The 115,343-nt window shown below is 33.7% G+C and carries 107 protein-coding genes, 1 other RNA gene and 1 pseudogene (2 of these 109 cut by a window edge); 46 read left to right on the top strand and 63 right to left on the bottom strand.

Going from position 1 to position 115,343, the window contains the following annotated elements:
* From ICJ83_RS00790 to rsfS, 4 genes are all read right to left on the bottom strand, one after another.
* Positions 1–359 carry the start of a phosphatidate cytidylyltransferase gene (locus ICJ83_RS00790; protein ID WP_188228466.1) on the bottom strand. It extends 463 nt beyond the left edge of the window, so the window shows 359 of its 822 coding nt (coding positions 1–359); it begins with the start codon at positions 357–359; its stop codon lies beyond the left edge, outside the window.
* Between the two features lies 1 nt (position 360).
* A complete protein-coding gene (locus ICJ83_RS00785; protein ID WP_188228465.1) occupies positions 361–969 on the bottom strand; it encodes an LUD domain-containing protein in 609 nt (202 codons plus the stop codon).
* 117 nt (positions 970–1,086) lie between these two features.
* Positions 1,087–3,027, bottom strand: a complete 1,941-nt coding sequence (gene ftsH, locus ICJ83_RS00780) for an ATP-dependent zinc metalloprotease FtsH (RefSeq protein ID WP_188228464.1) — start codon at positions 3,025–3,027, stop codon at positions 1,087–1,089.
* 7 nt (positions 3,028–3,034) lie between these two features.
* Complete coding sequence (rsfS, locus tag ICJ83_RS00775; RefSeq protein ID WP_188228463.1) at positions 3,035–3,406, bottom strand: ribosome silencing factor; 372 nt, start codon at positions 3,404–3,406, stop codon at positions 3,035–3,037.
* Between the two features lie 94 nt (positions 3,407–3,500).
* Here rsfS and ICJ83_RS00770 point away from each other — a divergent pair, with 94 nt between their 5' ends.
* Positions 3,501–4,232 carry a biotin--[acetyl-CoA-carboxylase] ligase gene (locus tag ICJ83_RS00770; protein WP_188228462.1) on the top strand — a complete coding sequence of 244 codons (732 nt, stop codon included), beginning with the start codon at positions 3,501–3,503 and terminating at the stop codon, positions 4,230–4,232.
* On the opposite strand, the gene ICJ83_RS00765 is transcribed toward ICJ83_RS00770, so the two are convergent.
* Positions 4,229–4,624: an SRPBCC domain-containing protein gene (locus ICJ83_RS00765; RefSeq protein ID WP_188228461.1), complete on the bottom strand. Its 396-nt coding sequence runs from the start codon at positions 4,622–4,624 to the stop codon at positions 4,229–4,231. The genes ICJ83_RS00770 and ICJ83_RS00765 overlap by 4 nt on opposite strands.
* A gap of 27 nt (positions 4,625–4,651) precedes the next feature.
* Positions 4,652–5,296: an orotate phosphoribosyltransferase gene (pyrE, locus tag ICJ83_RS00760; protein ID WP_188228460.1), complete on the bottom strand. Its 645-nt coding sequence runs from the start codon at positions 5,294–5,296 to the stop codon at positions 4,652–4,654.
* Between the two features lie 134 nt (positions 5,297–5,430).
* Here pyrE and ICJ83_RS00755 point away from each other — a divergent pair, with 134 nt between their 5' ends.
* The 3 genes from ICJ83_RS00755 to ICJ83_RS00745 all read left to right on the top strand — a co-directional run bounded on the left by ICJ83_RS00755 (position 5,431) and on the right by ICJ83_RS00745 (position 8,268).
* Positions 5,431–6,015: an NUDIX hydrolase gene (locus ICJ83_RS00755; RefSeq protein ID WP_188229261.1), complete on the top strand. Its 585-nt coding sequence runs from the start codon at positions 5,431–5,433 to the stop codon at positions 6,013–6,015.
* 119 nt (positions 6,016–6,134) lie between these two features.
* Positions 6,135–6,518: a hypothetical protein gene (locus ICJ83_RS00750; RefSeq protein WP_188228459.1), complete on the top strand. Its 384-nt coding sequence runs from the start codon at positions 6,135–6,137 to the stop codon at positions 6,516–6,518.
* A gap of 82 nt (positions 6,519–6,600) precedes the next feature.
* Positions 6,601–8,268, top strand: a complete 1,668-nt coding sequence (locus ICJ83_RS00745; protein WP_188228458.1) for a SulP family inorganic anion transporter — start codon at positions 6,601–6,603, stop codon at positions 8,266–8,268.
* Positions 8,269–8,337: 69 nt separating this feature from the next.
* On the opposite strand, the gene coaD is transcribed toward ICJ83_RS00745, so the two are convergent.
* Both coaD and ICJ83_RS00735 read right to left on the bottom strand, forming a co-directional pair.
* Positions 8,338–8,793, bottom strand: a complete 456-nt coding sequence (gene coaD, locus ICJ83_RS00740; RefSeq protein WP_188228457.1) for a pantetheine-phosphate adenylyltransferase — start codon at positions 8,791–8,793, stop codon at positions 8,338–8,340.
* 33 nt (positions 8,794–8,826) lie between these two features.
* Positions 8,827–9,801, bottom strand: coding sequence for a D-alanine--D-alanine ligase (locus ICJ83_RS00735; protein ID WP_188228456.1), 975 nt, complete (start codon positions 9,799–9,801; stop codon positions 8,827–8,829).
* A 139-nt stretch (positions 9,802–9,940) separates the two neighbouring features.
* On the opposite strand from ICJ83_RS00735, the gene ICJ83_RS00730 reads away from it, so the two are divergent.
* The 6 genes from ICJ83_RS00730 to ICJ83_RS00705 all read left to right on the top strand — a co-directional run bounded on the left by ICJ83_RS00730 (position 9,941) and on the right by ICJ83_RS00705 (position 17,124).
* A complete protein-coding gene (locus ICJ83_RS00730) occupies positions 9,941–10,495 on the top strand; it encodes a PASTA domain-containing protein (RefSeq protein ID WP_188228455.1) in 555 nt (184 codons plus the stop codon).
* A 4-nt stretch (positions 10,496–10,499) separates the two neighbouring features.
* The gene (locus ICJ83_RS00725; protein ID WP_188228454.1) at positions 10,500–11,546 is read left to right on the top strand and encodes an RluA family pseudouridine synthase; all 1,047 of its coding nucleotides are present in this window, start codon (positions 10,500–10,502) and stop codon (positions 11,544–11,546) included.
* Between the two features lie 165 nt (positions 11,547–11,711).
* On the top strand, positions 11,712–14,135 hold the full coding sequence (locus ICJ83_RS00720) for a TonB-dependent receptor (RefSeq protein ID WP_188228453.1): 2,424 nt from the start codon (positions 11,712–11,714) through the stop codon (positions 14,133–14,135).
* Between the two features lie 58 nt (positions 14,136–14,193).
* Positions 14,194–15,309, top strand: a complete 1,116-nt coding sequence (locus tag ICJ83_RS00715) for a PepSY-associated TM helix domain-containing protein (protein ID WP_188228452.1) — start codon at positions 14,194–14,196, stop codon at positions 15,307–15,309.
* Between the two features lie 218 nt (positions 15,310–15,527).
* Positions 15,528–16,286: a peroxide stress protein YaaA gene (yaaA, locus tag ICJ83_RS00710; protein WP_188228451.1), complete on the top strand. Its 759-nt coding sequence runs from the start codon at positions 15,528–15,530 to the stop codon at positions 16,284–16,286.
* A gap of 109 nt (positions 16,287–16,395) precedes the next feature.
* A complete protein-coding gene (locus ICJ83_RS00705; RefSeq protein ID WP_188228450.1) occupies positions 16,396–17,124 on the top strand; it encodes a tetratricopeptide repeat protein in 729 nt (242 codons plus the stop codon).
* Between the two features lie 4 nt (positions 17,125–17,128).
* On the opposite strand, the gene ICJ83_RS00700 is transcribed toward ICJ83_RS00705, so the two are convergent.
* On the bottom strand, positions 17,129–17,263 hold the full coding sequence (locus ICJ83_RS00700; RefSeq protein WP_188228449.1) for a 30S ribosomal protein THX: 135 nt from the start codon (positions 17,261–17,263) through the stop codon (positions 17,129–17,131).
* Positions 17,264–17,448: 185 nt separating this feature from the next.
* Here ICJ83_RS00700 and ICJ83_RS00695 point away from each other — a divergent pair, with 185 nt between their 5' ends.
* Both ICJ83_RS00695 and ICJ83_RS00690 read left to right on the top strand, forming a co-directional pair.
* Positions 17,449–18,045: a DUF502 domain-containing protein gene (locus tag ICJ83_RS00695; protein ID WP_188228448.1), complete on the top strand. Its 597-nt coding sequence runs from the start codon at positions 17,449–17,451 to the stop codon at positions 18,043–18,045.
* Positions 18,046–18,158: 113 nt separating this feature from the next.
* The gene (locus ICJ83_RS00690) at positions 18,159–18,722 is read left to right on the top strand and encodes a hypothetical protein (RefSeq protein ID WP_188228447.1); all 564 of its coding nucleotides are present in this window, start codon (positions 18,159–18,161) and stop codon (positions 18,720–18,722) included.
* A gap of 69 nt (positions 18,723–18,791) precedes the next feature.
* Here the strand turns inward: ICJ83_RS00690 and ICJ83_RS00685 are convergent, their stop codons facing one another.
* Positions 18,792–19,598, bottom strand: coding sequence for a transporter (locus ICJ83_RS00685; RefSeq protein ID WP_188228446.1), 807 nt, complete (start codon positions 19,596–19,598; stop codon positions 18,792–18,794).
* Between the two features lie 146 nt (positions 19,599–19,744).
* Entirely contained in the window at positions 19,745–20,098 is a 354-nt protein-coding gene (locus ICJ83_RS00680; RefSeq protein WP_188228445.1) for a potassium channel family protein, read from the bottom strand.
* A gap of 379 nt (positions 20,099–20,477) precedes the next feature.
* On the opposite strand from ICJ83_RS00680, the gene ICJ83_RS00675 reads away from it, so the two are divergent.
* From ICJ83_RS00675 to ICJ83_RS00620, 12 genes are all read left to right on the top strand, one after another.
* Positions 20,478–21,035 carry an RNA polymerase sigma factor gene (locus ICJ83_RS00675; protein WP_188228444.1) on the top strand — a complete coding sequence of 186 codons (558 nt, stop codon included), beginning with the start codon at positions 20,478–20,480 and terminating at the stop codon, positions 21,033–21,035.
* An 88-nt stretch (positions 21,036–21,123) separates the two neighbouring features.
* On the top strand, positions 21,124–22,320 hold the full coding sequence (locus ICJ83_RS00670; protein WP_188228443.1) for a FecR family protein: 1,197 nt from the start codon (positions 21,124–21,126) through the stop codon (positions 22,318–22,320).
* Positions 22,321–22,479: 159 nt separating this feature from the next.
* Positions 22,480–26,109 carry a SusC/RagA family TonB-linked outer membrane protein gene (locus ICJ83_RS00665; RefSeq protein WP_188228442.1) on the top strand — a complete coding sequence of 1,210 codons (3,630 nt, stop codon included), beginning with the start codon at positions 22,480–22,482 and terminating at the stop codon, positions 26,107–26,109.
* 10 nt (positions 26,110–26,119) lie between these two features.
* Positions 26,120–27,571 carry a RagB/SusD family nutrient uptake outer membrane protein gene (locus ICJ83_RS00660; protein ID WP_188228441.1) on the top strand — a complete coding sequence of 484 codons (1,452 nt, stop codon included), beginning with the start codon at positions 26,120–26,122 and terminating at the stop codon, positions 27,569–27,571.
* A gap of 34 nt (positions 27,572–27,605) precedes the next feature.
* A complete protein-coding gene (locus tag ICJ83_RS00655) occupies positions 27,606–28,721 on the top strand; it encodes a hypothetical protein (protein WP_188228440.1) in 1,116 nt (371 codons plus the stop codon).
* Between the two features lie 24 nt (positions 28,722–28,745).
* The gene (locus ICJ83_RS00650) at positions 28,746–30,218 is read left to right on the top strand and encodes a hypothetical protein (RefSeq protein ID WP_188228439.1); all 1,473 of its coding nucleotides are present in this window, start codon (positions 28,746–28,748) and stop codon (positions 30,216–30,218) included.
* 323 nt (positions 30,219–30,541) lie between these two features.
* The gene (locus ICJ83_RS00645; RefSeq protein ID WP_188228438.1) at positions 30,542–31,891 is read left to right on the top strand and encodes a thioredoxin family protein; all 1,350 of its coding nucleotides are present in this window, start codon (positions 30,542–30,544) and stop codon (positions 31,889–31,891) included.
* Between the two features lie 12 nt (positions 31,892–31,903).
* Entirely contained in the window at positions 31,904–33,241 is a 1,338-nt protein-coding gene (locus ICJ83_RS00640; protein WP_188228437.1) for a thioredoxin family protein, read from the top strand.
* Between the two features lie 9 nt (positions 33,242–33,250).
* Complete coding sequence (locus ICJ83_RS00635; protein WP_188228436.1) at positions 33,251–35,929, top strand: M16 family metallopeptidase; 2,679 nt, start codon at positions 33,251–33,253, stop codon at positions 35,927–35,929.
* A gap of 180 nt (positions 35,930–36,109) precedes the next feature.
* The gene (locus tag ICJ83_RS00630) at positions 36,110–37,453 is read left to right on the top strand and encodes a thioredoxin family protein (protein WP_188228435.1); all 1,344 of its coding nucleotides are present in this window, start codon (positions 36,110–36,112) and stop codon (positions 37,451–37,453) included.
* Positions 37,454–37,507: 54 nt separating this feature from the next.
* On the top strand, positions 37,508–38,803 hold the full coding sequence (locus ICJ83_RS00625; protein WP_188228434.1) for a thioredoxin family protein: 1,296 nt from the start codon (positions 37,508–37,510) through the stop codon (positions 38,801–38,803).
* A gap of 107 nt (positions 38,804–38,910) precedes the next feature.
* Positions 38,911–41,715, top strand: coding sequence for a M16 family metallopeptidase (locus ICJ83_RS00620; RefSeq protein WP_188228433.1), 2,805 nt, complete (start codon positions 38,911–38,913; stop codon positions 41,713–41,715).
* A gap of 69 nt (positions 41,716–41,784) precedes the next feature.
* Here ICJ83_RS00620 and ICJ83_RS00615 read toward each other — a convergent pair whose 3' ends face one another.
* From ICJ83_RS00615 to ICJ83_RS00440, 36 genes are all read right to left on the bottom strand, one after another.
* Positions 41,785–42,399 (bottom strand): alpha-ketoglutarate-dependent dioxygenase AlkB family protein, encoded by a 615-nt coding sequence (locus ICJ83_RS00615; RefSeq protein ID WP_188229260.1) that lies wholly within the window; start codon positions 42,397–42,399, stop codon positions 41,785–41,787.
* Between the two features lie 110 nt (positions 42,400–42,509).
* Positions 42,510–43,013, bottom strand: coding sequence for a GNAT family N-acetyltransferase (locus tag ICJ83_RS00610; RefSeq protein ID WP_188228432.1), 504 nt, complete (start codon positions 43,011–43,013; stop codon positions 42,510–42,512).
* A 5-nt stretch (positions 43,014–43,018) separates the two neighbouring features.
* Positions 43,019–43,420 carry a hypothetical protein gene (locus ICJ83_RS00605; RefSeq protein ID WP_188228431.1) on the bottom strand — a complete coding sequence of 134 codons (402 nt, stop codon included), beginning with the start codon at positions 43,418–43,420 and terminating at the stop codon, positions 43,019–43,021.
* Between the two features lie 150 nt (positions 43,421–43,570).
* Positions 43,571–44,110 (bottom strand): dihydrofolate reductase family protein, encoded by a 540-nt coding sequence (locus ICJ83_RS00600; RefSeq protein WP_188228430.1) that lies wholly within the window; start codon positions 44,108–44,110, stop codon positions 43,571–43,573.
* A 22-nt stretch (positions 44,111–44,132) separates the two neighbouring features.
* Positions 44,133–45,416, bottom strand: a complete 1,284-nt coding sequence (locus ICJ83_RS00595) for an APC family permease (protein ID WP_188228429.1) — start codon at positions 45,414–45,416, stop codon at positions 44,133–44,135.
* A gap of 5 nt (positions 45,417–45,421) precedes the next feature.
* Positions 45,422–46,450: an HAD family hydrolase gene (locus tag ICJ83_RS00590; protein WP_188228428.1), complete on the bottom strand. Its 1,029-nt coding sequence runs from the start codon at positions 46,448–46,450 to the stop codon at positions 45,422–45,424.
* A gap of 123 nt (positions 46,451–46,573) precedes the next feature.
* Positions 46,574–46,924 carry a DUF2200 domain-containing protein gene (locus ICJ83_RS00585; protein ID WP_188228427.1) on the bottom strand — a complete coding sequence of 117 codons (351 nt, stop codon included), beginning with the start codon at positions 46,922–46,924 and terminating at the stop codon, positions 46,574–46,576.
* Between the two features lies 1 nt (position 46,925).
* Positions 46,926–47,393, bottom strand: a complete 468-nt coding sequence (locus ICJ83_RS00580; RefSeq protein WP_188228426.1) for a hypothetical protein — start codon at positions 47,391–47,393, stop codon at positions 46,926–46,928.
* Positions 47,394–47,413: 20 nt separating this feature from the next.
* Positions 47,414–49,318, bottom strand: coding sequence for a DUF4139 domain-containing protein (locus tag ICJ83_RS00575; RefSeq protein ID WP_188228425.1), 1,905 nt, complete (start codon positions 49,316–49,318; stop codon positions 47,414–47,416).
* A gap of 72 nt (positions 49,319–49,390) precedes the next feature.
* Positions 49,391–50,029: a YdeI/OmpD-associated family protein gene (locus tag ICJ83_RS00570; RefSeq protein ID WP_188228424.1), complete on the bottom strand. Its 639-nt coding sequence runs from the start codon at positions 50,027–50,029 to the stop codon at positions 49,391–49,393.
* 31 nt (positions 50,030–50,060) lie between these two features.
* A complete protein-coding gene (locus ICJ83_RS00565) occupies positions 50,061–50,744 on the bottom strand; it encodes a DUF4919 domain-containing protein (protein WP_188228423.1) in 684 nt (227 codons plus the stop codon).
* 19 nt (positions 50,745–50,763) lie between these two features.
* The gene (locus ICJ83_RS00560) at positions 50,764–52,845 is read right to left on the bottom strand and encodes a M48 family metalloprotease (RefSeq protein WP_188228422.1); all 2,082 of its coding nucleotides are present in this window, start codon (positions 52,843–52,845) and stop codon (positions 50,764–50,766) included.
* Between the two features lie 349 nt (positions 52,846–53,194).
* Positions 53,195–55,558, bottom strand: a complete 2,364-nt coding sequence (locus ICJ83_RS00555) for a PDZ domain-containing protein (protein ID WP_188228421.1) — start codon at positions 55,556–55,558, stop codon at positions 53,195–53,197.
* 141 nt (positions 55,559–55,699) lie between these two features.
* Positions 55,700–56,320, bottom strand: coding sequence for a hypothetical protein (locus ICJ83_RS00550; RefSeq protein ID WP_188228420.1), 621 nt, complete (start codon positions 56,318–56,320; stop codon positions 55,700–55,702).
* Between the two features lie 80 nt (positions 56,321–56,400).
* On the bottom strand, positions 56,401–56,904 hold the full coding sequence (locus ICJ83_RS00545) for a peptidase associated/transthyretin-like domain-containing protein (protein ID WP_188228419.1): 504 nt from the start codon (positions 56,902–56,904) through the stop codon (positions 56,401–56,403).
* A 124-nt stretch (positions 56,905–57,028) separates the two neighbouring features.
* Positions 57,029–57,241 carry a hypothetical protein gene (locus ICJ83_RS00540; protein ID WP_188228418.1) on the bottom strand — a complete coding sequence of 71 codons (213 nt, stop codon included), beginning with the start codon at positions 57,239–57,241 and terminating at the stop codon, positions 57,029–57,031.
* A gap of 222 nt (positions 57,242–57,463) precedes the next feature.
* Positions 57,464–58,120: a hypothetical protein gene (locus tag ICJ83_RS00535; RefSeq protein ID WP_188228417.1), complete on the bottom strand. Its 657-nt coding sequence runs from the start codon at positions 58,118–58,120 to the stop codon at positions 57,464–57,466.
* Between the two features lie 150 nt (positions 58,121–58,270).
* Positions 58,271–58,786, bottom strand: a complete 516-nt coding sequence (locus ICJ83_RS00530) for a hypothetical protein (RefSeq protein WP_188228416.1) — start codon at positions 58,784–58,786, stop codon at positions 58,271–58,273.
* A 68-nt stretch (positions 58,787–58,854) separates the two neighbouring features.
* Positions 58,855–59,688, bottom strand: a complete 834-nt coding sequence (locus ICJ83_RS00525) for an endonuclease/exonuclease/phosphatase family protein (protein ID WP_223154554.1) — start codon at positions 59,686–59,688, stop codon at positions 58,855–58,857.
* A gap of 112 nt (positions 59,689–59,800) precedes the next feature.
* Entirely contained in the window at positions 59,801–60,745 is a 945-nt protein-coding gene (locus ICJ83_RS00520) for an SGNH/GDSL hydrolase family protein (RefSeq protein WP_223154553.1), read from the bottom strand.
* Positions 60,746–60,837: 92 nt separating this feature from the next.
* Complete coding sequence (locus tag ICJ83_RS00515; RefSeq protein WP_188228415.1) at positions 60,838–62,067, bottom strand: outer membrane beta-barrel protein; 1,230 nt, start codon at positions 62,065–62,067, stop codon at positions 60,838–60,840.
* A 180-nt stretch (positions 62,068–62,247) separates the two neighbouring features.
* Positions 62,248–63,156 (bottom strand): alkaline phosphatase family protein, encoded by a 909-nt coding sequence (locus tag ICJ83_RS00510; protein ID WP_188228414.1) that lies wholly within the window; start codon positions 63,154–63,156, stop codon positions 62,248–62,250.
* Between the two features lie 26 nt (positions 63,157–63,182).
* Complete coding sequence (locus tag ICJ83_RS00505) at positions 63,183–64,232, bottom strand: alpha-L-fucosidase (RefSeq protein WP_188228413.1); 1,050 nt, start codon at positions 64,230–64,232, stop codon at positions 63,183–63,185.
* 26 nt (positions 64,233–64,258) lie between these two features.
* Positions 64,259–65,059: an endonuclease/exonuclease/phosphatase family protein gene (locus ICJ83_RS00500; RefSeq protein WP_188228412.1), complete on the bottom strand. Its 801-nt coding sequence runs from the start codon at positions 65,057–65,059 to the stop codon at positions 64,259–64,261.
* A gap of 168 nt (positions 65,060–65,227) precedes the next feature.
* Positions 65,228–66,799, bottom strand: a complete 1,572-nt coding sequence (locus tag ICJ83_RS00495; RefSeq protein WP_188228411.1) for an arylsulfatase — start codon at positions 66,797–66,799, stop codon at positions 65,228–65,230.
* 219 nt (positions 66,800–67,018) lie between these two features.
* Positions 67,019–68,560 carry an arylsulfatase gene (locus ICJ83_RS00490; protein WP_188228410.1) on the bottom strand — a complete coding sequence of 514 codons (1,542 nt, stop codon included), beginning with the start codon at positions 68,558–68,560 and terminating at the stop codon, positions 67,019–67,021.
* Between the two features lie 347 nt (positions 68,561–68,907).
* Positions 68,908–69,297: a DUF805 domain-containing protein gene (locus tag ICJ83_RS00485; RefSeq protein ID WP_188228409.1), complete on the bottom strand. Its 390-nt coding sequence runs from the start codon at positions 69,295–69,297 to the stop codon at positions 68,908–68,910.
* A 102-nt stretch (positions 69,298–69,399) separates the two neighbouring features.
* Positions 69,400–69,807 (bottom strand): DUF805 domain-containing protein, encoded by a 408-nt coding sequence (locus ICJ83_RS00480; RefSeq protein WP_188228408.1) that lies wholly within the window; start codon positions 69,805–69,807, stop codon positions 69,400–69,402.
* Between the two features lie 104 nt (positions 69,808–69,911).
* Complete coding sequence (locus ICJ83_RS00475) at positions 69,912–71,432, bottom strand: bifunctional GNAT family N-acetyltransferase/carbon-nitrogen hydrolase family protein (RefSeq protein WP_188228407.1); 1,521 nt, start codon at positions 71,430–71,432, stop codon at positions 69,912–69,914.
* A 153-nt stretch (positions 71,433–71,585) separates the two neighbouring features.
* Positions 71,586–72,347, bottom strand: a complete 762-nt coding sequence (gene trpA, locus ICJ83_RS00470; protein WP_188228406.1) for a tryptophan synthase subunit alpha — start codon at positions 72,345–72,347, stop codon at positions 71,586–71,588.
* Between the two features lie 8 nt (positions 72,348–72,355).
* Positions 72,356–73,537 (bottom strand): tryptophan synthase subunit beta, encoded by a 1,182-nt coding sequence (gene trpB, locus ICJ83_RS00465; RefSeq protein ID WP_188228405.1) that lies wholly within the window; start codon positions 73,535–73,537, stop codon positions 72,356–72,358.
* Positions 73,538–73,570: 33 nt separating this feature from the next.
* Positions 73,571–74,221 carry a phosphoribosylanthranilate isomerase gene (locus tag ICJ83_RS00460; RefSeq protein WP_188228404.1) on the bottom strand — a complete coding sequence of 217 codons (651 nt, stop codon included), beginning with the start codon at positions 74,219–74,221 and terminating at the stop codon, positions 73,571–73,573.
* The gene (gene trpC, locus ICJ83_RS00455; RefSeq protein ID WP_188228403.1) at positions 74,218–75,003 is read right to left on the bottom strand and encodes an indole-3-glycerol phosphate synthase TrpC; all 786 of its coding nucleotides are present in this window, start codon (positions 75,001–75,003) and stop codon (positions 74,218–74,220) included. Before trpC ends, ICJ83_RS00460 begins: the two co-directional genes overlap by 4 nt.
* A 69-nt stretch (positions 75,004–75,072) precedes the next feature.
* A complete protein-coding gene (trpD, locus tag ICJ83_RS00450) occupies positions 75,073–76,065 on the bottom strand; it encodes an anthranilate phosphoribosyltransferase (protein ID WP_188228402.1) in 993 nt (330 codons plus the stop codon).
* Positions 76,066–76,100: 35 nt separating this feature from the next.
* Positions 76,101–76,667, bottom strand: a complete 567-nt coding sequence (locus tag ICJ83_RS00445) for an anthranilate synthase component II (RefSeq protein ID WP_188228401.1) — start codon at positions 76,665–76,667, stop codon at positions 76,101–76,103.
* Between the two features lie 155 nt (positions 76,668–76,822).
* The gene (locus ICJ83_RS00440) at positions 76,823–78,226 is read right to left on the bottom strand and encodes an anthranilate synthase component I family protein (protein WP_188228400.1); all 1,404 of its coding nucleotides are present in this window, start codon (positions 78,224–78,226) and stop codon (positions 76,823–76,825) included.
* Positions 78,227–78,606: 380 nt separating this feature from the next.
* On the opposite strand from ICJ83_RS00440, the gene ICJ83_RS00435 reads away from it, so the two are divergent.
* From ICJ83_RS00435 to ICJ83_RS00415, 5 genes are all read left to right on the top strand, one after another.
* Positions 78,607–79,152 (top strand): TlpA disulfide reductase family protein, encoded by a 546-nt coding sequence (locus tag ICJ83_RS00435; protein ID WP_188228399.1) that lies wholly within the window; start codon positions 78,607–78,609, stop codon positions 79,150–79,152.
* A gap of 6 nt (positions 79,153–79,158) precedes the next feature.
* A complete protein-coding gene (locus ICJ83_RS00430; RefSeq protein WP_188228398.1) occupies positions 79,159–79,779 on the top strand; it encodes a thioredoxin family protein in 621 nt (206 codons plus the stop codon).
* A 114-nt stretch (positions 79,780–79,893) separates the two neighbouring features.
* Complete coding sequence (locus tag ICJ83_RS00425) at positions 79,894–80,211, top strand: rhodanese-like domain-containing protein (protein ID WP_188228397.1); 318 nt, start codon at positions 79,894–79,896, stop codon at positions 80,209–80,211.
* Between the two features lie 16 nt (positions 80,212–80,227).
* Positions 80,228–80,623, top strand: a complete 396-nt coding sequence (locus ICJ83_RS00420; protein WP_188228396.1) for a rhodanese-like domain-containing protein — start codon at positions 80,228–80,230, stop codon at positions 80,621–80,623.
* A 171-nt stretch (positions 80,624–80,794) separates the two neighbouring features.
* Positions 80,795–81,061: a hypothetical protein gene (locus ICJ83_RS00415; protein WP_188228395.1), complete on the top strand. Its 267-nt coding sequence runs from the start codon at positions 80,795–80,797 to the stop codon at positions 81,059–81,061.
* A gap of 15 nt (positions 81,062–81,076) precedes the next feature.
* On the opposite strand, the gene ICJ83_RS00410 is transcribed toward ICJ83_RS00415, so the two are convergent.
* Positions 81,077–81,961 (bottom strand): carbohydrate kinase family protein, encoded by an 885-nt coding sequence (locus tag ICJ83_RS00410; RefSeq protein ID WP_188228394.1) that lies wholly within the window; start codon positions 81,959–81,961, stop codon positions 81,077–81,079.
* 252 nt (positions 81,962–82,213) lie between these two features.
* Between ICJ83_RS00410 and ICJ83_RS00405 the strand changes: the two genes are divergently transcribed.
* Positions 82,214–83,602 carry a sulfatase-like hydrolase/transferase gene (locus ICJ83_RS00405; RefSeq protein WP_223154552.1) on the top strand — a complete coding sequence of 463 codons (1,389 nt, stop codon included), beginning with the start codon at positions 82,214–82,216 and terminating at the stop codon, positions 83,600–83,602.
* A 14-nt stretch (positions 83,603–83,616) separates the two neighbouring features.
* Here ICJ83_RS00405 and ICJ83_RS00400 read toward each other — a convergent pair whose 3' ends face one another.
* Positions 83,617–83,976, bottom strand: a complete 360-nt coding sequence (locus ICJ83_RS00400) for a hypothetical protein (RefSeq protein WP_188228393.1) — start codon at positions 83,974–83,976, stop codon at positions 83,617–83,619.
* A 26-nt stretch (positions 83,977–84,002) separates the two neighbouring features.
* Complete coding sequence (locus tag ICJ83_RS00395) at positions 84,003–85,046, bottom strand: LacI family DNA-binding transcriptional regulator (RefSeq protein WP_188228392.1); 1,044 nt, start codon at positions 85,044–85,046, stop codon at positions 84,003–84,005.
* A gap of 242 nt (positions 85,047–85,288) precedes the next feature.
* Here ICJ83_RS00395 and ICJ83_RS00390 point away from each other — a divergent pair, with 242 nt between their 5' ends.
* From ICJ83_RS00390 to glmM, 5 genes are all read left to right on the top strand, one after another.
* A complete protein-coding gene (locus ICJ83_RS00390; protein WP_188228391.1) occupies positions 85,289–86,191 on the top strand; it encodes a nucleotidyltransferase family protein in 903 nt (300 codons plus the stop codon).
* A gap of 1 nt (position 86,192) precedes the next feature.
* Positions 86,193–87,281, top strand: coding sequence for a phosphotransferase enzyme family protein (locus ICJ83_RS00385; RefSeq protein WP_188228390.1), 1,089 nt, complete (start codon positions 86,193–86,195; stop codon positions 87,279–87,281).
* Between the two features lie 46 nt (positions 87,282–87,327).
* Positions 87,328–89,142, top strand: coding sequence for a sodium:solute symporter family protein (locus ICJ83_RS00380; RefSeq protein WP_188228389.1), 1,815 nt, complete (start codon positions 87,328–87,330; stop codon positions 89,140–89,142).
* Positions 89,143–89,172: 30 nt separating this feature from the next.
* A complete protein-coding gene (nagB, locus tag ICJ83_RS00375) occupies positions 89,173–91,101 on the top strand; it encodes a glucosamine-6-phosphate deaminase (protein ID WP_188228388.1) in 1,929 nt (642 codons plus the stop codon).
* Between the two features lie 314 nt (positions 91,102–91,415).
* A complete protein-coding gene (gene glmM / locus ICJ83_RS00370) occupies positions 91,416–92,801 on the top strand; it encodes a phosphoglucosamine mutase (RefSeq protein WP_188228387.1) in 1,386 nt (461 codons plus the stop codon).
* A 120-nt stretch (positions 92,802–92,921) separates the two neighbouring features.
* Here the strand turns inward: glmM and ICJ83_RS00365 are convergent, their stop codons facing one another.
* Both ICJ83_RS00365 and ssrA read right to left on the bottom strand, forming a co-directional pair.
* Positions 92,922–93,332 (bottom strand): hypothetical protein, encoded by a 411-nt coding sequence (locus ICJ83_RS00365; RefSeq protein ID WP_188228386.1) that lies wholly within the window; start codon positions 93,330–93,332, stop codon positions 92,922–92,924.
* A 223-nt stretch (positions 93,333–93,555) separates the two neighbouring features.
* Positions 93,556–93,950: a transfer-messenger RNA gene (gene ssrA, locus ICJ83_RS00360) on the bottom strand.
* Between the two features lie 213 nt (positions 93,951–94,163).
* On the opposite strand from ssrA, the gene ICJ83_RS00355 reads away from it, so the two are divergent.
* Positions 94,164–95,375, top strand: coding sequence for an NAD(P)-dependent oxidoreductase (locus tag ICJ83_RS00355; protein WP_188228385.1), 1,212 nt, complete (start codon positions 94,164–94,166; stop codon positions 95,373–95,375).
* A 39-nt stretch (positions 95,376–95,414) separates the two neighbouring features.
* Positions 95,415–96,200 carry an SDR family NAD(P)-dependent oxidoreductase gene (locus tag ICJ83_RS00350; RefSeq protein ID WP_188228384.1) on the top strand — a complete coding sequence of 262 codons (786 nt, stop codon included), beginning with the start codon at positions 95,415–95,417 and terminating at the stop codon, positions 96,198–96,200.
* Positions 96,201–96,204: 4 nt separating this feature from the next.
* Here the strand turns inward: ICJ83_RS00350 and ICJ83_RS00345 are convergent, their stop codons facing one another.
* The 6 genes and pseudogenes from ICJ83_RS00345 to ICJ83_RS00320 all read right to left on the bottom strand — a co-directional run bounded on the left by ICJ83_RS00345 (position 96,205) and on the right by ICJ83_RS00320 (position 100,080).
* The gene (locus ICJ83_RS00345) at positions 96,205–96,768 is read right to left on the bottom strand and encodes a DUF1361 domain-containing protein (protein ID WP_188228383.1); all 564 of its coding nucleotides are present in this window, start codon (positions 96,766–96,768) and stop codon (positions 96,205–96,207) included.
* A 101-nt stretch (positions 96,769–96,869) separates the two neighbouring features.
* The gene (locus ICJ83_RS00340) at positions 96,870–97,235 is read right to left on the bottom strand and encodes a ribosomal maturation YjgA family protein (protein ID WP_188228382.1); all 366 of its coding nucleotides are present in this window, start codon (positions 97,233–97,235) and stop codon (positions 96,870–96,872) included.
* Between the two features lie 3 nt (positions 97,236–97,238).
* Positions 97,239–97,544, bottom strand: a complete 306-nt coding sequence (locus ICJ83_RS00335; RefSeq protein ID WP_188228381.1) for a hypothetical protein — start codon at positions 97,542–97,544, stop codon at positions 97,239–97,241.
* A 165-nt stretch (positions 97,545–97,709) separates the two neighbouring features.
* Positions 97,710–99,072: pseudogene (gene creD, locus ICJ83_RS00330) on the bottom strand (cell envelope integrity protein CreD).
* Between the two features lie 55 nt (positions 99,073–99,127).
* Positions 99,128–99,421 carry a winged helix-turn-helix domain-containing protein gene (locus ICJ83_RS00325; RefSeq protein WP_188228380.1) on the bottom strand — a complete coding sequence of 98 codons (294 nt, stop codon included), beginning with the start codon at positions 99,419–99,421 and terminating at the stop codon, positions 99,128–99,130.
* Positions 99,422–99,465: 44 nt separating this feature from the next.
* Entirely contained in the window at positions 99,466–100,080 is a 615-nt protein-coding gene (locus tag ICJ83_RS00320; RefSeq protein WP_188228379.1) for a hypothetical protein, read from the bottom strand.
* Between the two features lie 95 nt (positions 100,081–100,175).
* Between ICJ83_RS00320 and ICJ83_RS00315 the strand changes: the two genes are divergently transcribed.
* Entirely contained in the window at positions 100,176–100,553 is a 378-nt protein-coding gene (locus tag ICJ83_RS00315) for a DUF1801 domain-containing protein (protein ID WP_188228378.1), read from the top strand.
* Positions 100,554–100,712: 159 nt separating this feature from the next.
* Here ICJ83_RS00315 and ICJ83_RS00310 read toward each other — a convergent pair whose 3' ends face one another.
* Genes ICJ83_RS00310 through ICJ83_RS00300 form a run of 3 tightly spaced genes read right to left on the bottom strand, consistent with a single transcriptional unit; the run spans position 100,713 to position 102,801 of the window.
* Complete coding sequence (locus ICJ83_RS00310) at positions 100,713–101,570, bottom strand: hypothetical protein (protein ID WP_188228377.1); 858 nt, start codon at positions 101,568–101,570, stop codon at positions 100,713–100,715.
* Between the two features lie 13 nt (positions 101,571–101,583).
* Positions 101,584–102,402 (bottom strand): 3-deoxy-8-phosphooctulonate synthase, encoded by an 819-nt coding sequence (gene kdsA / locus ICJ83_RS00305; protein ID WP_188228376.1) that lies wholly within the window; start codon positions 102,400–102,402, stop codon positions 101,584–101,586.
* A 39-nt stretch (positions 102,403–102,441) separates the two neighbouring features.
* Positions 102,442–102,801, bottom strand: coding sequence for a hypothetical protein (locus ICJ83_RS00300; protein ID WP_188228375.1), 360 nt, complete (start codon positions 102,799–102,801; stop codon positions 102,442–102,444).
* A gap of 175 nt (positions 102,802–102,976) precedes the next feature.
* Between ICJ83_RS00300 and typA the strand changes: the two genes are divergently transcribed.
* The 6 genes from typA to ICJ83_RS00270 all read left to right on the top strand — a co-directional run bounded on the left by typA (position 102,977) and on the right by ICJ83_RS00270 (position 110,337).
* The gene (gene typA / locus ICJ83_RS00295) at positions 102,977–104,776 is read left to right on the top strand and encodes a translational GTPase TypA (protein ID WP_188228374.1); all 1,800 of its coding nucleotides are present in this window, start codon (positions 102,977–102,979) and stop codon (positions 104,774–104,776) included.
* Positions 104,777–104,778: 2 nt separating this feature from the next.
* Positions 104,779–105,006: a uroporphyrinogen decarboxylase gene (locus tag ICJ83_RS00290; protein WP_188228373.1), complete on the top strand. Its 228-nt coding sequence runs from the start codon at positions 104,779–104,781 to the stop codon at positions 105,004–105,006.
* Between the two features lie 88 nt (positions 105,007–105,094).
* Positions 105,095–106,408 (top strand): O-antigen translocase, encoded by a 1,314-nt coding sequence (locus tag ICJ83_RS00285; RefSeq protein WP_188228372.1) that lies wholly within the window; start codon positions 105,095–105,097, stop codon positions 106,406–106,408.
* Entirely contained in the window at positions 106,409–107,701 is a 1,293-nt protein-coding gene (locus ICJ83_RS00280; protein WP_188228371.1) for an O-antigen translocase, read from the top strand.
* A gap of 195 nt (positions 107,702–107,896) precedes the next feature.
* On the top strand, positions 107,897–109,243 hold the full coding sequence (locus tag ICJ83_RS00275) for a phosphoethanolamine transferase (RefSeq protein ID WP_188228370.1): 1,347 nt from the start codon (positions 107,897–107,899) through the stop codon (positions 109,241–109,243).
* A gap of 2 nt (positions 109,244–109,245) precedes the next feature.
* Entirely contained in the window at positions 109,246–110,337 is a 1,092-nt protein-coding gene (locus tag ICJ83_RS00270; protein WP_188228369.1) for a glycosyltransferase, read from the top strand.
* Positions 110,338–110,394: 57 nt separating this feature from the next.
* On the opposite strand, the gene ICJ83_RS00265 is transcribed toward ICJ83_RS00270, so the two are convergent.
* Positions 110,395–111,333, bottom strand: a complete 939-nt coding sequence (locus ICJ83_RS00265; RefSeq protein ID WP_188228368.1) for a glycosyltransferase family 2 protein — start codon at positions 111,331–111,333, stop codon at positions 110,395–110,397.
* Between the two features lie 64 nt (positions 111,334–111,397).
* Here ICJ83_RS00265 and ICJ83_RS00260 point away from each other — a divergent pair, with 64 nt between their 5' ends.
* Positions 111,398–112,153: a glycosyltransferase gene (locus ICJ83_RS00260; protein ID WP_188228367.1), complete on the top strand. Its 756-nt coding sequence runs from the start codon at positions 111,398–111,400 to the stop codon at positions 112,151–112,153.
* Here ICJ83_RS00260 and ICJ83_RS00255 read toward each other — a convergent pair.
* On the bottom strand, positions 112,126–112,809 hold the full coding sequence (locus ICJ83_RS00255; RefSeq protein ID WP_188228366.1) for a cell division ATP-binding protein FtsE: 684 nt from the start codon (positions 112,807–112,809) through the stop codon (positions 112,126–112,128). The two genes, ICJ83_RS00260 and ICJ83_RS00255, sit on opposite strands and share 28 nt — an antisense overlap.
* A gap of 221 nt (positions 112,810–113,030) precedes the next feature.
* Here ICJ83_RS00255 and ICJ83_RS00250 point away from each other — a divergent pair, with 221 nt between their 5' ends.
* A protein-coding gene (locus ICJ83_RS00250; RefSeq protein WP_188228365.1) for a tetratricopeptide repeat protein crosses the window boundary here: on the top strand, positions 113,031–115,343 show its 5' portion. 714 nt of this gene lie beyond the right edge of the window; 2,313 of the gene's 3,027 nt are visible here — the first part of the coding sequence; its start codon is at positions 113,031–113,033; its stop codon lies off the right edge, out of view.

The raw sequence follows: 115,343 nt of genomic DNA, 5'->3' as shown, positions 1-115,343 counted from the left end.
TAAAATGTTGTTAATAAAAAGCGTTTCGAACTAAAAAGAGGAATGGTTTTTTCTGAAAATAAGTCCTTTATTAAAAACAGGTTTACAAAAATACTAAGCACCATGAGAATTTGTATGGCTTCATCATTTCCCGTTTCCGATTTAATAAGCAGTTTCCAATATACAAATACTCCATATAGAATAACGAAAATAACATAAGGTATAGGGCTTTTTAATTGTATAAGTTTATTGAATTCTCCCAGGCAAATCATGCCAAAAACAAAAAATAAACCTATTAATAAATGTTCGTAATGAATACAAACAAGAAGGAGCGAGACATATAGTATGCCTGATAAGGATCGAATAAGAATTTCTTTCATTCTATAAATCTTCTAAAAGGAGCAGGTATAAGTTTTTCGCACTACTTCCGTAGCTAAGGAAATCTTTTTCTTGACTCGATTTAAAGTGTTTTATGGTTGTAATATTGGTTGGAATTTTTTGCTTGTTTTTAGCTTTTATACCTCTTAGACCTTCGCCTATATTTTCTACTATTTGGCTTGTGGTGGCAAAGACAACAAAATTTTCAGGCAAATCTGGTAATTTTTTTTCGAAAATTTGTTTTGAAGAAATTAATAATGAACCATCGTTAGCAATTAAATTTTCGCATGTGGTTAAAAAAAACGAAACGTCACTTAATTTTTGAGATTTTATTAGTTTGAAAGTTTTAAATTTATGGATTAATTGTTCGTCGACCACAAAAGCCGACTCGCTTTCCCAGCCATTTTCTTCCAGAATATTATGATAATTTTCAAAAATCTCATCAAGGTTTTCGCAATACAAAAATTTACCTCCATTGGCTTTAAAATTAATGGTAAACCTCTCGTCTATAGGTAGTTTAATTTCAGGCATATATTTGCCACGTTCTTCCGACTTTAAATCGTCGTCAGATTGACCAGATTTTGAACCAAAAATTTTTCTAAAAAGACTCATTAGTAAGTTCTGCTATTAATACATTTTGTGTTGAGACAACCAAATATAAAAAATCTTAAATTAACCGTGCGGTTAATTTAAGATTTTTGCAAATGGTTTATAAAATAAGGTTAATCCCTATTCTGGTTTACTTTCAACTTCTTCTTTTACAAATTGGCGTTCTCCAAATATTTTCTCAAGATTATCCTTAAAAATAACCTCTTTTTCTAAAAGAACTTCGGCTAATTCTGTAAGCTTGTCTTTGTTCTCTTCAAGAAGTTTTACAGCACGTTTATACTGTGTTTCAATAATGTCTGAAATTTCCTTGTCAATAAGCTCGGCAGTTTGTTCGCTGTAAGGTTTTGAAAAACCATACTCACTTTGACCCGAAGAATCGTAGTAAGTTAAGTTTCCTATTTTATCACTCAATCCGTAAATGGTAACCATAGCTCTTGCTTGCTTGGTTACTTTTTCTAAGTCACTAAGTGCTCCAGTTGATATTTTATTGAAAATTACTTTTTCAGCGGCGCGTCCACCAAGTGCAGCACACATTTCATCTAACATTTGTTCCGGACGAACAATTAAACGTTCTTCAGGTAAATACCAAGCGGCACCTAACGAACGACCTCGTGGCACAATAGTAACTTTTACCAAAGGAGCAGCATGTTCTAGCATCCAACTTACGGTAGCATGACCAGCTTCGTGGAAGGCGACAGCGCGTTTTTCACTTGGTGTGATGATTTTATTTTTCTTTTCTAATCCACCTATAATTCTATCAACAGCATCAAGAAAATCTTGCTTATCTACCGATTTTTTGCCGTTTCTTGCGGCAATTAAAGCAGCTTCGTTACACACGTTGGCAATATCGGCTCCAGAGAATCCTGGTGTTTGTTTCGAGAGGAAATCTAAATCTAAATCCTGCGCTTTTTTTAACGGACGTAAATGTACTTCGAAAATTTCTTTGCGCTCGCGAATATCAGGTAGGTCAACATAAATTTGTCGGTCAAAGCGACCAGCACGCATTAAGGCTTTATCAAGAATATCGGCACGGTTGGTTGCAGCTAATACAATAACATTTGTATTGGTGCCAAATCCGTCCATTTCTGTTAATAACTGGTTTAATGTGTTTTCTCGCTCGTCATTACTGCCTGACATAGCATTTTTACCTCTGGCACGTCCAATGGCATCAATTTCATCTATAAAAATAATAGATGGCGATTTTTCTTTAGCTTGCTTGAATAAATCTCTAACACGAGAAGCACCAACCCCAACAAACATTTCGACGAAATCTGATCCAGATAATGAGAAGAATGGTACTTTTGCTTCACCAGCAACAGCTTTAGCTAACAAGGTTTTACCTGTTCCCGGAGGGCCTACTAATAAGGCGCCTTTAGGGATTTTACCTCCAAGCGTCGTGTACTTTTCTGGGAATTTTAAGAAGTCTACAATCTCTTGTACTTCTTCTTTTGCGCCTTCTAAACCAGCAACATCTTTAAAAGTTGTTTTTACTTCGGTATTTTGGTCGAATAATTTAGCTTTAGATTTTCCAATGTTAAAAATTTGTCCACCTGCACCACCACCTGCACCTCCAGACATACGGCGCATTATAAAAACCCAAACAGCAATAAGTAAAATAAACGGCAGGATACCCATTAAAAGGTTTGTCCAGTCGTTTGTTTCGGTTTCAAATTTCACCTTTGGTTCAACATCTAAACCTTCGATTACTTCATCCAGTTTGTTTTGAAAAATTTCAAGCGAACCAAATTCGAATTTATAATTAGGAAGTTTGGTTGCCGAAGGTATGAAACTAGTTGTTTTAGCGTTTTTATGAATATCTTTGTTTAAAGCTGCATCGGTAAGGTAAACTTTAGCAACACGTTTGTTTATAACATCTACGCGAGCTACGTCTCCAGCTTCTAAATATTTTAAGAAATCTGCTTCGGTTATAATGTTTCCTTCTTCATAACCACTATTTCCAAATAATTGAAACCCTAAAAATAGAGCTATAAGTATACCGTAAATCCAGTATGGACTGAATTTTGGTTTGTTTTCTTTTGTGTTTTTTTTATTGTTTGCCATTCGTTTTTTAGTAACTCGTTTCTATAACTGTTGTTTTTGCATCTCCCCAAAGACTTTCAATGTCGTAATATTGTCTTGTTTGCTTTTGGAATACATGCACCACAACGTTAACGTAATCAATTAATACCCATTCGGCATTGTCGACACCTTCAACATGCCAAGGATTATCCTTAAGTTCTTTGCTTACTTTTTTCTGAACAGAATTAACTATAGCGTTTACTTGCGTATTTGAAGTACCTTCGCAAATTATAAAGTAATCACAAACCGTATTCTCAATTTCTCTTAAATCTAGGATACTAATACCTTGTCCTTTTACGTCTTCAATACCACTAATTATTACCGATATCAACTGGTCTGCGCTTATGTTTTTTTTCGCCATTAAATTATTTTGAGTTTATGCAAAGTTATTATTTTTTTATTTCTTTATGCCTTAAAAAAGTATTAAGATTTTATCTACTAATAATAACCTTTATATGCGTATAATCAAACTTAATGCCATCGATTCCACGAATACGTATTTAAAACAGCTTTGTTCACAAATGCCGGTGGAAGATTATACTGCAGTCATGACCAAACACCAAACAATGGGACGTGGGCAAATGGGAAGTGTCTGGACTACCGAATCGGCCAAAAACCTTACGTTTAGTGTGTATAAGGATATTTCAGGATGGGATTTAAAGTATCCGTTTTATATGAGTATGGCAACCGCACTGGCTTTAGTTAAAACTTTAGAGTCGTTATCTATTCCAAAAATTAAGGTGAAATGGCCAAACGACATTTTGTCAGAAAACAAAAAAGTGTGTGGCGTTTTAATCGAAAATGTTATTAAAAGCGGACAGTACTCTAGCTCGGTTATTGGAATTGGTTTAAATGTGAATCAAACCCAGTTTGAGGACTTACCCAAGGCTTCGTCCTTACGTATTATATCGGGAAGGAATTTCGATTTAGATGAAATTGCTCAACGTATCATAGATCAATTAAAAACGTTTTTCAAAATGATAGGAAACGGAGAGTTAGAACATTTGAAATATCTATACGAATCGTATTTGTTTAGAAAAGATAAACCCTCAACATTCAAAAACGCTGAGGGTGTTGTATTTTCTGGAATTATAAAACACGTTTCCAATACCGGAACACTTGAAGTGTTGTTGGAAGATGATAATATAAAGTCCTTCGATTTAAAAACTATTACCTTACTTTATTAAATAGCTTTAGGAATACTTGTAGCAAGCGTATCTATAAACTTTTTTATTGGGCCTTTAATCATCATAGCCATCATTGGGTTGAAATCCCCACTGAATTCCAGTTGAACTTCACTAGAGCTATCATCAATCTTATTGATATTGCCAACAAGAGAAAAATCTATTTTGCCACCTGCTGCACCAAGAACGATTTTGTTTGGAGGTGTTACTTCTTTCTTTTTTAAGACAATTTCTGGCATGCCGCTTAAAGCAAAAAGAAAGGTGTCGTCGTTTATAACTTCAAATTTACTAATGTTTTCAGGCATTAATGATTCGAAGTTTTTTATGTTTTCTAAAAAATTAAAGATATCCTCAGGTGATTTTTCAACTTTAACTTTAGGAGATTCTAAATTCATATTTGATTTTTGAAATTACAAAATGGTTTATTTGTTGCCCCATTCGCTAGGATTGGAATTCCATTCAGAAAGCGTAGCCAAATCTTTTTCAGAGATGTAATTCGTTTCTAAGGCCTGTTCTAACAGAACGTTATAACTGCTTAGGGTTTGAAGAAAAACATCAGCATTTTTGAAGTTTTCTGTCGCAACATCAAATCCGTAGGTAAAAATAGCAATCATTCCTTTTACGTTAATACCTGAATCTTTTAAGGCTTTAACAGCGTTTAAACTGCTTTTTCCTGTACTGATTAAATCTTCAACCACAACAACATTTTGACCACTCTCAATAAATCCTTCAATTTGGTTTTTGCGACCATGACCTTTAGCATCTGGTCTTACATAGATGAAAGGGAGTCCGAGATACTCGGCAACTAGCATGCCTATACCAATAGCTCCTGTGGCAACACCAGCAATAGCGTCGGGTTTACCATATTGCTTTTCAATTTGCTTAGCCATGGTTTCGCGAATGTAATTGCGAATTGGAGGAAAAGATAAAATGATTCGATTATCGCAATAAATTGGCGATTTCCAACCTGAAGCCCAGGTGAAAGGGTCTTTTGGGCTTAGTTTTATAGCATTTACCTGCAATAAAACTTCAGCTGTTTTTTTGGCGGTATGTTTATTAAATATCATAGCTGCAAAAATAAAGATAAATTTAATTTTTTTACATGATAATAAGTATATCAACAAAAAATATTTTCTACTTCATAAAGGTTCTAAATAAAAAAAGATATTTTTACCACACAGTAACTTATATGAATAGCGACATGTATAAAGTTTTTGTAGGAGACAAACCGATCATTTTAACAACTAAAATTGAGGAGGAAACGAACTTTAAAAATTATTTACTCGATACCGTAAATATTAGAAAGGTAATTAGAGAGCTTAATACCACAGATTTGCAGGAAGTAAGGTTAATTCATAAAAATGAAGATAAGCTCTTAAAAAAGTTCTTAAAAAAACTGCCAAACGTAGTTGCTGGTGGGGGTAAAGTTTTTAACGACGAAAATCAGGTGTTATTTATATATAGAAATGACAAATGGGATTTACCTAAAGGAAAAGTTGAAGGTGCCGAAACTATCGAGAGAACTGCTATACGCGAAGTATCTGAGGAAACAGGTGTTGCTGGCCTTAAAATTGTAAAGCCCCTTGAAACTACCTATCATATTTTTAAACGTAACGGTCGGTATAAAATTAAAATCACCTATTGGTTTGAAATGCAAACCAGTTTTAAAGGGAATTTATATGCACAAGAAGAGGAGGGAATAACCGAAGTAGCTTGGCTTAATACTCAAGAAATTGAGGAGGCGTTACAAAATTCTTATGCCAATATTCAATCTTTAGTTATGTAAAAAAATCTATGTTTTCTACTTAAAACTAATTATATTTGTTCGAGGTTTAAACTCTTAAACACATTTCCTTAATTTCAGTAATAAAAATAATAAGCACTCTCCTGTTTAAATTTTTATGTATGAAAAATTATACCTTATCTTTTGGAGAAATTACTATTCTTGAATCAAATTTGGCTGAAGTTGTGGTGAATGAAGGCGTAGTTATGAACGAACAAAAAGTTGAAGAGTATCATAGTTTTCTTTTAAACCATCTGGAAGCGCCCTTTAAATTGTTGGTGAATACTAAAAACTCCTATAGCTACTCATTTAACGCTCAAAAAACTATTGGGAATTTAAAGGAAATTCAAGCCATTGCCGTTGTTGTATATTCTATTAGAAGCTTAATGTCTATTCAAACATTAATGGATATTGGTATAAGAAATACTAAAACGATTAATGTATTTCAAGACCGAGATGAAGCCATAAATTGGCTCTATTCGTTAAATGGTTCTCAAACGTTGTAGTAAATTACGATGTCATTTATAAGGTTTTAGATTGTTAATCTGTATTTAAGCCGTATTTTTGTCCCTTTAAAAATGAAGGACAATGACTGATTTTATACGCAAAATAACGCCAAATTCAAAAGATGATGTTTTAGCTGGAATAACTGTGTCTTTAGCTATGATACCAGAAGTGGTTGCCTTTGCTTTCGTGGCACAAATAGATCCTTTAGTGGCATTATCTGGAGCTTTTATAATCGGTTTAATTACTGCTGTTTTTGGCGGGCGACCAGGTTTAATTTCCGGTGCGGCTGGTGCGGTTGCAGTTATTTTTGTTCATTTAATATCTGAAGGTCATACAAAAGGTATGCTGTTTGAACAGCCCATTGAGAATATGGGATATTTTTATCTTCTTGCTGCCGTCATTCTCATGGGAATTATACAAATTTTTGCAGGTGTTTTTAAGTTAGGACGATTTGTTCGGCTAATTCCGCATCCGGTAATGCTTGGGTTTGTTAATGGTTTGGCCATTGTTATTTTTATGGCTCAGGTAAGAATGTTTTCTCATAAAAAATTACAAATCACAGCCGAAGGTGTTAAAGAGTATATTAACATTCCAATGGCGGGAACCGAATTATACACCATGATAGGTCTTGTATTACTTACTATGGGAATTATTTGGTTATTGCCAAAAATTACAACCAAATTACCCGCAGCTCTAACGGCTATCTTAGTCACTACCGGAATTGTTGTTTTGGGCGGATTGGATGTAAGCACCGTGGGCTCATACATTGTCGAAGGTGGTGGTAATGGTTTAAAAGGAGAATTTCCAACACCTAATTTGGAGCTTTGGCAAAATTTACCATTTAATCTGGATACCTTAAAATTTATATTACCCTATGCGTTTTTAGCAGCATCAGTTGGGTTAATAGAATCTTTAATGACAATGAATTTAGTTGATGAATTAACCGAAACACGAGGAAACGGAAATCGTGAATGTATTGCTCAAGGTGCTGGAAATATGTTCAGTGGATTGTTTGGTGGTACAGGAGGTTGTGGCATGATTGGGCAAACGGTTATTAATATTAATGCAGGAGGACGCGGCAGATTGTCAGGTATAATGATGGCAGTTACGCTTTTAACGTTCATATTATTTACCGATAAATACATTGAGCAAGTACCAATTGCAGCCTTGGTTGGTGTTATGTTTATGATGGTTATTGAAACCTTTGCTTGGTCTAGTTTTAGAATAATAAGAAAAATACCTGTAGCCGACGCTGTGGTATTGGTAATTGTATCTGCAGTGACTGTAATTTACGATTTAGCCATTGCAGTTTTTGTTGGTGTTATTATTTCGGCATTGGTTTTTGCATGGGAAAATGCGAAACGAATTCGTGCCAGAAAGCGGTATTCCGAAGATGGTAAAACTAAAACCTATGAGATATGGGGGCCTTTATTTTTCGGATCTATTCAGGCATTTAACGAAAAATTTGATGTAAAAAATGACCCCGATCACGTAGAAATTGATTTTGTGGAGTCTCGCGTAAGTGACCATTCTGCGCTGGAAGCCATATTTAATTTAGTTAATAAATACGAAGCAGAGGGTAAAACTATTAAGTTGAAACACCTTAGCGAAGATTGTAAAGTATTATTGTATAAGGCAAGTCCGAAACTTCGAGAGGTTATTGTTGAAGCTGTTGATGACCCGCGATATCATCTCGCTGAAAATCCCGAAAATTTCCCAAAACCACTGTCAGAATATAAGTTCTTTTAGAAATCAATATAAAACCAAAAAGCACATCCAAATCAGATGTGCTTTTTGGTTTTATGGCTTCTAAGTAATTTAATTTATTCTGACACTTTCAGGTACAAATTTGGTGTAATCGCCATTATTTTTTATAACATCACGAACAATAGATGATGATATAAAGGATGTTTTGGCTGAGGTTAGTAAAAATACGGTTTCAATGGTAGCCATGCGTCTGTTGGCATGTGCAATCGCTTTTTCGAATTCGAAATCAGCGGGGTTTCGTAATCCTCTAAGAATAAATTCAGCACCGATTTCATTGCAGAAATCAACAGTTAATCCGGTGTAGGTTACGACTTTTACTTTAGGCTCATCGGCAAAAGCTTGTTCAATAAACGCTTTGCGTTCTTCTAAAGAGAACATGTATTTTTTTTCAGAATTTACTCCTATAGCTATCACGACTTCATCAAACAGTGTAACCCCTCTTTTAATAATATCGAAGTGTCCTAGAGTGATTGGGTCGAAAGAACCAGGAAATAATGCGCGTCTCATGTTTTGTTACTTTAATATAAAGATAGTTATAAATTATTTTAAAGCGTCTTCAATGGCATTTTCGAACAATTCACTCAAGCTGATACCAGCAGCTTTCGCTTGCTGAGGTAAAATGCTTTCACGTGTTAAACCGGGTATGGTGTTCATTTCCAAGAAGTGTGGTTCATTATCTTTAAAAATAAATTCACTGCGACTAAAGCCTTTCATTTTTAATATCTCATAAATCTTTTTAGCTTCGGCGGTTACTTTCATCTCCTGTTCTGGTGTCAATCTTGCTGGTGTTATTTCCTGCGATTTACCTAAATATTTGGCTTCGTAGTCGAAAAAGTCGTTTTCACTAACAATTTCTGTTATGGGCAACACTTTTGTTTCACCATTAAAAGAAATAACCCCTACCGATACTTCAGTGCCATCTAAAAACGACTCTATTATTATTTCGTCATCTTCTTTAAATGCAGTTTCAATGGCAGATTGTAAACCTTCCTGATTATAAACTTTAGTAACTCCAAAACTACTTCCTGCTTTATTAGCTTTAACAAAGCATGGTAGTCCTACCTTATCAACTATAGCTTTTTCATTAATAGTATCACCTAAATTTAAATAAAACGAAGTGGCAGTTTTAATTCCGTAAGGCTTTAAAACACTCAGGCAATCACGTTTATTAAAGGTTAAACTAGCTTGATACATGCCACAACTGGTATGTGGGATATTTAATAGTTTAAAATACCCTTGCATAAAACCATCTTCACCTGGTGAACCATGAATGGCATTAAAAACGCAATCGAAAGTAATTTTAGCACCTTCTACGGTTACAGAGAAGTCATTTTTGTTAACGGGAAATTCAGCACCATGATCATCAACATAAAACCATTTGTCTTTAAAAATGTGTATTCGGTAAGCATTATATTTTTCAGGACTTAAAGTATCGTAAACGACATTTCCACTTTTTAATGAGATTTTATATTCGCTTGAATAACCTCCCATAATAATGGCAATATTCTTTTTCATTCAGGTATAAATAGTTAAGGTTTAAATCTAAAAACCTATAATAAAACGTAGTTAATATAAGTTAAGCTAAAATATCACTTAAATTGCAAAAGAAAAAACAGTTCGGTTTTATATATTTGCCTAATTGAAAAATTTACAGATGAGCCTCATTAAATTTCTAACAAGTAAAGTATTTTTTAAACAATTATTAATAGCTGTTGTTGCTGTTTTTGTGTTGTGTTTCATTATTTTAAGATGGTTAAATGTTACAACAAATCATGGTAAGTTTGAGACGGTGCCAGAATTAACAGGAAAGTCTATTAGTGTTGCCGAAATAGAGTTAAAAGATAATAATTTGGTTATGCAAATTCAGGATTCGGCGAACTATAATCCCGATTATCCTAAATTTGCGGTAATTGATCAGGAACCACCAGCAGGCAGTAAAGTAAAAGAAAATAGAAAAATATATATTACACTTAACCCTTCTGGATACAGAAAAATTGCGGTGCCTGAATTAAAAGAACGTACTTTCAGACAAGCAAAACCTACTTTAGAGGCATTAGGATTTAACGTTGGAAAATTAACTTATGTTGATAATATAGCAAAAGATGTTGTGCTTAAAATGGAGTTTAAAGGCGATGTATTAAATGCAGGAGATAAATTACCTAAAACTTCTACAATTGATTTGGTTTTAGGAAATGGTAACAGACCATAAACATATGGAGAATTATACACCAGATAATTTTGATGAAGAAAGCGAAATGTACGAACATTTTGCATTTACAGTTAAGGAGGGGCAAAAGCCACTACGTGTTGATAAATATTTAATGAACTTTATAGAAAATACAACTCGAAGTAAAATTCAGGAGGCGGCTAAGAATGCAGGTATTTATGTAAATAATGTTGTTGTAAAATCAAATTATAAAGTAAAGCCTGGTGATAGTATCCGGGTTATGTTTAGTCACCCGACTTATGAAAATTTGTTAGTAGGTGAAGACATCGAACTAGATGTTGTTTTTGAAGATAATGATGTATTAGTCGTCAATAAACCGGCTGGAATGGTTGTGCATCCTGGTCACGGCAATTACTCAGGGACACTAATAAATGCCTTAATTTATAGGTTTGATAATCTCCCCAATAATTCTAGTGATCGCCCTGGTTTGGTACATCGTATAGATAAAGATACCAGTGGACTTCTTGTTGTTGCAAAAACCGAACACGCAATGACACATTTATCGGCTCAGTTTGCCGAGAAAACTAGTGAGCGTGAATATGTTGCTATTGTTTGGGGGCATATGGAAGAGGATGAAGGAACAGTTGAAGGTAACATAGGACGTCATCCTAAAAACAGATTACAGAATACGGTGTTTTTAGATGAAGAAGCATTTAAAGGGAAGCCTGCTGTAACACATTACAAAGTTTTAGAACGCTTAGGGTATGTGACCGTTGTGTCCTGTAAATTAGAAACAGGACGTACACATCAAATTCGTGTTCATATGAAACATATTGGACATACGTTATTTAATGACGAGCGTTATGGAGGTGAAAAGATTTTAAAAGGAACCACCTTTACAAAATACAAACAGTTTGTTGAAAATTGTTTTAAAGTATTACCACGACAGGCACTTCACGCTAAAACATTAGGGTTCGAACATCCTAGAACGGGTGAATTTTTAAGGTTTGAAGCCCCCTTACCTCATGATATGGTAGATTGCATTGATAAATGGCGTGTATACGCTAAACATCAGTCCCTAGACTCTGAATAATTTCAAGATTTATCCTCTAAAGCGAAATATTATTGCAATACGAAGCAGTAAATCAAGCACATAAAAATCATTATTTAGAATTATTATAAATAATTTGGCTAACTCATTTAGCTAACATATTTTTGCTTTAAATTTATTATTTAAATTAAGTCTAAATAAAAACAAATGAAATATCTACTATCAATTCTAACAGTTTTTCTCTTAACAAATTTTACTTTAGCGCAACAAGGAGCAGTAAGCGGAACGATTAAAGACAGTAATAATTCACCACTTTTGGGAGTGAATGTTTCCTTAAAAAATTCAGCGAAAGGCGCACAAACAGATATAAATGGAAATTTTAAAATCTCTAATTTAGAAAAAGGTAATTACGCCCTAATAATTTCATCTTTAGGATATAAAACGAAAGAAGTATTATTCTCAATATCTACAAATGAACATATAAAATTAGAAAGGGTGACACTTTACGAAGGAAATGAAATTTTGAATGAAGTAATTTTAGAAGGTGAACGTCGCAATAAATTTTCAAGAAAGAAAACAGCTTATGTTTCTAAACTACCCCTAAAAGATATTGAAAATACCCAAGTTTATAGCACCATTTCTAATGAAATTTTAAAATCCCAAATAGTTACGAATTTCGACGAAGCACTAAAAAATGCTACAGGTATTGAACAGTTATGGGCGTCTACGGGTCGAGGAGGCGATGGTGCGGGTTATTATTCCTTACGAGGTTTTTCAGTGCAACCACAATTGGTAAATGGATTACCTGGACTTACCAACGGCACAATTAACCCAGCAAATATTGAACGTATTGAAGTACTAAAGGGGCCTTCTGCAACATTGTTTGGAAACGCCGTAAGTTCTTATGGAGGCTTAATAAATGTGGTTACAAAAAAACCTTATGTAGGAACGGGCGGTGCATTGTCTTTTGTGTCTGGATCCTACGGATTAAATCAAATCGTAGGAGATTTTAATTCTGCCTTAAGTAAAGAAGATAATTTATATTTTCGATTAAATACCGCATACACAACAGCGCAAAGTTTTCAGGATGCTGGCTTTAGAAAATCATTTTTCATTGCGCCATCACTATCCTACAAAGTCAATAATAAACTGTCCTTTTCTTTTTATAGCGAAGTTACACAAGCGGAGCAAACGAACCCTACATTTTTATTTTTGAACAGAAGTGCGCCAACCGTGGCCTCTAATCTTGATGAGCTTGGATATAATCATAAATTATCATTTACCAGCAACGATTTAACCCTAAAGAATCCGACTCAAAATTATAGAGTTGAAATGGATTATAAATTGTCCGACACTTGGAAATCTCAAACCTTATTGTCTAAAAGTTCAACCTCCACAAATGGATATTATTCGTATTTATTTGATTACGGCATTTTGGAGGGTAATACCTATTCTCGATTTATTAATAAACAGAATGCTAATACTCAAACGACAGACATTCAACAAAATTTTATAGGTGATTTTAAGGTAGCTTCCATTCGAAACAGAATGGTTATAGGCATCGATTACTTTAACGAAACCCAAACAAATAATAGTACCGGATATGCATTTTATGGGAATGTTACCCCAAATGGAGGTTCTAACGGCGATAATCCTTTTACCGCAGAAGTAGAAGACGATGTTTTTCCACTTTCTACTTCCGGTGTTGATGCGGCATTAGCTTCATTAGGTGTTAGCAATTTAAAATCGAAGTATCACATTTACAGTATTTATGCCTCCGATGTTATAAATTTTACAGAACGTTTTTCTGCTATGTTTGGTTTAAGATTAGATCATTTCGATAATAAAGGAGCCTTAGCGAACCTTGAAGACGACTATAACCAAACCACATTATCTCCAAAATTTGGTTTATTATTTCAGCCTTTAAAAGATAAACTTTCCTTGTTCGGAAATTACCAAAACGGATTTACAAATGTAGCACCTCAATTGGTCGGAAACCCTGATGAAGGTCCACAAAGCTTGAAAACTTTCACCCCTGAACAAGCAAACCAAATAGAATTTGGTATTAAAACAAATCTTTTCAACAACCGATTAAATTCAACAATAAGTTATTATCATATAAACGTAAAAGACCGCGTAATAACCGATCCTTCATCGCCTTTCAACAAAATTCAAGGAGGCGAAGTGGTGAGTAAAGGTTTTGAAATAGAAATAAATGCTAACCCAATTAACGGATTAAACATTAGAGCAGGCTATAGTTATAATGACAGTGAAACGACAAAGTCGGATAATGCACAAATTTTAAACAAAAGACCTCTCGAGGCCGGACCGGAAACCCTTTACAATTTTTGGGCGAACTACGAATTTCAATATGGCATTTTAGATGGTTTTGGAGCTGGTTTTGGTTTTAATGGAGCAAGCGAACGTTTTGCAATCAACTACGAATCTACAGGCGAATTTGTTTTGCCAAGTTATACGATTGTTAATGCATCGGTATTTTATCAGGCCAAAAAATACAAGGTGGGTCTTAAATTAAATAATGCTTTGAATAAACTGTATTACAAAGGATGGTCTACAATAAATCCGCAGCAGCCAAGAGCGTTGTTAGCAAACGTTACATATCAATTTTAAAAGGTTTAATAAAACAGGGCAAATAATTTAAACATTTGCTCTGTTTAAACTGTATAGCATGAACTTTAAAAAAATCATATTTCAGTTACATAAAATACTTGGCTTAACGTCGGCGGTGGTTGTTTTTATTGTTTCTATTACTGGTTGCTGCTGGGCTTTTAGAGACGAAATTGAAAGTTTGTATGACGATTATAAGAAAGTAGCACCCCAAAATAAGCCTATTCTAAAGCCAACGAAAGTAAAGGAATTGGCTAAGGAAGTTTTTCCTAATAACACGATTCACGGAGCACTATTTAAAAAGAATGACGATGCCATTGAAGTGATTTTTTACGATGCAGAACCTGAGTTTTATCAGAGCGTATTTTTAAACCCATATTCTGGAAAAGTGGTTCAAGTAGATGATCATTTGCGAGGATTTTTTTCTTTTATTCTTAAAGGTCATACACGACTTTGGTTGCCTAAAGCTATTGGAGAACAAGTGGTGGGTATTTCGATATTAGTTTTCATTTTAATTATTATCTCTGGTTTTATTTTGTGGTGGCCTAAAAAGCGTAAAAACCTCAAACAACGTCTTATTTTCGAGTGGAAAAAGACCACGCGCTGGAAACGAAAAAATTTTGATTTGCATACTGTTATCGGTTTTTACATTTGCTCGCTCGCGTTAGTTTTAGCTTTTACAGGTGCAATGATGTCTTATAACTGGTTGAAATATGTGGTGTATAAATCAACTGGGGGCGATAAAGAAGCCCGATTTGTTATACCTGAAAATGTAAATGAGATAATTCCAAATGATGGTCGGGTGCCTATGGATGATCTGATTGTGAAATTAATGAAGGAAAATCCCGAAGTAGAAAGTTTTGAATTGCATTACCCGAAATCAAATAGAGAAAGTATTTACGTAGAAGTTTCAAATAGTAAAGGACTCTATTATGATTCTGATTTTAGATTTTTTGACCAGAATACCTTGGAAGAAATTGAAACAACTAGTGTATACGGGAAATATCAAAATGTAAAACTAGCAGACAAAATTCAGCGCATGAATTACGACATACATATTGGTGCTATTGGAGGAATTGCAGGGAAAATAATAGCATTTATAGTTAGTTTATTAACCGCAAGTTTACCAGTTACGGGAATATTGCTTTGGTACGGAAGGCATTACAAAAAGAAATAAAAAAATTTGGCATTCTTAATTTGTTAAACACATAATCTAAACTACTTTGAGTTCATTTTTAAGGAAGTGTTGTAAAAGTGAGTGTTTATGTGTTGCAGAATTTTTTCTATAATATATTTCTATGATACTATTAAAAATAAGAGTAATTTATAGTTTATAATTCTAAGTGGTAGTTGTAAATTTGAAATTAATTAAGAAAGACATAAATACTTTTATAAATGAAATTAGTTATATCTCCAGCGAAATCCCTTGATTTTGAAAGTGAGTTACCAACGTCAAAATATTCTGAAGCGCAGTTTTTAAAACAATCTGAGCGCATTAATAATCTGTTAAAGAAGAAATCTGCTAAAAGCTTATCAAAGCTTATGAGCATATCTGATGCCTTAGGACACCTAAATTACGAGCGTAATCAAGCTTGGGAATTACCCTTTAATGCAGATAATGCCAGACCAGCGGTATTTGCCTTTAACGGCGATGTATATAAAGGTTTGGATGCATACAATATTCCAGAAAATAAGTTAGATGATTTACAAAACACTGTGCGTATTCTGTCGGGTTTATATGGCTTGTTAAAACCGTTAGATTTAATTCAGCCATATCGTTTAGAAATGGGCACTAAATTCCCGGTAGGCACTAAAAATAATCTTTATGAATTCTGGAAAAAAGATATTACCAAAGCCTTAAATGACGAATTGGAAGACGGTGAATTATTTTTAAATCTAGCCAGTAACGAATATTTTAAGGCTATCGATAAGAAAGCTTTAAAAGTACCGGTGATTACTGCTAATTTCAAAGATTTTAAAAATGGTGAATACAAAGTTATTTCCTTTTTTGCCAAAGAAGCACGTGGTTTAATGGCGCGTTATGTAGTTGAAACAAATGCGCAAACTACCGAAGATTTAAAAGGGTTTAACTATCAGGGGTATGGGTTTAGTGAATCGATGTCTACAGAAACCGAATTGGTTTTTATTAGGTAAAGTAAATTCATACAACAAGACATTGTTTTTGTTAAAATAATCGTTAATTTTAGAGAAGAAATTAAGTCGTCATTTTTGGGACTAAATTTCTTCTTTTTAATTTGTACCCATGCTATACTATTTAACTTTTGCACTTCAAGCCTACTGTATTTATCATATGTACAAAAACGGAAATCCATATTACTGGGTGTTTGTAATATTGTTTTTGCCTTTAGTAGGGTCAATAATATATTTAATTACGCAGGTTTATAATAAACGCGATGCAGAAAAAATACAAGATGGTATCGTTGCTATAATTAACCCAACAAAAAAAATAAAAGATTTAGAAAAAAGGTTACGGTTTTCAGAAACTTATCAAAATAGGGTGAATCTTGCCGATGCCTATATGGAAAATAAAGACTATGCAAACGCCATTTTTCATTATCTGGAAGCTGTTAAGGATAAATCGCAGAATCATTTTTATATTATTAAAAAGCTGATAGAAGCCTATTATACGATAGAAGATTATGATAATGTATTGGTTTATGCAAAAATGATAAAAGATAACCCCGAATTTGAAAAATCTAAAGCACAGTTTTTGTACGGTTTGGCACAGGACAAGTTGGGCGATTTTGAAGCTGCCGAAACTAATTTAAAGCAAATAAATATTCGGTATTCGTTTTATGAAGAACGACTGCAATTAGCTAAAATTTTATTGGAGCGGCAAAAGACAAATGAAGCAAAAGAAATTCTTGATGATGTCGTTAATGAATACGAAAACATGACAAAGCCAAACAAAAAATTATACCGTAATTCTATGCAGGAAGCACATCGAATATTGTCAGATATGAAAGACTAAAAGCTTATTTGGGAATCGCTTTTTTGTTGATGTCAATTTTAGTTTCTACCGAAGGTTTCTTTTTAATTCTTGGACGTCTTACCCCAAAAGTCCCTCGATTAATTTTTCCGCGTTTCGTTTTTTTATCGCCTTTGCCCATAGTTTGTTTTTTTAATTAATCTAGATTCAGAGTACTAAAAAAATATGAGAAAAGCAAGTGATTCTTGCATTTAAATGAGTATTAAAAGTTTTGTTTAGCAATTGTTAGGTGTAATATAATGCGTATATTTATTACAGTTAATTCCTTGGTATTTAATTTTCTAAAGGAATCTATATATACGGTTTATGGCTAAGTTTAAAACACCTTCACGTTCCCTAATTATAGGAGGATTATTTTTTTTAACCCCGGTATTGTTCATCATTTTATTGTTAACTAAGGCGATTGCATTATTAACGCCGTTAGCAATAAAAATAACTAAGGCTTTTGGTTTACACTCAGTCTTTGGAGGGACAGCAGTATTAATTGTTTGCTTTTTACTTATTATAGCAATATGTGTGGCGAGTGGCTATTTTATTCAAAAAGGGGTTTTTAAAAAGTGGAGTACCAGTATTGAGGAGAAGCTATTTGTGCATTTTCCTTCGATTCAAATATTAAAATATCGCATGATTGGCGATCAAGAATTAGTGATAAATGAATTCTGGGATGCTATTATTTTAGAAGAAGAGAAAGACCGGTATAACATAGCCTTTATAACACATACATCAGAAAAGTTTATAACGCTCTTTATTCCTGATGCGCCCAGACTCGATGCCGGAGAAGTGCGGTACGTACCGAAAGAATCTGTAAAATATTACCCCATAACTATGAAGCAAGCAATGTCCGGGTTGTATTGTTTTGGAAAGGGCATTGATATTGCTGAGGTAATAAACAAAGCATCATAATTTAAGTTTAATACCATGTTTGCATTTGAAGATATGAACATATTTTTAGAGACTTATTAGGACTCTAAAACATTAAAAGGAAGTATAAATTAATTTCGTAAAATAAGTGACAGATGAAACGATTATTACTGTATTTAGGTGTTATTTTATGTGCTGTAATGAACCTTGAAGCTCAGGAGGAAGTATCCTTTGGTGAAGAATCTACAGAGGAGGAATCTAAACATCAAATAGGTTTTTTGTTGGGTCATGCACACATTCCGAGTTTGTATGCCGATGGCAAAAAAGAATGGAAAGCACTACCTTCATTCACCTTGTATTATAATTATTGGTTAAATGAAACGTGGGCAGTGGGTTTGCACACAGATATGATTATTGAAAGTTATGAGGTTGAAAAAAATTTAGCTTCAAAATCAGAAGAAGATTTGATTTTAGAACGAGAACGTCCTTTAGCACCAGCACTTATGGCAGTTTATATGCCAGGGGAACATTTTAATTACTCTTTTGGTTTTGGTGGTGAATTTGCAAAAGGTGAAGATTTATTTTTGTTCAGAGCCGAAATTGCATATGCCATTGAAATGCCTAAATCATGGGAGTTTGAGGTTGCATTAGGAACCGATGTAAGATGGGACGCCTATAATACCATTAATATGGCTATAGGGATATCTAAAAGGTTATAGTAAATATAATTAGAAGAAAAAAAACGCTTTGGTATACAAAGCGTTTTTTTGTTTATGTCTTTTCGTTAATTATGATTTTGTAGGGAAGAGTAATGTGAGTCCGGCGCGAATACCCCATTCGGCGTTATTACCGTTGCCATAGTGTATTCTTGGTCCAGCAAAAACCTGAGCCATTTGAGAACCAAATGAAACCACTTTAGAGGCTACTATATGAAAGGTGCCCGACGTAGCGTCGTAATCCCAATTTTGGGTTAATTCGGTATTAAAGGCTAACGCATAACCGCCAGAAAAGTTTTTCGCTATAAAAGGTTGAAAAAATGTAGCGTTAACATCGGCACGGGTATCAGCTCCTGCTACCGACCAAATATGGTTCACTAAACAGCCTACAGTTAAAGATTTAATTTGTTTAAGTGCCACTGCGGTTGGTCCTAGTCCAAATTTTTCAGTACCTAAAATATCCTTAGTTGCAGTAGGGACCAATAATACAGGGCCAACACCCCAAATTATGCCACCTTTTGTAGGTGCTTTTGGAGAAAAGAATCCGCTTATTACTGCATCGCCCAACCCACTGTCTTTGCCGCTATTACCTCTAACGTCGCATTGTTTAATAATAGGCACTATGGCTCGACCTATAAGATTCCAGTTTTCGCTTATACTAATAGGGATTACAGGCTGTACATTGGTGAGGAATTGGGTGCCTTCTTCGGAACCTATATTCATATCATAATTTGCTTGTATAGGTACGCTTATAAGGCTGGCTACCGGGTTTTGAAGCTGTTTCGCCAAAGCATCGGCGCCATCACCATCTTGGGCAAGTACTTGATTGAAACAATTAAAAATAAAAATCAAAGCAAGTATACGGCAACATTTTTTCATAATATTTTGGTATTAAATGTGGTTAAAGTGCATTCACTAAGGTAAGAAAAATGACTTAATGTTTTTTTATTGTTTGCTATTAAAGTGTTAATAATCCGAATTGAGATGAATACTTATGTAAAACTCTGCTTATTCTTATAAATATATTAATCCGATTTTTTATTCAGGGGTTTCTTTATTCTGTTGTAAAATAAAATGGTTACAATTTTTGCGGTAAACGCTACAAAAGTTCCAATGGCCAAAAACGTATATACCATGGTGAAGATTTTTCCCAAATTAGTAGTGGGAACCAAATCGCCGTAGCCTACAGTTGCCATGGTCATTACCGAGAAATAAATCGCATCTAGTGGCGACCATTGTTCAATTTGAATATAAAATAAGGACGAACCTGTTAACAGCAGTAAAATAAAAACTAAGAGAAATCGGAACTCACTATCGTGTTTTATGCCTCGATAAAAAATTCTGCCAAGCCTTAAAATATTAATAAAAAAAGCAATCATAATTTAAAAGTTGAAAGGATGTGTACAACTCGTGTATATATTCTATGGTTTAACAAATTAATTAACCTAAAAATAACAATTATTTATCAGTTATAGAGTTCGAAAATGAGTTTTCAATTATCTCATAAAATAGCTTTTAACAAGACATTGGGAGATGTTAAATTGGCTTTATTGTTTATTTATAGGTAGTTATCATTTTTAATAGTATTACTTTTAAGATAAACTTCACAAATTGTCATAATATTCTACCTAACTTTGCAAAACTTACAATAAGTTTACACGGTAGTAAAACTTAATGAATATTAAGTATCAATTTGTTTTTGATAATTGCTAAGAAACAAATTTCTAAGACTTTGTAAATTGTTGGAATTAAATAATAATGAGGGTTTCAGGTAAAACGATTCAGTTTAATAGTAAAGAGTTCAATGAGATTTTTGAGCGACTTTTTCCATCAATGTGTATGTTGGCAGCTCGTATTTTGAAGAGTCAAGACAAAGGGAAAGATGTAGCTCAAGAAGCTTTTGTGAAACTCTGGCAAAAAGATAATGAAGAGTTCTCCAGTGAAAAAGCGTTGCAGGCTTATTTGTATGTTCTTGTTAAAAATGCATGCATAAGTCAGATTCGAAAAGAAAAAAATATTAAAAACACATCTATTGATGAAGGTCTTACCGTAGTTCAAAAGTCTTTTTTAAATGAAATTTTACGAGAAGAAACTTATAGTCTGTTGCATGAGGCTATTAAAGACTTGTCGCCGCAAGCAGAGCAAGTTGTTAAGCTAACATTAGACGGTTACCGCAATCAAGATATTGCCACGGAATTAGAAATCACTATAAATTCTGTTAAAACTGTAAAAAAAAGAGCGTATAGTAAATTACGACAAACACTTGGTATACAGTTTGTTATGATGTTTATTTCTGATTTTTATAAATATATTTAGTTTTTTTTTAACAAAACTGTCACTCCCTTTTAAAATAATTGCGTCATTATAATATACGACATTTCTGTTTGAGAGAAATATGAAGGATATGGACGAAATAAATAAACAATTTGAATACTCAGAGCTTTTAGCAGGAAAAGTATTAGATGCTCTAACGGATGAGCAGAAAAAACAATTGCTAGAGTGGGAGGAGGAAGTAGACGGTAATAGAGAGTTAGCTGAGAATATTCTTAATGCTTATTCTTATAACGAGTGGCAGGAAAAAATAAAAACAATTGACACGGTGGAGGCGTGGGCATCTTTTTTAGATCGCATGGATTCTTCAGCTAAGAAACCTGGAAAGGTTGTTAAATTAAATATGTTTAAATGGATGTCTGCGGCGGCGGCTGTTTTAGTGGTAGGGCTTGCATTATTTACTATATTTAATAAAACAGGTAATTTAAAGCCTATTGAAGAATCTAGTATTGCACCTGGCTCATCGCATGCCGAATTGGTGCTATCTAATGGCGAAGTTATTAATTTAGATGAAGTTGATAACCAAATACAAGAAGGTAAAGTAGAGGCTAAAAATACAAAAGGGATTTTACAATATAAAGATTCTGAAATGGTCGCTTCTCAAAATGAATCAGAGAGCGCCAAAGTAAATACGTTAAGAGTGCCACGCGGCGCCGAATATCAATTAGTACTTTCAGATGGCACAAAAGTTTGGTTGAATTCTGATACCGAGCTAACCTATACAGTACCTTTTATTGGTTCGGAACGACGTGTTGCTTTAAAAGGTGAAGCCTATTTTGATGTAACTCCAAATAAAGAACTTCCTTTTATTGTTACTTCGGGCACGCAAGAAGTTCAGGTTTTAGGAACCGAATTTAATGTGTCTGCTTACACCGAAGATAATCGCATAATCACCACCCTTGTAGAAGGAAAAGTAAAAGTAGAAGAGAAATATTCTCATGCTACTGAATTTTTATCACCAAACCAGCAAACTAACTTCGATATTAACTCTAAATCTATTAAGAAAAAAGACGTCGACGTTTATCCTTATGTTGCTTGGAAAGAAGGTCGTTTTGTATTTCATAATGTGACGCTTCAAGAGTTGTTTTCTAAAATTTCTAAATGGTATGATGTTGAATACCAGATAGAAGGAGAAAAACTGAAGTCGTTGAAATTTACAGGCGATTTACCAAGATATAATGATATGTCGGGTATTTTGAAGATTATAGAGGCTGAAATGTCTGTTAATATTCAAATAGGGCATAACAATAAAGTTTATGTTTCTGAATAAAATTACTTTATAGATAACTTTTGGGGAGAAAGCCGCGCAACTTTCTCGAACAATTTGCATCTTTTATAGAGTGATATTCAATCAATTAATGTTTATGAAAATGATGTTATTAACCTCTTTTCAGGTAACTGAAAAGACAAAAACAAACCAAACCTAAAAATGAGATTGACAATTATTTTAATCTTGAGTGCAGTACTCACGTTAAATGCCGCCAATGCTGCGCAATCTAAGCGTGTGAGTTTAAATTTAACAGGGGTGAGTTTTTCAACCTTGTTCGAAGAAATTAGAAAACAAACAAATCAGAGTTTTTTCTTTAACGAAGCTAAAATTGCCGAGTTAGATAAAATTTCTGTTAACAAAACAGATGTTCCTTTAACCGAACTTTTAAATGAAGTTTTAAGCGGAACAGGCTTATCTTTTAAATATGTAGATGGTGTGATTGTTATTGTTGATCAAGATCAGCAGCAGGAAACCATGACCATTAATGGTACTGTGGTAGATGCGGCATCAAGCCAGCCATTGCCAGGTGTTACGATTGTATTAAAAGGGAGTAAACTTGGAGCTGTAACAGATTTCAACGGGAAATTTGTTGTAAAACTTCCTAAAAAACCTTCAATATTAGTGTTTTCTTATGTTGGTTTTACTACTAAAGAAGTTGAAGTTAGCAAAACTTCAGAGGTGGTCGTGCAAATGGAAGAAGATGTTCAAGGTCTTGATGAAGTTGTGATTTACACAGGTTATCAGGAAATTGAAAAGAATAAATTAACAAGTGCCGTATCAGAGGTGAAAGGTGAAGAATTAGACATGATTGGTGAAATTTCTGTTGATAGAATGCTTGACGGTAAGGCACCAGGTTTAAATATTACAAACGTAAGTGCAACGCCTGGAGCAGCTACCAAAATACGTGTTCGTAGCGGTAGTACCTTTACTGGTAACCAAAGTCCGTTATGGGTTGTAGATGGTATTATTTACGAAGATCCCGTACCATTATCGGCAGAACAAATTAATAGTTTTGATAATGTTAATATTATTGGTAATGCCTTGTCTGGAATTAATCCAACTGATATTGCCAAAATCGATATTCTTAAAGATGCATCTGCGACAGCTATATATGGTACACGTGCAGCAAATGGTGTCATTGTAATTACGACAAAAAGAGGAACTAAAGGAAAGCCGGCTTTAAACTATAGTGGTGGTTTTAGTTTTGTACAAGCTCCAAGTTACAACGACTTCGATTTAATGAATTCGATGGAGCGTATCGATGTATCTAGAGAAATGTATGAAAGAAATCTTGGATACACTGGGTTTTACCAAAACGTAGACCGTTTAGGATACGAAGGGGCTCTACAAAACCTATGGGATGGAACTTATACTCAGGCAGAATTTGATGCTCAAGTAAAATATTTAGAGACGTTAAATACCAATTGGTTTGGGGAATTATTCCAAAACTCATATACACAAAGACATTCGGTAAGTGCCTCTGGGGGTAGTGATACATCACGTTATTACTTCTCGTTAGGTTATGACGATCAGCAAGGTACAGAAAAAAATGTGGGCCTTAACAGGATAACTGCACGTTCTAATATGGATCTTGATTTAAGAGATAATGTTACTATATCTTTAAAGTTTAGTGGTTCTGTTCAAAAGGGACAGTATAACCATCAATCAATAAACTATTTCAATCAAGCATATAATACGAGTCGTACGATTCCATTATATGATGAGAACGGCGATTATTTCTACACGAGCAGAGAAATTTATAGAAGTGGTGCTGGACAGTCTGTTTTTGGTGGATACAATATTTTTAATGAAGCTGATAATTCAGAGCGTAATGTAACAAATAAAGATTTGAATATTGCTGTAGCACTTAACTGGGATTTCTTAGAAAATTTTAGATTGCGTACTCAAGCGAGTTACAGAAGTACTACGAATATGGATGAGCAATGGATTACCGAAGACACTCACTATATAGCAAAACTTCGTACATACGAAGATTTTAATCAAATGGTTGAAAACCATTTTGATATAGCAGGATTAGTTCCTTTCGGAGGTATTTATAATGCGGGTATGGTAAGTCAAGATGCTTATACTTTAACCAACCAATTAAATTATAATGTCACCTTAGGAGGTCATCATACACTTAATTTTAACTTAGGTAATGAAGTGCGTTCGGCGCAATACTGGGGAGCCACAGGTTTTGCAGTACCAGGCTATAACCACTTTCAAGGGAGAGGATTTATAGCGCTGCCAAGACCTAGGCCAATTCCTGTGCCAGGATCAGGAACGTCTATAATTGATTTTGAAAATTATCCTTATGATGCAGCCTTTAACTGGTTAACACCTTTTGGAGGTCAGAATATTTACCCAAATATTACCGACAGATTAACAAATAGCTTTTCTGTGTTTGCAATTGCAAACTACGTATATAAAAACAAGTACGTGTTAAATTTTAACGCCAGAAGTGATGGATCTAACCGTTTCGGACAATATGAGCGTTATAAATTTAAACCAGCTTGGTCTACATCGGCACGTTGGAATATTCATGAAGAAAGTTTCATGAAAGATGTTATGGTTGTAGATGAATTAGCATTAAGAGCATCTTTTGGTGTGCGAGGTACTATGCCAAATGCAAGTCCATATATGATTATCTCAGGTTACGGAAATAATAATGTGTTATACTATCCTGAAAATACCGCAAACTTAAACTCCTTCCCGAATGCAAACTTAAGATGGGAAAAATCCCAAACGGCTAACTTTGGTGTAAATTATAGTCTTTTAGGAGGTAAAATAAGCGGGGCTTTAGATTATGCTTACTCTAAGAGTACAGACCTATTATTAACACGTCCAATCTCTAATGTAAATGGAACCGACACGCAGTTATATAACGCAGGAGGTAAAGATGTTAATAGTTTCGAGTTAAGTATTAGAACTAGAAATATTAATACGAAAAATTTCGGTTGGAATACGCGTTTAAATTTCTCTCATGATAGAGATCGGGTTACCAATGGATTTGAAGGAGAGAATAATTTAACTGTAGGCGATTATTTGAGCGGAAGTATCTACAGAGCAGGATTCCCAACATATGGATTCTTTTCTTACCAGTTTGATGGGTTGACAGAAGATGGTTTACCAACATTTAAGCACTTGGTAGAAGAGGAAATGACGGCAGGAGAGCAATTAGAAAAAATGTTAGTTTACGAAGGTTCTAGAATTCCTAAATTTTACGGAGGTTTTGGTACCGAATTCAGATTTGGAAATTTCAATTTATCGGCAAACTTTACGTATAAGTTAGCTTATAAAACAAGATTATTGCCTTTGTATGACGGAAATCAGAACTTACCGCTTCCTTATGAAAATATGAACAGTATTTTTGATAACCGATGGAGACAACCAGGTGATGAGTTAATTACCGATATTCCAGCAATCTCTAACCACAATCAAGCATTTACAGGAGCTTTTACAGCCGATGGATATTCTCAGGTTTATGTTACCAATATGGGTAAGGTTGTACCTGATGGACAAAATACCTGGTGGATGTACGATAGGAGTGATGCTCGTGTGGTCGATGCCAGCCATATTAGATTACAATCTTTAACTCTTGCCTATACTTTGCCAACAAAATTACTTGAAGGTTCAGGAATAAAAAGAGTAAGATTAAGTGCACAAGGAAGTAACCTAGGTTTCTATACTTTCGATAGCAGATTAAGTGGGCAAGACCCAGAGCAAGTTAGAAATGTAGGGATGCCAGTTCTACCAAATTATAGTTTTAGTTTAAACATGTCTTTCTAAAAAGTATAAGATGAAAAAGATATTATTTGTATTACCAGTTCTTTTAACATTTATAGGATGTAGCGATTTCCTAGATCAAGTAGATCAGGATAAGTTAATTCCTGAAAAACCAGAACATTATGCAGCAGTTATGTTGCAAGAATTTAGTTGGGAGTATGATATGTTTTTCGACATAGATCATATGACCGATAATGTTTCAGAAGACGAAAATGCCATTACGTCTACAAAGTTTGGCAAAAAATCTACTTACACTTGGCAGCGTGAAATCGAGTTTAATGAAGATGGAGGTAAAGTTGATAATAATTTAGCATGGCGCGGGATGTATGAAGATATTGCCATAATGAATTATACTATTGATCAAATAGATGATGCCATTGGTGATGAAGAGGAAATTTATTACACCAAAGGCGAAGCTTACTTTTTAAGAGCTTTATCGTATTTTAATTTACTGAATCTTTACGGCGTACCTTACAATGCAGAAACTGCAAATTCAGATTTAGGTGTTCCATTAAGAAGTAACTTAGAAGTAAATCAATTTTACAGCAGAAACACGGTAGCCGAAGGTTATAGTTTAATTGAAAACGATCTTATGCAGGCTATAGAACTATTTTCTATGAGTGGATTAACTAAAAGTTCTTGGCACCCAGATTTGGCAGCTAGCTACGTATTAATGTCTAGAGTAAAATTATTTCAGGAAAAATGGCAGGAAACCATAGATTATGCGACCAAAGCTACAGAACTAGGAAGTTTATCTAGGGTTACCATTGACGAGCCATTTGTTACGGCCGGGAATCAAGAAATTTTATATTCATATCATACTATAAGACCAACATGGCCGCTTATCGATTATGGAACAACTTTAGAATTTTCGGCATACCGAGCGAGTTCTGATTTAATGGATTTGTACGACGATAACGATTTACGTAAAGAAGCCTTTTTTATGGAATTGTTAGATGGTAATGGATCAAATTACTACAGAACTAAAAAATCTCAAATGGGATTATATACCGATCTTGGTTTTGCTAATATCAGAGTTGCAGAGGCTTATTTAAACCGAGCAGAGGCTTATGCACATTTAGAAGATGTTGGAAGTGTAGTGAGTGATATGGAAACCTTACTTAATAAGCGTTACTCTAATACCTCTACCATTGTTTATCCTACAACACCGGAGGAGGCTTTAACATTTGTGTTAAATGAGCGCAGAAAAGAATTATGTTTTGAAGATCACCACAGATGGTTTGATTTAAGACGTATGAAAAACAGACCAGAAATTAAACACATCTTTACGATTCGTGATGAGCAGGGTACTAAATTAAGTACGGAAACTTTTACCCTACTATCAGACGATTTAAATTATACATTGCCAATTCCTTTATATGAAAGACAAAGAAACCCTTTAATTAGGAATAACGAGCGATATGAGAAATTGCCTGAAACAGAAGATGAAATTATTGTTAACTAGACAAGTAACCATTGTCAATCTAAATATATTAATTATGAGACTACCAATTTATGTAATGCTTTTGTTAGGAGGACTTTCGGTTATTTCTTGTAGCAATAGCGAGGACGATCTAGAATGGACTCAAACCGAAGTCGATAGAGTATTAACGCAAATGGATGCCAATAATCCTACAGTGGTTAATATTTTAGAAACCTACAATACTGGTGTGTTGTATGAATACGATCGTATCATGGATTTCGCTTATATAGCTGGATCTAAAGTGGATGCCGAAACTTGGGATAAAGTTGAAATTCCTATGTTAAAGCAGAAATATTCAGATTCTTTAGGTAATGTACTTCCTTTAGAAGAAGAGGTTTACAAAGCCGAGGCAGGAAATGCAATAACATTTATCGATACCACACTTTTTAAGTATTTTAAACCTAATTCAATTGTTTCTGAGTTAATGCCTTATAAAGTGTTATTAAGTGATGAAGTTTACTTGCAATCTAGAATTTATGGCGAAATAGGACAGGTGCTTACAGAGTCAGAATCTAGAGTTAGATATTCAGCTGAATTCGGACAAATGGCAATTTATAACAAACACTCTATAGCGTTTGCTGTAAATCCCTCAGATTTAAATAGTGCTTCTGCAATTCAGATGCGCAAACGTGATAATTTTTACATTATGGTATCGCGAATAATGGATATGCACGGGCTATATGCGCAAATTCCAGCATCTTTCTCAGAAGGAAAAAGTGCATATTATAACAAAGAAATGGGTGTGGTTTACCGTGAAGAACTTGAAATTGCAGAAGAAAAACGTATTGATGTTATCGATAAAGACTGGTTCTTTGAGAAAGGATTCATCGATGCCACTTATTTCTATGCTTCATTTGGTTTAATAACATTTTACCAGTACTACGACGAGGATAATAACAGATTACCATCTAGAATTGTGCATCCTAAAGCATTACGTCCTACCTATGATTTTGTATCTAATAGGCGTGAAGATTTTAGAGCGTACCTAAACGAAATGATTCATAGAAATGCCAATCAATTACAGGCATTTCCAGATAATATTAAGGCTAACATTGTTATGCTTCGCGATTTATTAATGAGCTGGGGTGTTGATATTGTTGCAATGAATCCGGCTTTAGAAACACTGAATTAATTCATGAAAATTAAGATGAAAATTATGAAAAAAAATAGTTTACTATATTTATTATGCTGTGGTATCGTTGGTCTATTCCTTGTGATGTCTTGCGAGAACGACATTGTGTTTCCAGACCCAGGATTCGAGTTGTCAGATAAAAAAGTGTCAGTTAGACGTGATACCGCCGATGTTTACAACATTCAATTTAAAATGAATGTGCCAAACAAAGTATCTAAAATTGAAATTTTAGAAGCTAGGAATTACGATGTATTAGACGAAGTTACCGAGTATAATGGTAAAACGAATTTCAACTTTAATTACGGTGTAGATTTAACTCCTTTTGAAAAAGATACCACATTGGTATACATTATTAAGGTTACCGACCAGGACAAAAGAAGTTTTAATACGGGGATGAGAATTGATGTTAAAGCATTTTCTTTTCCAAGTATAGCTTTAGTAGGTGGTGAAAACATCGCTGTAGCTGCACCGGCATACTATTTAAAAGGAATCGTATCAACAGGATTGAACACCATTGAAAACATTAAATTAGTTTTTAATGGCGAACAACAATACGAGTTTAACGGAGACCCTAACAATCCTGTTACCGAAATGCCGTTAAAAGAACTTGTGTTTTTTGGAAACTTAGAACTTGGTCAGGTATATGATTTAGATATTATTATTTCTGATGATAAAGAGCAGGTGTCTACAACTACGGTTACTGTTCGTAAAACCGATTTTATTAAAAAGCCAAAACAAATTGTGTATAACCGATACGATGATGGACAACGTATTTATAATTTCACCTATAATGAGGATGGCAAAGTAAGTAAAATGGACTTTATTTTCCCAAATGGAAATAATCATTACCATGAGTATTCATATAACGATTTAGGAATGGTAGATACTATTCTTTACAGATCGGGCTATCCAGAGGGCACAATGACTAAAAGATATAAGTATTTCCATTATGCTCCAGGTACTAAACGAGTAGATTCTGTAACAGCAAAAACATTTGATTACGAGGCTGGTGACCTTACGGGAGAAACTGGTATTAATAAGGAAGTAAGTAATATTGTTTACGACGAAACAGGGAAACTACTTTCTTTTAGAACCTCAAGTAACGTTACAAACCTTAAATATTCGGATCCGTTTGGATTAGGTGAAAATGTGTTTAGTGAATACTGGCAAATGTCTTATTATGCAACAAACTCAAAAAGAAGACAGCACAGAACAGAATTTGATCCTGTATTGTCACCATTATACACCGAAAGTATTCCGCCATTTGCGTTTACTTCAGATCAGGCGTTACCAGTTATGACAGATTTGTTCTGGCCAAAGTATATACCGATAGAAACAATCCCAACCAGTACTACATGGAACGATGGAGATTTATTTTACCCTAGTTATTCATATGAAACCGATTTAGAGGGGAACATTACTAAAATGTATTTCGTTTATAATGGAGGAGAATGGTATGAAAAAGGTGAAGTTTCATCGTATACTTTCGTATACTAAAGATTAGAGTAAAACTAGGTTAAAAGCCATGGCTATTTTAAATAGTGCCATAAGGATATAAACCTAAATTTTTGAGTGTTTTAGTTTAAGGTATTGACAACATTAGTTGTCAATACCTTTTTTATATAGGTTAGGTAATTTAGTTTTGCATTTCGTATTTATTCTTACCGTGCTGTATTTAATTAAAATTTAAAAGTGCTGGTTATTTAATCAAATTTAATGGCGCGTGTCACTCCAATTGCCAAATATTGCGTCTTGCATTAAAAGGCATGATATACTTTTTATGTAGCCTTTTTAATACTAAACCATTTAATAAAACATTTATGAAAAAATTACTAGTTTCCGGGATATTGTTATTAATTCTTGGAATGTCTAACGGTTTTGCGCAAGGAATTAATTTTCAGCATATATCATTAGAAGAAGCTTTAGATAAAGCTGAAAAGGAAAATAAATTAGTTTTTATCGATTTTTATACCACGTGGTGTGCACCTTGTAAATCGTTGGCGAAATTTGTTTTTCCTCTTAAAGAAGTAGGCGATTTATACAATAAAGAGTTTATAAGCATAAAACTAGATGCGGAAAGAGAAGGGGCTCCTGCTGCAAGAAAATATAATGTAAGCAGCTACCCTACTTTATTATTTTTAAATTCAAAAGGAACAGCAGTTTATAAAGATACGGGGTCTTTACCTACCGATGCTTTTATTGAATTAGGGCGTAAAGCGGTTGCTTCAGTTAGTAGTGAATATAGTTTAGTAAAGCTTAAAGAAGAATATCCAAAACGTCAAAACGATGAGCATTTTTTAAAAATATATTTTAATAAAATGCGCGATTATGGTCAAAGTCCATCAGAAGGTATCGAGGCTTGGTTAAAAGTTCAAACAGAGATAGAAGAGGATGATGTTGATATGATGGAATTTTTATTGGAAAATAAAAATGATTTAGTAGCAGAAGGTAAAGCCGAAGAAATTATCAATGCAAATTTCGATGAGTATATGGATATTGCTACACGCTTTGAAGAACGACGTTTAGAAAGATTAAAACTTTCTTTGGTTAGTAAAACTTTAGAAAAAGCTAGACAAACGCGAGACCCTAGAATGATGCAAATCTTTCTAGAAAAATGGAAAGCACTTCCAGGTAATGATAAAAGAAAGTCAGATCTAATGGCTTTTGAAATGGAATATTTGAGAATGACTGGTGATAAGGGTGAATTTAGTGATTTAGCGCAACAATATATGGAAGACATTATTGCCAAAAATGCCCCTGAACAAGTTAAGGAAAATGACCATAAAAAGTATTTAGCATTTAAGAAAGACTTTGAAGCGAACCCGAGCAGAATGGGTAAGTTCAAATTAGGTAAATACGAAAAAGGAATCGATACTTATTATTTGCTAAAAGTAATAAATGTAAATGCTCGAACTTATATGAGATTTTTAGGTGAGACTAAAAAGAATTACAAAGTGGTTGAAGATTGGATCGATTACGGTTATGATTTGGTTTCAGAAAGTAATTATATGATGGATAATTTAAAATCAGACCTATTAAGTAAGATAGGGAAGGAAAAGCAGGCGCTTGAGTTAAAGCAGTTAGCATTCGATCATTGGCCTGAAACCGATAAATCGAGATCAGCTGTAAAACGACAATTAGATCAAATGAAAAAGAGCCTAAGCATTTAATTTATTCAAAGAATGAACAAGATGAAAAAACTAATTTATATTGTATTGGCAGTAGCCCTAATGCCATTATTAATAAATGCTCAGGGTATAACATTCGAAAAAGGTAGTTTTAATCAGGCTTTGGAAAAAGCTAAAAAAGAAAATAAACTATTGTTTGTTGATGGCTATGCTGTTTGGTGTGGACCATGCAAGAGAATGGAAAAAGAGGTGTTTACCGATGAAAGAATAGCTTCTCTTGTAAATGAAAATATGATTTCTTTTAAACTTGATGTTGAGCGTGGAGAAGGTCCAAAGCTTAAATCAAAATATAGAATCAACACACTGCCAGGATTCGTTTTTCTTAACGGTGAAGGAGAAGTAATTTATAGACTAACATCGTCTATGGAAGCTGATGAGTTTTTAGAAGAAGTTAAAAAAGCCTTAGAATTTAAAAATGATCCAAATAGCTTAGGACGCCTTGCTGAGTTGTACGAGACGAATAAAGATGATGAAACTTTTGTAAGGAGATATCTCGACAAATTAATCGCGACAAAATCGACAAATTATGTAGAGGTATTGGAACAGTATTTATCCATCCAAACGACAATGGAGGTTTCAAGCAAAGACATGGTTATGTTCTTAGCCGATCATATGGATCAGATAGTAGTTGGTGGTTTAGCCGATAATATTATTGATAATAATATTAAAACAACCGAGTGGAAAAAGTATGTACGTAAAGATATTCGTGAGAAATATTTAAGATTACCTAAGAACATTATCAAACAAACAACGGAATATGCAATTCGCACGAAAGATACAACCAAGTTGGAATTGGCTTTGTACGATGCAAAAAATTCAGGTTTAATCCGAGATTTAACTGAGCAAAGAGAAAGGCTTTATACTCACTATTTTTTACAAACCAGTCAAGGGGATCGTTATAAAGCTTTAGTATATGACGATATAGTTAATGTGATTAATTCGATAGATAAAGAAAATTTAAGAGATGGGTATTTGGAGCTTAAAGAAAGAAGAGAATCAGGCGATCTTATGGCTAAGAGTACCATTCATCATGCAACAAAATATAGTGGTCAAATACTTTCAATGGTAAAGCCGTATTCTAAATTTGCAGAAACACCAGAAGAACAGGCTGAAGTTTTAGAATGGGTTGAGGTTGCAAATTATATTAAACCAGACGATGCTTTTATTGTAAGTGACTATGCTGATATATTATATCGATTCGGACAAAAGGAAGAAGCTTTAAAAGTAAAGGAGAGAGCTGTTAAATTAGCAGAAAAAGAGGAATCTAAAAGAGCTGTAGGTATTAAAAAAGATTTTGAGCTTATGAAATCAAGATATGCTTCAGCCCTATAAATTTAAAATATGAAAGTTAGTGTAAAACACTTACTGTTTTCCCTAAGTATATTTCTAGTTTCTGCCCATTTTTTTGGGCAGAACTTGTTTATGCCCGAAGGTGTAACGTATAAAAAACTTGATAATGGGTTTTCATATTACTTGTTACCAGAAGATAGTGAGCGCGGTAAAATAACCGTAAACCTTATTTCTACTATTGGATCACTTGTTGAAACTCCCGAAGAACGTGGGGTAGCACATTTTATAGAACATATGGTTTTTAAGGGCAGTAAAAATTACCCAGGTAATGAAACCATGAAAACCCTCGATAAAATGGGGCTTCGAATAGGTCGAGATTATAATGCCAGTGTTAATAGTACCAAAACCGAATATCATATAAACCTTCCGGAAGGTAATTGGGACTATTTAAAACAAACCTTATTACTCATGAAAGATTGGGTAGGCGATTTAGAGATGGGTGAAGCATCGTTTAAAATTGAGCAAAAAGTAGTTATTGAAGAAATACGCAAGCGTCATTCGGCAATATCTCCTTATTTAAACGGAACTATATTAGAAGGACACGGCGGTTTAGGAACCGAACAACAAATAAACGGTATTACGGCCGAACGGGTAAAGGATTTTTATAAAAAATATTATACGCCAAACCAGTTTGCTCTTGTAATTCAAGGTAAAGTAAACGAGAAAAAAGTGACGCGATTTATCGAAAAACTGTTTTCTAAAATTCCTGAGGCCTTAAACAAAACACAACGAAATTACATCGATTTAACAAAAACGACGGTCGTTGATTCTAACTATGTTTCGGTAATTTCTCCAGAAATACCTTGGTTAGTTATGGCTTTTAAATTCCCTAGCTATGCTATAAATAGTAAAGCGGCTGTTAAAAACGATTTTGTTCAGTATTTGTTCTGTAAGATTTTAGAGAACCGTTTGGCTTCATATCCTAACACGATGTTAAGCGGTACCAAAGTGAATACATCCCAAATTTTACCAGGTACGACCATGTTTAATGTGAGGCTTAAAGGCAATAATTCGATAACTTATACCGAGATGCTTAATGGATTTTGCGAAGTGGTTGCCGAAGCTAAAGCAAATGGATTCAATCAAGAGGAAATTAATTTCTTTATCCAAGAATATATCAATAACATCACTGAAAAACAAAGTGATGGTTTTATGACCTTAGCTGAAGTCGAAAAACACTTTTTAAAAGGTGAAGTACCTTTAGAAAAAGAGCAGCAATTAGCTTTATTAAAGGCGATTCAGCAAAACTTAAAACCAGAAGCATTTAATGCATTACTAAATGCGTTTACCAATTATAGCAAAACCATTTTATTCGATAGCACTTTAAAGGCCTGGAATAAAGATTTCAGCGAAAGTTATATTTTAAATAAAATTGATAATATAGACAGCGAAGAATTTCAGCTTGAAACATTTAAATTTTCAGAACCAAACTCCACTTTTGTTAAAAGAAACAAAACTAATTTACCTGATATTAAACTAGAGGAGGTATCGCCAAAAGCTGTATTAAATAAAAAAGTTATTGGTGATAATTTGTATTCGCTTACTTTTAATAATGGCCTGACAGTATTAGTAAATAAAGACAAAGAGGCACGTTCGCAAATTCGTTTAGTATCAAAATTAGGGCTTAAATATTTACCTGAAAACGAAAGTGTAGTTTTTAAAGAAGCGGTGAATTTATTTAATAATCAATTTAATAATCTTTCCAGAGAGGATTCACCAGCATTGTTACGCCGTTATATGTTTACAGCAAAAAGTAAAATAAGTGAAAATTATTTCGAGTTTGAACTTCGAGGTAATAATACCCACTTAAACTATGAAAATTTACTTAAGGGGTTTCATTTAATTATCGCAAAGGAAAACACGCCAGACTCAGAAGATTTTTTACATAAATTAAAGGAAAATTTGTCATTAATAAACTTTAAAAATACGGATTTTAATAATGATTTAGTACAGCGTTTGTTTGGTTATAATCAAACATTTAAACGCAGTTTTAACAATGCTTATGTGTATGTAGGCGGTAATCTTCCTGAAAATATAGATGATTTAATTGCGACTTACATTGGTGGTATTTCGAAAGTTGAAGAACCTAATGGTCAGGGCGTTGTATTACAGGATTTCAACGATTTGGAACCGAAATATATTGAGGAGGCCAGAGGAAAAATCCAGAAACGCGCTTCATTTATATTTAAAAATAAATTGGAACGAAATTATACGCTTAAAGATCAATTAACAGCCGATGCCATTGCAGAATATGGTTATGCTCAAATTTTTGAAACTTTAAGAAAAAAACTCGGTTTAATTTATTCCTTAGGAGCCGATGCATACGGAAATAGAGAAAGTAAAACATCAACCGTTAGTTTGCGTTACATAGCCGATAATAATAATTTGGAGCGTTGTAAAGCCGTTATGATTAATGAAATTTTGAAACCTATGCGTTCAGGAATCATTTCAAAGGAAAATGTGGCTATAAGTAAAGCAAAGGTTAGTAGTAAAATGCAATTGTATTTTTACGACGAAAATGTGTTGAGTAATACCTATTTAAAGAATGCTTTGAAATATGGACGACTCTTAAAAATAGACGATCTTGAAAAGGAAATTAAAAACATCCAAGCAAAAGATATTCAACAATTAATGAAGCGTTTAATCCATTGGAGTGAAAATAATTTTTAATTACCATAGAGATAATTTTGCTATCAAAAGTGTAAAAACAAAAAATTGTAACTAATTATAAAAGCTGCTCCCATTACAGGGAGTAGCTTTTTTTTATTATTTGTCACTCTTTAGTCCAAAAAATGCGTCTTATTAATATACGCTTTGGTATATCCAAAGACCTAAACTTAATAAAACTATATGAACAAGAAAGCATTAACATTCCTATCATTTTTACTAATTACTGTTTTAAATGTATCGGCACAGGGTATAAATTTTCAACATATATCTTTTGAAGAGGCTCTAGAAAAAGCCAAAACCGAAAATAAATTAGTTTTTATAGATTTTTACACCTCGTGGTGTGCCCCTTGTAAATTAATGGCAAGAGATGTGTTTCCATTGCCCGAAGTAGGCGCCGTTTATAACAAACAATTTGTAAGTTTAAAGTTAGATGCCGAAAGAGAAGGCGCTAAAGTGGCGGCTAAATATAAAGTAACATCTTACCCTACATTTTTATATTTAAAAAGCGATGGAACAGTGGCCTTAAAAGACACGGGTAGAATGCCAACCCAAGATTTTATTAACAATGGAGATAAAGCTGTAGCATCGATAGATAGTGAATACAGTTTAGAAAATTTAAAGGCAACATTCCCTAACAAACAAAACGACGAACATTTTCTAAAAATGTACATAAAGAAAATGCAAGGATACGGTCAGGACATAACCGATGGTATTAACGCCTGGTTAAAAGTTCAAACAGAAATGGAAGAAGATAGCCAGGAGATGATGAACTATATCATGAAAAATACGCGGCTTTTTGTACTTGGCAGTGAGGGACATAGAATTTTAAACGAAAACTATAATGCTTTTGAAAAAATGGCGACAGGCCATAACTCAAAATTCTTACCTTTTTCTAATTCACAAATTTTAAAAAACACCAAGAAAGTAGCACTTAAAAAAGGTGATGTGGAACTTTTTGAAGCGTATTTAGAAGCTTACAAAAAACAATCAGGAAAATTTATTAAAGAAGATGAATTAGTTGAATCGCAATTGTCGTATTATGCCTTGACTAAAGATACCGAAAACTATAAGGCATTAACAGAAACTTATGTAGACGAAGTAATTAAAGAAAACCCGGTTTCTAAGGTTCATGCAGACGATTTAAAAACCTATACCATGTACAAAAAAGGGTACGACAAAGACCCTGTTCCTGCTAGAGAACGTATGCTTGCCTCAGCAAAAGATGGTATGAAGGCTAATAAAATCCTTAAAGAATTAACCAGTAAAGGGAAAGCATATTTACACCGTGTAAACACCAAAAAGGAATATAAAAAACTAGATTCATGGGTTAAATATGGTTATAAATTAAAACCAGAAAATTGTTATATGGACGACCTCATGGCTAAAATTTATACAAAAAAGGATAACCTAAAAAAGGCAGTTTTTTATAAAGAAAGAGCTATTAAAAACTGGCCAAAAGGCGATAAGAAATTCGTAAATAAAGAATACGAATTAGAAGAACTTAGAAAGAAGGCAATACTTTAAGTGTTAGGAAAACTGATGATAAATAAGAAAATAGTATTATTAATTCTTTCTCTTATGCCATTTTTAGGAATAGCACAGGGAATAAATTTCGAACATATAACATTAGATGAGGCATTAACTAAAGCTAAAGCCGAAAACAAATTAGTTTTTATCGATTTTTATACCGTTTGGTGTGGTCCTTGCAAAAAAATGGCTCGAGAAATATTTCCTCTATCAACAGTAGGGGAATTGTACAATAATAATTTTATCAACTTAAAGTTAGATGCCGAGAAAGAAGGTGAAGCTGTTGCTAAGCAATATAATGTAACAGGTTACCCAACCTTATTGTATTTAGATGCCGAAGGTAAAGTACTTCTTGAAGATACAGCCTTTAAGCATGAAGATACGTTTATTGAAATGGCAAATAGAGCTATTAACTCTCAAAATAGCAAATACAGTTTAGAAAACCTTAAAAATGAATTTCCCAGTAGGTTGAATGATGAACAGTTTCTTAAGATGTATATTAGGAAAATGGATGAATTCGGACAGGATATTTCAAAAGGAGTTGATGCTTGGTTAAAAGTACAAACAGAAATGAACGAGTCGAGCCCTGAGATGTTAAAATATTTGCTTAAAAATTCGAGAAATATTTTAATAGGAGGAAAAGGCGAACAGATTCTTGAAGAGAATTACGACACCTATATGAAACAAGCCTCTTCTTTTGAAGCTAGAATGTTACCAAGAATAAAGACTCAAATTCTTAATGGTACACTAGACACTGCTGTCCGCAATAAAGACGCTGAGCTAATGAAAGTTTATATTGAGGCCTATAAACAACAGCCTAAAAATCGTATTAAAAAGGATGATTTATTAGATGCAGAATTAATCTATTATGAAATGCTTGACGATGATACATCATATAAAACCATAACAGCCAATTATATTAATAACCTTATAGATCAGACTTCGATAGAAGAGATTAAAACCGCCGACGAGAAAAGTTATAGTATGTATAAAAAAGCATATGATAATGATCCTAAACTGGCTAGAGAGCGTATGCTAAATGCTTCAAAAGAAGGCTTGAAAGCTTCAAAACTTCTTAAAGAGTTGAATGAATTAAGTAAAGGGTATTTAGAAAAATCAACTTCTAAAAAAGAACTTAAAGCTATAGGAAAATGGATTAAGTTTGGTTACAAAGTTAAAGAAGATAACTGTTTTATGGACGATCTTCAAGCAGAGTTTTTTTTCAGAAAAGGAAAAACACAAAAAGCATTAGAGCTTAAGGAGCGAGCAATAAAAAACTGGCCAAAAACAGATAAGAAGTTCGTAAATAAAGAGTACGAATTACAACAACTTAAAAAAAGTATCTAATAGTTTTAGATTAAAAAACCGACCAAATTTTAATCCAATTTCACAATAAAATTAAGGCAGCAAAGAACTGTAAAAAGACTTGTTGCCTTGTTAATTAAAAAAAGAACATGAATAAGTATATACTAAGCGCCATTTGCTTTTTATTTTCTAATTTTCTGATAGCTCAGAATGGGACAGATTTAACTCAGCAAGTTCCTTTCTCAAAAGAATTTAGAATAGGGGTGTTGCCAAACGGATTAACTTATTATTTAAAGCATAATGAAATACCTAAAGGGAAAGCAAGTTTTTACCTCTACCAAAATGTGGGCGCCGTTTTAGAGTCTGATAAGCAAAACGGATTGGCGCATTTTTTAGAACATATGGCTTTTAATGGTTCAACACACTTTCCTGGTAATAGTATGATCGACTGGCTTGAAAAGAAAGGAGTTAAATTTGGAAAAGATATCAATGCTTACACCTCTACCAATAAAACGGTATATAATATTAGTCAGTTTCCTTTAACAAATAAAAAAGATATAGATTCATGTTTGTTAATTTTAAACGATTGGTGTAATGAATTGGCCTTAACGGATAATGAAATTGATTCCGAAAGAAAAGTTATTCAAGAAGAGTGGAGACAACGGTATAATGCAACCTACAGACTAAATCAACAGCTAAAGGGAGTAAAATATAATCATAGCATTTATTCAAAACGTGATGCTTTGGGTAGTATGGATGTAGTTAATAATTTTAAGTATAAAGAACTTAGGAATTTTTATCACGACTGGTACCGTACAGACCTACAAGCTATTGGAATTATTGGTGATTTTGATGTTGATGAGGTTGAGCGAAAGGTAAAAGATTTATTCGGAAAAATTCCTGCCATTAAAAAACCGAAAGAGCGTTTTTACATTACAATACCAGACAATGAAGAACCTCTATATAAAATAGCAACCGATAAGGAAGTTAAGGATGTTAACTTCACTTTAGAGATAAGACATTTTTATAAAAAGGATAATACTCAGGCTCAGCTGCGTGAAACTATAGTCGACGGTTTTTTAAATATATTATTAAACCAACGACTAAAAGAAAAGATAGTAAATAGTAAAGCAGCTTACAAATCTGCAAGAGCCTTATATACCGATTTTGAAAAAAATTATAAGGTATTCAATTTAAACTTTACTTCTAATGAAGCTCAAGTAAATAAAGCCTTAAAAGACTTTTACACCGAGCTACAACGTGTGGTGAAGTATGGATTTACTCAGAAGGAGATCAATGACGTTACATCGTTAATGCTTAAAAAGAATCAATCTAGAGCAAATGGGCCATTAAAAGTTAGTTCGGATGGTTATGGTAAAAATATCCGTGATGCTTATTTAGATGGTATCGCAATCCCAGATAATGATTTTAATTACAATTTTGTAAAAACCGTTATTCCAACAATTACTAAAGAGGAAGTGTCTCGGTTAGTAAAGAAATATTTAACGAAAAAAAATCGGGTTTATACAATTACGGCACCAAAAAAAGAGAATTTAAAAGTTCCTTCGTTAACGCAAATTCAAGATATAATGACTCAGGTAGAGGAGGCAAATTTAAAGCCATATGTCAATGAAAAACCAATTGGAGTATCGTTATTAGATTCCATGCCAGAAGGAGGGAAAGTTGTTAGCCAAAAATTATTAAAAGATTTTAAAGCGGTAGAATGGCAACTGTCCAATGGAGCCAAAGTGGTTTATAAAATCAGCAATTATAAAAAGAGTTTTATCGAATTAAATGCGGTTAGTCCTGGAGGAGCTTCATTATACGATATAAAAGATATTCCGTCGTTACAAGCGGTTAGTTTAGCAAGTAAATTTGGAATAGGTAATTTGGATCCAGTTACCTATAATAAAGTAATGAACGGTAATTCGGCTAAATCTACTATTAGTATTGAAAACTATTCCGAACGTATTCGAGCGAGTGCTGCGATAAAGGATATGGAAAGTATGTTTCAATTGGTTTATATGCGTTTCGAAAAACCAAGGTTCGACCAGGCAAAATTTAAGAGTATGATGGCTGGTAACTACAGCAGCTTAAAAAGTACAGTTCAGAATCCTAATAAACTTATAGGTGATACATATAAAACTTTAGCAGCCAATGGCGATCCAAGGTATTTTGAGTTCAATAAGGCTTATCTTGATCAAATTAATTTTAACAGAGCTAAAGAAATTTATGCAGAGCGATTTAATCATGCAGGCGACTTTACATTTTACCTGATCGGTAATGCTCCTGTTAAAACCGTAAAATCTATGGTAGAAAAATATATAGGAGCAATTTCAACGGGTAGAAAAAAGGAAAGTTGGAAACCTTTAGACGATTATTTCCCCAAGGGCTTTAATGAACACCGAATAGAAATACCAATGGAGGCGCCTAAAGCAACAGTAGTTATTAAAATGCAAAAGCCTGCCAAATATAATCGTAAAACTATTGTTTGTCACAAAATATTAGGCGAAATTTTGAATATTCAATTTATCAAAAATATTCGTGAAAAAGAAGGAGGCGTGTATACAATAGGTGTTAATTCTGGTGATAGTCGTATGCCAAAACCTTATTTAAATATGGATATTTCGTTTAATTGTGCACCCAACAATGCCGAGCATATAAATGATATAGTTCATAAGGAATTGGATGACGTCATCCAGAACGTAGAGCAATCCGACTTAGATAAGGTCGTATTAAATATGAAGAAAAACAGACCACTTATTAAACGCTCTAATCGGTACTGGATGCAAACTTTAGAAACCTACTATAATTACGGAGAAAATATGATGGCGCCTGAATATTTCGACGCTATTTTGAATGAGGTTACGCCAAAAGATATTCAAAATGCAGCCAAGTTATTTTTTGATAACCCCGATACTCTAAATATAATATTCGTGCCCGAATCAAAATAATATTTATTTGATAATCACTAAAGAGAGGGATATGTTTTAATGCATATTCCTCTTTTTTATTTTTAATGGCTATGTGTTTTCAATAATTGTTCTAAACGTGAGGTTTATTCTTGGTGAATGTATTTTTTTTGTAGGGGGTAACCGATGTAACCAATGGGTTTGTGTTTCGCCTTTCATGACTAAAAGGCTACCATGCTCTAAAAGTAAATGGATTTTTTCCTGAGTGTCTTTGTGTTTAAAAGCAAATTTACGTTCAGCTCCAAAACTTAAGGAGGCAATGGCTCCATTGGGCTTTAAATCTTTTTCACCATCGCTATGCCATGCCATGCCTTCGGTACCGTTGTGATATAAATTAAGAAGACAGGAGTTATAAGTTTCTCCCGTTTTTTGTTCTACTAAGTTCTTTAAGAATTTCAATTCCTTGGTCCAAATTAAGGCGTGTTTAGTAATGTTAGAATAGGTGTAGGAAAATGGCTTTTCACCATACCAGGCTACTTTACGTTTAGTGATTATACGTTTCCCAAAAATTATTGCTTCGTCGTTTTTCCATGCAATAGTTTCTAATAGTTGCTCGAGTATGATGTCCGAATCTGTATGACTTAAAATTTTACCGTAATAATTAACTGTACCATCTTTAGGTAAACAGTTTTTTGTGTGGTCGGATTCAAATTCGAAAAGTTTCATCATACTATAATAAAAGTAGCTTAATTACTCATAAAATACGTCGTGGTCTGGATGATTTTATTGACTTGTGCTTATGTTATTTAATTGCAGCATAATAATTAACTTTATTTTTATTCGATGTCTTTTTCGTAAAGGTTATAGGTAGATAATGGTAGTGTAACCACACCAACATGTTTAAACCCTAACTGTTCGTAGTATGTACAAAGTTTCGGGTTTTTTGCATCGGCATCTAATCTCAAGCAGTTAATGTTTTCTTGTTTTGCTCGACCTTCAATATGTTTTATAATGGTTTTACCTAATCCTGATCCATTAAATTCTGTTTTTACAACAAGCGAATGTACATACAAAGCTGGTTTTGTTTGTTCTCCCCAATAGAGCTTGTCATTATTTAAAATGCGCACCATGCCAATGGTTAAGGTTTCGGGGTTTTTTATAAAGAAGAATTCATTGTTTAAAATACCGTCTTGAACCCATTTTAATTTTTCTGCCGGTGGATTCTTCCAGTATTGCCAATGATTAATATTCATTTTAGCTATATGTTCGGCAGCTTCTTTAAATAAGTTCAAAACGGTATGTAATTCATCAATTGATATCTGATGAAATGTTAATGCCATAAGAATTATTTCTTTTTACCGTTACCAGTTTTATTCTTTTTGGATTTGCCTGGACTACCTAATTTTGGGCTTTTTCCTTTGTATTTTACTAAATGGTCTTTGTTGTATTTTTGAGGAGAATCAGAATTTAGGTCTAATTCTATTTTGGCAGCTCTTCCTAGATCAAAACTAGCATAAAGCGAAGGTAGTTTTGCACTTATACTCCAATTCCCTCCATTTAAGTAAATGTACGATCGTTTCTCTAAGTCGTAATAGAAATTATGATCTGGAAAATAAATGTGTCTCGTTTTTGCATTGTAACCATGTGCTGGTGCCCATTTAGGGGGCTGTGCATAGCTATCAAAAGAGAATGTAAGCGTAAACGCTAAAAAAAGAAGGATTGATAAGAGTCCGTGTTTTGTTTTCATGTTTTGTTAATTTTATGGGTTTAAGTGCTGTTCTTTTGTGGTTAAAACTATAAAGTTCAATTACCTAAACATCTAAATTTGGGGTATTAAATAAAGTAACTAAGATAGTGATTTATCAGAATTTTATTTGTTTTCAAATGCTACTCTGTTTTAAGAAATACGTATAAAATGGTTCTGAACGATGTTGTCGAGGTAAATTTTAGTACTAATACACTTAAAATATAAAGGTCTTGAGGTTTTTGCAAATAAAGGAATACCATCGCCTAAAATTATAGGAACGATTGAAATAATCATTTCGTCAATTAAATTTTCATTTAAAAAATTTTGAATCACATGACCGCCATCAATATATAAATTATAAAAACCTTGTTGATGAATATGTTTTAAAACATCTTTTAATAGACCTTTTACAAGAAATACTTTGTCTGTATATTTTTCGGGAACGCTATTAAGGGTATTACTTAAAACGAAAACAGGGCGAGAATAAGGCCATTCGATACCAAAACTTAACACTTTTTCAAAAGTATTTCGTCCCATAATTAATGCATCTATGTGCTTAATAAATTCCAAATACCCCATGTCAACTTGGTCGGGGTTAGGTATGGATTCAAGCCATTCGACACCCCCGTTTTTATTCGCTATAAATCCATCAAGACTTGTAGCAATAAACACCTTGTTTTGTGTTTTCATTTTATGGGTTAAAATTAAGAAGCTAAGTTTTAGTTTTTTTATAAAGATATTCTAAAATAAAGCAAAACGCAATAATACTTAGCGCAATTATAACTCCAATTAAATTAGAATTGTATTGTTGATGAATTAAAATAACCAAAGCTGCAATACATAGAATAAATCCTATAAGAGGAATGTATTTATTGCCGTTAATCGCTTTTGACAGTTTAAAACCAACATAATTTACAACTCCAAAAATTATTAGAAAACCGACACTGCCTGCGGTAGAAATACTTTCTAATTTTAAAACGTTCACTAAGCATAATGTAGCAATTGACGTAATTAATAAACCTATTGGTTGGTTCCAAAATTTAGCCAAAAAGTGATGAGGAAGTTCATCATCCTCGGCAATTTCGTAATTTACTTTACTACCACCATAAAGCGAGGCATTAATAGCCGAAAAAGTAGATATTAAAGCAGCCACAGTAATAATACTGAAGCCTATTTTGCCAAGCATGGGTTTTGCCGCTTCTGCCAGTGCATAATCTTGAGCGTGTGCTATTGCTTTAAACGGTAATGAACCCACAGTAACTATAGCTATAAGGATATATAAAAGGATTACAAATATTACTGAATAGTAATATGCTTTGGCAATATTTTTATGCGGGGCTACAATATCTGGAGCAGCGTTAGCGATAAGCTCGAAACCTTCGTAAGCTACAAAAATTACCATCCCTCCGGCGAATAATTTTATGGGTGTTTCCCAATGAGAAAAATTAAGTTGTTCTAGGTTTGGATTTCCAAATAGCCCGTAAATGCCAATACCAATAAAGCCCATTAAAATTATAAGTTTTATAATTACGGCATACGATTCAATTTTGCCAACAACCTTAATGCTGTAATAATTTATAGCTGTTGCCAGAATTATAATGGCACTCGCATAGATATGGAAATCAATGGTTTTATTTTGCGTTATGCCAGCGAGATTTGGCGCATACGATCCAAAAGCCGAAGCATATAGCGATAGCATAATAATATAACTAACCCATAATAAATTGTTTATGGCGCCACTAAAAACAGAGGTTCCGAATCCTTGATTTATAAATTTTACAGTGCCGCCACGGTCAGGATATGCTTTTGATAAATTAATGTAACTATAAGATGTGATTAGTGCTAAAATTCCAGCTAAAAGAAATGCCATCGGAGTTCCGCCTTTGGCTAGAGTAACGGCTAGTCCTAATACGGCAAAAATACCACCACCTACCATGCCGCCAATACCGATAGATATGGCCTCTTTTAAACCAATACTTTTATTTGGTTTTTTCATGTTATTTATTCGGAGTGCACTGTTTTCCAGTCGTTTTTCATGTCGATAATCGTCCAACCTTTTCGTAAAGCCACTTCCATGCCCTTGTTTAAGGTGCCCATGGCGGTATGTTCATCGTATAAAAACTCACGGTCGCCATCGGTGTGATTAACGTAAATTAAAAGATGAGGTAATGGGTTATTGGTGTCGCAATACTGCATCATCTCTAAATCCCCGTCCGAATTACCCGCAATTAAGATTGGTTTTTTACCAATGTATCTACTTATTGCAATCGCTTTACCTTCATGGTCATCATTAAATTCGAATTCTGAAGTTTGTGCTACTATTAAAGAATCACCTTTTGTAATTGCCTTTCTCTTAAATGTAGAACCAATAACATGTTCCTTAGGAATACCGTAAACATAGTTTGTCCACGCACGCATAAATTCTTGACTTCCTCCTGATACAATATAAATTTTAAATTCGTTTGCCCTTAAATAATCTAAAAGTTCTAGCATAGGCTTGTAAATTAGCTTTGTATAAGGCTTGTCCATTACTGGGTGCTTTGTCGAAGTTATCCAATTGTTTACAATGGTGTCAAAACTATCAACATCGTCTGTGGCTTGAGCAGTTCCTACTATATTTAATAAGTCTCCATGAGATAAGGTTTTTAAGGCTTCTGTGTCGTTTTCAATAACAGCTTTAAAAGGCATTTCATTTTTCCATTCTGGATGGTTTACTGCCAGTTGTTTTATTCTGTATAGATCAAAAAATATTTGTGATGGTAATGGTTGTTCTACCCAAAGTGTGCCATCGTTATCGAAACACGCAATACGATCGTCAGGTTTCACATAATCGCTGCTAGCGGTATCAGTGATAGTTTCAACAAATTGAATGATATTTTTTTTCGATGTACTTTCATTAAACGATGGTAGAACTTCGAGAACATTTTCAGTTGAAGTGGAAACATCTTTTTCTTGTTTGCAAGACCATTGGAACAAAGCGAAAACGGTAACTATTACCGTTAAAAATACACTTTTTAAAACTGTTTTCATAGATAAGGTTTTGATTATGAAATTTATAGATGCTTTATAAATATAAGGAAAAACCGAATGAACTTATATAATCGAGCATGTCAAAGTTTATCGTGAAATCAAATACCTTTTCGGTGTATACTATTACGATCTTAAAATTTTCTCCATGGGTTTTCCTTTTGCCAGTTCATCTATAAGTTTATCCAGATATCTTATTTTTTGCATTAATGGATCTTCGATGTCTTCATCGCGATGTCCACAAATAACACCTGTGATTTTTGAAACATTGGGGTTTAATTGAGGGGCGTTTTTAAAGAAGGTTTCAAAATTGGTTTTTTCTGTTAATACAATATCTAACTGTTCTTTATTATATCCCGTTAGCCAAAAAATAACATGATCAACTTCAGATTTTGTACGACCTTTTCGCTCCGCTTTTTTAACGTAATGCGGATAAACAGAAGCAAAGGGCATAGTGAATATTTTGTGTTGGTTCATGTTATACAATAGATTTCCAGCGGCTCTCAATTTTTCTTAATCGGATTAAAAAAGGAATTAAAAAAGCAATCTCTGCTCTGATATTGAGGTTAAAACCTTCTTGAAAAAATGGTATAATAACCATACCTACGGTACATAAAATAATACCTAAAATAGCATCCATTTTGCCAAGCATTACAGCATTATCCTTTTCAAACCATAGGGAGTAGCCCACAAAAGCTTTGTATAGTGCCAAGCTTACAATAAGTAAACCAAGTGCAGAAATAGGTTGGTAGGTTTCAAAACCATAAAATGATAATTCGGCGGAGCCACCAAAAATGCCAATGCATAAACATATTAAAGTAAAAACACCAAAAATCATAAAAAACCAACTGAAGAATTTAATCCACCAAGGTAGTAGGTTGCGACGTTTTTTAGTTAAGGTTTCAAATTCTTCAAATTGGCTTTCCATTGTGGTTTGTTCTTCCATAAGTCTTTTTTTGATTCTATTTATTCGATAATTAAGTTTTGATTCTTCGGAAATTTAACACTGTAATATAGATTCAATACTTTATTCTCATTTGGAGACACTTCTAACTCCCATTTAACTTCGCCATTTTCTGGGGTTAATTTCCCTTTTGATATTTCTAAAATATCAACTTTAATATCTTCCTGTATCGATACCGGAACCTGATCTAGAACAATCATATTAATGGTTTTCGATTTGTTATTTTTTACTGAAATTTTCCATGCTCGCGATTGTTCCTTTTTCCCTCCGATAAACTTTTTCGATGTATAATCGGTAACCTTTTCTCTGTTAATGCTTATATTTTTGTCTCTGCCAAGAGATACTTGCAATGTGTCGCTTGCGTATCTGGTATCGAGTATGGTTTTGCCAATAAAAGTATTTTCAAAAAAGATATTGGCTTCACCTTCAAGTAAATTGTATTGCTCCCAGTTATTAATACTGGCCACCAAATAAGCTTCTTTTTCAATTTTAGGAATGGCATAATATTGATAATTCGCTGGTAGCTCATAATTAACCATGTCTACGGCATAATTTTTATTGTCAGAGTTGATCGTGTATGGAATTTCAACTTCAAAATCAACGGTGGTTTGGTTTTCAACCTGTTGAAGCGGTATTGTTTTTTTTACCGTGTTTAAATTTGATCCAGTTATTTTTTCGGCTCGAATACTCCCTACGGCAGCAGCTCTATTTTCTTTCCCATATCCAACGACAACCACTTCATCTAATTGAGATTGGTCTTCGGTTAGTTTTACATTTACAGTCGAATTAAAAACGGGTAAGGTTTTTGTTTGAAAACCGATATAAGAAAACTGTAGTCGACTTGAATTGTTAGGTATTGCCAGTGAGTAAAAACCATCGAAATTGGTTACGGTACCAATTGTTGTTCCTTCAATATTTACATTAACTCCAGGAAGAGGCGTGTTATTCAGGTCGGTTACCCTTCCTGAAACTTCATTAATTTGTGTTTTGTATCTCGGCGGCGCTGAGTGGTAATCGAGGAAATAAGTTTTTAATTGAGGGGCTGTGCCAGAAAGGTTTGGGTTGGCCGATGAAAATTTCAATTTTACATTTTTCCAATCGACTTTGGTATCTTGTTTTACATTTGCTTTATATACCATTTGAACAGGCTCAGATATGTTTTTTGCTCTTATATCGTAACTAGGATACCACCCGGCATTATTAACAACATAATTTAATGCAATATTAGATTTTTGATAGGTGTTTGCTTTAATTTTTATAACGACTTCACCATTAGCAAAATCTTTTTTGCTAGTTATGCTGTTTAACTGGTCGCTCACATCATTAGCTTCTTTTAGCAGCTTTTTTAATGTTTTTTGTCTTTCTATTTCTTCTAACCTTAAACTGGTTAATTTACTACTGTAAAAATCGGAGGTTGTTTTTAAATCGGTTACCGTAAGGGTTTCATTTTTACCACCAATTTGTCGGTTTTCTGTTAAAAATTTAATGTCTTCAGAGATAATTTCTAAATGTGTGTTTTCAATTTTAATTTTGTCTTGTAATTCTTCTGCACGCGTTTCCAGTGCAATAACTTCATCCGACTTTTTTAATTCATCAATATAATTTTGTTGGTGATTTACTCCTAATACAGTAACGTTCCCAGTAGCTTTAACCTGAACACTTTTGCCCTTAATAAACGGGGAGAGGTTTGTGAATTTAATGTTAGTAATACCAGGTTTTAAATCAACCGATTTTTCTCGAGTAATCTGTGCACCTTCGATAAAAACAGTTACAGCACTTACTTCCGATTTAAGAGATATTTCTTGTAATTCTTGAGCGAAATTATAATTCCATGCGATTAGAAAGCATAACAGAATAAAGTGTTTTAATACAAATTGAAATTGTAATATATTGAATTTTATGTTCATAGCTGTTGTAATGGTTAGTTTTAAATATAGTAAACTTTTCTTATTCGAAGGGCTCTTGTTGGCTTTAATACATTATCTTTTTTTAGCTTTATAATTGTCATGCAATCCAATGCCGTGTAGGATGTTCTGGGTACATTTTTCAATACGAGAAACTCTTGTTTTAGATTGTTTAGGCGCTGAAAAGTAAAGTATATATCCACGCTGTCTTCCGGGTGTTAAAGCTTCAAAAGCTGATTTAAGTAGTGGGTCAGTTTCAAATATTTCAAGAAGTTCTCCAGGAAGTGGTTCTGGTTGAGTTTTAAAAGAAACTTTAAGGCCTTGTTTTTCGATTTCTATCGCTTCATATATATAGCTTTTAATACTTTGTTTTAGTTGTTTTACTTGATCTATTTTTGTGAACTTTAGTAAACGAGCTGCTTGCGAGTTAGCACCTGGAGCTACTAACAAGTCGCGGTCATTGCTGAGTAATGCTCCTTTAAAAAAGCTAATACAACAAAAATTTTTGTAAGCACTAAGCATAATTACATTATTATTGTTATATGTGTAACATGGCACACCCCATTTACAAGTTTCTGTTAGACCGCATTCTAAAATAATATGGCGTAACGCTTGTAGTATTTCAATCCAGTTATGCACTTTACAGCCATGTGTGCCTCCAAGGGAACATCTATTACAACCTTCATTAAAATAGGTTTCAACATTTGAAGTCATTTAAAAAAATATTTTCTTAATGCTAAATTATTTAATTTTTAAATAAACTATTTAGGGAGTTTAAGCAGGGACTAACATCAAAGTATAAGCCTTCAAGTTCTTCAGTTGGGTTTTTAATAGTTAAAAAATCGTAATGTTCAATTAAACTTTGCTGGCCTCCAAATTGGTACCCTAAGTAATTGAGCAAAATGTATTCATGTGACGTATAAATAACATAAAAAGCATCTTGCTTTGAGTGCCCATTACCTGAGCTTAGAAGCGCATCGAAAATAATTTTGGCCTGTGTTATTTTTTTATTGAAATTTTCCTGATCCCCCAATTTATCAAAGGCATAAAGTTGCGCATTTAAGGTTTGTAAACTAAACGGTTTTTCTTTTAATATAGAATCGCTCACCCGAATGATTTCCTGTAATACGAAAGGATTATGACTCTCGTTTTTAAAATGCACGTTTAAACTATCTTCATAATCGGAAATAGCATAAGCAGAATAGGTGTCCTGAAATGTATAACCATAGTACAAATGTCTTTTTTCGTTTAGGTTTAGGGTAGAGTCCGAATTCTTATATTTTTGCATTAAGATGTCGTAAAACAAATTAGATTTTTCATTCGCAATATTTCGTTTAATTTGCTTATAGTTTGGTTTTTCAAATGTCATATCTTGTGCCTGTAATAAAAAGACAACGGAACAAAGTAATAAGGAAAAGACTATTTTCATGTATTGTAAGATTTGAGAATTAGTTATTACTTACCGACTTTTGTGCCGTAGGAAGGAGTTCTATTTGGTATTGAAGAAGTTCCTTCTTTAAAAGAAATTGTTCTCTCGATAACAGGTAAATAAAATTATTCATGGCTATGTAGAGCATCTGGAGATTTTTGTCGAAATAGTTTTCATTACCAAAATAAATCCATTGTTTAGATAAGTATGCCTCGAAATTATCTGTCATCTCTTTGGTCATTTCAGATATTAATTTGGGGTCTTTTAAAATGGCTTTTATTTGATCCTTTAGTTTAATTTCTAAGGCTTGTATATTAATAAAATTAGCTCGTATTTTATCAACGGGTGTTACCTGACTAACAAATTGTAACGCATTATTCAGGTTATTGTAAATTTCATATTTTGTCTCTAAACCTTCATTAAATTTAAAGAAATTGAGATATAATGTTTTTAATGTCGATGTTTGGCTTAAAGGGGATTCTAATCCAAGGAAGTACTTGAAAATATTAAGGTCATTTTCTTTAATTTCAGTATTTGTAGTTTCTAATTCAGAACTTAATTTATTAATTAACGTTTTGGCATGTTTTCTTGAATATTTAATGCCATCATAATCAAAAGTTTTTAGGTTAATCGACTTATCTGCAATTTGGTTTAAAATATCAATATCGTTTTGTAAAGCAATACTTGTATAAATTAAGTCAAGTTTTTCTTCAGAAAAAAGATACTCACGATGTTCTGTTTTAAGATGCTCAGAAGGGTCAGGAAGTTCAAATTGTACTGGAATTTTATTGTCGTAATAGCCATTATAATACTTCGGAAATGTATTGTTATAAAATTCTTGGGTGAAATTATCTTTAAATGTTTCAAAAGAAGAAACCGTAGGCTCGGTTTCATATTTTATGTCTTTAAAAAGCAGTTTAGTTAATCTTGTTTGAATAGCTTTATAGTCTTTAAAGATATCGTTGGCAGGGGTGTATAATTGATGATTTGTTGAAGTGTCGATGATTTTTTCTAATCGCTCAATTCGTTCTTCAGTACTCGGGTGAGATGCCCATTGATCAGTTATAACCAATTTTGATTTGTTGAACTTATTAATTTCTTCAACGCTCAACATAGGGAGGTTAGCTTTTATTGGAATTTGATTGTCCTCAGCAATAAAGTTCATAACGAAGGTTTGTTCTTTGAAAATATTTTCACTTATTACATTCTCGGCTATTTTATTCTCGTAATGCATAAATACCGCATTTAAAGCGTGATTGGTTAGTTCCATTCTTAGTAGTGAGCTTTTCAAAGGTTCGTATCCGGTTATGCTTGCAGCTATTTCATCGGCATGAAATTCCATTTCTCTGGATAAGCTCATGTAGTTTTTATTAACAAGTTCGTACATGTTTTTAAGTACAGACTTAATGCCTTCAATAATTTTTACAGCAATTATGGCAAAGATTGAAAAGTAACCGCTTACGTTTGCCCACCCCTGAATCATTTTGTCATACGAATCGTTATCATAAAGCATATTAAAAATAACCTGATTTACATTGTAAACATAGCTACCTACTTTCATTGATTTTTGTGAAAAATGTCCAAATTCATGGCTTAAAATTGCGGTCAGTTCAGCTTTGGTAATGGTATTAACCAAACCAACTCCAATGAGTAGGTTTTTTTGAACAGGGAAAATCATACTCCAAAAATTAGAATCATAAAAAACAGCGGCATTAACCTCTGATGATAGATAGACCTTTTTTGGGAAATTTGTGCCTACTTGCTTAACAATAGTTCCGATGAGATTAAAAAGTTCAGGTTCGTTTTCTTTTGTTATCTCTACTAAATGAGAGCGGTCTGTTTTGTGGGATTTAAAAATGAATTTTATTAAAAAAATTAAAATGAATACGCCCATACTGGCTAAACCAATACCTAATGCAATAGTTATTAATGTAGGTTTAGCTGTTATCAAAGCAATACCGCCATAAACACATAATAAGGTTAACCCTACCGAGAGGGCAAGCATAATAACGTATGTGAATACAAATAAACAAATGGATATAATCGCTTTTTTAGTTTGTGCTTTGAATGCTTCCGATAGTTTAACGGTGTCTTTGATCATAAGTAGCTGAACGTTTTTTGAGAAGTTAATACGAACTTTTTGCCGTATGCTATTGGTTTAAAAAACATGTAAATGTTTATTTTAATGAAGGTTAAAAATGCTAATAGCAAACAAGCAAAGATGTTTCTCATTTATTTAATATATGTACACCGTTTAGCATAAAAAAGGGTGTATTTTGAATAATACTAATATAGAAAAAATTCTTACAATTTTATTTTGCAACGAATATTTTATCATTATTAATAAGTATGTGTCTATTTTTTAATTTTCTTAATGGTATAGTTTTCACCACAAAAAAAAACGCCCGAAAGAGCGTTTTTGAGTCTGTATTAAATGTTTTGAAATTATGCTATTTTAGGTTTACATGAATTTTAATGCGCTGCTGATTTCTAATTACTGTTATAGTCATCTGACCTTGCCAGCTAACACCTTGGTATTTGTTTAAAAAGTCTTCAGTGTTTTTAATTTTGTCGTCATTTAAACCAATAATAACATCATTTTCTTTTAGGTTAGACGGCGATAGTTTACTGTTTTCTTCAATTTTTAACACGATAATACCGTTCATATCGAACAGCCCGGAAGCCGATTGTTCTTCTGGGGTTTCAATGTTTTTTAATGTGGTCCCTAGCCATTTAAAGGTGTTGGTTTTTGAGTTTTTTTCTAATTTGCTAATTAGTTCTGGTATTTCAGGTTGTTTGGCAATTAGCTTTAAATCTGGTTTCTGAACACCAAATTGATCCATTGAAAAGTTCTTAAAACCAATGTTTAAGGCAATGGAATTTTCAGAAACAGAAAAATCGCTGTCCTTTGGAGAAACAAACGATGGATTGCCAAATACACTATGTATATCGGTGTTGTTTTTTTGGGCTAAAGCCAAAGCGGTAGAGTCGGGAAACACATTATAATCCACTTCTTTACCCCAACCTTTAAGTCTTATTGGGAAATGTTTGGTCATCATAATATTATGTTTAAAAACATCGTTGCTATTATCAAACCAAACATGTGGATGGAACCCATTATTTACCATAATATTATTTTCAACTGTTCGATAAAACCCTTCACGTAGTTTTATACCGCCATTTAAACACAAGTTATTATATATGTGGTAGTTTGATGAGCCGTCATCAAGATCGATATCCCATCCATGGTCACATCGAAACCGATTATTTCTAATAATTGTTGTATACATGGCATCCCAGTAAGGCATTTTAGGATTGGCATGAACTAAACTATCAATAACATGGTATGTAGGGTGCCAGAATCGGTCTCTTCCCCAGGAATTAAAGGCACCATGATCGCTGGTTTCCAAAACTGTATTGAAAACGTCGTTAAATTCTATTATATGGCCGCCCCAGGTACCTTCGCTTACATTAATTCCTGCTCTGGGAACATCGTAAATACTATTGTTTTTAACATGGATTTTCATAGCCATAGAAATTTGCACCCCAGCCACTTGTTTTTCAACCCGACCAATTCTATAGATGAGGTTATTTTCCACCATGCATTTGGCTGGATATAATTCATTAGCAGGACCTTTAACGGTATCCATGTCCTTTGCAGGGACAAATTCACCATATTGAAATGAAGGTGACCGTACCGACGAAGCATCACCAACAAAACTAATTGCCGAAGCCCCACAATTGTATATGTGGTTTCCCTTAAAAGTATGTTCACGATTATAACCGTTAACAAATATAACATTGCCACCAAGGTTGGTGAATTCACAATTATTAATCATGCAATGCGCACTTCCATCTAAGGTAATTGTACCACCTCGATAAATTGTCCAGTCACTACGAAGTAAAGGATCGTATGGTTCCATGAACGTACGTTGGGTATGTTCAAATATTAAGTTTTCAATTGTTATATGCTCCACAGGATTTTCTATATTCCCTTTAATTTCGATAAGATGTTTAAGAGTTGAAGCTTCAATAATTGAAGCATTAAGATTGGTTTTTTCAGAAGGCCACAAATAGAGTTTTTTCTCTTTTGAATTATAATACCATTCATTTTCACTATCGAGTTCTTCAAAAATATTTTCAACCATTCTAAACTCCGGATGCATGTCTGATGGTCTGTTATTTTGATGGCCACCAGAAAGATTTAGTTCGCCGTCTTCTGTTACATTGGTTATTTGGTAATGAAATCCACCCCAGCGCCCACTGTGCATACCATGAATAAATCCACCAACAGGATTTTTCCAGGACATAATGCGTTCCTTTGATGTCGCATCTGCTGAATAGCCTTGCCAATACTTTTCATTTTCATCATAATTCGGAAAACGTGCTAATATTTGTTTTTCACCATTTACAAACAGCTGATTAAAATCAATATCATCGGTAAGGTCTGTTACCCAAATATTTTCATCAAAACGCTTCCAATGGGTTGCTATGACTTTAGAACCTTTTATTTTGACTTGGCCTTTAAACTCACCAACAATAGAAAGGTCATTTAATTCAGGTGTAATAACCAACGGTTCTGTTAAATGGTAATCTCCTGATTTTACCATGATAGTAATGGAGTTGTTACTTTTGGTTTTTATTGACTTTGCGATTTTTAAGGCTTGAGTAATCGTTTGAACGGGAGAATCCTTAGTGCCCGAGTTCGAGTCACTCCCCGCCACGCTTACATAAATGTCGTTATTTGAAGATTTGCATCCTATAAAAAGGATACCTGTTAAAAATAGTATGAATAATTTTGATTTTAAAAGCATTTTATTTGAAATAATTAGATTGGCATGTAAATATAAGGCTGTTTATAAAAATCACTATACCATTAAGTATATATTTATAGGGATAAAAAAAACACCTCTAAAAGGTGCTTTTTAAAATTGTTTTAATTGAGATATTTTCATTTAATTAACCTTCAGTTTTAAACTGTCGTAGGTGAAGGATTTTAAACCTATTAAGCCAAATTTGGTTTCCCCTGGTTGTATTGTCATACCTATAATCTCGTTTTGCTGTAGCTCGTTTTTAAATTTTTTATTTGATGAGCTCGCTAGAATAACATTGCCTGCGGCAATACCAGGACCAAGCACTAATCCTACAGGCGTTGAACTCGTGGTTTCTTGAACACCATAAGAGTTGGTTTCATAAGTGTAAAAATTTACAGGCGTTAATAGCAGATACAATAAATAGAGGGCCGAATGTTGTTTTAAGGATTTAAAGGTTTCTTCGGTGTTTAAAATGGTAACAGGGGTGCCATTTGCATAGTTTAAAGTTGCATCTTGACCGAAAACGATAGTTTTATCGGAGTTGTTAGTAACTTTTAGAGCTACTAATTTTACGCCTTTTTTAATTTCTTTTTTTGCGTATTTTTTTTCTAATAAACTATAACGGTACTCGAGTTTTAGATTTTTGTTTTCGGTTTGTGAAACATAATTTACGGTTGAAGGATTAAGGGGCTTGTAACGTGAAGCGCAATTGGTTAAAGTTAGACAAGTAACGACAACTAAGACTGATTTGAACAAATTCATGTTTTAATAGATTCTGATATGTTGAAAAAAATAGGAGGGTGTAGATAACTTAATATTACTCCCTCCTGATTGAACTTTTCTTATTTTGATATAAGCGATAGGTGGTTTTGCCAGTTGCTCGGAATGTCGTTAATACTGTAAATGTTTAAGCCTTCATGATTTGTACTAGCCGTGCTAACAGGGGCTAAAGTCTCATTTAAGAATTCGGTGTCTAGTTTGTACATGGCACCAGTAGCCGGATCAATTATTAATAAGCCAAGAAGACCACCAATTAAAATATTACCAAAGTACCAACCGTCTAATTTGAATTCAACAGGAACAAGTTTAGTATCGTAACCTTCTTTTTCAAACTTAACTTGGTAACGGGCTTTTCCAAAAAATCCGCTACCTGATTTTAGTTTTAAATTGGCAGGGGTATGTCCTTTAAAAATTTCAACACCTTTTTTATCGGTAATGGTTATAGATGCTTCTGAAGGCATACTATTTATAGATATCGGGTATTTAGATTTACTTACGATACTAGCGCAACTGGTCGCTAACATAATGGTTCCTGCAAAGAACAGAGATGTAATTTTGTTTTTCATAAAAAGAGTTTTTGTTAATTGTTTAAAAGGTGTTTAGGCAGTAAAATACTGTTCTAACTTATTGTTCTAAAAGTGTAATAATTAATCGGGGTGCAGCCTATCATTAAAATACTATTATCTTGATTTATGTTTGAGTAGAAAATAGGTTATTTGTTATAGATGTGTATAACACAAAAGCATCATTTGTAAAAGTTTCTATATGATCGTTCTCTGTGTTAATACTAAATGCAACATTGCTTTGTTTAATTGAAATTTCAACGACTTTTTGATTTTTAAGTTGAACTTTAGCATATAAACCAACCAGTAGCACTGGAAGTAAAAGGAAGTATTTTTTCATTCAATTTGTTTTGTGACATTAGCGTCGCATAATCCAGATGTAAAGATAACTATTAATACAAAATAAAATGAGAAAATAATAAAATACACTAAAGAAAATTCTTATATAACTGAATCTTAATATTTAAACTATTAAGTTTTTTTCTCCTATCTAAAAATTGAATCACATATTATGAAAATCGCTATTATAATAGTAATCTTCATGAAAATTGAAAGCCGTTTTCTATTCAAAAAGTAACGACTGGAGCGATTTAAGTAAGACTTGCTTTTGCGCTTCGGTGGTATACGATAGAATAACATTAAAGCTAAACCCTTTGTTTATAGTGGAGTAGTACATTTGTTTAATATCAAACCCCATATAATGCATCATGGCTTCCATTTTATAGAATTCCGTACCATTTATATTTTCCGATTTAAATTCATCTGATAAGTAATCATATTGAAACTGACTTTGTTTTAGAAATTCTCTCGAGTGATACAAATAATCGGCACCTGTTTTCACTAACGGAGCACGACTAATATTTTCAGCAACTAACATAATATTAGGATTATATTGTCCTTCTAAAGTAGTTCCAATTTCATGTTCAAAAACAGCTAATAGATTAGCTACATTTACCTCTGCAGCGGTAATTTTTGCTTTCATTTTATCATCATCTCCAGCAACTATGTCTTTTCCCATTTCCATTATTTGTTGAGTCGATTCTTCAGATTGAATATTCCAATTATCAGGAAGTTTCATCGAGCATTTAAAGAAATTGTTGGAATATACGTAATCGTTTACGTGTCCGTAATCAAAATTATCTGGTTTCCCTTTGGAACCGCAACTGTTTAAAATCGTGAAAATTAACGCTATGCCCAGCGTTTTAATGATATGATACATAGTAGACGAGATGGTTTGTTTGTAATATTCTTACAATATATAATCCTTTTCTGTAATTACAAAGACTAAATCTCTAGTATTTTCGAATAAAAAAAGACTTTTAAAGTAGGCGTTTTCAAAGGAATGCAAGAAGTTATTATTAAGAATGCTTTAAAACCAGAAGTTAATACCAATGCTTAAGGAAGTGGCATTATAATCATCTTCGCTTATCTGAGCATAGGAGAATACTATGGCAAGTTTTTCTTTAATTTTATAAGTTGCTAAAGGCCGAAAATATAACCCTCCAGAATCTTTGGTTTCCATATTAGCACTAAGGGAATATCCTATATCTAATCCTGCCTTTAATCTTGGTATGATTTCAATTCTACCACTCAGGGCTATTGGTAAATAAACATCGGGTATAGAACTAAATAAGCCAAGAGAACCATCGGCGTTATTACCTTCACCTAAAAAAATGATACAACCTGTTGTAAGCCCCACATCTACATTGTCTTTTATGTTCCATAAATAGAAGAAGTTACCTTGTAAAACATAAGAAAAGTAGTCGCTCGATTCTCCTAAAGGAAAGCCTAAATTGGCTTCAAATCGAAAACCTTGCTGAGCTTTTATAGGGTTAGAAAAACCGAATGCGATTAGAAACAGAATAACGAGCCAAAACTTTTTCATACAGAATACTTTTAAAGTGTTCAAGTTTTGGGAGACTGGTTATTATAAAGATACAAATTTTGTTTTAGTTATTCTACTATTATAAAAATAGGTAAATGGTCTGAAATACAAAGATTATTGCCGCGTCTGTCATCAATATGCCTGTAGCTTAAAACTTTTATGTTTTTAGTGAAAATATAGTCTATACGATTTTTTAATATAGCATTTGGGTCGAAGTTATTGAAGGTGCCAACAGGGCCGTAAAAAGCCTTTTTAGCAGTTTCTAAACCATCATCCAGTTTTGATTTTAAAAGACGGATAGGTTTGCTTTCGGGCTCACTATTTAAATCTCCCATTACGATAAGTTTATCTTTTTTGATTTTTAATTTTTTTATGGTTTTCAGAATTAATTTTGCCGATTCTTCCTGAGCTTTTTCGCCGATGTGATCGAAGTGAGTATTGAAAACATAAATAATCTTCTTGGTGTTTTTATTTTTAAACTTGCCAAAAGTGCAAATACGCTCCATTGAAGCATCCCAGCCTACAGAGACTTTATCTGGGGTATCTGAAAGCCAAAATGTTTTTTCCTGAAGCAATTCGAATTTACTATCGTTAAAAAATAACGCGGAGTATTCGCCTTTCATTTTTCCGTCATCACGACCTACTCCTATAAAATTGTAATTAGCCGTATTGTTTTTCAAAAAAGCAACCTGATGCTCTAAGCCTTCCTGAATTCCTAAAAAATCTGGCTGATAGTAGTTGATAAGTTTGCAAACATCGCTTTTACGATGTTCCCACCAATTTTCTTTATCGTTAGGGTTGTCGTATCTTATATTGAATGACATGGCAGTCGTTTGTGCTTGTAGTGACAAGCTGCAATACAATAGAAGCAATGACACTATTTGGTGAACTTTTTTGGTCATGATGATAAATTCTTTTTGAATAATAGTTTTGCTTAGTACAAGATAAAATTACATATTATAATTCGATGTGATGAAATCAATTTGTTATGAAGTTTATAGCTAATAATATTTGTCAATCAATGAGTAATTTTATCGCTTTGTTAATAGAGTCTTTCTGTTTTAATGCTTCATTTAGTGGGAGTCCTATGGTCATTCTTGGGCGTTTATGTCCGATATCGGTTAACCAGGCGTCTTTCATTAAAACATGTTTTTTGTGGACAAGATTCAAGATATTATCACGATTTGAATACTCAGAAAGAAAATTTTCAAATCCATATGAAGCACTTGACAGGTGTTCATCAAGTTCCCATAAAATGTTACACGCCATAATGAAATGACCATAATTGTTAGGATGAATGCCATCTTGGGCAAGTACAAAATCTGTATTTATTAATCGTTGTGATTCCAGTTCCTTTCTCATGGGCCAGTGTAAATCAATAACATTCCAGTTATCGGTATACCGCTTACTAATTAACCAATCGGAATATAAATCCAATACGTTGGCATAAGCTTTACCTTTTCTTTCATCAAAAATGGGAGGCGTAATATGAACTATTTTAGAGCCAGACTTTATAACTTCACGATGTAGCCAATGGATCCCTTCTTTAAATTTCTGAAATCTTAATTCATCAAAGGGTAAATAAATGCCATCATTCATACCATAACATGAAAAAACCATATCGGGCTTGGTTTTCGATAGTACCCGATGGAGTCGTTCATGTAAATCTGGACGTGGAAATGCGCCTTGGGCATGATTTGGTTCTGAAAGTCCGGAAACTGTTTCACTTGGTAAGCCTACATTAATAAATTCGAATTGTTTATCAGGGTAATGTGTTATAAAATAAGCTTCAATATATTCAATGTATTTGCCTTGATACGTGATGCTGTTTCCTAAAAAAACAATACGCTTAATATCGTTGTTTATCTTGAACGTTTGGGAGTGACAGGTATCATACCAACTCAGCATGACCATGAGGCCTATAATGGTAATCAGATTTTTGGTTTTATAAATGACCATTTTCTTATTTACGCTTTCAAATTAGACTTTTGTTTTATTACTTAAGTTCGGTTAACTATATATTTTAGTATTGCCTTATTTCAAGTAATGTACTAAAAAAGTGTGTATCCGAAAATAACTGCTGCTGTTTTATAACTGGAGGAAGTTGTGTAAACAATGTGTCTGCCAGTTTGGTATCTTAATTCAACACTAAATTTATTCAAAAACTTATAGCCTGCGCCAAACACATAATTAAGATTATTTTCAAGAGGTTCGTTATAACCAACCTGAGTGCCATCTACTTCGCTAAACTTTATTAATGAGTTGAAGTTAATATCATTTAAAAAACAAGCGTTCAAGAAAAATTTAGAATTATCTTTTAAAAAGATGTAATACCTTAAACCAAGCGGTAATTCGATAGAGGTATAATCTACATTAATAACTGTTTTTTCTCGGTTGGGATCGTTAGAGTTAAAGGTGTTTTCGGAATTAAAATATTGATAGGTAGGTTCGAAAATAACAGACCATTTATTGTTATTAAATGGGAGTATATATTCTGTTTCAATACCAAATCCAAAAGTTGTTTTAGAACCTAAATTAGCTTCGCGATCTGTAATATAATTAAGGTTTCTTATTTTAAAAGATTGGTTGTTTATGCGTGGTCTTAATGTTAAATTGAATACATCCTTTTTTTGTTTCGATTTATTAACCTCGGTATTTTTAATGCCTCCATTTTTGCAGTTATTATATTCGGTGAAAACCGCTATTAAATCGCTGCTAGTGTATTTAAGCTTTTTAATCTTATTTTGTTTATATCCATCACAAATAAGGGTGTTCGCTAATTGTTCTCTGTATTGCGTGTTTTCTCCTATATAGCCACTAGTGGTTTTAAATTTTTTATAAACTAATGGCTTTATTTCAGAATTGATATTAGCATAAAAAAATTGTATTAGGTTACCATCGGTATACTTATAAAGAGATGCACTGCCTTCAACCAATACCTTCAAGAAGACTTTTTCAACCTTATAAAGGGGTGTTCTTCTGGTGTCCAGATGCTTAACCTCGTCGCTGGAACGGTCCATTTCAACTTGCTGTCTGATATATTTTAAATTATTGTTTATGCCAAATTCCTGCACAGAAGCAATAGTTATTTCTTTTTCTTCCGATTGTTCAGTCAATTTATACTCAAATTCAGTCGGATTGTTGCGCCAGTCTTTATTTTTAATCAGACACTCTATTTTGTTGCCTGTATTATCAATATAATAGGCTTTTTCAAAACTGATTTGCGCAAAAGAATTTAGGGTTAAAAGAGAAATTAATACGAACTTTAGGTGTTTTTTCATGTTAATGCAGTAAATAAGATTTGGTATAATTAGCGTTATTACTAATCGTTTTGATTAAAAAAAAAAGATGTAAATATAACTAATATTACATCTTTTAATAATTAATGATTTGAAAATAATGGGATAATTTAACCTTATAAATGTCGTTTGCTAGAAAGAATTATTGAATCAATTTACGGGTTATTCAAAAATATGATCTGGTACTTTTCCGATCCACGATTTTGGGGTGTCGTTACAGTTAAAAATTCTTGAAACAACGGTTGCCGTATTGGCATTGCTATTAGGCTCGTTTAATTTTTTGCTTTTAATAATGCCAGGTCCCGTAATACCCCATGGTACTTCCATTTCGTCAATGGATTGCCCTCCATGCCCAGAATCCGGATGCCCGCCATGGTCGGAAATAACAATAAAATTTGTTTCATCGTAAAGTCCTTCTTGTTTTAAATTATTGATAAGTTTTCCAAATCCCACATCCCAGGTCTCGATGGCATTAATATATTCAGGCGACATCCAGCCAAATTGATGTCCGGCATGGTCTACGTGAACTGTATACAAAAATAGGAGTGTAGGGTTCGATTTGTGTTTTTTGATAAAATTAAAAGCCTTATTATAATTCGCATTGTAGGCATCATTTTCTTCAAAACTAATGTCATCTAAATAAGTCTGGTTTATCGAATTAATCAAATTTCCCCAGTTATAATAATAGGCTGTTTTAATATTTGGTACCTGGTCTTTTAAAACTTTAAAGATTGATGGATAATAACCTGAACTATCTTGTTCAATGGGAGGAAAATTTTGATTATCAATTTCCCATGAATTAGAGGTGACACCATGTTGCTCAGGACCTCCCGAAGTTAAATGACTTGTCCAGTTGGGTGAGGTTACTGAGGGCATAACACAGCGCGTGTTGAGTGACAGTGTCCCGTTTACTAAAAGAGAATCTAAATTAGGGTGATGAGATTGTTTAAATCCTTCTACACTTAATCCGTCGATACCAATAATTATAACTCTATTAGTTTTGTTACTTTCAACTGAACAACTAAAGGCGCTAATAAAAATGAGAAATAAGGTAATATTTGAGAATTTCATTTTATGATTTTTTTCGAATTTGGTTTCTAATGAGTAATATTTAGCACGTTTCTTAATTCTGTTAATACTTTAATATCTTTTTCTCTTAGTTTCCCATCTCTATTCGGAGGGCAGTTTAGTATTAAAATATTATCCTGAGACGTTGTTGTTTTATATAATTTAGCAAGCTCATTAACTGATTTAAAAATAGTGTCGGTAGTATTGTAAAACCATCGCTGACTTATACACACAGTAGATTCCCAAGGCATATAATATTGTTTTCCATTATTAGTAAATAATTTAGGATCGTTCTTGGCAGGTAAATAAGGATCGCCAAGTCTGAAATCACTAGGGAAATACCTTATCGGGTACCCTTCTTTTTGATCCTTTGGTAATACGGCGTGATGGTCTGGATTTTCAGGTAATCCAATCGTCCAGTTAACACCAATTTGGCATTCAGCCTCTCGAGATTTAATCGTTTGATAAATGTCTTGTATTGGCCAACGGGTATTTTCTTTTTTCCATCCACCATCGAACCAGAATTCTACAAGCTTTGTATGTTTTTCAGTAATGTCGATAAGTTCGTTTAATTGTTTTATCATGTACGAATTGTAGGTGCTATCCAAAGCTAAATCATTTACATCACCATTTTCATGTCGGTCCCATAGCGAATAATAAAGACCTAAACCAATATTGTATTTTTTGCAAGCTTTGGCAACCTCCTCTATAACATTGGTTCTATTTCCTGAATTAGAAACATCGTAATCGGTAAATTCACTATCCCAAAGACAAAAGCCGTCATGATGTTTAGTAATTAAAATAACATATTTCATACCGGCATCTTTTGCAGTTTTTATCCATTGTTCGGCATCTATATTTGTAGGTTTGTATGATGAGGCAGGCTTTGTTCCATCGGTCCATTCCATGTCGTGAAACGTATTAATGCCAAAATGTATGAACATACCATATTTTCTGTTTATTTGTTTTAACTGAGATTTACTTGGTGAATTGGAAGGTACTGGAAGAATACTTGTTTTTTTTGTTGAACAATTAAGAAAAAACAAGGTAGCAATAATTAATAATAAAGGATTTCTCATGAGTTGAATTGGCAGTTGTTTAAGTATTATTTGTCCAAAAGTTCTAATGTTACCAGATATGCACAATGGTCGGATGCAATGGTGTTTTTTATGACTTCAGTTTTTAGAACACGCCATCGGTTTTTGGGATAATACATGACATAGTCAATTTTTATTTTAGGACTACTAGAGGGGTAGGTAGGTTCTGGATTATTTTTTTTATATGAAGCGTTCCACCTGCTTTCAAGTATATTTATAGGTGTGCTTCCTGGTGTTGCGTTTAAGTCACCCACTAAAAGTGTTGGATGTTCATTTAAAGTAAAAATCTCGTTAATCTTTTTAGCTTGTGCTATTCTGTTGGTTTCCTCTTTTAAATGATCGAGGTGTGTGCCAATGAATGAAATAGTATCTCCGGAAGGTAAAGTAGTAGTTATTTCTAATGCGGCTCTGGGTTCAGTTCCTGCAAGATAAGGTAAGGCATTGGTTTTAGTTGAAATAAAGGAATATCTAGATAATACACCTTCACCATATTCACCGCCGTCAAATGGCATTGCCTTTCCAAAAACAGAAGCCATTTTTGTACGCCAACCAAGTTCGGTAGTTAAATCTAACTGCTTAGCTCGATTAGTTTTAAAATCAACTTCCTGCATGGCAACAAAATCGGGCTTAGCATCATTTATAACTTGCGCTAATACATCTAAATTAAAGTCTCCTTTAGTTGTTGCACCATGTAAAATATTAAAAGAAAGTACTCGTATAACTTTAGAACTATCAACTGAAGTTTGTGTCCAGATAATTTGAATGTTAAATAGAAAAACAAGTAATAGTATTGATTTTAATTTAATCATAATTAGGGTATTGTTGGTTGTGTTAGTTGTTTAACTATAAAATTTGTTCAAGATACTAAAAGTGAAATAATTCGTGATAAATTGTTTTATGAAGTTTTTAAACAGTATGTTTTAACAAAAAAAGTTCGGGCAACAGCCCGAACTTTTTTGACTTTATATCAACATAAATTACTGATGTCCTTTTTTAACTACAGCATCCATTACGTTAGACATATCGAAACTTTTTCCACCTTGTACAGGAGGGTAATCGATAAGCGTTTTTATGTGTTTACCCATTTGTTCTCCCATAGGAGCCATTAACCAGGATACTTTTTGCATCAGGTGCCCGTAAGCGTCTTCACTATCATAACTTTCAAAAGGATCCATTCTTAAGTTAAATATCAGAGGCGCAGTCCTTGGTTGAATATTACCATAATAGGTTTCTTTATAATTGAAATGGAATTTCCAAGGTCCCATCCTGACCGCATTTAATTTACTTTCGTAATAATAGTAGAACATATCACGCTCCGATTTATCGGTCTCGCCCTTCCAGTACGGCAGATTATTAACGCCATCTATATATTGTTTTTTCTCTCTCATCATTTTGTCGGCAACATCTTCTACTCCGGCAGCTGCAGCTAATGATGTAAACATATCCATATGTGCTTGAATTCCGTTTAAAACTTGTCCAGGTTTAATAACGTTTGGCCATTTTACCATACTAAGTACGCGCACACCACCTTCGGTAGTTCCCATTTTTTCTCCGCGAAATGGGGTTGTTCCTCCATGTGGCCAGGAATTATGTTCGGGGCCATTATCGGTAGAGTACCATATAATTGTATTTTCATCTAAACCTTGGTCTTCTAACCATTTTAATACGGTGCCTATATCATGATCATGTTGTAGCATACCGCTACCGTAAACATCTGCTTCAGAAGTATAATTTTCAGCTGCATAACGCCATTTTTCATTTAAACGGGTATATAGGTGCATTCTAGAGGTATTTAACCAAACAAAAAAGGGCTTTTTATCGTCTTTGGCTTTCTTCATGAATTTTTCGGCCATAGGAATTACTTCAGCTCCATCGAAGTCTTTCATGCGTTCCTGAGTTAATGGCCCTGTGTCTTCAATACGTTGTTTGCCTACTTTTCCAAAGCGCGGGTCGTCTGTACTATCCTCTTTATCGGTTGCCCATGAGTGAATGACACCTCGAGTTCCAAATTTTTTCTCATATTCTTCTAAATTTCCCGAATAGGCTTTAGCAAAGTTCTGATAGTCTCGTTGCTCTGACTCTTCCTGAGTGTTTAAGTGGTACAAATTTCCGTAAAACTCATCGAATCCATGCGCCGTGGGTAAATGTTCATTTCGGTCACCAAGGTGGTTTTTTCCAAAATGTCCCGTAGCATAGCCTTCTTCTTTTAATACTTCGGCAAGACAAGGCGAAGCAGCTTGCAGACCGAGTGCGTCTCCAGGTTGTCCTACTGTGGTCATACCACTTCTAATAGGGTATTGCCCAGTAATAAATGATGCTCTACCAGCAGTACAGCTCGGTTGTGCATAATGGTCTGTAAATCGTATACCTTCATTTCCAATTCTGTCAATATTTGGCGTGGTATACCCCATGGTACCCATACCATAGGCACTTACGTTTTGCCAACCTACGTCGTCACCCCAAATAACTAAAATGTTGGGTTTGTCCTGAGCGAATACGCCCGTTGTAACACATAAAAATAGTGTTGCTGCGATGGATTTTAATTTCATAAGTTAATATTAAATTAGGTTAATAAATTTTAAAAGTGAATAACTTTTGGCTATACTCTTTTGAAGAATTGTTTTGTTGGTTCTTTAAATATACAATTTTTTTATTGTTTGATTGGCTGCTTATTAAATTGGTTTTGGTTAATAAAATTTAAAATAAAAAGGATTTATTAAATGAAAAAAAGCCAGAGCATTTACTCCGGCTTTTTTTGTGAAAATTGTTTATTGTTTGCCTTCCTGTAATTGTTTAATGATTTCAGAAAAGTCAAAGCTAGCAGCTTTTTGTACAGGAGGATATTCTACTAACGATTTAATGTGTTCAGCAAGAAGCTCCTGCATAGGTTCGTTAATAAATTGCTTACGTTGAAGCATGTCCGACCTATCGGTTAAATTATCAAAACTTTCGTAAGGGTCGAAATGGATATTATACATGATTGGGAATTTTTGTTTCACATAAACAGCATAATAATCTTCACTTGTTTGGAAATGCATTTTCCACTGATTTATTCTTACCGCCCTAATATCTGATTCGTGATAATATATGAAGTTGTTTCGGTTACTCTTATCGGTTTTACCTAACCAATAATCAAGATTGTTTACCCCATCGATATATTGTTTTTTTTCTTTATCCATTTTTTCAACGACATCAGGTACTCCTGCTGCTGCGGCAAGTGTTGTAAAGAAATCCATATGAGATTGAATACCTTGAAGCCTTTGTCCTGCAGGAATCTTATTTTTCCACATAACCATGGTAGGGACTCTAACACCACCTTCATAAGTAGTCATTTTTTCACCTCTAAAAGGGGTGGTTCCACCATGAGTACGAGCACTGTGCTCAGGACCATTATCAGTAGAATAAACAACGATAGTGTTATCTAGTAATCCCATTTCCTCTAGTTCATCTAAAATCTCACCAACCATCATGTCATGTTCTATCATCCCACTTCCGTAAAAATCATGTTCGGTAGTGTGTGGTAAAGCTAGATAGCGACTTTCCTCTTTCAGTCGTGTAAACATGTGCATTCTACTTGGGTTAAACCAAGCGAAGAAAGGTTTGTCATCCGACTTAGATCTTTTGATGAAATCCATCATAGCTTCTTTGAATTCTTCATCAACGGTTTCCATTCTTTTTCTAGATAGTTGACCTGTATCTTCAATTTTTTGTTTACCAACTTTTCCAAATCTCGGATCCACCGTTTGGTCATCCTTATTTGTTGCCCAGGTATGAAGCACGCCTCTTGTTCCATATTTTTTGAAATATTCTGGGTCTTGAGGGTAGTCTTTTTGCTCAAACTCTTCCTGCGTGTTTAAATGGTATAAATTTCCAAAGAATTCGTCAAAACCATGCACTGTTGGAAGATGCTCGTTTCTGTCGCCTAAATGATTCTTTCCGAATTGTCCTGTAGCATAGCCTTGCTCCTTAAGAACTTCGGCCAATGTTGGACTTTCCTTTTTTAGTCCTAGTTCAGCTCCTGGGCGTCCTACGGTAGTCATACCACTTCTTATCGGGTATTGTCCGGTTATTAATGCTGCCCGTCCAGCAGTACAACTAGGTTGTGCGTAGTGCTCTGTAAACATGGCACCTTCTTTAGCAATGCGGTCTATGTTGGGGGTTGTGTATCCCATAACGCCATTGCCAAACGCACTTACGTTACTCCAACCGACATCATCTGGAAAGATAATTAGAATGTTGGGTTTGTCTTGCGCCAAAACGCTCATTGTAACGCATAAAAATAGTGTTGTTGCAAAGGATTTTAATTTCATAATGATTAAAAAAGTTAAAGGTTGATAAAAAATAAAAAGTGACTAACTTTTAATTGTAACCTTATAGAAAAATTTATTTGTAATGGTTTTCTTAAAAATAATGATTTTTTTTTAATTAATTAATATTTTAATATTTAGTTTAGGTTAAGATACGTTTAATCATCTGTAAAATCCTTTTGCCGTAGGTGTTTTCTGTGCTAATAATGGTGGCTGGAATAACTGAAATAATTTTGGTTTATGGATTCAATTTTCTGGTTTAGGGATTAAACAGTAGAAGTTCTGGATACATAAGAAAAAATAAAACCCCATAATAAAAATTATGGGGTCATTTTGGAATTATTATAAAGTTAGTCTACTTGTACTTGTCCAATCTGGTCTATTTCTTCAATGTTTTCATTTTTAGGGTCTGGACCATATTTGTTTACACCGCGATCACCTTCTGTAACTGCCAGTATAAAGCTATAAATTGGGATTAATAAATACCAGCCACTTTTACCAACGTCATGCATTCGGCGAACGCCCACTGCCAACGATGGAATAAATACAGCCAAAAGGTATATTACATAGATAAAAGCTAAAGCAACATTATCGGTTAGTGTTACTAATAGTCCAGACAAAAAAGCAATTGCATAAGTAAAAAGCATGTTGAACAAAACGAACATCCAATACTCTTTACGACGTGCCCTTCCGTTAAAATTGGCGTAATTTTCTTTTACGACTTTCAAATACCATTTCATAAGATTTGGGTTAAATTGATTACAAATTATTAGGGTAAATATATTCAATTTATTTAAAATAGTAGGATATTTCTTTTTTAATATGTAATAAAATATCTCTGATTAAGTTTGCTGTTCTCGTAATGCAAATATGTCGTTTATATAATCTTTAATAGTTTCTTGAGTTTCATGTTTTGGATCTTCGCCATATTTGTTAGTTCCAACTTCGCCGCTCGATACAGCTAGAACAAAGCTATAAATTGGTATAAATAAAATCCAGCCTGGTTTTCCAAGGTCGTGCATACGTCTCACTCCAACTGCAATAGTTGGAACTGCAACTGCAATGAGATAAATTATGGGGAGAAACATTAAATATAAAACGTCTGTAAGTTCAACCAAAATACTGGCAATATGTGCAATTACATAAGTGATGAGTAAATTGAAAAAAAAGAATATCCAATAGGCCTTACGTCGGGCTCTGCCATTAAAATTGGCATAGTTGTCTAGAATGACTTTTAAATACCATTTCATAATTGTAGGGTTAGTTTGTTAAATTTGGTTACAACAAGTTATTAAATTAACTACAATATGAAAAGTAATTTTTGGTTAATTCGTTGAAATACAATTTGTAAGTTCTACAATTTTTTTAGGTTGAAAATGTCTTTTCTACGGTCTTTCAGGTTTTTAACACTTCCAAATTGATTCAGTTCTCGAAGTAAATCGATATCTACATCAGCAATTAAAATCATTTCGGTGTTAGGTGTTGCTTCAGCCTTTATGCCATTGGTAGGAAAGGCAAAATCACAGGGTGTAAATACCATAGATTGTGCATATTGTATGTCCATATTTTCCACCTTTGGCAAATTACCAACACTACCAGCAATGGCGACATAGCATTCATTTTCAATAGCTCGAGCCTGTGCACAGTGACGGACACGAGAATACCCGTTTTGAGTGTCGGTTAAAAAGGGAACAAATAAAATATCCATGCCTTCATCGGCCAGTAAACGGCTTAATTCAGGAAATTCGGAGTCGTAGCAGATTAAAACCCCAATTTTGCCACAGTCGGTTTCAAAAGTATTAAGCTTGTTGCCACCTACCATGCCCCAGACTTTTGCTTCGTCGGGCGTTACGTGAAGTTTTTCGTAACGTTCCATAGACCCATCGCGTCGGCACAAATATCCAACATTGTACAATTTGTCGTTTACCATTTCTGGCATACTACCCGTTATGATATTAATATTATAACTGATGGCTAATTTTGAAAACCTTTGTACGATTTCCGATGTATGTTTAGCTAATTCTCTTATGGCATCTGGGGTAGACATATGATTGTTTTCTGCCATCAGAGGTGCATTAAAGAACTCCGGGAACAAAGCAAAATCACTCCGGTAGCCAGAAACGGCATCAACAAAAAATTCGGCCTGATGCATGAGTTCGTCTAAATCTTTATAAGTGCGCATTTGCCATTGAATTAGGCCTAGACGTACAATTTTCTTTATGGTTGCTGCTTGTTGGGTTTCTTTTTCGTAATAGATATTATCCCACTCTAAAAGCACCGCATAATCTTTTGAATCGACATCGCCTTCCAAATAATTTTTGATTATCCGGGTGGGGTGGAAGTCGTTAGATATTTGAAAGTTAAGTACAGGATCATTAATTTCTTTGCTTCGTACTTTAGCAATATATTCTTTAGGACTTAAGGTCTCGGCATATTGTTTGTAGTTTGGAATTCTCCCGCCAAAGGCTAAACCTTTTAAATTTAACCGTTCGCATAGTTCTTTGCGATAATCGTAAAGCCTTCTGCCTAAGCGTAAGCCGCGAAATTCAGGTTTAATAAATATCTCTATACCATAAATTATATCACCTTTGGGGTTATGCGTGTTAAAAGTATAGTTGCCCGTTATATCCTTGTAAGTGTGGTTGTCTCCAAATTTATCATAATCGACAATAATACATAACGCGCAACCCGCAATTTGATTGTTAACCTTTATAACTACCTGACCTTCAGGGAACATGTCGATGAGTTTTTTTATCTGAAATTCACGCCAATAGGCATCAGGCATAGTAGAATAAGAAGCGATCATCGCCTCCTTTAATTCATCGTAATCATTTAAACTTAGGTAGGCTAATTCAATGTTTTCAATGTCTTCCATAAATATTTCAGGATAGTTTATTACTTGTTTATGCTATGAAATTTAAGGATTTTAAACAGAAGTAAAAAGGATTAGTAAATAAATTCAATCCCCTTAATTCGATGTTATTCAGGTAGGTAAATTGTAATCGAAGTAAGGGAATGAAATGATGGTTTATCGAATAGTTTTTACAAATTTTTCAATTTGATTGGTGCCTTTTTCAGTTAAATGCTTTATAAATGCACTTCCTATAATAGCACCTTGCGCATACGAAGTGGCTTGAGCAAAGGTGTCATTATTGTTAATGCCAAAGCCAACAATTTGTGGATTTTTTAATTGCATATCGGCAATACGCTTGAAATAAGCTTTTTGTTCATCTCCAAATCCAGACTGACTACCCGTTACGCTGGCACTACTCACCATATAGATAAATCCGTTAGAGATAGAATCGATAAATCGAATACGATCATCGCTTGTTTGTGGCGTTATTAAAAACACGTTAATTAATCCGTATGTATCGAAAATAGCTTTGTATTCTTCGTGATATACATCAACAGGTAAATCGGGGATGATTAATCCGTCGATACCAATCTCCGCACACTTTTTACAAAATGCTTCAACCCCATATTGTAACATAGGATTGAAATATCCCATAATAATTAACGGAATATTTACGGTTTTGCGAATATCCTTTAATTGATTAAAAAGCGTTTCGGTCGTCATGCCATTTTTCAATGCTTTTGTTGAGCTGTCTTGAATGGTTGGGCCATCAGCTAACGGGTCGCTAAACGGTAAACCGATTTCAATTAAATCAACTCCGTTTTTTTCTAAATCTTCAATTATGGTTACCGTATCGTTTAAGTTGGGGTAACCTGCGGTAAAATATATAGATAGTAATTTTTTATCTTCTTGTATTTTTTGCTGTATTCTGTTCATTGTAATTGTTATATCTTAAAATAATCAATATAATTCTGTAAATCTTTATCACCGCGTCCCGATAAACTAACTACAACAACATCGTCTGGTTTAAAGGGTTTTTGTTCGAAAATGGCTAAGGCATGCGAACTTTCTATAGCAGGTATAATACCTTCCAATTTACATAATTCGAGGCCTGCATTCATGGCATCGTCGTCGGTTATGGCCATAAATTCAGCGCGTCCAGTTTTGCATAAATGCGCATGCATGGGGCCAACGCCAGGGTAATCTAAACCTGCGGAAATGGAATAGGGCTCAGTAATTTGTCCGTCGTTAGTTTGCATTAATAGGGTTTTACAACCATGAATAACACCTTCTTTTCCTAATATGGAAGTTGCCGCACTTTCACCAGAATCGACACCATGGCCAGCTGCTTCAACCGCAATAATATTAACATCTTCTTCATGTAAAAAATGATAATATGTGCCAGCAGCGTTACTTCCACCGCCAATACAAGCTACCACATAATCTGGGTTTTCGCGACCTTCATGTTCCTTTAATTGCGATTTAATTTCTTCTGAAATTACCGACTGAAATCGAGTTACCATATCGGGGTAGGGGTGTGGTCCAATGGCCGACCCAATAATATAATGGGTGTTTACGGGGTTGTTTATCCAATCGCGAATGGCTTCGTTGGTGGCATCTTTTAGTGTGCGACTACCCGATTTTGCAGGAATTACGCTTGCGCCTAACATTTTCATGCGGGCTACATTTGGCGCTTGGCGAGCAATATCAATTTCGCCCATGTATACTATACATTCTAATCCCATTAATGCACAAACCGTGGCAGTGGCCACACCATGCTGTCCAGCACCAGTTTCGGCAATAATGCGGGTTTTGCCCAAACGTTTTGCCATAAGAATTTGCCCAATGGTATTGTTGATTTTATGTGCTCCAGTATGATTTAGGTCTTCGCGCTTCAAATAAATTTTGGTATTGTATTTTTCAGATAAGCGTTTGGCAAAATATAAAGGCGACGGGCGACCCACATAATCTTTTAGTAGTTGATTAAATTCCTGCTGAAAAGAAGGCTCGGCCATAACTTTTAAATAATTTTGGCGTAATTCTTCTACGTTTGGGTAAAGCATTTCAGGAATAAAGGCACCTCCAAATTCGCCATAATACCCTTTTTCATTTACGTTATAGTTCATTTTATTTCTTTTAATAAGTTAGAAAATTTTGGCTTAGTGCCTACTCGAATTTAATTTTCTAATCCGATTAATAAATTGTTTTAGTTGTTCTGTATCTTTTAGGCCTGGTTCAATTTCAAATTTACTGTTTACATCAATAGCGTAACAGTATTTTGATGCCGGACTTTTATAAAATGATTTTAATTTCTCAGTTTCTTCCAAGCCTATGCCTCCGCTTAAAAAATAAGGTTTTGTTGAAGGATACTTATTTAATACATCCCAATTGAAGGTGTAACCATTGCCTCCAGGTAATTTTCCTTTGGTATCAAACAAGAAGAAATCGCAAACCGTTTCATAAGGTTCTAATTGGTCGAATTTGAAGTCGTCTTTTATTGAAAATACTTTTATTATCTCGACTCCGCCAGACAAGATTGTATCTCTTAATCTTTCGCAATATTCGGGCAATTCTTCGCCATGTAATTGAACGGCTTGTAGGTTGTATGTTTTAATTTTTTCATGAACCACATCTAAAGTTTCATTCACAAAAACCCCTGTCTTTTTTATAGTTTTAGAAATATTTGGAATAGCTGAATTGAAATATCTTGCTGATGTCTCATAAAAGATAAATCCTAAATAATCGGGCTGCAAAGCTGCTACCGCTTGGATATTATCTTGGTATTTCATGCCGCAAATTTTTAACTTCATGACTTCAGTTCTTTTATAAATTGCGCTGCACTCTCGCCAGCGTTATTGGTTTTCATAAAATTTTCACCAATTAAAAATCCTTGGTAACCAAAAGGTTTTAATGCTTTAATGGCGTCGATATTACTTATGCCACTTTCGGATACTTTTACAAAATCGTCTGGAATTTGCTGGCTTAAAGATTTGCTGGTCTCTAAACTCACGTCGAAGGTTTTAAGGTTTCGGTTATTTACGCCCAGCATATCTAAACTTGGCATGATGCTTTTGTTGAGTTCTTCTTCGTTGTGCACTTCTAACAACACGTCAAGGTTCAAGCTTTTTGCAAATTCTGAAAATCGTTTTATCTCATCTCTGCTTAAAATAGCAGCGATGAGCAGAATAACATCGGCGCCGTAAGCTTTGGCTTCCAGTAGTTGGTATTCGTCTATAATAAACTCTTTACGTAATAATGGTAAATTACATGAGGCACGCGCCAGTAATAAATCGTCTAAAGAGCCTCCAAAATATTTGCCATCGGTTAAAACAGACATACCGCAAACGCCAGCATTTTCGTAGCCTTGGGCAACATCGTTTACATTTAAATTGTGATTGATAACCGATTTTGATGGCGAACGACGTTTATGCTCGGCGATAATGCCTGTATTGCTCGTTCTAAGTTTTTTGGCTAAGGAAATTGTTGTTCTGTTGAATAATACCGATTGCTCCAATTGCGAGGTTGGGATTAACGATTTTCGTAACGCAACTTCGTTCTTTTTGTCGGCGGTTATTTTATCTAGTATATTCATTTTTCGTCAACCTGAACTTGTTTCAGGTTCTCATTATTTGTGAAGCTGAAATGCATTCAGCAAATTTTTTTATTTACTTAATTCAATTAATGTGTCTAAACTTGCTTTCGCTTTTCCTGATAGTAAGGATTCTTTCGCTAATTCAAAACCTTCCTTGTGGCTAATTTGTTTGGTCGTAGCAATCGCTAATCCAGCATTAGCACAAACTACATGGTTTTGTTGTACTGTGCCATTTCCGTTAATCACATTCACAAAAATTTTAGCAGCCTCTTCAACTGTATTGCCACCATAAATAGATTGCTGCGTGATTTGTTCAATACCTAAATCTTCGGGTATAAACATGGTTTCCTGATTGTTTGAAATAACTTTTGCGCCACCCGTTAATGAAATTTCATCATAACCATCGAGGGCATGAACAACGCTGTAATTTTTATCGGTGTTTTGATACAAATATCCGTAAAGTCTTAATAATTCTAAATTGAAAACGCCTACCATTTGGTTTTTAGGAAACGACGGATTTACCATAGGCCCTAACATATTAAAAAAGGTTTTTACGCCCAATTCACGACGAATAGGTGCCACGTTTTTCATGGCGGGGTGAAACAATGGTGCATGCAGTACGCATATTCCTGCTTTATCTATGCAGCGTTTAAGGAAAGCTTCGTCGTTTGAAAATTTAATACCTAAATATTCCATTACATTAGATGAACCACAAGCGGAAGATACACCGTAATTACCATGCTTCGCTACATTTACCCCAGCACCAGCCGTTACAAACGAAGCTAATGTAGATATGTTAAACGTATTTTTGCCATCACCACCCGTACCACACAAATCTATAGCATTAAACTCTTTTAAGTCAATAGGGATACAAAGCTCCAAAAGTGCATCTCTAAAACCTTTTAATTCGTCTAAAGTTATACTGCGCATCATGTATACGGTTAAAAATGCAGCAATCTGACTTTGATTGTAGTCGCCTTTTGATATGTTAACGAGAACTTGTTTGGCTTCTTCAGTAGAGATGCTTTCGTGGTTTATAAGTCGGTTTAATATTGTTTTCATGTTTTTTTAGTCTAAATGGTTTGAAGTCTTAAAGACTAATTTTCTAACCAGTTTTTTAATATTTGTTTTCCGTCTGGGGTCAATACCGATTCGGGATGATATTGAACACCTTTTACATCGTAAACTCTGTGTCGTAACGACATAACTTGACCGTTAGCGTCGAACGAAGTGGCTTCCAATACTTCAGGTAAATCGGGGTTAACTACCCAAGAGTGGTAGCGACCTACTTCAATTTGTTTGTTTAAACCTTTAAACAGAATTTCATCGTCTACTGTAATGTTAACTGGTGTAGCCACACCATGATAAACATCGTCTAAATTTTGCAGTGTACCTCCAAATACTTCGCCTATGGCTTGTTGCCCCAAACAAACACCTAAAATACTTTTTGTGGGCGCATAGACTTTAATAATGTCTTTTAATAACCCAGCCTCGTCTGGAATACCGGGACCCGGTGAAAGTACTATTTTATCGAAGGGTTTAACGTCTTCTAGAGTGAGTTTGTCGTTTCTAAAAACGGTTACGTCGCAGTTTAAATCTTCTAAGTAATGTACAAGATTGTAAGTAAAACTGTCGTAATTATCTATAACTAATATTTTTTTCATTTTTATAATTCTTGATGAACAAGGTTTTTAGTTTGTTTTTGTTCATTTGTTTTGCGTTTGGGATTGAGCAATTGTTGGCGCTCTTTGAAAAAAGCGACTTGCGAAACCCCGACCTTTATTCTGAATTTATTTCAGGATAAAGGTAACGCCCTAATTTATATGGTTTCTGCCAGTTGTATGGCTTTGGTTAGCGCTCCTAATTTGTTATATACTTCTTGTAATTCACTTTCGGGACTGGATTTGGAAACGATACCGGCTCCAGCGCGCCAATGTAATTGATGGTTTTTGCTTAAAAAGGTTCGTATCATGATCGCGTGGTTAAAGTTGCCGTTAAAATCCATAAATCCGATAGCTCCACCGTAAAATGAGCGGCTTGTTTTTTCATATTGTTCAATAAGTTGCATGGCGCGATGTTTTGGAGCTCCACTTAAAGTTCCCGCAGGAAAGGTGTCGGCCACGACTTGCATGGTTGCAGTTTCTGTATGTTTTTTTCCTGTAACCTTACTTACAAGGTGGATGACATGTGAGAAAAATTGAACTTCACGATAGGTGTTAACAGTTACACCGCTGCCGTGTCGACTTAAATCGTTTCTGGCAAGGTCGACCAACATCACATGTTCGGCGTTTTCTTTGTCGTCGTTAACCAGTTTTTGAGCTAATTCGGCATCCTTTGTGTCATTTCCGGTGCGTTTAAAGGTTCCGGCAATAGGATGTATTTCGGCCATACCATCGCTTACAACTAACTGAGCCTCGGGCGAACTACCGAATATTTTAAAGTTGCCGTAATCGAAATAAAATAAATACGGTGACGGGTTGATGCTGCGTAGTGCACGATATACATTAAATTCGTCGCCTTTAAAATCTTGTGTAAAACTTTTTGAAAGCACCAGCTGGAATACATCGCCACGAGCGCAGTGTTTTTTGGCTAATTCGACATGAGTTTTGTATTCGTCGTCGGTAAGGTTTGAGGTTATATCTCCGTTAGAGGTGAAATTATATGATGCGAAATTACGAACTTTAATTAGGTGGTCTATTTCGTCTATATTACTTTCGGTATTGTAACAATGTGCAAAAATATAAGCTTCATTTTTATGATGATTAATTGCGATTATGTTTTGATAAACCGCGTAGTAAGCATCGGGGATAGAAATAGAATTTTCTTTTTTGCTAATGGCAACATCTTCAAAATATCGTACTGCATCGTAAGCAAGGTAACCAAAAATACCGTTGTTAATAAATTTGAAATCTTCATCTGAATTTGCCTCAAAACGTTTGGTAAACTGATGTATTTCTTCTGCTACATCGGTTTCCGCTGTAATCGATTTGCTTACAGAACTTCTGTCGGGGAAACTTTGCGTAATAGTTTCATTTTCAACTTTTATTGAAGCAATTGGGTTAAAACAGATATAAGAAAAACTATTGTCGTTAGCATGGTAATCGCTACTTTCCAACAAGATACTGTTTGGATATTTGTCGCGTATTTTTAAGTATATACTAACAGGCGTAATCGTGTCTGCCAGAATTTTTTTGTAATGCGTGTATAAGTTATAGTTTGTCATTTGCACTTAATTTGTTCCGTTTATTCGATTTATAAGTTCTTTATTATTATCTAGTTCTGTTTTATTATAGATATTAAAAAAGGCTTGTCGTGAACGACAAGCCTTTTCAATATTTTGGTTTAAATACATAAGGGGTCTGCTTCACGAACCAGAGTTTGTAAAGTGCCACCACCAAATATTATTTAAAATTATTTTCATGTTTTTATTTGTGAGCTCCAAATATAGAAATGAAAATAAAATTAAACAATACTTAAGGCTAATTTTTACATAAAAGACTGTTAAACTATATATTATCTAACAACTATTAATTATTTTTAAGTGTATATTGATATATTTTTAAACTAAAATGTATTTTGCTGGTCTAAGAAATATAAATACAAATGAAATTAAATACATTACTTATTGTTCTGTTAATTTTTATTAGCTGTAAACAGAAGAGCCAAAAACAAGAAAATAGCCTTGTAAAGGAAGGGAAAGCTTTGGTTGTCGCTCATGAAGATTTTGAAACAGATTTAAAAGTTTACGATTATGAAGGTTTAGAACCTTTATTGAATAAAAAGGATGGTAAAGTATATGTGGTTAATTTCTGGGCCACTTGGTGCGTGCCATGTGTTAAGGAGCTACCTTATTTTGAGGCATTAAATAAAGCGTATGCGGATAAAAATGTAGAAGTTCTATTAGTGAGCTTAGATTTTCCTCATCAATACGACAGTAAACTAAAGCCATTTATAAAAGATAAAGGAATAAAATCGAAAGTTGTAGCTCTGGACGATGCCGATATGAATACCTGGATACCAAAAGTTGATTCAACGTGGTCGGGGTCTATTCCTGCCACTATAATATATAAGGACGATGATCGTCAATTTTTTGAACAATCGTTTACCTATGAAGAATTAGAAAACCAAGTTAAACCATTTTTAAATTAAAACACTATGAAAAAAGTAATAAAATTGTTGCCCTTAGTTTTGTTGGTAATTGCAGTGAGTGCTTTTACTGTGGATAAAATAGTAGATAATCAAGGTTATAAAATAGGTGATGTTGCCGACGATTTTTCGCTGAAAAATATCGATGGAAAAATGGTGTCTCTAAAGGATTATAAAGATGCTAAAGGATTTATATTAACGTTTACTTGCAATACCTGTCCATTTGCGGTACAATATGAAGATCGTATTATCGAATTAGATAAAAAATACGCGTCTAAAGGTTATCCGGTTATTGCTATTATGCCTAATAATACCAATAAAAAACCTGGAGACAATTTCGAAGCTATGAAAGAAAGAGCAAAAAGTAAAGGCTTTACATTTCCATATTTGATTGACAGTGAGCAGACTGTGTTTCCAAAATATGGCGCTACAAAAACACCGCATATGTTTGTATTACAAAAAACCAAAAAAGGACCAGTTGTAAAGTATATAGGTGCTATTGATGACAATTATAAAGATGCCGATGCGGTTACCACAAAATATATTGAAGCAGCAGTAGATGCTTTATTGGCAGGAAAGGAAATAGAACAAAAAGAAACAAAAGCTATTGGGTGTTCGATTAAAGTATAATTACATTTTTCGAACGTCAACCATAAAAAAATCTAAAGTGTAATACTTTAGATTTTTTTTTAGTCTTTAATTTTTTAAATATTAATTTTGTAACGTTTAAAAAAACAGATTACAATGGAAGATTTAACACAAGAAGAATGGGCAGAGCAATTGGCTAACGATGATAACGCCGTAGTTTTAGATGTTAGAACAGATGGAGAAGTAGCCGACGGAATTATCCCAAATGCGATTCATATTGATATTTATAAAGGTCAAGGCTTTGTTTATGCTCTCGAGGAGCTAGATAAAAGTAAAAACTATTATGTGTATTGTCGCTCAGGAAATAGAAGTGGGCAAGCATGCAATATTATGCAACAATTAGGTTTTGATAACACCTATAACTTAGAAGGTGGTATATTAGAGTGGGAAGGTGATCTGGTTGATTTAGAATAATTAAAAAAGTAATCCTATGAGACGACAAATTGTAATCGGATATTTTATGCTGTTAAGTATGTTTGGATGTAATCAATTGTCGACTCAAAAAGAGTTTGAAGTTGTTTCGGTTGAGCAGGCAAAACATTTACTTCAAAAACCAAAAAAAATTCAGCTTTTGGATGTTCGAACACCTGAAGAATATGCTGAAGGACATCTTGAAGGAGCTTTAAATATCAATTACTTTTCAGAGACTTTTAAAGATGAAGCTTTTAAATTAGATAAAAATAAAAAGGTACTTGTTTATTGTAAATCGGGTAAGCGCAGTAGCAAAAGTGCAATCATTTTGAAGGCGCTAGGGTTCTCCAAAATTTATAGCATAGAAGGAGGTATTACAGCATGGAAAGATGCTAGATTTGAATGCGTTAAGTAGGTAATAATTGCCTTTTACCGAACGCCAAATTGGTTTATCTTTTTTTTCGGCACTTTAACTTGTTTATTTTTTTTCATTAGGTCATTTTCATAATTTTATAGTGTAAAGGCATTGTTTGCAATTAGTTACAAAGCCTTTTTTAAACACCCTAACAATTAAAAAATAAGACTTATGGAAAACGGTTACTTAATTTTGGGCATCATTGCCTTGTTATTTATCTCTATGTACGGCTATTCGTATTATTCAGTTTTTCGTGAAAAAATGAATCAGCGTAAAGCTCAAGATGCCGAAGCTAAGGCTGAAAAAGAAAGACAGCTCCTTCGTCAGCAAAGACAAGCTGAGGTTGATGCAAGGGTTGCAAAATTCAACAAGCGAAAAGAAGAGATTCAACACGAGTTAGAACTTCTTGAAAAAATGAAAAAGCAGCAGATAAGTTAAATTTGCTCGCTGTTTTTATTTTGGATTAATAAAGTTATCAATTTCTTCATTTGATAGCGGGGGATTTGCACCTTCATTTTGAGCTACTAATGCACCGACACCACAGGCAAAATCTATTGCTTCTTGCGGATTTGTATTGTTTAACAGTTTGCTTATCAGCGAAGCTAAAAAGGAGTCGCCAGCTCCAACGGTGTCAACAACCTTTATTAAAAAACCACTGTTATAATATAATTTATTGTTATAAAGCAAAACAGCACCATGAGGGCCTTTGGTAACACAAATATGCTTGGTGTTAGTTTGTTCGGCAATAAACATTAAGTTTTGTTCAAGCGATTTATACTTGGAGTCTAAAAACATGCAAACTTCAAATAATTCATCATCATTAAATTTTATAAAGTCAGCCTTATTCATCAAATACACTAAAAGGTCTTTTGTGTAGTGTGGAGGTCTTAAATTAAGATCAAAAATTTTATACTTAGCACTTTCTAGCAATTTGTATAAGGTGTTTTTAGAGTTGTAGTCTCGAGCAACTAAACTTCCAAAAACAAAGGCATCGGCTTTTTTTACGGCATTTTCTGCATCATTATGCAACTCAATTTTATCCCAGGCACAAGGATGCATTATATTATATGTGGCAGATCCTTTTTCATTTAAGGTTACATGAACCTCGCTAGTAGCGTAGTCTTTTGTGATTTGGATGTTTTCGGTATTAATATTATTTGTCTTTAAGTAGTTTATGAGTTCCGAACCTGGAGCATCGTTTCCAACAGCACTAATCATAGTAACCTCATGATTAAAAGATTGAAGTCGACTGGCGACATTCAAAGGAGCTCCTCCAATTTTTCGGTGTTTTGAAAATACATCAAATAAAATTTCTCCGTAGCAAACAATATTGGCCATAATTCGGTATTAAGTTTTATCAAAAAGACAGTAATGCTTTCAAAATACGAATAAATTATGAAACTCCAATTTATTGTGATTTATCAATTAATAAGGTTGTTTGCATAATTCGACCTCCTATTTTTGCATGTTTGATACCCTAATCGGATTTAGCTTATTACTATCTTTACGGATATAATAAATACATTTTTAATGAGTAGGTGTTTAAAACATTCGGTTATAGTTTTCATTGTGTTAACCATGTTCTCATGTATGAAAACAAAACATATGTCTAAAAATCAAGATTCAAATTCTAAGGTTGAACAAAAGCAACCGAATTTAGTTTTGATATTGGTTGATGATTTAGGTTATGCCGATGTAGGCTTTAATGGTTGTAAAGATATACCAACACCAAATATTGATAGAATTGCAAAAAATGGTGTGAAATTCACAAATGGATACGTGAGTTATTCAACCTGTGGTCCAAGCAGAGCGGGGTTAATAACAGGGCGTTATCAAGATCGTTTCGGTTTTTCTAGAAATCCTTTGTTTGCCCCTAACGACCCAAAAATGGGATTGCCGCTAAGTGAAGAAACCCTAGCTGAGGTACTCAAAAAAGCAGATTACAGGTGTATTGCTCTAGGAAAATGGCATTTAGGAGCCGAGGCATCTTTGAGGCCTCTAAAAAGAGGGTTTGATGATTTTTATGGGTTTTTAACTGGTGGTCATCAGTATTTGCCTGAAAAATGGGATTTAGAAAATGAATACCAAGTTAAATCTCAATATGAAGCCCATAGAACAAAGTTGTTAAGGAATAACCAAAGGGTTGAAGAAAAAGCCTATTTAACTGATGCGCTTTCACGTGAAGCAGTTTCTTATATAGAACAAAATAAGAATAATCCATTTTTTATGTATTTAGCTTATAATGCACCGCATGCGCCGTTACAAGCTACCGAGAAATATTTAAATCGTTTTGATACGATACAGAATATGAAACGAAAAACCTATGCAGCTATGGTAAGTGCTGTCGACGATGGGGTTGGAGAAGTTTTAAACCGTTTAGATGAGCTTGAATTAACAGATAATACGATTGTGGTGTTTTTGTCGGATAATGGTGGGCCACTAACGCATAATGGATCAGATAATGGTGAGTTAAGAGGTAAAAAAGGAGATTTATTTGAAGGAGGTATTCGGGTGCCTTTTGCTATGCAATGGAAAGGGGTTATTCCTGTTGGAATTACCTATGATAAACCGGTGATTTCCTTAGATATTTTTGGAACCATTATAGCGCAGACTAAAACTCCTATTACACTTAAACATTCTATTGATGGGGTTAACCTTATGCCTTTTATTTTAGGTGAAAATAAATGCGCGCCACATGATTACTTATATTGGAAAAAATTTGACGACAACAGTTATGCATTACGAGAGGCTAATGGAAATAAAATAGTTGTGACCCCCACTGAAACTATGGTTTTTAATCTGAAAAATGATATATCAGAACAGGCAAATTTGAGAGCATTTGAAAATACTACGTTTAATAATTTATTAAAGACCTATAGTCAGTGGGATATCGAAAATATCAAACCTGTATTTTTAGGGTTATCCGATGATAAGGAGTACAACAAAACACATCCAAATAGATTTAAAAAACCAGATTAACCGAACAGTTTATTTTAATCAAGAAGTGTATTTATATCGAGGTTTCTAAAACATTGTTCTTCACCTAAATATAAGGGGTCGCCGTGTTTTTCAGACCAAAAGCCATCGAGTAAATTTTTATTGATGCAGCGATATACGGCAACACCTTTATAGGTGTTACCATCTTCTCCTTTATATGAAAAATTTATCACTAATATATTGTCCTTAAAAAAACCTGTGCCAATTTGCTTTTGATTATCACCAATTGTCCAAACGGCTTTTATTCGGTAATTACTATCCAAAGTCAGGGTTAATGTGCCTTTGTAACTATGCGCCTCTTCGTCTTGATTATAGCCAATAATATTAAAGGTTCCAACAAGGTCTTCTACGGTCATATGAATAGTTTTTTTATTGAGGAACGTTATTGATTTAAATATGAAGAGAAATTTTCAGAATTAATAATGTCAATAGGTAATAACTTTTCTTTTGATACTGGTTTGTCAAAAATAAAATATTCAGCTAATTGACTCAGTCCAAGGTATATTTGTTGTCGTGGATTTTGATGAATAAGAAAGTCGATCTGGCGATTTTTTAAAAGTTCAATGTTCTTATCCAGTAAATCGTAACCAATAACTTTAATTTTTAACTCTGGAAAATTGCTTAAAATTTCGGCAACTTTATAAACTTTAGAAGTTGTCACAAATATAGCTGAAATGTCCTTAGTGGTTTTTATAACATCAATAAGTGTTTTGTACTGATTCGATTCTATAGAGTGGCATGTTTTAAGTTTGTAGCTATTATTTGTATTGGTATCGAAATAATCTCTAAAACCTTTTTCTTTTTGCTGCATAAAAGAAGCGTTTAGAAAAAACTCATCTAAATGGGCGATAATGATTTCAGAATTATCGGGGGTAATCATTTCTAAAAGTCTTGCCGCAATTTTACCACTTTGAACCAAATCCTGACCAACAAAATTATTCACATTATCATCGCCAACTCGGTTGTTTATTGTGGTAACCAGTATTTCGGTTTCCTTGTAAGCATTAAATGCTTTTATGGCTTCATTAAAGAAAAGGGGTGCAATTAAAACCGCATCGGGATTTAGTTGTAAAACTTTATCATTAATCTCCGAAAAGGACTGGTTGTTTGTAGGATCGAATAAAAATGTTTCGATAGATACTCCCAGCGATTTGTATTCACTGAAAGCTTCTTCAATGCCTAATTTACATGGTATCCAATACGGGTCGATTTCAGGGTCTGGCAAAATAACATGTATACTGTAGATTTTATTATTTTTTAGGCTTCTGGCTAAAATGTTAGGTTGGTAGTCAATTTCGTCTAAAATTTTATTAACCTTTTTTAAAGCCTTTTCCGAAACCTTACCTCGTTTATGGATTACGCGGTCTACAGTCCCTTTTGAAACACCGGCCAAAAGGGCAATATCTTTAATGGTATATTTTTTCATTACTACAAATATAGTAAAAAGCTTGTCTTGTTAAAATAAAAATGTGCTCGAACACACAAATACATGTTGTCGAGCACATTTTTTGTGTTTTTTCTTTTTTTTGTCAATCTTATTACATATTTTCGCAAAACAAACAATTGAAAATCAGCAAGCTTGGTAAAATTACTAAGGTTGTAAAATATTGGTTTTTAAGTGTTTGTTAGGTATTTTAAGTTTTTAAGAAAGAATAATTAATAGCAATTATGGAAAAGCCAATATTAGTAGTATTAGCGGCTGGTATGGGAAGTCGATACGGTGGATTAAAGCAAATCGATTCATTTACTCCTCAGGGAGATACAATAATTGATTTTTCGATTTATGATGCGCTACAGGCGGGCTTTGGTAAATTTGTGTTTATCATAAGAAAAAGTTTCGAAAAGGAGTTTAAAGAAATTTTTAATAAGAAACTAGAAGGTAAAGCCGAGGTGGATTATGTGTACCAAGAGCTAGATTGCGTGCCTGAAGCATATGTGAACCCGGAGAGAACTAAACCTTGGGGTACCGGTCATGCGCTTTTAATGGCTAAAGATGCTGTTAAAGAAAACTTTGCTATTATTAATGCCGACGATTTTTATAGTAAGGAAGCTTTTGAAAGTATGGCTAAAGCTTTAATGGAAACGGATAAGACGTCTTATGAGTTTAAGACGATGGCTTATTTACTAAAAAATACGGTTTCCGATCACGGATATGTGTCAAGAGGAGAATGTCAGGTAGATGAAAATGGCTTTTTGGTGGATGTAACGGAAAGAACGCATATTGAAAAGATAAATGGAACGTTAAAACGTAAAAATGACGCGGGTGAATTTATAGATATCGATCCCGAGACAGTGGTTTCAATGAATTTTTGGGGTTTTACACCAAAATGTTTTGAATTTGGTGAAGCCTTGTTTTTAAATTTCTTGGAAGAAAATAAAGAAAATTTAAAAGCTGAGTTTTATTTGCCGACCATAGTAAACGAGATTTTAAAATCTGGTAAAGCTAGGGTAGAAGTATTAAAATCGGACGCCAAATGGTTTGGGGTTACTTATCAGGAAGATAAGGCTATTGTGCAAAAAGCTATTGGTGCGTTGAAAGCAGCAAACGTTTATCCTGAAAATTTGTGGTAGAATGAATCAGGAGCGCTTAAAATATGTTTTTGACCAGTTTCAGCATGAGAGTGAATTTGAATCTTTTTCTTATTTAGCCTCAGGTCACATTAACGATACCTATTTGATTAAAACGAAAAATAAACCACACTATGTTTTGCAACGCATAAATCATGGGGTATTTCCAGATGTTCCGGGATTGATAAATAATAAGGTTTCTGTAAGTGCTCACTTAAGAGAAAAACTTGCGAACTTACCCAAGGAAGAAGTGCAACGTCGCGTATTGTCTTTTTTTCCAACGCTAGAAGGAAAGCAATATTTTGGCGGGGACGAAGAAGGGTACTGGAGTTTGATGTTGTTTATAGAAGATAGCGTCACTTTTGAAACCGTTGTTGAGGAAGAAATAGCATACGAAGGAGGTAAACTATTTGGTGAATTTTTAAATCAAACCAGTGATTTTGATGTGGATAATTTAATTGAAGTTATTCCAAATTTTCACGATATGTCTTTTCGTTATAAACAATTTGAAGCTGCATTAAAAAGAGCTACAAAAGAACGTATTGATGAAGCTAAACCCTATATCGATTTGGTTTTAGGGTCTAAAGACGAAATGCATATTTTGCAAGGATTAAAAGATTCGGGGGCTATTCCTACTCGTGTTACACACAACGATACGAAAATTTCAAATGCGCTTTTCGATACAGGTAACAAAGGACTTTGTGTTATAGATACAGATACAGTCATGCCAGGAATTGTTCATTACGATTTTGGCGATGCCATAAGAACCATTTGTAATACGGCGGCCGAAGACGAAACCGATCTCACTAAGATTAATTTTAATTTGCCGTTTTACAAAGCTTATGTAAAGGGGTTTCTTGAAAAAGTTGGAAGCTCATTAACAACTTTAGAGTTAGAAAACCTGCCACTAGGCGCAAAAACTATTATTTTTATAATGGGACTTAGGTTTTTAACCGATTTTTTAAATAACGATATTTATTACAAAGCATCGTATAGTATGCATAATTTAGATAGAGCTAAAAATCAATTTAAACTTTTAAGAAGTTTTACAGAACAATATGAAGAAGTAAAAAAGGTAACCCGTTTAGCATGACTAACAAAAACAGAAGAACTATTTATTAATTAAACAAAATAACCGTATGGTATCATTAAGCACTTTAGATTACATTTTAATAGCTTCCTTTTTTTCCATGACCCTAGGAATTGGAATTTGGGTTTCAAAAAAATCAGGAAAAAACTCTTCCGAATACTTTTTATCAGGTCGAAGTATGCCCTGGTGGTTGTTAGGGATATCTATGGTCGCTACTACATTTTCAACCGATACACCAAACTTAGTAACCGATATTGTTAGAACACATGGTGTTTCAGGAAACTGGGTGTGGTGGGCCTTTTTACTTACCGGATTATTAACTGTATTCGTTTACGCGAAACTTTGGCGTAAATCTAATGTAAATACCGATTTAGAGTTTTATGAGTTGCGCTATGGCGGAAAACCGGCGTCCTTTTTAAGAAAATTTAGAGCGGTTTATTTAGGTGTTATTTTTAACGTAATTACTATGTCGGCTGTAACTTTAGCAGCTATAAAAATTGGAGGTATTATGTTAGGACTAGAACCCTGGCAAACGGTAATTAGTGCTGGTATTATAACCGTAACCTTTAGTGCGCTTGGTGGATTTAAAGGGGTTATATACACCGATTTTTTACTGTTTTTTGTAGCAATGGGTGGTGCCATTGGAGCAGCTTACTATTTGGTTAATTTACCAGAAGTTGGCGGTGTAGCTACATTAATAACTAATGAGAATGTTGTTGATAAATTATCAATACTACCAGATTTTAGCAATACCGATGCCTTAATTACTTTGTTAATTATTCCTTTAGCTGTACAGTGGTGGAGTTCTTGGTATCCAGGAGCGGAGCCTGGTGGAGGCGGTTACATTGCACAGCGTATGTTAGCTGCTAAAGATGAAAACCATGCCATTGGAGCAACTTTCTTCTTTAACATTATGCATTATGCTTTACGCCCTTGGCCATGGATTATTGTGGCTTTAGCCTCGTTAGTGGTATTTCCAGATTTAGCAAGTATACAAGAGGCTTTTCCTAGTATTACTGATGATAAATTGGGACATGATTTAGCGTATTCAGCTATGTTAACGAAACTGCCTAGTGGTCTATTGGGACTGGTTTTAGCGTCATTAATAGCGGCGTATATGAGTACAATTTCTACGCAGTTAAACTGGGGGTCATCTTATATCGTATTCGATTTTTATAAAGAACAAATTAACCCTAATGCTTCTGAGAAACGTTTGGTAGCAGTAGGTAGAATATCGACAATAGTGCTTATGGTTTTTAGTGCCCTATTAGCATTGTTACTTCAAAATGCACTTCAATTATTTGAAGTATTATTAGTGTTTGGAGCAGGTACTGGATTAATATTTATTTTACGTTGGTTCTGGTGGAGAATTAATGCTTGGAGTGAAATAACCGCGATGTTTGCATCAGGTATTATTTCAATTATATTAAAATTAACACCAGCAGGCGCTTTTTTATTCGCAAAAGAAACTGGCGTGTTTTCAAGTTATTTAGAATATCCATTAGTCGTATTAATAACAACTTTAATCTGGTTGGCAGCTACCTTTATCACACAACCGGAAAGCAAAGCCGTATTACAGGATTTCTATAGAAAAATTCAACCTGGAGGGCCTGGATGGGCACATGTACTAACCGAGGCTGAAGCAGAAGGTGTTACGTTAGTAACTAATAAACAACCATGGTCTGTACCTGCAGGTATTATGGCTATGTTGTTAGGTTGTGTATTAATATACAGTTCGATGTTCGCAACAGGATATTGGATTTATGGAAAAACAAACCAAGCTTTAATAATGACAGTACTTGCTATTATTAGTGGAGGGTTATTAATTCGAGTTTGGAAAAAAATTAAAGCAAATATATTGTAAAGATCAAAATTAGACTAAAGCAGATAGGTTATGATTAAAAGTAGTGCAGACAAAGCCACAGGATTCGAAAAACGGTTCGAAAATGTTGATACCGTTGTTTTTGAAGATTCTATTGCAGCATCAAAAGCAGTTGCAAATGAAATCGCAGAGCTGATAAAGTTAAAGCAATCTAAGAATGAGAATTGTATTCTAGGATTAGCTACAGGTTCAACACCTAAAGGGCTGTATGCCGAATTGGTTCGGTTACATAAAGAAGAAGGTTTAAGCTTTAAAAATGTAATCAGCTTTAACTTAGATGAGTATTATCCAATGGAGCCGGATTCAGTTTACAGTTATGTAAGGTTTATGAATGAAAGGCTTTTTAACCATGTAGATATTCTACCTGAAAATGTCCATATTCCAGATGGAAAATTGTCGAAAGAAGAAATATCGGCATACTGTAATGCTTACGAAGCTAAAATTGAAGCTTTAGGAGGCATTGATTTACAGGTGTTAGGTATTGGAGGTAACGGGCATATCGGATTTAATGAGTCTGGATCTTTACAGAATTCTAAAACACGATTAGTGGCACTAGATCATATTACACGTGTTGCTGCAAGTAAAGATTTTGGCGGCTTAGACAAAACGCCAAGAACGGCCATTACTTTGGGAGTTAAAAAAATCATGGAAGCGAAACGCGTGGTATTAATGGCCTGGGGTGAAGGAAAATCAAATATTATCAAAGCTTCAGTTGAAGGCCAGGTAACAAATCAAGTTCCTGCCTCGTTTTTACAAGAACATCGAAATGCCACATTTGTTATAGATAAAAGTGCTTCTTCTAAATTAACAAGAATTGATACACCTTGGTTAGTTGAAAAAATCGAGTGGACCGATAAAATGGCAAGAAAAGCTGTTTTAGGTTTAGCTTTAAGCTTAAAAAAGCCGATTTTGATGCTTACAGATGCTGATTATATCGAAAACGGAATGAGCGATTTATTAGCTGATTCTGGACCTGCTTACGATATTAACATTAAAATATTTAATAAAGTACAGCAAACCATTACAGGATGGCCAGGCGGAAAGCCTAATGCCGACGATAGTAAGCGTCCGGAGCGTGCTGAGCCAGCGAAAAAGCGTGCTTTAATATTTTCGCCACACCCAGATGATGATATCATTAGTATGGGAGGAACTTTCAAACGTTTACAAGAGCAGGGGCACGACGTACATGTTGCTTACCAAACCTCGGGAAATATAGCCGTAGCCGACGACGAAGCGCTTCGTTTTGCTGCTTTCGTATGTGATTACAATGAAAAATTCGGAATTAAAAGTTCTGAAGCAACGCTTATTTACGAGAAGGCCGTAGATTTTCTTAAGAATAAAAAAGATAGTGAAATTGATATTCCGGAGGTGCGTTACATAAAGGGGTTAATTCGTAAAGGAGAAGCTAGAGCAACTGCTCAGTTTGTAGGGTTACCCGATGAAAATATACATTTCATGGAATTACCTTTTTATGAAACAGGTACTATCGAGAAGAATCCAATTGGAGAAGAAGATATTAAAATCACCATGGATTTGATAGAAGAAATTAAGCCTCACCAAATTTATGCAGCAGGAGATTTAGCCGATCCACATGGTACGCATAAAGTATGTTTAGATGCTATTTTCGAATCGGTAAAACGATTAAAAGAAAAACCATTTATGGATGATTGCTGGGTATGGTTATATCGTGGTGCATGGCAAGAATGGGGTATCGACGAAATAGAAATGGCGGTACCTATGAGTCCGGGCCAAGTGTTAGAAAAACGTCACGGGATATTTAAACACCAGTCGCAAAAGGACGGCGTTGTGTTTCAAGGTAGTGATAGTAGAGAGTTCTGGCAAAGAGCTGAGGATAGAAACCGTGAAACAGCCGAACTTTACCATCAACTAGGTTTAGCGCATTATGCCGCTATGGAGGCCTTTGTAAGATGGATATTCTAAAGACCTAAATCTTAATTATTTTATATGAACATATAACTAAATATCTAAACCACCTATTTAAAATCTAGGATATAGCATAAGTAAAAGTAATCCCATTTTATACGAACATTATTATAGTTTTGGGTTGATGATTCCTTAAGAACGAAAAGTCATAGACATTGAAAGTGTTTTTTTCCTGGTGGGTGGTTTAGTATTAGTTATGGTTTACGCATCAACTAACTCACTGCTGTGTTTCTAAAGGAAAAGTCTTGCAACTTTTTCAGCAGCACTTGAAGCAATTCAGCTTCATTATAATCTAGCTTAATATATTTAAAATGACATTAATTAAATCAATTTCCGGAATCCGCGGAACCATTGGTGGGCACGTAGGTGAAAATTTAACACCTGTAGATGCTGTAAAATTTGCTGCTGCCTACGGCATGTGGTTAAAGCAACAAAATTCCAAAAAGGAACTTACCGTTGTTATAGGTCGAGATGCCAGAATTTCAGGTACTATGATAAGTACTTTAGTAAGTCAAACACTTATTGGACTAGGTATCCATGTAAAAAGTATTGGTTTATCAACGACACCTACTGTTGAAGTAGCCGTTCCGTTAGAGAATGCCGATGGTGGTATTATTATTACCGCTAGCCATAACCCCAAACAATGGAATGCACTTAAACTATTAAACCACAAAGGTGAATTTTTAAATGGCGAGGAAGGCGCTAAAATTTTAGACATTGCAGAAACCGATGCTTACACGTTTTCCGAAGTTGATAATTTAGGGGTTTATACAGAAATTGAAGGCTATATAGAAAAGCATATTGACGAAGTTTTAAAACTTAAACTCGTTGATGTTGAAGCTATAAAACAAGCAGGGTTTAAAGTGGTGGTAGATGCAGTAAACTCTTCAGGAGGTATTGCTATCCCAGCACTTTTGGAACGTTTAGGCGTAGATTGTGTAAAGTTGTATTGTGAACCTAATGGTCATTTTCCGCATAATCCAGAGCCTTTAAAAGAACACTTAACAGATATCTCGAAACTTGTAGTTGATGAAAAAGCAGATTTTGGTATTGTGGTAGATCCAGATGTAGACAGGTTAGCTTTAATATGTGAAGACGGTTCCATGTTTGGTGAAGAGTATACACTTGTAGCTTGTGCCGATTATGTTTTAGGGAGATTAGAAGGTGGAAATACGGTTTCTAATTTATCGTCGTCTAGAGCTTTAAGAGATGTTACGCAGAAACATGGAGGTAAATATAGTGCAAGTGCTGTAGGTGAAGTGAATGTCGTTATCGAAATGAAGGCAGCTGGAGCAGTTATTGGAGGTGAAGGAAACGGCGGAATAATTTATCCGGACTCCCATTATGGAAGAGATTCTCTAGTTGGAGTGGCACTATTTTTATCTCATTTAGCACATCAAAAGGTATCATGTAAAGCCTTGCGTGAGTCCTACCCGAACTACTTTATGAGCAAGAAAAAAATAGAATTAACACCTGAAATTAATGTTGATGCTATTTTGGAAAAGATGGCTCAAAATTATCTAAACGAAGAGGTGAATACTATAGATGGCGTGAAAATCGATTTTGAAAGTGAGTGGGTACACCTACGTAAATCAAACACCGAACCGATTATCAGAATTTATACAGAGAGCACTTCTCAGGAATGTGCTGACAAGTTAGCTGATAGCATAATTGAAGAAATAAAAAGCTTAATTTAAAGTTTTTGTTTCGTTTTATTAAAAAGGTTCTTTTGGTAAAAAAACAAGAAGTGTGTAAAGTATAAAATATCGAGAGTTAATGCTCTCGATATTTTTTGCTTTACCTTAACTAAATTACTTTTATTTTTTAACAAAAATAAGAGGTTGTATAGCTCCATAATTATACAGTGTCATAAAAACTCTAGTGTCTGAATCATCTAAAAGACCTATGTTAATAATTTTAAAACAATATTCCAGATTACTATTAGAAGTTTTATAAATTCTAATATAATTATTTTCGTTATCTAATGAGCCATCAGTGCATTTATTATTAGATATACTGTAAGTATAATTATATATTAACGTTTCTTCTGTAGACTTACACGTACCATCTGATTTAAACTCCCAAACAGCTCCTGTAACTTGCTGCTCTCCTTCCAAATTAAATTCTATTAAATCCCAGCTTCCCAGAATATCATTATTGATATCTTGGGCATAAGAATAATTTAACTGGATTATGGCTATTACTAATATTAAGAATATTTTTCTCACTTTATTCTATTATTAAATAAAATCTAAATTTAGTTCGTCTTTTTTAAAGTTTTCAGCGGGTTCTTCTTTTTAACAGTCTCTATATTAAGGTCTTTTTGTGATTCCATGCTGGATTTAGCTTTTATATTTTTACAATTATAATAGTTATATTCAACAAAAAAGTATCAACTATCCTATCAACTAAAAATAAAACCCTCAAAAACAAACGTATTTTGAGGGTTTTTTGTGGAGTCGGAGAGAATCGAACTCTCGTCCAAACAAGTAACCAAAGGGCTTTCTACACGTTTATTCTTTTCTTGGTTTTTCGACTAGAAGCTGGTTAAAGACAACCTACTTACAAGCTTAGCTTCTTAAATTTCGAAAGAGCATCAAAGCAGTACTCCATCTATGTTAACATTTACGATGCCTCTAAAAGGAACGCCGTTAACCAAGGCTTTCCGGAGACATTTAGCTTGTACACCTTGTGTACCTAGGCAATCTTACTATAATTCAGATTAAGCAGCTAAAGCGTAGTTATTCTCGCCGTTTAAAGTTCGATTTAGCCTTTTACGTGTTTCAAAATCATTACACGACGTGCTTACCGTTCAATTAATCTCGCTGTCAAAACCAGTCGACCCCAGTATTAATTTATTAAGTTTGGCGTTACCCTTTCGGGGCAGGCTTTCGGCAGTCGCTCTTTGCAAGGAGCTTCAACAAGGCCTCAATCCTTAACGCGGGCAGCAAAGGTATTAAAAAGTTTGTAAATCAATAATAATCCAACTATTTTAGAGCAAGAATTATTCCAATTTTATTCTCAACTAAACTTATTCTCTAATAAAATCAATAGTCTTTATGTCTGTAACCTTTGCTATAATTAAAGAACGAAAAAATCCACCCGACCGACGTGTCGTTTTTTCACCTAACAAATTAGTGGAAGTACAAGGGGAATTTCCTGAAGCGATGTTTAAAGTAGAGTCTTCAAATATACGAGTGTTTTCAGATAAAGAATATGAGGAAAAAGGTTTCGAAGTTACAAAGAATGTATCAGATTGTGATGTGCTATTAGGTGTAAAAGAAGTGCCTATTTCAGCATTAATTCCGAATAAAAAATATTTTTTCTTTTCCCATACCATAAAAAAGCAGCCCTATAACAGAATGTTACTAAAGGCCATTTTAGAAAAGAACATCGAACTTTACGATCATGAAACGATAGTGAATGAAAAAGGTTTTCGCCTCATAGGTTTTGGAAAGTATGCCGGTATCGTGGGGGCTTATAATGGTTTTAGAACTTGGGGACTCAAGTATAATTGTTGGCATTTACCCAAGGCGGGAACTTTATCAGGACAGAAAGAATTGATTCAGCAATTAAAAACCTTAAAAATTCCAAACATTAAAATTTTATTAACAGGAAGTGGTAAGGTAGCTGCTGGTGCTCAGGAAATGCTTAATGCTATGCAGCTTAAGCAGGTGACCGTCAACGAGTATCTAAATAAAAGTTTCAATGAGCCAATATATTGTAAAATAGATGTTTTGGATTATAATAAACGAAACGATGGGAAAATATTAGATAATTTTGACTTTTTTGATCATCCTGAACAGTATCAATCAGATTTTATGCGTTTCGCCAAGGTAACCGACTTTTATATCGCAGGGCACTTTTATGGCGATGGTGCACCGTTTTTATATACCCGAGAAGACGTTAAAACTAAAGATTTTAAGATAAAAGTAGTGGCCGATATTAGTTGCGATGTCGACGGGCCGGTTGCAACAACACTTAGGGCTTCAACCATTGCAGACCCAATTTATGGTTACGACCCACTAACCGAATCGGAAACCGATTTTACAAACCCTAATGCCATTGCCGTAATGGCGGTCGATAATTTACCTTGCGAATTACCTAAAGATGCTAGTGAAGGTTTTGGGGATATGTTTTTAAAACATGTAATACCTGCTTTTTTTAATAACGATAAAGACGGGGTGTTAGAACGTGCAAAAATGACAGAACATGGGAAATTAACCCAACGTTTTTCATATTTGCAGGATTATGTGGATGGAAAACATTAGTTTTAGCCCTTTAAAGCCCCAAATATCATTAAAAAAATTATGACAAAAACTGCATTAATAACAGGTGCCGCATCTGGTCTGGGATATGAAATTGCTTTGCTTTTAGCAAATGATCACTACGATTTAATCTTAATAGATATCCATGAAGAAAATTTAAAATGTACTCAAAAGCATATTAAGGAAACCTACGGAAACAAGGTGGATATTCTTGTTAAGGATTTAAGTAAAATAGATGTCGCCAGTGAAATTATGCTGGATATTGGAGGTGTTACCGTTGATGTTCTAATTAATAATGCGGGTTTTGGTCTTTTTGGTTTATTTGTAGATACCGACTGGAAGCGAGAATTGGATATGCTTCATGTACATATTTTAACCACAACACATTTAACTAAATTAATACTCGAAGGGATGGTAAAACAGGGTTCAGGAAAAATATTAAATGTATCGTCATTAGCAGCATTCCAACCAGGTCCTTTAATGTCTATTTACTACGCTTCCAAAAGCTATATATTATCGTTTTCCGAGGCCATTGCAAATGAGCTTAAAGGTACAGGGGTTACGGTAACGGCATTATGCCCAGGACCAACAAAAACAGGCTTTCAGGAAACTGTATCAGCTGATTCAAGCGAAAACAAAATTTCATTTAATATGGGATGCGCAAAACAAGTAGCAGCCTATGGCTATAAGGCCATGCTTAGAGGTAAAAGTTATGCAATACCGGGGCGCTTTAATAAGTTTTTAGCAGTCATTCCTAGGTTTGTTTCAAGACGTACCGCAACCTCTATTGTTAGACGAATTCAGGAAAAAAATCGTGAAACAGTTTAATCGCTTAATTCGATTTGTAAAACAAGGAATGTAATCGGTATAAAGCACTTAAAAACAACCCAAATAGCAAAGTAAATAACCAGGCGTCAATATGTAAATCGGGGTTTGAAATAGTATCAAAAATGTCTTCAAACAATGCAGTTGGGTACTGAATAATTTCCCATGAATTATATCTTAAAAACCGTCCGAGATACATACCGAAAGCGGTTAAAGGGAAAGTAATGGCTATAATGCAGGAAGCTATTTTTTTTCTAAAATGCTTCGAGAGAAGTGTTTCCATATCGTTAACCGATAAAACAAAAAGTAAAAGACCGTTTAAAGAAAACGATGAAAGCATTAAAACATCCAACCAAAGTAAATTGAGGTTACCTAATCGCAGATGTAAAAAGTCGGTAATGATGTATGGTGCATTGGGCAAAAAGGCTAACCAAAGGCAAAATGATATGTAAAATACAATGCGGTTCAAATTAGGCTTGGTTAATAAGTATGATGTTATTACAAACGGAATAACAGCCAAAAACAAGTTCCAAACAAGAAAGAGGTAAAAAAATGAAAGGTTTAGTTTCATTCTTATCATTAAAAGAATTATACTCAAGGTAAAAGACATGCTTAAAACAAAGTAAGTTTTAAACCTGTAAAAGATATGTTGTTTTATAGTTTCCATGGTTTTTATGATGTTTTTTCGATGATGATTACTGTAATTATGCCCAAGACATAAGCGCCTAAATCGGATATATTGAAAGTGGTTCCTACTATGATTTTTGCTAGTGTATTATTTTGAAGATTTAAAAATTCTAACAATGGTGTTAGCTGTAAAAGTTCAACGATAAATGCAAAGATTAGTGTGGTAATAGCCGTTTTTATTGGTTTTGCGTTTACTATGGTTTTAATACTACAGTATATTAAGATTACTACCAAATAATCGCCAAACGTATGGCGGATAAACCCAGTTTTTAAAAATAGGGCGATTGCTATTTCTACAACAAGTAGAGTAGTGGCTAGTACAAAATAAGTTTTATTAAAGCTTACTTTCATTTATTAAAAATTAGGGGTTATTTTAAATTGAATTACAATGTAAATGTATAGGCAAGCGATTGGAATATTTAAGAGAATGATGCCGCAGGTTTTAAGGTGTTCTAATCTGTTACTCGATGCAGGAATAGTTGCTAGTAGGTTAGCGAAAAGCAGAATGCTATTAATTGCAATTGCTAATAAGACATATTTTAGCCCAATAAAGAGTAATTGTTCTGACCGACCAAAATATAAATAAGTAGATAGCAATAGGGTGCCAAAAACAAAACTAAGTAAGGCAACAAGTTTGCTAATATTTGTTAAATGTTTCATGAGTGTTTGCGTTAGCGATTGAACGGTTTGTTTAAACTCGCCGACCAAAGGAAGGCAGCGCGTAGTGAAATATTTTATTCATGAGTCCATTAATTTAAAAATGAAAAAGCTACGAATAAAGCGCGACCCCGAAAGGTTTCGGGGTAACGCTCAAATTGAGATTAATTAGACATTGTTCCAGTCTATTTTTCTGGAAACAAACATAACGATGGCAAGAATTAAGAACAGGCCAACACTACCAACAAGCAGCGCATAATTTTCTAGCTGAATAATAACGTAAATAAAGGTGTAGAGTGCCGTTAACGACGCCCCAATTAAGAGTGGGAATTTTAGAGTTTTTAAAATGGATTTTGAATAGAGAGTTATTAGAGCAACCACCGAAATACCTGCAATTAGGTACGCTTTTAAAAAGTTGCTATGTTCTGAAATTGATACCAAAAGGGTGTAGAACATGGTTAAGGCGAGCCCGATCATTAAATATTGAAATGGATGGATGTTTATTTTGCTCATGGTTTGAATGAGAAAAAATATTAAAAAAGTTAGCGCAATAACTAAAAAGCCGTATTTAGCAGAGCGTTCGCTTTTTTGATATTCGTCGACCATAACCATAAATTTTGTTCCGAAGGCAAATTGGTTTAGGTTTGGTATGTTATTAAGATAGACTTGTGAAAATGCACGGTTAATGTGTAACACTTTCCAGTCGGCTTTAAAGCCCTCCTTGTTAATTTCTTTGGTTTCGTCTTTTGGCAGGTAATTGCCAATAAAGCTAGGGTCTGCCCAGTTGGATTTCATATGCATGGTTGTGGTTTTGCCAATGGGTATTAATTTAATTTCTCGGCTGCCGTTAAACGTCATATCGAAATTAAACGTTATGTTATTTTTTTTTGTGGTATCTAAGTTTTTTATGAAGCCTGATTCGAGTTCGTCGAGGGGATCTTTTCGTGAGTTTTCTGAAAAATTGGTTTCAAAACTGTAATTGGCATCGTTTAGTTTTATAAACATTTCGTTTTTTATGCCTTTTAAATTTGAGGTTTGAACGAGAATACTGGCTTTATCCCAAATAATATCTTCGTTTTTTTATGTCTTTTAATGATAAGTCTATGGGGCTGTAATGTCCTGAAAAATTCATTTTTGTTGTAAATACAGCCGATTCAAAATTTCCTCGGTTCAAGGTTTTAGAGTCTACCGAAGCCGCGGTATTTAGGTTTTCTGGAAAAATATAGACATATTTTGTGTGGGTTTGTGTTTCGGTTAAATAAGTTTTAGTGTCTTGATTAAATGTTGAGGTTTCGGTATAGGTTTTATAGGGTAATTTTAGAATCGGACCATATACCAAAACATGGTTTCCCCATTTAGAATTTATATCGTTTACAACATCTTGTTGTCTGTAGGTGCGCTCGGTAATTAAGCTGTTAATGTACGATAGCGGAATTAATAAAATGATGACTAAAAAGCCAACCATGAGCATTCTTGCGGTAATTGAGGTTTTTAACCAATTGCTGAATTTGTTTTGTTGTTTAAGTTCCATAATATAAGTTTTAAAAGTACTTTGAAAAACAAAGTACGATGATAAAAAAATAGTGTTATTGTTTATGTATTAATTTTTCAAGAGCTTCAATATGCTTTTTAAATTCTGCTTCGCCCAGTTTGGTTGTACTGTATCTGGTATTAGGTTTTCGTCCAATGAATTGTTTTTCAACGGTAATGTATTCGGCTTTTTCAAGGGCTTTGGTGTGGCTTGCCAAATTGCCATCTGTGGCACCTAACAACTCTTTAAGCGTGTTAAAATCTGCGTACTCGTTAACCATAAGAATAGACATGATACCTAAACGAATACGATGATCGAAAACTTTATTTATGTTGTGTATAATGCTCAAATTAATCTTTTATGTTTTGTGTTTCAAAGTTCATGATTTTTAATTTAATACTTGGCTTTGTCATACTTAAAATGCATCCAAGTACCATAAATGATATGCATAAGTCCAAAACCCAGAACCCAAAACCAAAATCCGTAGCCAGGAAGTAAAGCGCTTATTAAGCCTAAAATAATTTCAATAAAACCTAAGTATTTTATATCACCAATACTGTATTTTGAAGCATTTATTAAGGCTAAACCATAAAAAATAAGCATTAAAGCTCCAGTTTGACCATATTTTTGATTCCCTAAAATGATTAGGATATAAAGGCCGCCACTAAGTAATGGAATTAAAAAGTTGATAAGTAAACGTTTTGATGACGCATCCCATACTTTAGCACCATTTTTTTTTGCTTTTCGAGTGGTTAAAAAAATTGCTGTAAGTACGCTAAATAAGGCTACCAAAAATAAATCTAACAAAATTAATTTGAAGACTAGGCCGTCTAATATTAGATATTCTCTATGTGAGTTAGAAACTGACCAATATGCATAAGCAGCGCCAATTAAAGCGTAAATTCCAGCCATAACACCTGATAGTCCGCTTAAAGAAATAAATCTTGACGATTTATTCATTAAATCTTTAATTTCGCTAATGTCTTTTAGATAGTCTCTTGATTCCATATTAAAGTACTTTGAATTGCAAAGTAAATAAATTAATTTGAATTTTACCTTATATTTTTTTATTAAGTTTAAATTGTTGTTTAATTACGTAGTTTATGAAACTGGTAGACCAATATTTTTTAAATCAAAAGGAGCCCTATCAATCAATTATGTTATATGTTCGAGGTATTATTTTCAATGCTTTACCTGAGGTAGAGGAGCGCTACAGCTACAAAATACCTTTTTACAATTGTCATGGAAAACCTATGATTTACTTAAATGTTTTAAAAGGCAAAAATTACGTCGATGTCGCTTTCGTTCAGGGCGTTTTGTTGGAAAAGGAATTTCCTGTTTTAAAAAATGATAATAAACGTAAACAGGTACGGTCTATTCAATTAAGAGCTTTAGAAGATTTAGATCATGATAATTTTGTGAAATTACTTCATGTGGCTTCTAAAATATTGAAGGATAGCAAAAAAGCTTGGTTTTTGTAAATAAAAAGGGACTCTCAAAAATAATTAAAGATGTCATTCAAAACTCGTTTCATAATCTCATTTTATTCCTTATCAGTTTTAATGAGAACCCGAATCGAGTTCAGGTTGAAGATATATTTTATGCCACCTCTCGTATCTGTGTTTAAACGTTAAAAACATTTAAATTTTAAACATCCAGCCAATGGATATAACACTTTGAATAAACATAAAATGCTGCGAAGCACTTTCAGCAGTATTACTAGTAGTTCTGATATCTGGCATATTAATATAGCCACCTCTTAAATCGGTTTGGATAAAAAAGTGTTTTAGTATCAAAAAATGTAGTCCTGCCGTAGCAGAAACACCATAACCCGATAAATGAAATTCATCGTAACGGTCTTTTTGAAGCAGCGTTGTATTAGTTTTAGGGACGAGCGCACCTGCAGCAAAACCCTCGGTGAGATTTATCTGAAATTTATCGGTATTATTTATTCCAAAAAAAGAAGAGATATCATCAAAACGTGCAATTTCGGCATAAACATAATTTAAACCATTGGTATGTTCAAACTTTAGGAAGTCTTCCGATACAAAATAGCTTTCATTATTGTATGTGCCATTATATAGCGAGCCATCTTCAGATAAAGGCAAATCAATATAGCCATCAAGTACCCGCTCCCTGTTACGATCCATGACGTATTTCATATGGTCTATACCCAAGGACAGTGTGTAGTTTTCAGAAATAAAATAACCGACTTTAACATTGGTTTGCGGAATTGTAATTCTGGTTGGATTTATATAATCGATGTGCCAGCCTTTCGGTTTATCGTGGGCAGTAGCGTCTTTAATAGTGAAATTATAGTCTTCACCTTCAAAGGTAATATCGGATTTTGAGAATTTTTCTCTGTTTCCACCCCAACTAACAAAGAATTTTCCTTTGTTGCTGGAGGTGTATCTTTCGGTTTCTTGGGCGTTGGTTTTAAAAATTAGGGATATAAAGGTTAGGCCAAGCAGGCTCGGTTTAATCGAATATTTTGTCATTCAGATTTTATAGTTATAGCGTATTAATTGTTTTTTTAATAGCTACTAAATTACTTAGGAGGTTTTCTAAATTATCTAAATGAAGCATATTCGCGCCGTCGCTTTTTGCGTTTGCAGGATCAAAATGAGTTTCTATAAATAATCCATCGACGTTATTTACTACGCCAGCTCTGGCAATAGTTTCAATCATATCAGGTCGTCCACCTGTAACACCACTGGACTGGTTTGGTTGTTGTAGGGAGTGCGTAACATCTAAAACAGTCGGTGCAAATTGTCGCATGGTAGGGATTCCGCGAAAATCGACAATCATATCTTGATAACCAAACATGGTGCCTCTGTCGGTTATCCATGCTTTATTGTTTCCTGAGTCCTTCACTTTTTGTACAGCGTGTTGCATGGCCTCCGGACTCATAAATTGTCCTTTTTTTAAGTTAACCACTTTTCCGGTTTTAGCTGCTGCTACTACTAAATCGGTTTGTCTAACTAAAAAGGCAGGTATTTGCAAAACATCGACATATTGAGCGGCAAAAGCAGCATCAGATACTTCATGAATATCGGTTACGGTTGGAATATTAAAAGTTTCAGAAACCTTTTTTAGTATTTCCAGGGCTTTTTCATTGCCAATTCCTGTAAAACTATCAACACGGCTTCGGTTTGCTTTTTTAAAGCTTCCCTTGAAAACATAAGGGATTTCAAGTTTATCGGTTATAGAAACTACTTTTTCAGCAATACGAAGCGCCATGTCTTCGCCTTCTATAGCGCAAGGGCCACACAGTAGAAAAAAATTATTAGAATCTGTGTGTTTTATGTTAGGTATTTCTTTTAGGTTCATTTAATATAGATTCGAAATGAGCCGCAAAGATAGTTAATTTTACGACGCTCTATTTAAACTATTTTTAATTATCCACAAGGCCATTAAAAAGTTGCAAACCACAAATATGCCACCTTTAAAAGGTAGAGCACTGGTATTTGGTAAGAAACTGGTTAGGTTTGATAGGTCTAATAAATAACCAAATATTAAATAAGATGATAGGCATACAAAAGTGATGCCTAGTGTAAAGTTAAGCTGTTTATTAGGTTTTATAATCTGCCATAAAAATGGAATACCTATTAGTAAAACAGGGTAAGCCGAAATACCTTCCGACTGGTTTATTAAGGTAAACCAATAGGCGCTGGCTGCTACAAAATACAGATAAGGAACAAAATTTGAATATTTGTTGAAAGTTTTCATTTGTTTGAGAGAATTTGAATGCAATTTACTATTAATTAATTCTTGTTTACTTGCAAGTATACAATAGGTTAACGTAAAATTAAAATTGAAATTATACTGTTTTTTAATTATAACAAATAATTAACTAAATCCAAAAATAAGACGTACCTTTGCAGCCTTAAATTCAGGCACTATTATGGCTAATATTAAAAACATTGCAATTATTGCGCACGTTGACCACGGTAAGACGACTTTGGTTGATAAAATTATGTATCACTGTCAGTTATTCAGGGAAAATGAGAATACGGGTGATTTAATTCTAGATAACAACGATTTAGAGCGTGAAAGAGGTATTACAATTACCTCTAAAAACGTTTCTGTTATTTATAAAGACACAAAAATCAATATTATTGATACCCCTGGTCACGCCGATTTTGGTGGAGAAGTAGAACGTGTACTAAATATGGCAGATGGTGTTTTGCTATTAGTAGATGCTTTCGAAGGGCCTATGCCACAAACACGTTTTGTGCTTCAAAAGGCAATAGACCTTGGTTTAAAGCCTTGTGTGGTTGTTAATAAAGTAGATAAGGAAAACTGTACGCCTGATGAGGTGCATGAAAAAGTATTCGATTTAATGTTCGAATTGGGTGCGGAAGAATGGCAGTTGGATTTTCCAACCGTTTACGGTTCGGCAAAAAACAATTGGATGAGTGAAGACTGGGCGAAACCAACACAAAACATTGAGCCTTTATTAGATATGGTTATCGATCATATTCCTTCACCTAAAATTGAGGAAGGTACAACACAAATGTTAATTACTTCTTTAGATTATTCGTCCTTTACGGGGCGTATCGCTATTGGACGTTTAACTCGTGGTGAACTTAAAGTTGGTCAGAATATTTCTTTGGTAAAACGCGATGGCTCCATAGTAAAAAACAGAATTAAAGAACTTCATATATTTGAAGGTGTAGGCCGTAAAAAAGTAGAGGAAGTACAAGCTGGTGATATTTGTGCTATTGTAGGTCTTGAAGGTTTTGAAATTGGAGATACTGTTGCCGATTTTGAAAATCCGGAAGGTTTAAAAACCATAGCTATCGATGAGCCAACAATGAGTATGTTGTTTACCATTAACGATTCGCCCTTCTTTGGTAAAGATGGTAAATTTGTAACATCTCGTCATATAAAAGAACGATTAACTAAGGAGTTAGAAAAAAACTTAGCCTTAAGAGTAGAGGAAACCGATAGTGCAGATAAATTTATGGTATTTGGTCGTGGTGTTCTTCATTTATCGGTATTAATTGAAACGATGCGTCGCGAGGGTTACGAGCTTCAAATAGGGCAGCCACAGGTAATCATCAAAGAAATTGATGGTGTAAAATGTGAGCCAGTTGAAGAGATGACAATAGACTTGCCAGAAGAAGTTTCTGGTAAAGCTGTTGAAATGGTAACACTACGTAAAGGAGAAATGTTAAGTATGGAAGCTAAGGGCGACCGTATGGTTTGTGAGTTTATTATTCCATCTCGTGGTATTATTGGGTTAAGAAACCAGTTGCTTACAGCAACAGCGGGTGAAGCGATCATGGCACACCGTTTTAAAGAATATCAACCGTTAAAAGGAGGTATTCCAGAGCGTTTAAATGGTTCTTTAGTGTCTATGGAAAAAGGTACAGCTATTCCTTATTCTATCGATAAATTACAGGAAAGAGGTAAATTCTTTATTGACCCAGGTGAAGACATTTACGAAGGTCAGGTAATTGGAGAGAATTCTCGTGGAGACGATATGACAGTTAACGTTACAAAAACAAAGAAATTAAGTAACGTTCGTTCTGCTGGAGCCGATGATAAAGCTAAAATTGTACCGGCAATAAAATTCAGTTTAGAAGAAGCTTTAGAATATATTCAAAAAGATGAATACGTTGAGGTAACACCAAATCATATACGTATCCGTAAAATCTTTTTAACCGAAGTTGAACGCAAACGTAATAAAGCGATTTAACAATGGAATTTCTAGATGTTTCATTAACCGATTGGGTTGGATATGCAGCTATGGCTATCGTGCTTTTGTCATTTTTAATGAAACATGTAAATAAATTACGAATAGTAAACGCTCTAGGGTGTTTACTATTTGTCGTTTATGGTATTATGTTAGAGCCTGTCTCTAAGCCTATAATTATAACTAATGGCGCAATTTTATGCGTTAATTTATTCTACATTTTAAAAAAATAGGCTTCTCTATCACCTTAACTTTTTGTGTTTTTGTACTTTTAGCCTAAATTGCTACATTCACAAACAAAGTTAATCACATCTCAATTAATTGAAGAAATTAATAGACTATATAGACGATAACGTTTTAGTTAAAGTTACCTCGCTACAATCTATTTCTGTTATTACCAGAATAATTGCAGGAATACTTACATCTAAGGCCATAGCTGTTTTTATTGGTCCGGTAGGACTGGCTCTAATTGGTAATTTACAAAATTTTGTAAGTGCATTTCAAACCATTTCTGTAGCGGGTTTATATAAGGGAACTGTAAAATATATTAACGCTTATAAAAATAGTGTAACACAATTAAGTAAGGCTGTTTCTTCGGTGTTTTATGTTGGTTTCTTTACCACAGTACTGGTTTCATTTTTCTGTTATTTTAATGCCGATTTAATTAATAATCTCATATTTCCATCCTACAACAATTACGCTTTTGTTATAAAGGTTTTTGCTATTGTATTGCCATTTTATGCGTTGAATATGTTTTCATTTTCAATAATGAATGGGTTCTCGAAGTATAAAATTCTTATTGTAATAAATATTATTGGTCAGATTTTAAGTATGTCGGTAGCCCTATTGCTTATTTACTTAAATGCAATAAAAGGAGCGCTAATTTCTGTGGTTATTGCCGAATCGCTAATTTTTTTAATCACTTTGGTTGGTATCATAAATAGGCGATCGTTAGTGCCGCTTATTAAAATTCAAAGCATCAGTATTCCGTTTATAAAAAAGTTAAGCCCTCATGCTTTGATGGCTCTTTTTTCAGCTGTTTTATTACCTATTGTAGCTATTGCAATTCGAATGCATATTATGGAAAATGTTGGGTATAAGGATGCTGGTTTTTGGGAAGCTATGACCAGAATATCAAAGTATTATTTAATGATCGTTACGTCGTTAATTGCGTTGTATATCTTGCCGAGATTTTCTGAAATAAACGATGTTAAAGAGTTTAGGAAAGAAGTTTTTGATTTTTATAAAATGATAATTCCGGTATTATTAATTGGATTTGTTTTTATCTATATTTTCAAAGGTGTTCTTGTCCAGGTAATATTATCCGAAGAATTTCAACCTGTTGAAGATTTGTTTTTATGGCAACTGTTTGGAGACTTTTTAAAAGTTCTGGCATCTGTTATAGCCTATCAGTTTTTGGCAAAAAAAATGTTTTGGCATTATATATTAACCGAAGCTTTTCTGTTATTAACACTTTACACAACAAGCATCTATTTTGTAAATATGTTTGATAGTGCAAATGGTGCTGTTATTGCACATTTTGTGACCTACGTGATGTATTATGGTATCATTTTACTCATTTTTGGAAGTTCGCTTTTTGGTGTTGATGGAGACAACGAAGTTAACAGAGAATAAATGATAGAACAGCTTAAAATATTTTTTCGAAGCTCCTTGATTAAGGCGTCTTATTTCAATTTAATTATAGTATCAGTTAAGGTTTTATCGGGCTTTATTTTATCAAAAGTATTCGCAGTGTTATTAGGGCCATCGGGTTATGCATTTATTGGAAACTTTCAAAATTTAAGCAAATTAGCTACCGCCTTTACCGCAGAAGGTTACCAAAATGGAGTTATAAGGTTTACATCCCAATATAGTGAAGTTCCAATAAAATTAAAAAAGATTAGAGCCACGATTTATCAAATAAGTTTGGTGTTTTCGATTATAGTAGGGGTGGTTTTATTTGTGTTTTCCCATTATTGGAGCGAGTTGATTTTTCAAACTAAGGAATATCATCATGTTATAAAATGTTTAGCTGTTGGTTTACCATTTATATCTTTTAATCTCATTACAATTTATGTGCTTAACGGTTTGCAAAAATATAAAAAACTGGCGTTTGTTAATTCGGTTTTGTCTGTCGTTGGTATGCTCGTCGGGATTGGTCTTTGTTATGTTTACGATTTAGCAGGTGGTTTAATTTCATTTTCAATAGGTCCAGTAATTGTATTTCTAATCGTTGTTTTTTTTCTGTTTAAAGATCGTTATCTGTTATTCGATATATTCAATATAAAGTGGTTTTCAACAGCGTTCCTAAAAAAAGCAAATCTATATTTTTTTATGGCGGCATATGGTATGGTAATTAGCTACGGAAATTTGATAGCAATACGAACACTAATTATATCCCAGCAGGGCATTCTAGAAGCTGGTTATTGGGAGGCCATGAATAGAATATCGACTTACTATTTGATGTTTTTTTTAAGTTTAACCTCAATTTATTTATTACCTCAATTTTCAAAAACGAATAGTGTAAAGCGATTTAAACGAGAAATAAAATCCTTTTATAGTTTAGTAATTCCCGTCCTTGCAGTATTCTTTATTGGAATTTATTTATTTCGATTTTTATTATTAAAATTATTACTTAGTAAAGCATTTATGCCAACGGCAAATTTGTTTTTTTGGCAGTTAGTAGGGGATTCTATTAGTGTACTTGCAATTGCTCTGGTAAAACAATTTCATGCTAAATTAATGGTGAAGGCATATGTTATTTGTAATGGCGTACTTAACTTAATGTATTTTTGTTTAAGTTATTTGTTCATACAAGATTACGGAATTGTTGGTGTAACTAAAGCTTATGCATTAAGCTATGCTATATACTTGCTGATGGTTTTCGGATTTGTTTTGCATTACTTTAAAAAAAACGTAGCTGATTAGTTATTTATGAAACTCTATTTAAGGAATATTCTTTATTTATTATTACCGCTGTTGATTAAGTTTGGTTTTGTGTCCTTATTTGTAGGTAAAGGCATTCTCACTTTTATGGATTTTGTAGAGGACTTATTTTTTTGTGTTTTTATTTTCAGTTTGTTGTTTTCGATAAAAAATAAAATCATTGAATGGCTGCTTATTATGACATACTTACTGTATTTTACTATTGAAACCTCTACATATTTGGCACTAAAATCTACGTTTAATTCATCATTTATGTATGTGCTAATTGAAACAAATATTGCCGAGCTTATCGAAGTTTTTCAGGCTTATTTGAGTTCTAAAATACTTCTAGTGTTAGTGATAATGATTGGATTAGCATTATTCTACAAAAAACTTTTCAGCAGTTTTGAAAAAACTTTAAAAAAACAAATAGCGTTGGTAATTTGTGTTTCAATACTTGTTGGTTTAAAATTTACAGGATATATAGAACAGAACCTTTATCATAACATGTTGAGAGGTGTTTATGGTTATTATGAATTACAGAATAAATTTTCACAATCCGATGAAATACAACAGGAAATAGTGTTAAATTATTCAAATGATAATGAAGTTTTCGTTTTAGTGTTAGGGGAATCTACCAATAGAAATCATATGGGTATATATGGTTATACTCAAGAGTCTACACCGTTATTAAGTTCTATGCAGGATAGTTTGTACGTGTTTGCCGATGTTGTTTCTACAGATGTTTTGACGTTAAAGGCGGTTCCAAAAATGTTAACAGCCTTATCCAATAGCGGGCATGCGGTGGCAAATTATAATCTAGTAGAACTTTTTAATGCCGCAGGTTATAATACGTATTGGTTATCAAATCAAAGACCAATAAGTTATCATGATAATGCAATAAGTAAGATTGCATCATATTCTAAATTTCTAAAATTTTTCAATTATAAAGTTGATAAATATGCTACAGTTTACGATGGAACGATGATCTCAGAATATGATAAAATTTTAAATGAAGAAGGTAAGAAACTTATAGTTTTAAGGTTAATTGGAACACATTTTGATTATGAAAATAGATATCCCGATGATTTTGCAAAGTTTAAACCAAAGACCAAAACAAAAAGAGACAAAATAATCAGTCACTACGATAATGCCGTACTGTATAATGATTATGTTGTTTATACATTAATAAATAAGCTAAAACAGTCATCCAAAAAGAGTGCCTTACTTTATGTCTCTGATCATGGAGAGAATGTTTTCGATGATGCTAATTTTTTTGGTAGAACAGAGGAGAAGATAACGGCCAGTATGTTTGAAATACCTTTTATTTTATGGGCATCAAAGGATTTTAAAAAACCAAACGATTTTATATACGAGAGGCAAAGAAAGTTTATGTGTGATCACCTTTACGAAAGTGTATTGCATTTAAATGGTATAACTTATAAAAGATTAGACTCAACAAGGAGTGTGTTTAGTAGTTCGTTTAAAGAAAGAAAACGTATTATTGTTAACGATGTAGATTTTGATGAATACTTCGTAAAGTAAAAATGAAATATAAAATAGGAATACTTGTTGAAACATTGAGTAGTGGGGGTGCCGAGCGTTCCGCTGGTATTTTATCAAAAATCTTTTCCCATTTAAATCACAAAGTTTTTGTTATTCTTTTGAACAATAATATTGTTTATCCTTATAAAGGTAAATTGATTGTTTTAGAAAAAAAGAAGGAACATTCAAATTCAATTTTTAAGAAATTTAAAAAATATAGAAACCTAAAACAAGTAATAGATGATAACAATTTTGATTTTGTTTTAGATTTCAGAATGAAAAAAAGCGTGTTAAGAGAGGTACTACTTAATATGTTTGTTTTTAAAGATAATGTCATAAATATGGTAAGAAGTTTTCGTGTAGACTGGTATCTTACTAATAATAAAATGGTTTCAAAATGGTTATATTCAAAATATCTGAGTATTAATACGGTTTCTCAAGAAATTAAAAAAAAAATAGAATATGAGTTTGGATTTAAAAATGTTAATTTTATACCCAATCCAATCGATATAAGTTTTGTTCAAAACAAGGCAAAAGAGTCTATTGAAGTAATTGATAGATATATTTTATTTGTAGGAAGGTTATCGTCAGTAAAACAGGTTGTTCAATTGGTAGAAGTCTATGCAAATTCTAAACTGCCAAAGTTTAATATTAAATTATATATTTTAGGCGAAGGAGAAGAAAAGGAATCTATTATAAATGAGATTACCAACTTAAACTTAGTAGATAAAGTCAATTTGATTCCTTATAACAACAACCCTTTTAAATATATGAAAAATGCTAAATTTCTGATCTTATCCAGTAAATATGAAGGGTTTCCGAGGGTGTTAATAGAGTCTTTAGCTAGCGGAACACCTGTTGTTTCTTTTAACTGTGAATCTGGACCTAATGAAATAATAAATCATGAGAATAATGGGTTGCTTGTAGAAAATCAAAATTTCGAAGCATTAAATTTAGCTATGAACAGAATGGTTGATGATGAAACGCTCTATTTCCGATGTAAAAATGAAGCTCTCAAAAGTGTTGAGAAATACTCGTTACAAACCATTAGTGAGCAATGGCAGAAGTATTTAGCTGTTTTGAAGAAAAACTAACTATAAGTTTGGATTAGAACTTATTAATTATGATGAAGGTAATTTATATTTCAATGTTTAAATTATTAAGAGAAAGTATAAAAGATTAATGAATTTGTTAGAAAACCAATTATATATAAGTTTAGACCAATAAAAAGCTGGAATAGGTAGCCAAAATTTTAATCTCTGTATTTTATTAAGGTTATTGGTGTTAATTTTAGTTTTGTAAAAATTAACCATTTTTTTATTTCTTTCCATCTTATATAATACAACTAACTCATAATGCGCAAAATCAACGAATTTTTTTAAGTGCTTACAGTCATAAGTTTTTAGAAGCATCTCATAGTCTGGTAATTTTTTATAAAAATTCTTATTAGGCGCTGTTAACTGATTTGGAACATTAATTCTGTAATATACCTTAAATTCGGAATAATATATTAAATCGTATCTACTAAAGCATCTAATGTAAAAATCGTATTCTTCACCGTAATTTACAGATTCATTAAAATAACCTATGTTTTTAAAAACATTTTTATTAATAACAATAGAACTAGGAGTAAGTATATTTTTATTCATATTAAAATAATCTGATATTATCTTAACATTTTTTTTGTCAAATGTTTTAGTATACAAATTAGGTTTATAATTAGGATTTAGTAAACCAAAATTTGTGGCAAATACGTTATACTTTTTATGAATGACAATTAAATTGAAAATTGTTTTCAAATAATCTTCCCTCCATAAGTCGTCGGCATCTAAAAAAGCAACATATTTTCCTTTGGCTTTTTTTATTCCATAATTTCTTGAAAAGGATAGGCCTTGATTTTTGTTCGTATAAATGGCTATTTTGTTGTTTTTAATATTTTCTACAATTTCGAGGCTTCTATCGGTACTTCCATCGTTAATTATAATAACTTCAAAATCATTAAATGTCTGGTTTAAAACACTAATAAGTGTCGCTTTAATGTACTTTTCTTTATTATATAGAGGAATTACAACAGATATGAAGGGAACCATTTGTTATATTTGGAGATTAATTAAAAAATGATTTTATAAATATAAAAGAAATAAACTTATCAGTTTGAAAATATCCATTATCATACCATGTTTAAACCAAATAGATAAACTTGTTGAATGTTTAAAATTAGTTTCCAAGCAAACGTTTAAGTCGTTTGAGGTAATTGTTGTTGATGGGGGGTCTTCAAATTTCAATTTGAAAGCTTTAACTGATAAATTTACTGACATTAAATTCATATCCGAACCAGATAATGGTGTTTATGATGCTTTTAATAAAGGAGTATCTTTGGCGGAAGGTGATTGGTTGTATTTTATGGGGGTAGATGATAGATTTTATAACTTTAACCTATTAGAATCAATAGTTCCCTATTTAAAAGAGAATAATAAGCTATTAATTTTAGGCCAGATTATTTATGAATTTAAAAAAGATGATTCTTTTTTAATTAAGAGAAATAAAGGGCTTGTTAAACCAGATTGGTCAAAAAAAATTTGGTTAAGAAATACATTACCTCATCAAGGTATTTTTTATAATAAGAATGTTTTTAAAAAAGAGCAATTTGATACGAGGTATGGCGTTTTAGCAGATTATGCATTTAATCTTAACTTATGGAAAAAACAGGTTCCTGTTTTGAAAATTGATAAAGTGATTGCGTTTTGTGGTACTCAAGGTTTGTCTAAAAACTATAATTATAGGTTGTATAAGGAAGAAGCCTGCTTGAAAACAAGAGCTTCATCCGTTTTGTTTATGCCAATTTTTATTATGATATCTGCAATAAAATTTGGGTTAAAAAATTACCCTTTCCGTTGCACAACTTCATAAACCTGATTCTCGTCGCATTTTAAAGTTTTACTCGGGTATTTAAGTAATAATGCATAATCGTGTGTGGCCATTAATATGGTGTTCCCGTTTTTGTTGATATCTTGAAGTACTTCCATCACTTCAATACTGGTTTGAGGATCTAAATTTCCCGTAGGTTCGTCGGCAAGAATGAGTTCTGGATTATTTAGTAAAGCTCTTGCAATGGCGACACGTTGTTGCTCTCCTCCCGAGAGTTCATGAGGAAATTTAAACCCTTTGGTACTCATGCCTACTTTTGCCAAAACCTCTTCAATTCTGGTTTTCATTTCCTGTTTGTCTTTCCAGCCAGTTGCTTTTAAAACGAATAGCAGGTTATCGTTAATCGTGCGGTCTGTAAGTAATTTAAAATCCTGAAATACAACGCCTAATTTACGTCGTAAAAATGGAATTTCTTTTTCTTTTAAACCATTAAGCTTGAAATCAACAATATGACCTTCGCCTTTGGTAAGCGGTAAATCGCCATATAGTGTTTTCATAAAACTACTTTTACCAGTGCCGGTTTTTCCAATTAAATACACAAAATCCCCTTTGTTAATTTCAACATTTATATTGGATAACACTAAGCTGTCACCTTGAAAAATCGAAGCGTTTTTTAATTGTAAAATCGGGTTTGACATAGGTTTAAATTGATAATGTAGTTATTGAGATGTAAATGTATTATTAATAAGTTAAAACATAAAAATTATAGTTTAAAACTTTTAAGGACGGATTATATTGTGCATCAAGTAATTTTGATTTTTTATGTTTTTGATAACTCAGTTTATAATTATAGCACGATTCTTGCGTTATAGTTTTTATATAAATTATCTTTGATTTCAAATTAAAAAACGAATCGTTAATGATTAAAATAAATCGTGTTGCTGTAATTGTAGCTTTAGGATTTAGCTATCAAATTTCAGCACAACAATCGGCTGCATACACAAGTGATTTGGTTGATTATCAAAAGGCACTGTCTTTATATAATAATCAACAGTATATGGCAGCTCAGACCTTATTTTCTAATGTTAAAAAGCAGCATAAAGATGAAGGATTACAATCGGATTGTACGTATTACATTGCTAATTGTGCAGTAAGATTAAATCAGCAAAACGCCGATCGTTTGGTTGAAGATTTTGTAGAAGACTATCCTACGAGTACCAAGCGTAATACAGCCTTTTTGGATGTGGCAGATTATTATTTTACGAACGGGAAATATGCCTATGCAAGGAAATGGTATGAGAAAGTTGATGAAAGTGGTTTAGCTTACAGTGATAAAGAGAAATTCTACTTTAATAATGGCTATTCAGCCTTTACAGCAAAACAGTATAGCGAAGCCAAAAAATATTTATCGCGCGTAGAAAGTTCTAAGACCTATGGTTCTCAAGCGAAATATTACATCGGCTACATGGCCTATGAAGGCGATGATTATAACCAGGCCAATGCCTATTTCGATCAAGTAAGCCATCAGGAGAAATACAAGGAAAAACTATCATATTATCAGGCCGATTTGAATTTTAAATTGGGGAATTTTGAAAAGGCTATTCAACTGGCAAAAGCTCAACTTAAAAAAGGTAATCGCGACGAGGTTTCTGAACTCTCAAAAATTATAGGTGAAAGTTATTTCAATTTAAACCAGTATGCCGAAGCTATTCCTTATTTAAAAGCCTATAAAGGAAAAAGAGGCAAATGGAATAATACCGATTTTTATCAGTTAGGGTATGCATATTACAAGCAGGGTGATTACGTAAATGCTGTTTCAGAATTCAATAAAATTATTGGAGGGACGAATAGTATTGCCCAAAATGCTTATTATCATTTAGGAGAAAGTTATATTAAACTAGATAAAAAGCAAGAGGCATTAAATGCCTTTAGAAATGCCTCTCAAATGGATTTCGATGTAAAAATTCAAGAAGATGCCTTCTTAAATTATGCGAAAATTAGTTATGAAATAGGTAATGCCTACCAGTCTGCGCCGCAAGTGCTAACGGGTTATTTAGATAAATATCCTAAATCGGCTCATCGAGATGAAATAGAAACCCTGTTAATCGATTCGTACATCACGTCTAAAAATTATAAGGAAGCGCTTCGATTACTCGAGGGGAAAAACAGTTTCGAAAATAAAGTTGCGTATCAAAAGGTAGCTTTTTACCGTGGGCTGGAATTGTATAACGAAAGTCTGTTTTTAGAGGCTAATAATATGTTCGAAGCCTCACTTAAAGAACCCAGAGATCCAAATTACACAGCACGAGCTACATTTTGGAAAGCAGAAACCGATTATAATTTAACCAATTACGACGAGGCCTTGATAGGTTTTCAACAATTTAAGCAACAAGCGGAAGCTACCACGACGCCGGAATACGAAAACATTGATTATAACTTAGCTTACACCTATTTTAAGCTGAAAAATTACGACCAAGCTACAACAAACTTTAACGCTTTTATAGCTGCAACTAAGCAACGCGATAACGTAAGATTGAATGATGCTTACTTGCGTTTGGGAGATGCTTTTTTCGTTTCAAGTAATTATCAAAACGCCATTAATGCCTACGAAAGTGCTATTAAATTAAGTAATACAGAGTCTGACTATGCATTTTTCCAAAAGGCAATAAGTGCAGGGTATTTAGGCAATGATGCCAAAAAAATTCGTGAACTGGAAGATTTTATATTGGAGTATCAAAAATCTAAATTGCGTGATGATGCCATGTATGAACTAGGAAATACTTTGGTTAAAGTTAACCAAACTGATAGAGCCATGGCCTATTACGACCGATTAAATTCGGAATACCGTATGAGTTCTTTTGTGCCAAAATCGTTGTTACGACAAGGCTTGGTTTATTACAATGGAAATAAGAATGAACAAGCTTTAACAAAATTCAAAAAAGTAGCAGGCGACTACGAAGGTACACCGGAAGCAGTGCAGGCAGTGGCCACAGCGCGATTAATTTATATCGATATGGGGCGGGTTAACGATTATGCAAATTGGGTGAAAACCTTAAACTATGTCGAGGTTACCGATGCCGATTTAGATAATGCTACCTACGAAGCTGCTGAAAAGCAGTATTTAGATAATAATTCCGATAAAGCTATCAGGCAATTTAACGGGTATTTAAATCAGTTTCCAAACGGTATTCATTTATTGCAAGCGCATTTTTATGTGGCACAATTGTATTAC

The sequence above is a fragment of the Aestuariibaculum sediminum genome, assembly GCF_014596945.1.
In the GTDB taxonomy this organism is placed as follows: Bacteria; Bacteroidota; Bacteroidia; order Flavobacteriales; family Flavobacteriaceae; genus Aestuariibaculum; species Aestuariibaculum sediminum.
Note: the sequence above shows the minus strand (reverse complement) of the source record. Positions and strands in the feature narration are given on the sequence as shown.

What these genes read in the sequence shown, in the direction of transcription:
- ICJ83_RS00785 (WP_188228465.1), bottom strand. Translation starts at nt 969, where the DNA reads ATGAGTCTTTTTAGAAAAATTTTTGGTTCAAAATCTGGTCAATCTGAC.
- ftsH (WP_188228464.1), bottom strand. Translation starts at nt 3,027, where the DNA reads ATGGCAAACAATAAAAAAAACACAAAAGAAAACAAACCAAAATTCAGT.
- rsfS (WP_188228463.1), bottom strand. Translation starts at nt 3,406, where the DNA reads ATGGCGAAAAAAAACATAAGCGCAGACCAGTTGATATCGGTAATAATT.
- ICJ83_RS00770 (WP_188228462.1), top strand. Translation starts at nt 3,501, where the DNA reads ATGCGTATAATCAAACTTAATGCCATCGATTCCACGAATACGTATTTA.
- ICJ83_RS00765 (WP_188228461.1), bottom strand. Translation starts at nt 4,624, where the DNA reads ATGAATTTAGAATCTCCTAAAGTTAAAGTTGAAAAATCACCTGAGGAT.
- pyrE (WP_188228460.1), bottom strand. Translation starts at nt 5,296, where the DNA reads ATGATATTTAATAAACATACCGCCAAAAAAACAGCTGAAGTTTTATTG.
- ICJ83_RS00755 (WP_188229261.1), top strand. Translation starts at nt 5,431, where the DNA reads ATGTATAAAGTTTTTGTAGGAGACAAACCGATCATTTTAACAACTAAA.
- ICJ83_RS00750 (WP_188228459.1), top strand. Translation starts at nt 6,135, where the DNA reads ATGAAAAATTATACCTTATCTTTTGGAGAAATTACTATTCTTGAATCA.
- ICJ83_RS00745 (WP_188228458.1), top strand. Translation starts at nt 6,601, where the DNA reads ATGACTGATTTTATACGCAAAATAACGCCAAATTCAAAAGATGATGTT.
- coaD (WP_188228457.1), bottom strand. Translation starts at nt 8,793, where the DNA reads ATGAGACGCGCATTATTTCCTGGTTCTTTCGACCCAATCACTCTAGGA.
- ICJ83_RS00735 (WP_188228456.1), bottom strand. Translation starts at nt 9,801, where the DNA reads ATGAAAAAGAATATTGCCATTATTATGGGAGGTTATTCAAGCGAATAT.
- ICJ83_RS00730 (WP_188228455.1), top strand. Translation starts at nt 9,941, where the DNA reads ATGAGCCTCATTAAATTTCTAACAAGTAAAGTATTTTTTAAACAATTA.
- ICJ83_RS00725 (WP_188228454.1), top strand. Translation starts at nt 10,500, where the DNA reads ATGGAGAATTATACACCAGATAATTTTGATGAAGAAAGCGAAATGTAC.
- ICJ83_RS00720 (WP_188228453.1), top strand. Translation starts at nt 11,712, where the DNA reads ATGAAATATCTACTATCAATTCTAACAGTTTTTCTCTTAACAAATTTT.
- ICJ83_RS00715 (WP_188228452.1), top strand. Translation starts at nt 14,194, where the DNA reads ATGAACTTTAAAAAAATCATATTTCAGTTACATAAAATACTTGGCTTA.
- yaaA (WP_188228451.1), top strand. Translation starts at nt 15,528, where the DNA reads ATGAAATTAGTTATATCTCCAGCGAAATCCCTTGATTTTGAAAGTGAG.
- ICJ83_RS00705 (WP_188228450.1), top strand. Translation starts at nt 16,396, where the DNA reads ATGCTATACTATTTAACTTTTGCACTTCAAGCCTACTGTATTTATCAT.
- ICJ83_RS00700 (WP_188228449.1), bottom strand. Translation starts at nt 17,263, where the DNA reads ATGGGCAAAGGCGATAAAAAAACGAAACGCGGAAAAATTAATCGAGGG.
- ICJ83_RS00695 (WP_188228448.1), top strand. Translation starts at nt 17,449, where the DNA reads ATGGCTAAGTTTAAAACACCTTCACGTTCCCTAATTATAGGAGGATTA.
- ICJ83_RS00690 (WP_188228447.1), top strand. Translation starts at nt 18,159, where the DNA reads ATGAAACGATTATTACTGTATTTAGGTGTTATTTTATGTGCTGTAATG.
- ICJ83_RS00685 (WP_188228446.1), bottom strand. Translation starts at nt 19,598, where the DNA reads ATGAAAAAATGTTGCCGTATACTTGCTTTGATTTTTATTTTTAATTGT.
- ICJ83_RS00680 (WP_188228445.1), bottom strand. Translation starts at nt 20,098, where the DNA reads ATGATTGCTTTTTTTATTAATATTTTAAGGCTTGGCAGAATTTTTTAT.
- ICJ83_RS00675 (WP_188228444.1), top strand. Translation starts at nt 20,478, where the DNA reads ATGAGGGTTTCAGGTAAAACGATTCAGTTTAATAGTAAAGAGTTCAAT.
- ICJ83_RS00670 (WP_188228443.1), top strand. Translation starts at nt 21,124, where the DNA reads ATGGACGAAATAAATAAACAATTTGAATACTCAGAGCTTTTAGCAGGA.
- ICJ83_RS00665 (WP_188228442.1), top strand. Translation starts at nt 22,480, where the DNA reads ATGAGATTGACAATTATTTTAATCTTGAGTGCAGTACTCACGTTAAAT.
- ICJ83_RS00660 (WP_188228441.1), top strand. Translation starts at nt 26,120, where the DNA reads ATGAAAAAGATATTATTTGTATTACCAGTTCTTTTAACATTTATAGGA.
- ICJ83_RS00655 (WP_188228440.1), top strand. Translation starts at nt 27,606, where the DNA reads ATGAGACTACCAATTTATGTAATGCTTTTGTTAGGAGGACTTTCGGTT.
- ICJ83_RS00650 (WP_188228439.1), top strand. Translation starts at nt 28,746, where the DNA reads ATGAAAAAAAATAGTTTACTATATTTATTATGCTGTGGTATCGTTGGT.
- ICJ83_RS00645 (WP_188228438.1), top strand. Translation starts at nt 30,542, where the DNA reads ATGAAAAAATTACTAGTTTCCGGGATATTGTTATTAATTCTTGGAATG.
- ICJ83_RS00640 (WP_188228437.1), top strand. Translation starts at nt 31,904, where the DNA reads ATGAACAAGATGAAAAAACTAATTTATATTGTATTGGCAGTAGCCCTA.
- ICJ83_RS00635 (WP_188228436.1), top strand. Translation starts at nt 33,251, where the DNA reads ATGAAAGTTAGTGTAAAACACTTACTGTTTTCCCTAAGTATATTTCTA.
- ICJ83_RS00630 (WP_188228435.1), top strand. Translation starts at nt 36,110, where the DNA reads ATGAACAAGAAAGCATTAACATTCCTATCATTTTTACTAATTACTGTT.
- ICJ83_RS00625 (WP_188228434.1), top strand. Translation starts at nt 37,508, where the DNA reads ATGCCATTTTTAGGAATAGCACAGGGAATAAATTTCGAACATATAACA.
- ICJ83_RS00620 (WP_188228433.1), top strand. Translation starts at nt 38,911, where the DNA reads ATGAATAAGTATATACTAAGCGCCATTTGCTTTTTATTTTCTAATTTT.
- ICJ83_RS00615 (WP_188229260.1), bottom strand. Translation starts at nt 42,399, where the DNA reads ATGAAACTTTTCGAATTTGAATCCGACCACACAAAAAACTGTTTACCT.
- ICJ83_RS00610 (WP_188228432.1), bottom strand. Translation starts at nt 43,013, where the DNA reads ATGGCATTAACATTTCATCAGATATCAATTGATGAATTACATACCGTT.
- ICJ83_RS00605 (WP_188228431.1), bottom strand. Translation starts at nt 43,420, where the DNA reads ATGAAAACAAAACACGGACTCTTATCAATCCTTCTTTTTTTAGCGTTT.
- ICJ83_RS00600 (WP_188228430.1), bottom strand. Translation starts at nt 44,110, where the DNA reads ATGAAAACACAAAACAAGGTGTTTATTGCTACAAGTCTTGATGGATTT.
- ICJ83_RS00595 (WP_188228429.1), bottom strand. Translation starts at nt 45,416, where the DNA reads ATGAAAAAACCAAATAAAAGTATTGGTTTAAAAGAGGCCATATCTATC.
- ICJ83_RS00590 (WP_188228428.1), bottom strand. Translation starts at nt 46,450, where the DNA reads ATGAAAACAGTTTTAAAAAGTGTATTTTTAACGGTAATAGTTACCGTT.
- ICJ83_RS00585 (WP_188228427.1), bottom strand. Translation starts at nt 46,924, where the DNA reads ATGAACCAACACAAAATATTCACTATGCCCTTTGCTTCTGTTTATCCG.
- ICJ83_RS00580 (WP_188228426.1), bottom strand. Translation starts at nt 47,393, where the DNA reads ATGGAAGAACAAACCACAATGGAAAGCCAATTTGAAGAATTTGAAACC.
- ICJ83_RS00575 (WP_188228425.1), bottom strand. Translation starts at nt 49,318, where the DNA reads ATGAACATAAAATTCAATATATTACAATTTCAATTTGTATTAAAACAC.
- ICJ83_RS00570 (WP_188228424.1), bottom strand. Translation starts at nt 50,029, where the DNA reads ATGACTTCAAATGTTGAAACCTATTTTAATGAAGGTTGTAATAGATGT.
- ICJ83_RS00565 (WP_188228423.1), bottom strand. Translation starts at nt 50,744, where the DNA reads ATGAAAATAGTCTTTTCCTTATTACTTTGTTCCGTTGTCTTTTTATTA.
- ICJ83_RS00560 (WP_188228422.1), bottom strand. Translation starts at nt 52,845, where the DNA reads ATGATCAAAGACACCGTTAAACTATCGGAAGCATTCAAAGCACAAACT.
- ICJ83_RS00555 (WP_188228421.1), bottom strand. Translation starts at nt 55,558, where the DNA reads ATGCTTTTAAAATCAAAATTATTCATACTATTTTTAACAGGTATCCTT.
- ICJ83_RS00550 (WP_188228420.1), bottom strand. Translation starts at nt 56,320, where the DNA reads ATGAATTTGTTCAAATCAGTCTTAGTTGTCGTTACTTGTCTAACTTTA.
- ICJ83_RS00545 (WP_188228419.1), bottom strand. Translation starts at nt 56,904, where the DNA reads ATGAAAAACAAAATTACATCTCTGTTCTTTGCAGGAACCATTATGTTA.
- ICJ83_RS00540 (WP_188228418.1), bottom strand. Translation starts at nt 57,241, where the DNA reads ATGAAAAAATACTTCCTTTTACTTCCAGTGCTACTGGTTGGTTTATAT.
- ICJ83_RS00535 (WP_188228417.1), bottom strand. Translation starts at nt 58,120, where the DNA reads ATGTATCATATCATTAAAACGCTGGGCATAGCGTTAATTTTCACGATT.
- ICJ83_RS00530 (WP_188228416.1), bottom strand. Translation starts at nt 58,786, where the DNA reads ATGAAAAAGTTTTGGCTCGTTATTCTGTTTCTAATCGCATTCGGTTTT.
- ICJ83_RS00525 (WP_223154554.1), bottom strand. Translation starts at nt 59,688, where the DNA reads ATGACCAAAAAAGTTCACCAAATAGTGTCATTGCTTCTATTGTATTGC.
- ICJ83_RS00520 (WP_223154553.1), bottom strand. Translation starts at nt 60,745, where the DNA reads ATGGTCATTTATAAAACCAAAAATCTGATTACCATTATAGGCCTCATG.
- ICJ83_RS00515 (WP_188228415.1), bottom strand. Translation starts at nt 62,067, where the DNA reads ATGAAAAAACACCTAAAGTTCGTATTAATTTCTCTTTTAACCCTAAAT.
- ICJ83_RS00510 (WP_188228414.1), bottom strand. Translation starts at nt 63,156, where the DNA reads ATGAAATTCTCAAATATTACCTTATTTCTCATTTTTATTAGCGCCTTT.
- ICJ83_RS00505 (WP_188228413.1), bottom strand. Translation starts at nt 64,232, where the DNA reads ATGAGAAATCCTTTATTATTAATTATTGCTACCTTGTTTTTTCTTAAT.
- ICJ83_RS00500 (WP_188228412.1), bottom strand. Translation starts at nt 65,059, where the DNA reads ATGATTAAATTAAAATCAATACTATTACTTGTTTTTCTATTTAACATT.
- ICJ83_RS00495 (WP_188228411.1), bottom strand. Translation starts at nt 66,799, where the DNA reads ATGAAATTAAAATCCATCGCAGCAACACTATTTTTATGTGTTACAACG.
- ICJ83_RS00490 (WP_188228410.1), bottom strand. Translation starts at nt 68,560, where the DNA reads ATGAAATTAAAATCCTTTGCAACAACACTATTTTTATGCGTTACAATG.
- ICJ83_RS00485 (WP_188228409.1), bottom strand. Translation starts at nt 69,297, where the DNA reads ATGAAATGGTATTTGAAAGTCGTAAAAGAAAATTACGCCAATTTTAAC.
- ICJ83_RS00480 (WP_188228408.1), bottom strand. Translation starts at nt 69,807, where the DNA reads ATGAAATGGTATTTAAAAGTCATTCTAGACAACTATGCCAATTTTAAT.
- ICJ83_RS00475 (WP_188228407.1), bottom strand. Translation starts at nt 71,432, where the DNA reads ATGGAAGACATTGAAAACATTGAATTAGCCTACCTAAGTTTAAATGAT.
- trpA (WP_188228406.1), bottom strand. Translation starts at nt 72,347, where the DNA reads ATGAACAGAATACAGCAAAAAATACAAGAAGATAAAAAATTACTATCT.
- trpB (WP_188228405.1), bottom strand. Translation starts at nt 73,537, where the DNA reads ATGAACTATAACGTAAATGAAAAAGGGTATTATGGCGAATTTGGAGGT.
- ICJ83_RS00460 (WP_188228404.1), bottom strand. Translation starts at nt 74,221, where the DNA reads ATGAAGTTAAAAATTTGCGGCATGAAATACCAAGATAATATCCAAGCG.
- trpC (WP_188228403.1), bottom strand. Translation starts at nt 75,003, where the DNA reads ATGAATATACTAGATAAAATAACCGCCGACAAAAAGAACGAAGTTGCG.
- trpD (WP_188228402.1), bottom strand. Translation starts at nt 76,065, where the DNA reads ATGAAAACAATATTAAACCGACTTATAAACCACGAAAGCATCTCTACT.
- ICJ83_RS00445 (WP_188228401.1), bottom strand. Translation starts at nt 76,667, where the DNA reads ATGAAAAAAATATTAGTTATAGATAATTACGACAGTTTTACTTACAAT.
- ICJ83_RS00440 (WP_188228400.1), bottom strand. Translation starts at nt 78,226, where the DNA reads ATGACAAACTATAACTTATACACGCATTACAAAAAAATTCTGGCAGAC.
- ICJ83_RS00435 (WP_188228399.1), top strand. Translation starts at nt 78,607, where the DNA reads ATGAAATTAAATACATTACTTATTGTTCTGTTAATTTTTATTAGCTGT.
- ICJ83_RS00430 (WP_188228398.1), top strand. Translation starts at nt 79,159, where the DNA reads ATGAAAAAAGTAATAAAATTGTTGCCCTTAGTTTTGTTGGTAATTGCA.
- ICJ83_RS00425 (WP_188228397.1), top strand. Translation starts at nt 79,894, where the DNA reads ATGGAAGATTTAACACAAGAAGAATGGGCAGAGCAATTGGCTAACGAT.
- ICJ83_RS00420 (WP_188228396.1), top strand. Translation starts at nt 80,228, where the DNA reads ATGAGACGACAAATTGTAATCGGATATTTTATGCTGTTAAGTATGTTT.
- ICJ83_RS00415 (WP_188228395.1), top strand. Translation starts at nt 80,795, where the DNA reads ATGGAAAACGGTTACTTAATTTTGGGCATCATTGCCTTGTTATTTATC.
- ICJ83_RS00410 (WP_188228394.1), bottom strand. Translation starts at nt 81,961, where the DNA reads ATGGCCAATATTGTTTGCTACGGAGAAATTTTATTTGATGTATTTTCA.
- ICJ83_RS00405 (WP_223154552.1), top strand. Translation starts at nt 82,214, where the DNA reads ATGAAAACAAAACATATGTCTAAAAATCAAGATTCAAATTCTAAGGTT.
- ICJ83_RS00400 (WP_188228393.1), bottom strand. Translation starts at nt 83,976, where the DNA reads ATGACCGTAGAAGACCTTGTTGGAACCTTTAATATTATTGGCTATAAT.
- ICJ83_RS00395 (WP_188228392.1), bottom strand. Translation starts at nt 85,046, where the DNA reads ATGAAAAAATATACCATTAAAGATATTGCCCTTTTGGCCGGTGTTTCA.
- ICJ83_RS00390 (WP_188228391.1), top strand. Translation starts at nt 85,289, where the DNA reads ATGGAAAAGCCAATATTAGTAGTATTAGCGGCTGGTATGGGAAGTCGA.
- ICJ83_RS00385 (WP_188228390.1), top strand. Translation starts at nt 86,193, where the DNA reads ATGAATCAGGAGCGCTTAAAATATGTTTTTGACCAGTTTCAGCATGAG.
- ICJ83_RS00380 (WP_188228389.1), top strand. Translation starts at nt 87,328, where the DNA reads ATGGTATCATTAAGCACTTTAGATTACATTTTAATAGCTTCCTTTTTT.
- nagB (WP_188228388.1), top strand. Translation starts at nt 89,173, where the DNA reads ATGATTAAAAGTAGTGCAGACAAAGCCACAGGATTCGAAAAACGGTTC.
- glmM (WP_188228387.1), top strand. Translation starts at nt 91,416, where the DNA reads ATGACATTAATTAAATCAATTTCCGGAATCCGCGGAACCATTGGTGGG.
- ICJ83_RS00355 (WP_188228385.1), top strand. Translation starts at nt 94,164, where the DNA reads ATGTCTGTAACCTTTGCTATAATTAAAGAACGAAAAAATCCACCCGAC.
- ICJ83_RS00350 (WP_188228384.1), top strand. Translation starts at nt 95,415, where the DNA reads ATGACAAAAACTGCATTAATAACAGGTGCCGCATCTGGTCTGGGATAT.
- ICJ83_RS00345 (WP_188228383.1), bottom strand. Translation starts at nt 96,768, where the DNA reads ATGAAACTAAACCTTTCATTTTTTTACCTCTTTCTTGTTTGGAACTTG.
- ICJ83_RS00340 (WP_188228382.1), bottom strand. Translation starts at nt 97,235, where the DNA reads ATGAAAGTAAGCTTTAATAAAACTTATTTTGTACTAGCCACTACTCTA.
- ICJ83_RS00335 (WP_188228381.1), bottom strand. Translation starts at nt 97,544, where the DNA reads ATGAAACATTTAACAAATATTAGCAAACTTGTTGCCTTACTTAGTTTT.
- ICJ83_RS00320 (WP_188228379.1), bottom strand. Translation starts at nt 100,080, where the DNA reads ATGGAATCAAGAGACTATCTAAAAGACATTAGCGAAATTAAAGATTTA.
- ICJ83_RS00315 (WP_188228378.1), top strand. Translation starts at nt 100,176, where the DNA reads ATGAAACTGGTAGACCAATATTTTTTAAATCAAAAGGAGCCCTATCAA.
- ICJ83_RS00310 (WP_188228377.1), bottom strand. Translation starts at nt 101,570, where the DNA reads ATGACAAAATATTCGATTAAACCGAGCCTGCTTGGCCTAACCTTTATA.
- kdsA (WP_188228376.1), bottom strand. Translation starts at nt 102,402, where the DNA reads ATGAACCTAAAAGAAATACCTAACATAAAACACACAGATTCTAATAAT.
- ICJ83_RS00300 (WP_188228375.1), bottom strand. Translation starts at nt 102,801, where the DNA reads ATGAAAACTTTCAACAAATATTCAAATTTTGTTCCTTATCTGTATTTT.
- typA (WP_188228374.1), top strand. Translation starts at nt 102,977, where the DNA reads ATGGCTAATATTAAAAACATTGCAATTATTGCGCACGTTGACCACGGT.
- ICJ83_RS00290 (WP_188228373.1), top strand. Translation starts at nt 104,779, where the DNA reads ATGGAATTTCTAGATGTTTCATTAACCGATTGGGTTGGATATGCAGCT.
- ICJ83_RS00280 (WP_188228371.1), top strand. Translation starts at nt 106,409, where the DNA reads ATGATAGAACAGCTTAAAATATTTTTTCGAAGCTCCTTGATTAAGGCG.
- ICJ83_RS00275 (WP_188228370.1), top strand. Translation starts at nt 107,897, where the DNA reads ATGACATACTTACTGTATTTTACTATTGAAACCTCTACATATTTGGCA.
- ICJ83_RS00270 (WP_188228369.1), top strand. Translation starts at nt 109,246, where the DNA reads ATGAAATATAAAATAGGAATACTTGTTGAAACATTGAGTAGTGGGGGT.
- ICJ83_RS00265 (WP_188228368.1), bottom strand. Translation starts at nt 111,333, where the DNA reads ATGGTTCCCTTCATATCTGTTGTAATTCCTCTATATAATAAAGAAAAG.
- ICJ83_RS00255 (WP_188228366.1), bottom strand. Translation starts at nt 112,809, where the DNA reads ATGTCAAACCCGATTTTACAATTAAAAAACGCTTCGATTTTTCAAGGT.